This window comes from Streptomyces sp. NPDC031100 (assembly GCF_055570785.1).
In genome coordinates this window covers 284530-394943 of record NZ_JBVIGN010000008.1, presented here as the reverse complement: position 1 = coordinate 394943, position 110414 = coordinate 284530, and the positions used below count along the sequence as shown (strand labels likewise).

Annotated in this window: 105 protein-coding genes and 6 pseudogenes (2 of these 111 only partly in view); 56 read left to right on the top strand and 55 right to left on the bottom strand. The window is 70.6% G+C overall.

Annotated features, from left to right (window positions below):
- The 3 genes in view from ACZ5DS_RS24490 to ACZ5DS_RS24480 are tightly spaced (at most 59 nt apart) and all read left to right on the top strand, a layout consistent with a single transcriptional unit that may run on beyond the window.
- Window positions 1–131, top strand: the final stretch of a protein-coding gene (locus ACZ5DS_RS24490) for a polyprenyl synthetase (protein ID WP_468242127.1). The gene continues 154 nt to the left of window position 1, outside the view; only the last 131 of its 285 coding nucleotides appear in the window; its start codon lies off the left edge, out of view; the stop codon is at window positions 129–131.
- Window positions 124–1176 carry a polyprenyl synthetase family protein gene (locus ACZ5DS_RS24485; protein WP_468242125.1) on the top strand — a complete coding sequence of 351 codons (1053 nt, stop codon included), beginning with the start codon at window positions 124–126 and terminating at the stop codon, window positions 1174–1176. Before ACZ5DS_RS24490 ends, ACZ5DS_RS24485 begins: the two co-directional genes overlap by 8 nt.
- A gap of 59 nt (window positions 1177–1235) precedes the next feature.
- A complete protein-coding gene (locus tag ACZ5DS_RS24480; RefSeq protein ID WP_468242122.1) occupies window positions 1236–2399 on the top strand; it encodes an oxygenase MpaB family protein in 1164 nt (387 codons plus the stop codon).
- A 90-nt stretch (window positions 2400–2489) separates the two neighbouring features.
- On the opposite strand, the gene ACZ5DS_RS24475 is transcribed toward ACZ5DS_RS24480, so the two are convergent.
- Window positions 2490–3938: a protein kinase domain-containing protein gene (locus tag ACZ5DS_RS24475; RefSeq protein ID WP_468242120.1), complete on the bottom strand. Its 1449-nt coding sequence runs from the start codon at window positions 3936–3938 to the stop codon at window positions 2490–2492.
- A gap of 283 nt (window positions 3939–4221) precedes the next feature.
- Here ACZ5DS_RS24475 and ACZ5DS_RS24470 point away from each other — a divergent pair, with 283 nt between their 5' ends.
- Window positions 4222–4611 (top strand): hypothetical protein, encoded by a 390-nt coding sequence (locus tag ACZ5DS_RS24470; RefSeq protein WP_468242118.1) that lies wholly within the window; start codon window positions 4222–4224, stop codon window positions 4609–4611.
- A 69-nt stretch (window positions 4612–4680) separates the two neighbouring features.
- Here ACZ5DS_RS24470 and arsM read toward each other — a convergent pair whose 3' ends face one another.
- On the bottom strand, window positions 4681–5520 hold the full coding sequence (gene arsM / locus ACZ5DS_RS24465; protein WP_468242116.1) for an arsenite methyltransferase: 840 nt from the start codon (window positions 5518–5520) through the stop codon (window positions 4681–4683).
- A gap of 105 nt (window positions 5521–5625) precedes the next feature.
- Between arsM and ACZ5DS_RS24460 the strand changes: the two genes are divergently transcribed.
- Genes ACZ5DS_RS24460 through ACZ5DS_RS24450 form a run of 3 tightly spaced genes read left to right on the top strand, consistent with a single transcriptional unit; the run spans window position 5626 to window position 7196 of the window.
- A complete protein-coding gene (locus tag ACZ5DS_RS24460; protein ID WP_468242113.1) occupies window positions 5626–5997 on the top strand; it encodes an ArsR/SmtB family transcription factor in 372 nt (123 codons plus the stop codon).
- A complete protein-coding gene (locus ACZ5DS_RS24455) occupies window positions 5994–6740 on the top strand; it encodes an aquaporin (protein WP_468242111.1) in 747 nt (248 codons plus the stop codon). The genes ACZ5DS_RS24460 and ACZ5DS_RS24455 overlap by 4 nt, the downstream gene beginning before the upstream one ends.
- Before the next feature lie 30 nt (window positions 6741–6770).
- The gene (locus ACZ5DS_RS24450; protein WP_468242108.1) at window positions 6771–7196 is read left to right on the top strand and encodes an arsenate reductase ArsC; all 426 of its coding nucleotides are present in this window, start codon (window positions 6771–6773) and stop codon (window positions 7194–7196) included.
- 65 nt (window positions 7197–7261) lie between these two features.
- On the opposite strand, the gene ACZ5DS_RS24445 is transcribed toward ACZ5DS_RS24450, so the two are convergent.
- A complete protein-coding gene (locus ACZ5DS_RS24445) occupies window positions 7262–7336 on the bottom strand; it encodes a 50S ribosomal protein bL37 (RefSeq protein ID WP_468242188.1) in 75 nt (24 codons plus the stop codon).
- 599 nt (window positions 7337–7935) lie between these two features.
- Here ACZ5DS_RS24445 and ACZ5DS_RS24440 point away from each other — a divergent pair.
- On the top strand, window positions 7936–9339 hold the full coding sequence (locus ACZ5DS_RS24440) for a sigma-70 family RNA polymerase sigma factor (protein WP_468242106.1): 1404 nt from the start codon (window positions 7936–7938) through the stop codon (window positions 9337–9339).
- 36 nt (window positions 9340–9375) lie between these two features.
- Window positions 9376–9486: pseudogene (locus ACZ5DS_RS24435) on the top strand (zinc-dependent alcohol dehydrogenase); the annotation flags it as partial.
- A 103-nt stretch (window positions 9487–9589) separates the two neighbouring features.
- On the opposite strand, the gene ACZ5DS_RS24430 reads toward ACZ5DS_RS24435, so the two are convergent.
- Window positions 9590–11392, bottom strand: a complete 1803-nt coding sequence (locus ACZ5DS_RS24430) for a PLP-dependent aminotransferase family protein (protein ID WP_468242104.1) — start codon at window positions 11390–11392, stop codon at window positions 9590–9592.
- A gap of 155 nt (window positions 11393–11547) precedes the next feature.
- On the opposite strand from ACZ5DS_RS24430, the gene ACZ5DS_RS24425 reads away from it, so the two are divergent.
- Both ACZ5DS_RS24425 and ACZ5DS_RS24420 read left to right on the top strand, forming a co-directional pair.
- Window positions 11548–11994, top strand: coding sequence for an effector-associated constant component EACC1 (locus tag ACZ5DS_RS24425; RefSeq protein WP_468242186.1), 447 nt, complete (start codon window positions 11548–11550; stop codon window positions 11992–11994).
- A 62-nt stretch (window positions 11995–12056) separates the two neighbouring features.
- Window positions 12057–12344 (top strand): annotated as a pseudogene (locus ACZ5DS_RS24420) (slipin family protein); the annotation flags it as partial.
- On the opposite strand, the gene ACZ5DS_RS24415 reads toward ACZ5DS_RS24420, so the two are convergent.
- Window positions 12289–13479 (bottom strand): MFS transporter, encoded by a 1191-nt coding sequence (locus tag ACZ5DS_RS24415; RefSeq protein ID WP_468242102.1) that lies wholly within the window; start codon window positions 13477–13479, stop codon window positions 12289–12291. The pseudogene ACZ5DS_RS24420 and the gene ACZ5DS_RS24415 sit on opposite strands and share 56 nt — an antisense overlap.
- A gap of 120 nt (window positions 13480–13599) precedes the next feature.
- Here ACZ5DS_RS24415 and ACZ5DS_RS24410 point away from each other — a divergent pair, with 120 nt between their 5' ends.
- From ACZ5DS_RS24410 to ACZ5DS_RS24400, 3 genes are all read left to right on the top strand, one after another.
- On the top strand, window positions 13600–14610 hold the full coding sequence (locus ACZ5DS_RS24410; protein WP_468242100.1) for an ArsR/SmtB family transcription factor: 1011 nt from the start codon (window positions 13600–13602) through the stop codon (window positions 14608–14610).
- Window positions 14600–15106, top strand: coding sequence for a glutathione peroxidase (locus ACZ5DS_RS24405; RefSeq protein WP_468242098.1), 507 nt, complete (start codon window positions 14600–14602; stop codon window positions 15104–15106). Before ACZ5DS_RS24410 ends, ACZ5DS_RS24405 begins: the two co-directional genes overlap by 11 nt.
- Before the next feature lie 208 nt (window positions 15107–15314).
- Window positions 15315–16187: a MerR family transcriptional regulator gene (locus tag ACZ5DS_RS24400; RefSeq protein WP_468242095.1), complete on the top strand. Its 873-nt coding sequence runs from the start codon at window positions 15315–15317 to the stop codon at window positions 16185–16187.
- 148 nt (window positions 16188–16335) lie between these two features.
- Here ACZ5DS_RS24400 and ACZ5DS_RS24395 read toward each other — a convergent pair whose 3' ends face one another.
- The 3 genes from ACZ5DS_RS24395 to ACZ5DS_RS24385 all read right to left on the bottom strand — a co-directional run bounded on the left by ACZ5DS_RS24395 (window position 16336) and on the right by ACZ5DS_RS24385 (window position 18574).
- Window positions 16336–16527 (bottom strand): DUF397 domain-containing protein, encoded by a 192-nt coding sequence (locus ACZ5DS_RS24395; protein WP_468242093.1) that lies wholly within the window; start codon window positions 16525–16527, stop codon window positions 16336–16338.
- A gap of 191 nt (window positions 16528–16718) precedes the next feature.
- Window positions 16719–17576, bottom strand: coding sequence for a helix-turn-helix domain-containing protein (locus ACZ5DS_RS24390; protein WP_468242091.1), 858 nt, complete (start codon window positions 17574–17576; stop codon window positions 16719–16721).
- A gap of 242 nt (window positions 17577–17818) precedes the next feature.
- A complete protein-coding gene (locus tag ACZ5DS_RS24385) occupies window positions 17819–18574 on the bottom strand; it encodes a GOLPH3/VPS74 family protein (protein WP_468242088.1) in 756 nt (251 codons plus the stop codon).
- A 181-nt stretch (window positions 18575–18755) separates the two neighbouring features.
- Between ACZ5DS_RS24385 and ACZ5DS_RS24380 the strand changes: the two genes are divergently transcribed.
- Complete coding sequence (locus tag ACZ5DS_RS24380) at window positions 18756–21161, top strand: D-alanyl-D-alanine carboxypeptidase (protein ID WP_468242086.1); 2406 nt, start codon at window positions 18756–18758, stop codon at window positions 21159–21161.
- Window positions 21162–21346: 185 nt separating this feature from the next.
- Window positions 21347–23326, top strand: coding sequence for an MFS transporter (locus tag ACZ5DS_RS24375; protein WP_468242084.1), 1980 nt, complete (start codon window positions 21347–21349; stop codon window positions 23324–23326).
- Window positions 23327–23329: 3 nt separating this feature from the next.
- On the opposite strand, the gene ACZ5DS_RS24370 is transcribed toward ACZ5DS_RS24375, so the two are convergent.
- A complete protein-coding gene (locus tag ACZ5DS_RS24370) occupies window positions 23330–24169 on the bottom strand; it encodes a hypothetical protein (RefSeq protein ID WP_468242081.1) in 840 nt (279 codons plus the stop codon).
- A 74-nt stretch (window positions 24170–24243) separates the two neighbouring features.
- Between ACZ5DS_RS24370 and ACZ5DS_RS24365 the strand changes: the two genes are divergently transcribed.
- The 3 genes from ACZ5DS_RS24365 to ACZ5DS_RS24355 all read left to right on the top strand — a co-directional run bounded on the left by ACZ5DS_RS24365 (window position 24244) and on the right by ACZ5DS_RS24355 (window position 27343).
- On the top strand, window positions 24244–25032 hold the full coding sequence (locus ACZ5DS_RS24365; RefSeq protein ID WP_468242079.1) for an SDR family oxidoreductase: 789 nt from the start codon (window positions 24244–24246) through the stop codon (window positions 25030–25032).
- A gap of 103 nt (window positions 25033–25135) precedes the next feature.
- Window positions 25136–26707 carry a sodium:solute symporter family protein gene (locus ACZ5DS_RS24360; RefSeq protein ID WP_468242077.1) on the top strand — a complete coding sequence of 524 codons (1572 nt, stop codon included), beginning with the start codon at window positions 25136–25138 and terminating at the stop codon, window positions 26705–26707.
- 39 nt (window positions 26708–26746) lie between these two features.
- Window positions 26747–27343, top strand: coding sequence for a hypothetical protein (locus ACZ5DS_RS24355; RefSeq protein ID WP_468242074.1), 597 nt, complete (start codon window positions 26747–26749; stop codon window positions 27341–27343).
- 167 nt (window positions 27344–27510) lie between these two features.
- Here ACZ5DS_RS24355 and ACZ5DS_RS24350 read toward each other — a convergent pair whose 3' ends face one another.
- Entirely contained in the window at window positions 27511–28626 is a 1116-nt protein-coding gene (locus tag ACZ5DS_RS24350) for an ADP-ribosylglycohydrolase family protein (protein ID WP_468242072.1), read from the bottom strand.
- 151 nt (window positions 28627–28777) lie between these two features.
- Entirely contained in the window at window positions 28778–29278 is a 501-nt protein-coding gene (locus ACZ5DS_RS24345) for a MarR family winged helix-turn-helix transcriptional regulator (protein ID WP_468242070.1), read from the bottom strand.
- 96 nt (window positions 29279–29374) lie between these two features.
- Here ACZ5DS_RS24345 and ACZ5DS_RS24340 point away from each other — a divergent pair, with 96 nt between their 5' ends.
- Together ACZ5DS_RS24340 and ACZ5DS_RS24335 are read left to right on the top strand one after the other, a co-directional pair.
- Window positions 29375–29827, top strand: coding sequence for an SgcJ/EcaC family oxidoreductase (locus tag ACZ5DS_RS24340; RefSeq protein ID WP_468242067.1), 453 nt, complete (start codon window positions 29375–29377; stop codon window positions 29825–29827).
- A gap of 136 nt (window positions 29828–29963) precedes the next feature.
- Window positions 29964–30479: a DUF2165 domain-containing protein gene (locus ACZ5DS_RS24335; RefSeq protein ID WP_468242065.1), complete on the top strand. Its 516-nt coding sequence runs from the start codon at window positions 29964–29966 to the stop codon at window positions 30477–30479.
- Window positions 30480–30719: 240 nt separating this feature from the next.
- Here the strand turns inward: ACZ5DS_RS24335 and ACZ5DS_RS24330 are convergent, their stop codons facing one another.
- The 3 genes from ACZ5DS_RS24330 to ACZ5DS_RS24320 form a co-directional block, all read right to left on the bottom strand.
- Window positions 30720–31283: a hypothetical protein gene (locus tag ACZ5DS_RS24330; protein WP_468242063.1), complete on the bottom strand. Its 564-nt coding sequence runs from the start codon at window positions 31281–31283 to the stop codon at window positions 30720–30722.
- 69 nt (window positions 31284–31352) lie between these two features.
- Window positions 31353–33938, bottom strand: coding sequence for a bifunctional FO biosynthesis protein CofGH (locus tag ACZ5DS_RS24325; protein WP_468242060.1), 2586 nt, complete (start codon window positions 33936–33938; stop codon window positions 31353–31355).
- Window positions 33939–33987: 49 nt separating this feature from the next.
- A complete protein-coding gene (locus ACZ5DS_RS24320; RefSeq protein ID WP_468242058.1) occupies window positions 33988–34833 on the bottom strand; it encodes an LLM class F420-dependent oxidoreductase in 846 nt (281 codons plus the stop codon).
- 153 nt (window positions 34834–34986) lie between these two features.
- On the opposite strand from ACZ5DS_RS24320, the gene ACZ5DS_RS24315 reads away from it, so the two are divergent.
- Window positions 34987–36498, top strand: a complete 1512-nt coding sequence (locus ACZ5DS_RS24315; protein WP_468242056.1) for a CehA/McbA family metallohydrolase — start codon at window positions 34987–34989, stop codon at window positions 36496–36498.
- A gap of 110 nt (window positions 36499–36608) precedes the next feature.
- Here the strand turns inward: ACZ5DS_RS24315 and ACZ5DS_RS24310 are convergent, their stop codons facing one another.
- The 3 genes from ACZ5DS_RS24310 to ACZ5DS_RS24300 are packed head-to-tail and all read right to left on the bottom strand — an operon-like array spanning window position 36609 to window position 37650.
- Window positions 36609–36890, bottom strand: a complete 282-nt coding sequence (locus ACZ5DS_RS24310) for a hypothetical protein (RefSeq protein WP_468242053.1) — start codon at window positions 36888–36890, stop codon at window positions 36609–36611.
- On the bottom strand, window positions 36887–37162 hold the full coding sequence (locus ACZ5DS_RS24305; RefSeq protein WP_468242051.1) for a hypothetical protein: 276 nt from the start codon (window positions 37160–37162) through the stop codon (window positions 36887–36889). Before ACZ5DS_RS24305 ends, ACZ5DS_RS24310 begins: the two co-directional genes overlap by 4 nt.
- Before the next feature lie 50 nt (window positions 37163–37212).
- Window positions 37213–37650: an ATP-binding protein gene (locus ACZ5DS_RS24300; RefSeq protein WP_468242049.1), complete on the bottom strand. Its 438-nt coding sequence runs from the start codon at window positions 37648–37650 to the stop codon at window positions 37213–37215.
- Window positions 37651–37851: 201 nt separating this feature from the next.
- Here ACZ5DS_RS24300 and ACZ5DS_RS24295 point away from each other — a divergent pair, with 201 nt between their 5' ends.
- Together ACZ5DS_RS24295 and ACZ5DS_RS24290 are read left to right on the top strand one after the other, a co-directional pair.
- The gene (locus ACZ5DS_RS24295) at window positions 37852–38706 is read left to right on the top strand and encodes a helix-turn-helix domain-containing protein (RefSeq protein WP_468242046.1); all 855 of its coding nucleotides are present in this window, start codon (window positions 37852–37854) and stop codon (window positions 38704–38706) included.
- Between the two features lie 10 nt (window positions 38707–38716).
- Window positions 38717–38902, top strand: coding sequence for a DUF397 domain-containing protein (locus ACZ5DS_RS24290; protein ID WP_468242044.1), 186 nt, complete (start codon window positions 38717–38719; stop codon window positions 38900–38902).
- Here ACZ5DS_RS24290 and ACZ5DS_RS24285 read toward each other — a convergent pair.
- Window positions 38885–39139 (bottom strand): annotated as a pseudogene (locus tag ACZ5DS_RS24285) (endonuclease/exonuclease/phosphatase family protein); the annotation flags it as partial. The gene ACZ5DS_RS24290 and the pseudogene ACZ5DS_RS24285 overlap by 18 nt on opposite strands.
- Window positions 39140–39225: 86 nt before the next feature.
- Between ACZ5DS_RS24285 and ACZ5DS_RS24280 the strand changes: the two are divergent.
- Complete coding sequence (locus ACZ5DS_RS24280) at window positions 39226–39372, top strand: hypothetical protein (protein WP_468242042.1); 147 nt, start codon at window positions 39226–39228, stop codon at window positions 39370–39372.
- Window positions 39373–39636: 264 nt separating this feature from the next.
- On the opposite strand, the gene ACZ5DS_RS24275 is transcribed toward ACZ5DS_RS24280, so the two are convergent.
- Window positions 39637–40128: a protease inhibitor I42 family protein gene (locus ACZ5DS_RS24275; protein ID WP_468242184.1), complete on the bottom strand. Its 492-nt coding sequence runs from the start codon at window positions 40126–40128 to the stop codon at window positions 39637–39639.
- Between the two features lie 186 nt (window positions 40129–40314).
- Between ACZ5DS_RS24275 and ACZ5DS_RS24270 the strand changes: the two genes are divergently transcribed.
- Window positions 40315–40713, top strand: coding sequence for a nitroreductase/quinone reductase family protein (locus ACZ5DS_RS24270; RefSeq protein ID WP_468242039.1), 399 nt, complete (start codon window positions 40315–40317; stop codon window positions 40711–40713).
- Window positions 40714–40757: 44 nt separating this feature from the next.
- Here the strand turns inward: ACZ5DS_RS24270 and ACZ5DS_RS24265 are convergent, their stop codons facing one another.
- The 6 genes from ACZ5DS_RS24265 to ACZ5DS_RS24240 form a co-directional block, all read right to left on the bottom strand.
- Window positions 40758–42209 carry an aldehyde dehydrogenase family protein gene (locus ACZ5DS_RS24265; RefSeq protein WP_468242037.1) on the bottom strand — a complete coding sequence of 484 codons (1452 nt, stop codon included), beginning with the start codon at window positions 42207–42209 and terminating at the stop codon, window positions 40758–40760.
- Window positions 42206–43936 carry an N-acyl-D-amino-acid deacylase family protein gene (locus ACZ5DS_RS24260; protein WP_468242035.1) on the bottom strand — a complete coding sequence of 577 codons (1731 nt, stop codon included), beginning with the start codon at window positions 43934–43936 and terminating at the stop codon, window positions 42206–42208. Before ACZ5DS_RS24260 ends, ACZ5DS_RS24265 begins: the two co-directional genes overlap by 4 nt.
- A 13-nt stretch (window positions 43937–43949) precedes the next feature.
- Entirely contained in the window at window positions 43950–45068 is a 1119-nt protein-coding gene (locus ACZ5DS_RS24255) for an LLM class flavin-dependent oxidoreductase (RefSeq protein ID WP_468242033.1), read from the bottom strand.
- Window positions 45069–45167: 99 nt separating this feature from the next.
- Complete coding sequence (locus tag ACZ5DS_RS24250; RefSeq protein ID WP_468242032.1) at window positions 45168–45938, bottom strand: SDR family NAD(P)-dependent oxidoreductase; 771 nt, start codon at window positions 45936–45938, stop codon at window positions 45168–45170.
- Between the two features lie 9 nt (window positions 45939–45947).
- Entirely contained in the window at window positions 45948–46874 is a 927-nt protein-coding gene (locus ACZ5DS_RS24245; protein WP_468242031.1) for an LLM class F420-dependent oxidoreductase, read from the bottom strand.
- Window positions 46871–48121 carry an amidohydrolase family protein gene (locus ACZ5DS_RS24240; protein WP_468242029.1) on the bottom strand — a complete coding sequence of 417 codons (1251 nt, stop codon included), beginning with the start codon at window positions 48119–48121 and terminating at the stop codon, window positions 46871–46873. The genes ACZ5DS_RS24245 and ACZ5DS_RS24240 overlap by 4 nt, the downstream gene beginning before the upstream one ends.
- A gap of 189 nt (window positions 48122–48310) precedes the next feature.
- Between ACZ5DS_RS24240 and afsR the strand changes: the two genes are divergently transcribed.
- From afsR to ACZ5DS_RS24225, 3 genes are all read left to right on the top strand, one after another.
- Window positions 48311–51283, top strand: coding sequence for an SARP-family global regulator AfsR (afsR, locus tag ACZ5DS_RS24235; protein ID WP_468242027.1), 2973 nt, complete (start codon window positions 48311–48313; stop codon window positions 51281–51283).
- A 214-nt stretch (window positions 51284–51497) separates the two neighbouring features.
- Entirely contained in the window at window positions 51498–51710 is a 213-nt protein-coding gene (locus ACZ5DS_RS24230; protein WP_468242026.1) for a hypothetical protein, read from the top strand.
- Between the two features lie 128 nt (window positions 51711–51838).
- Entirely contained in the window at window positions 51839–52798 is a 960-nt protein-coding gene (locus tag ACZ5DS_RS24225) for a hypothetical protein (RefSeq protein WP_468242024.1), read from the top strand.
- Here the strand turns inward: ACZ5DS_RS24225 and ACZ5DS_RS24220 are convergent.
- Window positions 52773–54365: a FadD3 family acyl-CoA ligase gene (locus ACZ5DS_RS24220; protein ID WP_468242023.1), complete on the bottom strand. Its 1593-nt coding sequence runs from the start codon at window positions 54363–54365 to the stop codon at window positions 52773–52775. The genes ACZ5DS_RS24225 and ACZ5DS_RS24220 overlap by 26 nt on opposite strands.
- A gap of 92 nt (window positions 54366–54457) precedes the next feature.
- On the opposite strand from ACZ5DS_RS24220, the gene ACZ5DS_RS24215 reads away from it, so the two are divergent.
- The 3 genes from ACZ5DS_RS24215 to ACZ5DS_RS24205 are packed head-to-tail and all read left to right on the top strand — an operon-like array spanning window position 54458 to window position 56793.
- Window positions 54458–55612 carry a lipid-transfer protein gene (locus ACZ5DS_RS24215; protein ID WP_468242020.1) on the top strand — a complete coding sequence of 385 codons (1155 nt, stop codon included), beginning with the start codon at window positions 54458–54460 and terminating at the stop codon, window positions 55610–55612.
- Window positions 55613–55615: 3 nt separating this feature from the next.
- Window positions 55616–56023: a Zn-ribbon domain-containing OB-fold protein gene (locus tag ACZ5DS_RS24210; protein ID WP_468242018.1), complete on the top strand. Its 408-nt coding sequence runs from the start codon at window positions 55616–55618 to the stop codon at window positions 56021–56023.
- Complete coding sequence (locus tag ACZ5DS_RS24205; RefSeq protein ID WP_468242016.1) at window positions 56008–56793, top strand: enoyl-CoA hydratase/isomerase family protein; 786 nt, start codon at window positions 56008–56010, stop codon at window positions 56791–56793. Before ACZ5DS_RS24210 ends, ACZ5DS_RS24205 begins: the two co-directional genes overlap by 16 nt.
- Here ACZ5DS_RS24205 and ACZ5DS_RS24200 read toward each other — a convergent pair.
- The 3 genes from ACZ5DS_RS24200 to kbpA form a co-directional block, all read right to left on the bottom strand.
- Complete coding sequence (locus ACZ5DS_RS24200; protein ID WP_468242014.1) at window positions 56790–57380, bottom strand: hypothetical protein; 591 nt, start codon at window positions 57378–57380, stop codon at window positions 56790–56792. The two genes, ACZ5DS_RS24205 and ACZ5DS_RS24200, sit on opposite strands and share 4 nt — an antisense overlap.
- 178 nt (window positions 57381–57558) lie before the next feature.
- On the bottom strand, window positions 57559–59922 hold the full coding sequence (afsK, locus tag ACZ5DS_RS24195) for a protein serine/threonine kinase AfsK (protein ID WP_468242011.1): 2364 nt from the start codon (window positions 59920–59922) through the stop codon (window positions 57559–57561).
- A 191-nt stretch (window positions 59923–60113) separates the two neighbouring features.
- Window positions 60114–60848 (bottom strand): AfsK-binding protein KbpA, encoded by a 735-nt coding sequence (gene kbpA / locus ACZ5DS_RS24190; RefSeq protein ID WP_468242009.1) that lies wholly within the window; start codon window positions 60846–60848, stop codon window positions 60114–60116.
- A gap of 122 nt (window positions 60849–60970) precedes the next feature.
- On the opposite strand from kbpA, the gene ACZ5DS_RS24185 reads away from it, so the two are divergent.
- Window positions 60971–61618: a TetR family transcriptional regulator gene (locus ACZ5DS_RS24185; RefSeq protein WP_468242007.1), complete on the top strand. Its 648-nt coding sequence runs from the start codon at window positions 60971–60973 to the stop codon at window positions 61616–61618.
- A 77-nt stretch (window positions 61619–61695) separates the two neighbouring features.
- On the opposite strand, the gene ACZ5DS_RS24180 is transcribed toward ACZ5DS_RS24185, so the two are convergent.
- The gene (locus ACZ5DS_RS24180) at window positions 61696–62148 is read right to left on the bottom strand and encodes an Lrp/AsnC family transcriptional regulator (RefSeq protein ID WP_468242005.1); all 453 of its coding nucleotides are present in this window, start codon (window positions 62146–62148) and stop codon (window positions 61696–61698) included.
- An 82-nt stretch (window positions 62149–62230) separates the two neighbouring features.
- Here ACZ5DS_RS24180 and ACZ5DS_RS24175 point away from each other — a divergent pair, with 82 nt between their 5' ends.
- A complete protein-coding gene (locus ACZ5DS_RS24175) occupies window positions 62231–62848 on the top strand; it encodes a LysE family translocator (RefSeq protein WP_468242003.1) in 618 nt (205 codons plus the stop codon).
- A 102-nt stretch (window positions 62849–62950) separates the two neighbouring features.
- Here ACZ5DS_RS24175 and ACZ5DS_RS24170 read toward each other — a convergent pair whose 3' ends face one another.
- From ACZ5DS_RS24170 to ACZ5DS_RS24160, 3 genes are read right to left on the bottom strand one after another with little or no spacing between them, the layout of a single operon-like run.
- On the bottom strand, window positions 62951–63244 hold the full coding sequence (locus ACZ5DS_RS24170) for a YciI family protein (protein WP_468242000.1): 294 nt from the start codon (window positions 63242–63244) through the stop codon (window positions 62951–62953).
- A 44-nt stretch (window positions 63245–63288) separates the two neighbouring features.
- Window positions 63289–63774, bottom strand: a complete 486-nt coding sequence (locus tag ACZ5DS_RS24165; RefSeq protein WP_468241998.1) for a nitroreductase/quinone reductase family protein — start codon at window positions 63772–63774, stop codon at window positions 63289–63291.
- The gene (locus ACZ5DS_RS24160) at window positions 63774–64958 is read right to left on the bottom strand and encodes an acyl-CoA dehydrogenase family protein (protein WP_468241996.1); all 1185 of its coding nucleotides are present in this window, start codon (window positions 64956–64958) and stop codon (window positions 63774–63776) included. Before ACZ5DS_RS24160 ends, ACZ5DS_RS24165 begins: the two co-directional genes overlap by 1 nt.
- Before the next feature lie 118 nt (window positions 64959–65076).
- On the opposite strand from ACZ5DS_RS24160, the gene ACZ5DS_RS24155 reads away from it, so the two are divergent.
- The 3 genes from ACZ5DS_RS24155 (at window position 65077) to ACZ5DS_RS24145 (ending at window position 67431) form a co-directional block, all read left to right on the top strand.
- Complete coding sequence (locus tag ACZ5DS_RS24155) at window positions 65077–66246, top strand: thiolase C-terminal domain-containing protein (RefSeq protein ID WP_468241994.1); 1170 nt, start codon at window positions 65077–65079, stop codon at window positions 66244–66246.
- An 83-nt stretch (window positions 66247–66329) separates the two neighbouring features.
- On the top strand, window positions 66330–66755 hold the full coding sequence (locus ACZ5DS_RS24150; protein ID WP_468241992.1) for a pyridoxamine 5'-phosphate oxidase family protein: 426 nt from the start codon (window positions 66330–66332) through the stop codon (window positions 66753–66755).
- Window positions 66756–66765: 10 nt separating this feature from the next.
- Window positions 66766–67431, top strand: coding sequence for a pyridoxine/pyridoxamine 5'-phosphate oxidase (locus ACZ5DS_RS24145; protein WP_468241990.1), 666 nt, complete (start codon window positions 66766–66768; stop codon window positions 67429–67431).
- Window positions 67432–67441: 10 nt separating this feature from the next.
- On the opposite strand, the gene ACZ5DS_RS24140 is transcribed toward ACZ5DS_RS24145, so the two are convergent.
- On the bottom strand, window positions 67442–68305 hold the full coding sequence (locus ACZ5DS_RS24140; RefSeq protein ID WP_468241988.1) for a GNAT family N-acetyltransferase: 864 nt from the start codon (window positions 68303–68305) through the stop codon (window positions 67442–67444).
- A 283-nt stretch (window positions 68306–68588) separates the two neighbouring features.
- Between ACZ5DS_RS24140 and ACZ5DS_RS24135 the strand changes: the two genes are divergently transcribed.
- Entirely contained in the window at window positions 68589–73547 is a 4959-nt protein-coding gene (locus ACZ5DS_RS24135; RefSeq protein WP_468241986.1) for a ricin-type beta-trefoil lectin domain protein, read from the top strand.
- Window positions 73548–73573: 26 nt separating this feature from the next.
- Window positions 73574–74887, top strand: coding sequence for a hypothetical protein (locus tag ACZ5DS_RS24130; protein WP_468241984.1), 1314 nt, complete (start codon window positions 73574–73576; stop codon window positions 74885–74887).
- Between the two features lie 25 nt (window positions 74888–74912).
- Here the strand turns inward: ACZ5DS_RS24130 and ACZ5DS_RS24125 are convergent, their stop codons facing one another.
- Together ACZ5DS_RS24125 and ACZ5DS_RS24120 are read right to left on the bottom strand one after the other, a co-directional pair.
- On the bottom strand, window positions 74913–75305 hold the full coding sequence (locus ACZ5DS_RS24125) for a Zn-ribbon domain-containing OB-fold protein (RefSeq protein ID WP_468241982.1): 393 nt from the start codon (window positions 75303–75305) through the stop codon (window positions 74913–74915).
- Window positions 75305–75754, bottom strand: coding sequence for a DoxX family membrane protein (locus ACZ5DS_RS24120; RefSeq protein WP_468241980.1), 450 nt, complete (start codon window positions 75752–75754; stop codon window positions 75305–75307). Before ACZ5DS_RS24120 ends, ACZ5DS_RS24125 begins: the two co-directional genes overlap by 1 nt.
- A 210-nt stretch (window positions 75755–75964) precedes the next feature.
- Between ACZ5DS_RS24120 and ACZ5DS_RS24115 the strand changes: the two genes are divergently transcribed.
- The 5 genes and pseudogenes from ACZ5DS_RS24115 (at window position 75965) to ACZ5DS_RS24095 (ending at window position 81726) form a co-directional block, all read left to right on the top strand.
- Window positions 75965–77161 (top strand): flavin-containing monooxygenase, encoded by a 1197-nt coding sequence (locus ACZ5DS_RS24115; RefSeq protein ID WP_468241978.1) that lies wholly within the window; start codon window positions 75965–75967, stop codon window positions 77159–77161.
- A gap of 97 nt (window positions 77162–77258) precedes the next feature.
- Window positions 77259–79478, top strand: a complete 2220-nt coding sequence (locus ACZ5DS_RS24110) for an acetate--CoA ligase family protein (RefSeq protein WP_468241976.1) — start codon at window positions 77259–77261, stop codon at window positions 79476–79478.
- Window positions 79475–80263 carry an enoyl-CoA hydratase/isomerase family protein gene (locus ACZ5DS_RS24105; protein ID WP_468241974.1) on the top strand — a complete coding sequence of 263 codons (789 nt, stop codon included), beginning with the start codon at window positions 79475–79477 and terminating at the stop codon, window positions 80261–80263. Before ACZ5DS_RS24110 ends, ACZ5DS_RS24105 begins: the two co-directional genes overlap by 4 nt.
- 214 nt (window positions 80264–80477) lie before the next feature.
- Complete coding sequence (locus tag ACZ5DS_RS24100; protein ID WP_468241971.1) at window positions 80478–80705, top strand: hypothetical protein; 228 nt, start codon at window positions 80478–80480, stop codon at window positions 80703–80705.
- Window positions 80706–80767: 62 nt separating this feature from the next.
- Window positions 80768–81726, top strand: a pseudogene (locus ACZ5DS_RS24095) (IS5 family transposase).
- Here ACZ5DS_RS24095 and ACZ5DS_RS24090 read toward each other — a convergent pair.
- Window positions 81723–82190 (bottom strand): NUDIX domain-containing protein, encoded by a 468-nt coding sequence (locus ACZ5DS_RS24090; protein WP_468241970.1) that lies wholly within the window; start codon window positions 82188–82190, stop codon window positions 81723–81725. The pseudogene ACZ5DS_RS24095 and the gene ACZ5DS_RS24090 sit on opposite strands and share 4 nt — an antisense overlap.
- A gap of 10 nt (window positions 82191–82200) precedes the next feature.
- A complete protein-coding gene (locus ACZ5DS_RS24085; RefSeq protein WP_468241968.1) occupies window positions 82201–82926 on the bottom strand; it encodes an XRE family transcriptional regulator in 726 nt (241 codons plus the stop codon).
- A 206-nt stretch (window positions 82927–83132) separates the two neighbouring features.
- Between ACZ5DS_RS24085 and ACZ5DS_RS24080 the strand changes: the two genes are divergently transcribed.
- On the top strand, window positions 83133–83555 hold the full coding sequence (locus ACZ5DS_RS24080) for a DUF6415 family natural product biosynthesis protein (RefSeq protein WP_468241965.1): 423 nt from the start codon (window positions 83133–83135) through the stop codon (window positions 83553–83555).
- Between the two features lie 127 nt (window positions 83556–83682).
- Here ACZ5DS_RS24080 and ACZ5DS_RS24075 read toward each other — a convergent pair whose 3' ends face one another.
- Entirely contained in the window at window positions 83683–84612 is a 930-nt protein-coding gene (locus ACZ5DS_RS24075; RefSeq protein WP_468241963.1) for a YybS family protein, read from the bottom strand.
- An 81-nt stretch (window positions 84613–84693) separates the two neighbouring features.
- On the opposite strand from ACZ5DS_RS24075, the gene ACZ5DS_RS24070 reads away from it, so the two are divergent.
- Window positions 84694–85302, top strand: coding sequence for a flavin reductase family protein (locus ACZ5DS_RS24070; protein WP_468241961.1), 609 nt, complete (start codon window positions 84694–84696; stop codon window positions 85300–85302).
- A 108-nt stretch (window positions 85303–85410) separates the two neighbouring features.
- Here the strand turns inward: ACZ5DS_RS24070 and ACZ5DS_RS24065 are convergent.
- The 3 genes and pseudogenes from ACZ5DS_RS24065 to ACZ5DS_RS24055 all read right to left on the bottom strand — a co-directional run.
- Window positions 85411–85542, bottom strand: a pseudogene (locus ACZ5DS_RS24065) (IS5/IS1182 family transposase); the annotation flags it as partial.
- Window positions 85543–85601: 59 nt separating this feature from the next.
- Complete coding sequence (locus ACZ5DS_RS24060; RefSeq protein ID WP_468241958.1) at window positions 85602–86783, bottom strand: RICIN domain-containing protein; 1182 nt, start codon at window positions 86781–86783, stop codon at window positions 85602–85604.
- Window positions 86784–86811: 28 nt separating this feature from the next.
- Complete coding sequence (locus tag ACZ5DS_RS24055) at window positions 86812–88338, bottom strand: RICIN domain-containing protein (protein WP_468241956.1); 1527 nt, start codon at window positions 88336–88338, stop codon at window positions 86812–86814.
- A gap of 253 nt (window positions 88339–88591) precedes the next feature.
- Between ACZ5DS_RS24055 and ACZ5DS_RS24050 the strand changes: the two genes are divergently transcribed.
- Window positions 88592–89833 carry a glycosyltransferase family 2 protein gene (locus ACZ5DS_RS24050; RefSeq protein WP_468241954.1) on the top strand — a complete coding sequence of 414 codons (1242 nt, stop codon included), beginning with the start codon at window positions 88592–88594 and terminating at the stop codon, window positions 89831–89833.
- Window positions 89834–89936: 103 nt separating this feature from the next.
- Window positions 89937–90786: pseudogene (locus ACZ5DS_RS24045) on the top strand (transposase).
- Window positions 90787–90816: 30 nt separating this feature from the next.
- On the opposite strand, the gene ACZ5DS_RS24040 reads toward ACZ5DS_RS24045, so the two are convergent.
- Both ACZ5DS_RS24040 and ACZ5DS_RS24035 read right to left on the bottom strand, forming a co-directional pair.
- On the bottom strand, window positions 90817–91410 hold the full coding sequence (locus ACZ5DS_RS24040) for a GNAT family N-acetyltransferase (protein WP_468241951.1): 594 nt from the start codon (window positions 91408–91410) through the stop codon (window positions 90817–90819).
- A 96-nt stretch (window positions 91411–91506) separates the two neighbouring features.
- Window positions 91507–92322, bottom strand: coding sequence for a class I SAM-dependent methyltransferase (locus ACZ5DS_RS24035; protein ID WP_468241949.1), 816 nt, complete (start codon window positions 92320–92322; stop codon window positions 91507–91509).
- 55 nt (window positions 92323–92377) lie between these two features.
- Here ACZ5DS_RS24035 and ACZ5DS_RS24030 point away from each other — a divergent pair, with 55 nt between their 5' ends.
- Window positions 92378–93097, top strand: coding sequence for a GntR family transcriptional regulator (locus tag ACZ5DS_RS24030; RefSeq protein ID WP_468241947.1), 720 nt, complete (start codon window positions 92378–92380; stop codon window positions 93095–93097).
- 133 nt (window positions 93098–93230) lie between these two features.
- Window positions 93231–93626, top strand: coding sequence for a DUF6415 family natural product biosynthesis protein (locus ACZ5DS_RS24025; RefSeq protein WP_468241944.1), 396 nt, complete (start codon window positions 93231–93233; stop codon window positions 93624–93626).
- A 366-nt stretch (window positions 93627–93992) separates the two neighbouring features.
- Here the strand turns inward: ACZ5DS_RS24025 and ACZ5DS_RS24020 are convergent, their stop codons facing one another.
- Window positions 93993–95294 carry an MFS transporter gene (locus ACZ5DS_RS24020; RefSeq protein WP_468241942.1) on the bottom strand — a complete coding sequence of 434 codons (1302 nt, stop codon included), beginning with the start codon at window positions 95292–95294 and terminating at the stop codon, window positions 93993–93995.
- Between the two features lie 71 nt (window positions 95295–95365).
- Between ACZ5DS_RS24020 and ACZ5DS_RS24015 the strand changes: the two genes are divergently transcribed.
- Window positions 95366–96367: a GlxA family transcriptional regulator gene (locus ACZ5DS_RS24015; protein ID WP_468241940.1), complete on the top strand. Its 1002-nt coding sequence runs from the start codon at window positions 95366–95368 to the stop codon at window positions 96365–96367.
- Between the two features lie 96 nt (window positions 96368–96463).
- Here ACZ5DS_RS24015 and ACZ5DS_RS24010 read toward each other — a convergent pair whose 3' ends face one another.
- The 3 genes from ACZ5DS_RS24010 to ACZ5DS_RS24000 are packed head-to-tail and all read right to left on the bottom strand — an operon-like array spanning window position 96464 to window position 99606.
- On the bottom strand, window positions 96464–97513 hold the full coding sequence (locus ACZ5DS_RS24010) for a Zn-dependent alcohol dehydrogenase (RefSeq protein ID WP_468241938.1): 1050 nt from the start codon (window positions 97511–97513) through the stop codon (window positions 96464–96466).
- Entirely contained in the window at window positions 97513–98661 is a 1149-nt protein-coding gene (locus ACZ5DS_RS24005) for an acyl-CoA dehydrogenase family protein (protein WP_468241936.1), read from the bottom strand. The genes ACZ5DS_RS24010 and ACZ5DS_RS24005 overlap by 1 nt, the downstream gene beginning before the upstream one ends.
- Window positions 98662–98694: 33 nt before the next feature.
- On the bottom strand, window positions 98695–99606 hold the full coding sequence (locus tag ACZ5DS_RS24000) for an SDR family NAD(P)-dependent oxidoreductase (RefSeq protein WP_468241934.1): 912 nt from the start codon (window positions 99604–99606) through the stop codon (window positions 98695–98697).
- Window positions 99607–99692: 86 nt separating this feature from the next.
- On the opposite strand from ACZ5DS_RS24000, the gene ACZ5DS_RS23995 reads away from it, so the two are divergent.
- On the top strand, window positions 99693–100619 hold the full coding sequence (locus tag ACZ5DS_RS23995) for a cyclase family protein (protein WP_468241933.1): 927 nt from the start codon (window positions 99693–99695) through the stop codon (window positions 100617–100619).
- A gap of 236 nt (window positions 100620–100855) precedes the next feature.
- Here ACZ5DS_RS23995 and ACZ5DS_RS23990 read toward each other — a convergent pair whose 3' ends face one another.
- From ACZ5DS_RS23990 to ACZ5DS_RS23975, 4 genes are all read right to left on the bottom strand, one after another.
- Window positions 100856–101320: an ATP-binding protein gene (locus ACZ5DS_RS23990; protein WP_468242182.1), complete on the bottom strand. Its 465-nt coding sequence runs from the start codon at window positions 101318–101320 to the stop codon at window positions 100856–100858.
- Between the two features lie 484 nt (window positions 101321–101804).
- Window positions 101805–102674, bottom strand: a complete 870-nt coding sequence (locus ACZ5DS_RS23985; protein ID WP_468241932.1) for an acyl-CoA dehydrogenase family protein — start codon at window positions 102672–102674, stop codon at window positions 101805–101807.
- Between the two features lie 2 nt (window positions 102675–102676).
- Window positions 102677–103810, bottom strand: coding sequence for an acyl-CoA dehydrogenase (locus tag ACZ5DS_RS23980; protein WP_468241930.1), 1134 nt, complete (start codon window positions 103808–103810; stop codon window positions 102677–102679).
- Window positions 103810–105003, bottom strand: a complete 1194-nt coding sequence (locus tag ACZ5DS_RS23975) for an amidohydrolase family protein (RefSeq protein WP_468241928.1) — start codon at window positions 105001–105003, stop codon at window positions 103810–103812. Before ACZ5DS_RS23975 ends, ACZ5DS_RS23980 begins: the two co-directional genes overlap by 1 nt.
- Before the next feature lie 142 nt (window positions 105004–105145).
- On the opposite strand from ACZ5DS_RS23975, the gene ACZ5DS_RS23970 reads away from it, so the two are divergent.
- Both ACZ5DS_RS23970 and ACZ5DS_RS23965 read left to right on the top strand, forming a co-directional pair.
- Window positions 105146–106654 carry a class I adenylate-forming enzyme family protein gene (locus tag ACZ5DS_RS23970; RefSeq protein WP_468241926.1) on the top strand — a complete coding sequence of 503 codons (1509 nt, stop codon included), beginning with the start codon at window positions 105146–105148 and terminating at the stop codon, window positions 106652–106654.
- Between the two features lie 19 nt (window positions 106655–106673).
- A complete protein-coding gene (locus ACZ5DS_RS23965) occupies window positions 106674–106883 on the top strand; it encodes a hypothetical protein (RefSeq protein ID WP_468241925.1) in 210 nt (69 codons plus the stop codon).
- A 53-nt stretch (window positions 106884–106936) separates the two neighbouring features.
- Here ACZ5DS_RS23965 and ACZ5DS_RS23960 read toward each other — a convergent pair whose 3' ends face one another.
- Window positions 106937–107449, bottom strand: a complete 513-nt coding sequence (locus ACZ5DS_RS23960) for an EF-hand domain-containing protein (protein WP_468241923.1) — start codon at window positions 107447–107449, stop codon at window positions 106937–106939.
- Window positions 107450–107632: 183 nt separating this feature from the next.
- Window positions 107633–108022: an STAS domain-containing protein gene (locus ACZ5DS_RS23955; protein WP_468241922.1), complete on the bottom strand. Its 390-nt coding sequence runs from the start codon at window positions 108020–108022 to the stop codon at window positions 107633–107635.
- A 336-nt stretch (window positions 108023–108358) separates the two neighbouring features.
- Here ACZ5DS_RS23955 and ACZ5DS_RS23950 point away from each other — a divergent pair, with 336 nt between their 5' ends.
- Window positions 108359–108964, top strand: a complete 606-nt coding sequence (locus ACZ5DS_RS23950; protein ID WP_468241921.1) for a sigma-70 family RNA polymerase sigma factor — start codon at window positions 108359–108361, stop codon at window positions 108962–108964.
- Complete coding sequence (locus tag ACZ5DS_RS23945) at window positions 108961–110319, top strand: zf-HC2 domain-containing protein (RefSeq protein WP_468241920.1); 1359 nt, start codon at window positions 108961–108963, stop codon at window positions 110317–110319. The genes ACZ5DS_RS23950 and ACZ5DS_RS23945 overlap by 4 nt, the downstream gene beginning before the upstream one ends.
- A 72-nt stretch (window positions 110320–110391) precedes the next feature.
- Here the strand turns inward: ACZ5DS_RS23945 and ACZ5DS_RS23940 are convergent, their stop codons facing one another.
- Window positions 110392–110414, bottom strand: partial view of an SDR family NAD(P)-dependent oxidoreductase gene (locus ACZ5DS_RS23940; RefSeq protein ID WP_468241917.1) — the 3' end only. It continues 757 nt past the right edge of the window; the window shows 23 of its 780 coding nt (coding positions 758–780); its start codon lies off the right edge, out of view; its stop codon occupies window positions 110392–110394.

Here is a 110414-nt window from a genome sequence, read left to right as displayed (position 1 = left end):
ATGCGCAGCAGGACCTGATGGCCCGCGGCCGTATCGCCCTGGATCGCATCGCATCTGCTCCCCCGGCCCACCTGGAGGTGCTGGCCCAGCACGCCGTGGCCCGGCAGGCGGCGTCCGCCACCGATGTCTGACCGCTGGGATCCGGCCGGATTCAAAGACCGTATCGACGCTCTTCTGGACGACTTCCTGACAGGCGAAGCCGAACAGCTTCTCGCGATCGACGACGCTCTGAAGCCGGTCGCCGAGCAGTTGCAGGTGGCCGCGCGGCACGGCAAGCGCCTGCGGGCGGCTTTCTGCTACTGGGGGTGGCGTGCGGCCGGTCAGCCCGACAGCGATGCCCTGATGCGTGCGGCTGCCTCCATGGAGCTCGTCCATGCCGCGGCGACCGTCCACGACGACATCATCGACGACAGCCCACTACGTCATAACCTGCCCACCGTTCACATCTCCCTGCAGGCCAACCTCGCCGGGCGTCCACAGACGCGCGCCGCCGCCCGCTCGCTGGCCATGCTGGTCGGGGATCACCTGATGGCGCTGGCGGGGCACCTGTTCGCCGCCAGCGGCCTTCCCGCCGCCTACCTGGCCAGGGCCCGGCCGATGTGGGCGGTACTCGCGCGGGAACTGATCGCGGGCGAATGCCTGGAGATCCTGACCACGGGCGCCCACCCGGACCCGGACGTGTCCCTGAAGGTCGTCCGCTACAAGACGGCCAAGTACACCGTCGAGCAGCCCCTGCTCATCGGTGCCCTGCTCGCGGGCGCCTCCCCGGAGCTGCGGGCCGCCCTGTCCGCGTACGGGCTTCCGCTGGGGGAGGCATTCCAGCTGCGCGACGATCTGCTGGGCCTCTTCGGCGAACCGGAGCACACGGGCAAGGCCGGCCTGGACGACATCCGCGGCCACCGACCCACCGCGCTGCTGGCCACGACCTGGCAGGCCGCCCGTCCCGCACAGCGTGAGCGTCTTGCCGGCGTGCTGGGGCGCCGTGACCTCGACGAGAAGCACCTGCGGGACGTACGCGAGCTGATGGTCGCGCTCAAGGCCCCAGAACAAGTGGAAGACATGATCGCCTCCCGAGTGCGGGAAGCCGTCGGCCTCCTGGACGGGCTCGACACGTCTCAGCAAGCACGGCGGGCCCTGACCGCTCTCGCCCGCTCCGCCACCGACCGCCGTAACTGACCCGCTCCGCGCACCGGCCCCGCACACCACCGTGCAGCCTGCCGAGAAGGACTGCTGACATGACCTACGCCGAAGCCTCGCTGAACGCCCTGCGCCAGTCCGGCGACGAACTCGCCGACGCCGTCGTGGCCACACTGTTCGAGCGGGGGGAGGTCGGCACGTTCAACACCCTGATGCGCTACGTCTCCACCGCCGGCTCGCCCCTGCCCGATGGACTGCCCGAGGTCGCCCGTGAGTACCTCCAGACCACCAGCGTGCCCCCGACCTGGGTGGACTGGGGCGAGATGGAGAAGGCCCGGCTGTTCTTCATCGACAACAACGTGCACATCTCCACCGCTCTGTCCTTCGCCTCCATGCCCGCCTGCTACGCGATGCCGCACGCCGCGAAGCTGCTGTCCGCCACGCACGGGCTGAACTACCCGTCCAAGCGGATGGCGGAGACAGGCCAGTTCACCGTCTACCTGATGCAGCCCGACGCCTTCGAAGCAGGCAGCCGCTTCATCCCCGCCGCGCAGAAGGTCCGTCTCCTGCATGCCTCCATCCGCCACCACCTCAAGCGCGAGAACCACTGGGACACCGAGGCCATGGGGACGCCGATCTGCCAGGAGGACATGATCGGCGCGCAGATGTTGTTCTCCCTCCTCGTCCTGGACAGCCTGCACCGGCTCGGGATCCACATGTCCACCGAAGGCGCCGAAGCGTACTTCTACGCATGGCGCGTGGTCGGCGCCATCCTCGGGGTCGACCAGGGCGCCGTGCCCAAAACCCTGGACGAGGCCCGGCAGTTCCTCGACCTGTACATGATCCGCCACATGGGTCCTTCGGAAGAGGGCGCCCATCTGACCCGGCAGCTGATCGACCTCTACGAGGAGGTCGTCCCCGGCACCTTCTTCGACCCCGTCGTCTCCGCCCTCATCCGCTACCTCGTCGGCGACACCTGCGCCGACTGGCTCCGGGTCCCCCGCACCGGCTGGGACAGCGTGGTCAAGATCGTGCCCAGCCTGCTCGGCGTGCTGGAGACCATCGAGGACAGCTCACCGCTGGGCGCCTGGGCGCTGGACCGCCTCGGCCACCTCACCACCGTCTTCGAGCTGTCCTCCCTCACCCGCGGCCGCGTCATGCACTACGCCATCCCCGAACAGCTGAAGAAGGACTTCGGTGTCAGTGGCAGCGTGCCTCCCACCCATCGCTGGACTCCTCCCGCACCCACCGTCGCGCCCTGACGGTGCCCTGCAGAGGGCGAGCGCCCTACGGAGGGGTCCAGGGCGCTCTCCGCCGAGGGATGGAGGGCGCCCTCAGGCCGCCAGGCGGCGTCACGCCGGCGGATACGCCTTCGGAGCTGCTGCCCGTGTGTCCGAGGCCCGGCGGCGGACGAGTTCGACGGTCTCCCACGACACGGTGGCCATGGCCACCAGCGACAGCAGCAGGTAGAAGACGTAGAGCTTGTGCAGGTCGTCGAGGAAGTACCAGATCGACGCCGTGGCACAGAACCAGAAGGCGATCAGCGAGCCGGCGCCGCGCTCCCGGCTGCGTGCTGCGCTGACGAGGCAGCAGGCGGCGGCCAGTGCGAGCAGAGCAGCGATGGCGACGTAGGAGTGGGCCCACCCGACGTAGGCGCGCCGCAGTTCGGAGTTGACCGCCACGGCCTCGGCCACCGGCCCCCAGCCCACCACGCACGACAGGCGTGTCGACCACGGCAGCGTCACCAGGCCCAACACGCCGGCCGCGATGGCGACCCAGCCGAAGTGAGCGGTGTCCACCAGCCGGCCACGTGCGCACAGCAGCGCAAGCAGGCATCCGAGCAGAGCCAGAGCGCTGTCGGCGGAAGGGCGCAGTGAGACACGGAGCGCGTCCCGGAGGGCGGTTCGGCCGCCGGGCCGCGTCGCCGGAGGCCCGGGCGTGGTGGCCTGGACCGTCGGCATGGAGGTCTGCGTCAGGGCGTCGGCGAGGGCTTCGCGCATCTGCCCGGCATCGGCGAACCGCTCCTTCGCGTCCTTGCTGAGGGCGCGCAGGATCACCGCCTCCACCGCCGGTGGTATCTGCGGTCTCAGCCGGGAGACCGGCTCGGGTGCGGCGAACAGGTGCTGATGCATGACGGCGAAGGGCGATTCGCCCCGGAACGGGGGCTGCCCGGCCAGCAGTTCGTGCAGCAGACACCCCATCGCGTACAGATCGGCCCGATGGTCGATCTCCGCCCCGTTGATCTGCTCGGGGGAAAGGTAAGCGGGAGTGCCGATCGCCGCACCGCTACCGGTGATGCGGGTGGCGGTCTCGGTGAAAGCCTTGGCGATGCCGAAGTCGAGGACCTTCACGGTGTCGGGTCCGGTGAGCATGATGTTCGAGGGCTTGATGTCCCTGTGCACGATCCCGCACTCGTGGCTGTGCCGCAGCGCGTCCAGCACCGCGCATGCCGCGTTGACGGCGTCGGCGACAGGCAGTGGGCCGTCTCGCAGGACCTCGGCGAGGGTGACGCCTTGCACGTACTCCATGACCAGGTAGGGCAGTGGGCCGTCCGGGTGCGGCTCCTCGCCGACGTCGTGGATGGTGGCCACCGCTGGATGGTTCAGCGCGGCGACCGCGTGCGCCTCTCGCCGGAAACGGGCTCGCGACTGCGGATCGTGGGCCAGCGCCGAGGAGAGCAGTTTCACCGCGACAGCGCGGCGCAGCCGCTGATCCACCCCGCGATGGACCGTTCCCATGCCACCTTGACCGAGCTTCTCGACCAGCTCGTACCGGCCGCCGAGGACCATTTCCCGCCCCACTCACGCCTCCCGTGAATCAGAAACCCGGCGCAGCTTACGGCGCGACCACCCACGCCAAGGCGCCCGCACCGCGCTCCTGAGGACCGTCGCCTTCCTCGTCGGCGCCGCAGCCGGGGCTTGACTCCAGGAAAACCAGATGTGGACGGGGTTGGGCCCTGCAACCCGGCGCAGTGGCGACTGCCGGGATTGCGTGCAGGCTGGTCTGAAAGACTGAGGTCGCACCGGCTTGGAGCTGGTGATTTTTGACCAAGTTGTATGGAGTGAGGGTAACTTGAGGATTCGCATGGGCCGCATCGCCGCAGGGGTCGTGGCTGTCGCCGCGACGGTCCTGGCCACACCCAGCCCGGCCTCCGCCAGCACTGCGGACCACACGTGGTCGGAGAGCGGGGTGAAGGTGGAGGTCTGGGAGCACGATGACGTGATCCAGGTGACCGACACCAAGAGGAATCACTGCGACGCCGGCATCATCGTGTTCGTCAATGGCAGAAAGCGCTACACCCTCTGGGCGTCGGAGTTCGCGAGCGGTGGCAATGGTGACTACGGCCGTTCGGTCCGCAGTGCCGGATACGGCGGGGTGTACAACCTGCCGGAGGGCGCCAAGATCGGCGTGGCCATGTGGGGCGGCGCAACGGTCGATCACACCATCGACCACTCGTGGGTCAACGACCACTGACGCTGTCGCTGCGATCTGAGAACGTGATGGCCCCGGGAGGATCCTCCCGGGGCCATCACCATGCAGGTGTCACGCCTCGCCTGCGCAGCTGACATACCTTGCGTTGACTCCGCAGCAGGTGTCGGCCGGCTCGGCAGCCTCGGAGGAGGTGGCGGGCGTCACCGGCTTGGTGGCACGGACGATCGCAGAGTGCATTCCGTCCGCAACCCGGTGGATCGGGGTGATCTCGACGTCCGTGAACCCGGCCGCTGCCAGCCCTGCGCGGTACTCGGCGAAGGAGAGGGCGCCGGCGATGCAGCCGACGTGGTCCCCGCGCTCGGCGCGCTGTTCGGCGGTGAGGGTGTTGTCGGCGACGACGTCGGAGACGCCGATGCGACCGCCGGGCTTGAGGACACGGAAGGTCTCGGCGAACACGGCCGACTTGTCGACGGACAGGTTGATCACGCAGTTGGAGATCACCACGTCGATGGTGCTCGCGGGCAGCGGGATGGCCTCGATGGTGCCCTTGAGGAACTCCACGTTCGTCGCACCCGCCCGCCGCGCATTGGCCAGGGCCAGGGCGAGCATCTCCTCGGTCATGTCCAGCCCGTACGCCTTCCCGGTCGGGCCGACGCGGCGGGCGGAGAGCAGGACGTCGATGCCGCCGCCGGAGCCGAGGTCCAGCACGCGCTCGCCCTCCCGCAGGTCCGCTACGGCCGTGGGGTTGCCGCAGCCGAGGGACGCGGCGACGGCCTCGGCGGGCAGGGCACTCCGCTCGTCGGCGGCGTACAGGGTGGACCCGAAGTTCTCGTCGACCTCGACCGGCTGCGGCCCGCAACAGGCGGTGCCGCCTTCGGTGACCGTCACGGCTGCGGCGGCATACCGCCGGCGGACGGTCTCCCGCAGGTCGGCGGACTGCTGGTCGCTCATGACTGCACTCCTGGGTGAAGGGGCACGGCGGTCCCCAGAACGTCTTGTATTGACGTTCGTTGATGCAACCTTGCACCCTGGATCGAAAAACGTCAACATAGAGGCATGTCGAAGCAAGAGCTTGAGGTGATCGGCCAGGACGGTGCCTGTTGTCCGGGAGTGTCCGCGGCGCCGCTCGACGAGGGCCGGGCGGCGGAGCTGGCCAAGGTTTTCAAGGCTCTTGGTGACCCGGTCCGGCTGCGGCTGCTGTCGATGATCGCCTCCCGTGAGGGCGGCGAGGTGTGCGTGTGCGAGATGACGCCCGCGTTCGACCTGTCCCAGCCGACGATCTCCCACCATCTCAAGCTCCTGCGCCAGGCCGGTCTCATCGACTGCCAGCGGCGCGGCACCTGGGTCTACTACTGGGTGCTGCCCGGAGTCCTGGACCAGCTGGCCGCGTTCCTGGCCACGCCTCAGACCGCGGAAGCCATCGCGTGACCCCGCCGCCGCTGGGCCGACGGCTTGCCGCCGAGGCCGTCGGAACGAGTCTGCTGGTCGCCGTCGTGGTCGGCTCGGGCATCCAGGCGACCGAGCTGTCGCGCGACGTGGGCGTGCAGTTGCTGGCCAACTCCCTCGCGACCGTCTTCGGGCTCGGCGTGCTCATCGCCCTGTTCGGGCCGGTGTCCGGTGCGCATTTCAACCCCGTTGTCACCCTGATCGCCTGGTTCACCGGCCGCCGTAGCGCCGGTGGCCTCGCCGCACGAGATGTCGCCGCCTACATCCCCGCCCAGATCGTCGGGGCCGCCGGCGGGGCGATCCTGGCCGACGCGATGTTCGCCAAGCCGTTGGTCAAGTGGTCCACGCACGACCGGTCCAGCTCGCACCTGTGGCTCGGTGAGGGGGTCGCCACGGCGGGGCTGATCCTGCTGGTCTTCGGCCTCGACCGCATCGGCCGAGCGCCCCTCGCGCCGGCGGCCGTGGCCTCGTACATCGGGGGCGCCTACTGGTTCACCTCCTCGACCTCGTTCGCGAACCCGGCGGTGACCATCGGCCGGGCCTTCACCGACACCTTCGCCGGCATCGCCCCCGCCTCCGTAGCCCCGTTCATCGCTGCCCAACTGGCCGGAACCGTGCTCGGGCTGGGCGCCGTCATCGCCGTGTACGGCCGTCCCGCGTCCGCCGAGGACGAGGAGGCCGAGGTCGTCCTCCCGCACGGCGAAGCCGAACTCGCCTCCTCCTGACCCACTCCGCCCTCTGGAAAGACACCGGCCATGAGCACTCCCGCCGCCCCGCGCCCCTCGGTCCTGTTCGTCTGCGTCCACAACGCCGGCCGCTCCCAGATGGGCGCCGCCTTTCTCACCCGCCTCGGCGGCGATCGGGTCGAGGTGCGCTCGGCCGGCTCCGCCCCCGCCGACGCGGTGAACCCCGCCGTTGTCCAAGCCATGGCAGAGGTGGGCATCGACATCTCCGCCGAGACACCGAAGGTCCTGACCACCGAGGCCGTGCAGTCCTCGGACGTGGTGATCACCATGGGCTGCGGGGACGCCTGCCCGGTCTTCCCCGGCAAGCGGTACCTGGACTGGCGGCTGGAGGATCCGGCGGGTCAAGGAGTCGACGCGGTCCGGCCCATCCGGGACGACATCGAGCAGCGTGTACGTCGCCTGCTCGCCGAACTCGGTATCTCCACGGTGACGTGATCACCATCCGCTTCGCACCACTGTGCTGCGGATGGACCAGGGGTGTGGAGGAGTTCGTCCAGAGGTCAGGCGTTGGGGCGCTTGCCGTGATTGGCCTTCTTCTTCTTACGGCTGCGTCGCTTGTTCCCTCGCGTAGACATGGCGCGCCTCTCCCTGATTCGGAAATTCGGAACCTTCTACACGTTCGCCAGTCTAGATTCGGGCTGCGGTGTCCGCACTGCCGCGGGCACAGCGCCCATGTACCAGCGCTCCGCCGCCCCAGAGCGATCACCGGCACTCCGTCGGATGCGCACCCGCGAGCCCAGACCTGCCGACCTCATGCCTTGTCCTCAGGGGCAGACGCGGCACGGCGCCTCCTCCAGGCCCGGGCGGCAGCGGCTGTGGCTGCTGCCGCCGCCGCTGTGATGATCTGGGCAGGAAGCTCTGTGAGCAGCCCGTGGACAGCAAGATCGAAGGCGCGGTGAAGAGCGTTCATCGGTTGGACTCCTGGATGGCCGGGGCTGCATATGGCCGGATGCGGCTGGATGACGTCTTTACGCTCCTGGGGTGAACCGGGCCTGGTCTACTTGTTCGGGCCCTGGTCCGGATAAGCCCGGACAAAGGCAGGATGTTCGCTGGGCAGGAGGATCGCGTGACCGGTGAGGGCAGACGGACTCGTCCATGGGGGCCGTTAAAAGGGCCGTCCGATGAGGCGAATGCTGTCGCTCAGGTACTGAGGCAGTGGCTGGATCGGGCGGGCATGCGGGTGGACGACGTTCTGCGGGAACTGACGCCAGAGCACTTCGCCGACGGACGCGTCCCGAGCCGGTCGACCCTGTCCGAGCGTCTGGCAGGTGTCGGGTTGCGGCATGACTTTGTCGAGGCCATAGCCGACGTCTGCTCGCCGAACGCCGCGGGCAGGGATCGTCTTCTTGCCCAGGCAGAAGCAGCCCGGCGCCGCGCGGGCGCGGCCTCCGGCGCTACAGGAGCCGGCAGCGCTGCTGTCGAGGCCCAGCTTGTGATGCTGCAGCAGAGGTCGATTGCGGTCTCCGACAAGCTGGTACGGGCCATGGAACGCGCGACGCAGCTGGAGCGCGAGCGCAACGACGCCAACCAGATGGTGCTTGTCCTGCTGGCCATGGTGGACAAGCTGCACCGCGACACCGACGCGCTGGCCCGGGAGCGCGACCGTCTGCGTAATTCCCGTTCCATGCACACGGATGTGAAGCAGGTGCAGGAGCGGCTGGCGCGGAGTGAACAGCAGCGGGTCACGGCGGAGACGGAACTGGAGCGTGCTCGCTCTGAGCGTCAGAAAGCCGACCGCCTCGCAGAAGAGGCCGCCGAACAAGTCCGCCGGCTGACGGAGGAACTCGAACGCCTCCGCGGTGCGGTTCCCGACCCCGGCGCGGATGACTCTGCGCCGCTGCCGACCACGACACCCGAGGTGCAGGACGCGCTGGACGGCACGAGCGACGACATTGATCTGGCGCTCATCAAGGCCGCGCGTCACCTGGATGACCGCGCCGACCGTCTCGATCAGCTCGCCAGCGAACTCCACCTGGACAACCCGCCGGACAACTCCTCCAGCTCGGACGTCGAGGCGGACAACTCCTCGGACGACGGCCCGGACTCCGAAACGGAGAACGCCGCACCACCCCTGGTGGAACGAGGGCCGAGCGCCTTCGAGGCATTCCGCCGCATGCACTACCCGGCATATCTGGCCTGGGCGAGCACGTACCTGAACGACAAGGCCGATGCCGAAATCGCAGTCGACTCGGCGTTCGAGGAGCTGCTCAGAATATGGCCGAACGTGCTGAAAACGGAGAGCCCGGCGGCATACGCCTGGCAGGTGATGAAGGTCTACACCGTCGGCTTTGCCAAGGCCCACGGCCGACGCGATGCGCTCATCGACTCGGCCTTCGAGACCATCGCGCTGCGCGAAGCGGTTGATCCCGTAGGGCAGTTGGAGGAGACGATCAACCTCTTCCATGCCATCCAGGCGCTTCCCGAACGGCAGCGGGACATCACCGTGCTGATTCACCTCCACGGGCACTCGATCCGCGATGCCGCCTACCACCTCGGCATCAGTGTGGCCATGGCGCGCCACACCGACCGCCAGGCCAAGCGCGCCATGGAGCGCTACCTGCGACTGACCGGGGAGTGACACGCCCTTCCTTCCGGCGGAGGGGAGGGCCTTCGAGGATGGGTCGCCCCCGAACGGGTCGTCTCCCACATCATCGACTGGGAGGACCTGCCGACCGCGCTGCCGGAGAAACACCTCAAGCCCGTCTTCGTCCGGGCCGACGACTGACCAGCGGGGTGTCCCTGCGAGATCCCTGATCGAGTGACAGGTCCCGGAACAGGCGGGCGAGGGAGCTCTTCCGGCGTCAGGGAAAGCTCCCCCGCGGTACCGCCTATTCCATGCCGCGTCCGATGAAGGGAACGCCGCCGAGGGAAATGAATCCATCGGCGAGGTCCACGGCGGGAAGGGCGGCCAGCTGGGCCACAAAGGACTCCTCCGCCTCCTCCAGCCCGATCGGCGGAACAGGCTCGATGAAGGCGTCACTGGTCTGGAGGTCGTAGACCAGTTCGTCGATCTCCTCCCGCGTGGTCGACGGCATGACGAACGCGTGGACGTGATCGCCGACCTCGGACATCGACCACTTGGCGAGCAGGCGCGCGTTGGGGCGGCGGAAGCGGACGCTGAACGACCCGGGTGTCCGCGCGACCTCGAGGGAGGGCGTGATGTCGATTTCCCTGAGCCGGCGCTCCATGTACTCCGCCAGTTCCATCGCGATGCGGCAGCGCTCGACCTGGTCGCTGTAGGAGAGCTGGGCCAGCGCGTTCCACATCACCAGCGGGGAGAATCCGTTGCGCGAGCCGGCGAAGGTGGTGTCCTTGGACCCGATCACCGGCACCTCGGCGGGCGGCGCCATCTGGTACTTGACCTTGGTCATGTACAGGCTGCACGGCCAGGGGACGCCGGGCCACTTGTGGCCGCTCATCGAGATGGACGAGACCATGTCCACCCTCTTGCCCCTCTTCGTCTCCGCCCTCAGGCCGAAGTCGAACTCGGGCAGCGTGACCTCGGGGGTCCAGTTGAAGACGTGCGGTTCCGCGGAGGCCATCCGCATGAAGGGTCCGTACCCCGCGCCGAGCGCCCCGTCGACATGGATCCAGAAGCGGCGGCGCGTCACCTTCTTTTCGGGGCCGTAGGTCAGTTCGTGCTCGAGGTGCTTCGGCTCGAAGAGCGGCAGCAGCTTGCGGCAGATCTCGTCGACCTGGTCGTGAGCGCCCTTGAAGGTGCTGCCGTAGTTGAGGCTGACCAGGATCGGGTGATTCTGCTTCACGAAGAAGGCGACGAGCTTGACGAGCTTGTCGATGTCGACCTCGCCGTCGGCGTTGGAGGGAACGCCTTCGTTGCAGCTCTTCCAGCCGCCCTCGATGGGACAGTCCTCATCCGGGTACTCGAACTTCTGCGCCGCGCCGTAGACGTTGTACATGCCCAGCACCCGCATCCCCTTGCCGAAGGAGTAGTGCGTGTCCTGCGAGTAGAACGCGACAGGGGTGAAGTGCTTCTTGTTCTCGGCCGTTTCCACGGGCTCCACGTAGGTGAGCGTTTCCCGGCCGTCGGACTTGGTCTTCAGGAGCGCCTTGCCCGAGAGGTAGTCGCGTGCGTTCCACAGCGCGTAGAGGTTGGCCTCGGTGGAGCCCATCGAGGTCATGTATCCCCAGTACGACTCCCCGTCCTCGGGGTTGTGCGGCCATTCCGCGTTCCACAGGGACGCGTAGTAGTCCAGCACGGCCCGCTCCGCGACCCGCGTGTTGGGCTTGTAGCCGCCGCGGTCGAAGGGATCCCCCATGTTGTTGACATGGAAGTCCAGGAACCGCGCGAGGTCCCGCTTGCTGCCGTCGGTGTCCTGGCTGAACTGGTAGCCCAGCATGTGGTCACGCTTGTAGGTGAGGTACTTCTCCATGGCGTCCAGGGCCCTGACGCGCTGGACGTCGGTGAGCGCGTGGCCTGCGATCTGGAACTGACGCGCGTCGATGCCCGGCTCCACCGGGTATTCGTGGGCGGGGTCCTTGAGCGGTCCGCTGACCAGCCCGGCCTGGCCGTTGTGGAGTCCCTGGCTCTGCAGGATCTCCTCCCAGGTCTCGTGGTCGGGCCCGAACGGAAAGTCCACGGCGGTCGGGGGACGGGACTGATCGACCGTCATACAGTTTGCTCCCATCGGCTAGCGGTGCGACCGTTCGCACCTGGCAGCCAGCCTGGGCACCGGTCGGGCCGACTACGCCGCAGACACTTTCGAAAATTCCCATATTCCCCCCGTATGGTCGAACTCGTGTATGACGGTGATCGAATGCGCGTTTGATGCCGAAGGTCCCGCCTGCACCATCGGGAACCATCGCGTCGGCGCCGACGTTTGTGGACCATGAACGGCGGGGCGGCAGAGGAGGGGTCATGCAGGTCCGGGTCAGCGTTGAAGGCGCGAACGACCGTGAGAAGGAAGCCGAGTTGAGATCGCTGCACAGCTGGCTCCAAGCGGACCGGCAGACGAGGCTCCTCGCGGCCCCGCAGTTAGGGGCGGTGGCCCCGCCGGCACCAGGAGCGCAGGGGCCGGTGATCGACGTCCTCTCCCTGGTGCTCGGTTCGGCCTTCAACGCCGCGTCCCTGGCGCTGAGCCTCGTCAGCTGGCGCGCCACGCGACCGCACCGGCCCGTCCTGACGGTTCGCCGACCCGACGGAACGACCGTCGAGATCCATACCGACTCACCGGAGGAGGCACGCGCCCTCCTCGAACGGCTCGGGCTCGACTAGGCGCGGCCGAGCTGTGCACCACCTTCCCTGTCCGGAGCGTTCACGAGCGGTGCTCGTCGGTGGCCGAGCGGAAGCCGCGGGCCCGGGTCATCACCGCGGACGGCGAGTTCCAGGCGGCCCAGCAGCTCGCCAACGCCTAGCGGATCATGTCGGACACCCCCGAGGCGATGCAGCTGCGGCTCCTGCAGACCGTCGTCGAGGTGGCCGCCGAGAAGAACTCCACGCTCGTGATGCCGTTCCCGGTGGAGCTGCTGCGCTACTTCGACCGGGCCGCCGCGAACCTCGGCGCCGGGCTCAGCGAGAAGACGGTTCCGGCACAGCAGCCGCAGGATAACGCCGACCAGCCGTAGCCAGCACCAGCGTCACGGACACCGAGGCGGTCGCCAGCGCCGTCGTCGCCCAGGCGGGCGAGGCGAGTTGGGCCACCGCGCCCGCCAGTGCCGCGCTCACGCCCTGCAGGGTCAGCATGCCCGCCGAGTGCAACCCCAGGGCGTGACCGGCGAGTTCGTCCGGGGTCAGGCTCATCAGCCGCTCCTGCTGGACCAGACCCGCCCCGAAGCCGGCGGAGGCCACCGTGACGCAGACCGCGGCCACGGGCACCGAGGGGTGCGCGGCGAACAGCAGGTACGGAGCCGCCAGGAGGAGGACCAGGGGGGTGGCGAGCCGGGCCCGTACGGCGGGCGGGAGCAGGCGGCCGACCGTCACGTCCCCGGCGAACATACCGAGCGCCGCGCACGCGAACAGGGTGCCGGCCGCGTCGGGGGCGTACGACACGTACAGCGACTCGCAGCCGACGACCAGGCCGTTGGGCAGCCACAGGCCCAGGTAGGCGAGGCGGCGCGGGCGGGCCGACCACAGCAGGGCGTTGGTGCGCCAGGTCGCCGCCGGGGAAGGGCGGCCGGCGGCACGGGGCGGACGCGCGCCCAGGCCCAGGCGCAGCACCAGCGCGGCCGTCAGGTACAGGGCCGCCGAGAGGAGCAGGCAGGCCCGCGGGGACAGCACGGCCAGCAGCGCGCCGCCGGTGGCGTAGCCGGTGATCTGCATCAGCCCGCTCGCCATGTTGAACAGCGAACGCCCGGGCAGATACCCGTCCTTGGCGAGGATCTCGTTCAGCAGGCCCCAGCGGACCCCGCCGCCCAGCGAGGCGACCAGGCCCAGCAGCAGGACGACGGTGAAGAGCGCGCCGGTCGGGAGGCCGGGCAGTGCCTGGACCGCCGTACCGGCCGCGAAGGCCAGCGAGACGGCGGCCAGGGCCGTGCGCGGGGGCAGGCGGTCGGCGCCGGAGAGCAGGAAGGTCGCGCCCAGCACCTGGGCCAGCGACGGGCCGAACATGCTGACCGCGGACAGCAGCGGGGACCCGGTCGCCCGGAAGACGAGCGTGCCGAGGGCGAGTCCGCCGACCGTCTGGGCTGCGGTCTGCGCGGCCGCGCCGAGGAACAGCGGGGTGAACTCCGGGGTGCGGAACAGGGATCGGTAGCTGGGCATGCCCCGAAGTCTCGGACGCGCCGCGAGGGGCCTCGTTATTGTTTCGCCGTCGTGCGCAAGGTCGTACGGGATTGGTTCACCGTCTTGCGCAAAGTCGTACGGGCGGGGAGGGGCGGGCCCTTGGGATGGTGGCAGCTGAATGCGGACACCCTCGCCCGCAGCCGGTTCGTGCTCTCCCCGCTCGCCGAGGCCTTCGCGAGCCTGAAGCTGCTGCACACGGGCACGGGCGCGCATCCCGGTGAGCGGGCGTGGCTGCGCAGGCATCTGCCCGGCTACCGGGCGCTACTCGACGCCGACCCGGTGACGGCCCGGCTGGTACGGGCGGGGCTGGGCCGGAACTGGATCGCCGACTTCCTCACGCCCACGCCCCGCGCCGGGGAGGACTTCGCCGACGAGGTCACCCGGGTGCGCGGCACCGAGCCCGCCGCCGCCCGCGCCCATCTGCGCCTCTCCCTCGCCGGGCCGCTCCCCGCCGTCCTGGACCGCGACGACCTGCCGGAGCGGGCGGCCGCGCTGCTGGAGTGGGTGTGGGAGGAGACCGTACGGCCGTCCTGGGAGCGGCGCCGGCGGGTGCTGGAGGCGGATGTGGTGGCCCGGACCGCGCAGGTGAGCCGGGGCGGCTGGGCGAGCGTGCTGGACTCCCTGCGGCCGGGCGGGACACGGTGGCTCGGGGAGAACCGGTTCCAGGTCAACCTGCACGAGTACCCGCCCCGCGAGATCTCCGGCGCCGAGCTGGTCTTCGTGCCGGTGACCCCGCAGCGGGCGGGGTGGGTGGCCTGGGAGGGGCGGGAGCGGTACGCCGTGATCTATCCCTGTACCGGGGTGCTGGCCGGGGCGGAGGACCGGGCGGTGCCGTCCGGTCTGGGGGCGCTGCTCGGGCCGGCCCGGGCCGCAGTCCTCGTACTCCTCGCCTCCCCCATGAGCACCACCCAGCTGACCGCCGTGACCGGGCAGGGGCTGGGCTCGGTCGGACGGCACCTGAAGGTGCTGCGGGAGGCGGGGCTGGTGGAGCGGTGGGGCAGGGCCGGGCGGTCGGTGCTGTACGTGCGGACGGCGGCGGGTCAGGTGCTGGTCGACGCCGGGAAGGGAACCCGTCACCCCCCGGAGTTAGCATCCGCTCATGACGACTGACGACTACGACGGCTCCGTACTCGACACCGAGATCGGGTCCCTCCAGGGCGGCTCCGCGAATCTGCCCCAGTACGCCGGCAAGAGCGTGCTCATCGTGAACGTGGCCTCCAAGTGCGGCCTGACCCCGCAGTACACCGGTCTCGAGCGGCTGCAGGAGCGGTACGCCGAGCAGGGCTTCACCGTGCTCGGGGTGCCCTGCAACCAGTTCCTCGGGCAGGAGCCCGGCACCGCCGAGGAGATCGCCGAGTTCTGCTCGGCGACGTACGGGGTGACCTTCCCGCTGACCGAGAAGGTCGAGGTGAACGGGGAGGGCCGGCACGCGCTGTACGAGCGTCTGGTGGGCTTCGCCGACGACGAGGGGCACAGCGGGGACATCCGCTGGAACTTCGAGAAGTTCCTGATCGGCCGGGACGGCCGGATCGCCGCCCGCTTCTCCCCCCAGACCGAGCCGGAGTCCGCCGAGGTCGTGGCGGCCATCGAGCAGCAGCTGGCCTGACCGGTTGACCTTGCCCCTGGGGCAAGGGAGAGCGTCCCTGTCACCGGACGGAAAGAGCCGCCCGGTGACGGAGGGGCGAGGGAGCCGAAGGGGCGCGCCGGTGTCGAGGGCGTGAGCGCGCGGAGGCCCGAAGGGCTGAGCACGGTCGCGGTCTCGACACCGGCTGGAGCGCCCCGGAGGCGAGCCGCCGGTGAAAGGGGCTGACATCGTGGACGAGGAGCTGCTCACCATCGGCGCGTTCGCCGCGCGAGCCCGCCTGTCGGCCAAGGCGCTACGGCTGTACGACCGGCTCGGGCTGCTGGAACCGGCGCAGGTCGACGAGGCCAGCGGTTACCGCTACTACCGCGCGGACCAGGTGGAACGCGCCCGTACGGTGGCCCTGCTGCGGCAGCTGGACATGCCACTGGCCCGGATCGCCGAGGTGGTCGGGGCCGAGGGCGCCGAGGCGGCCGACCGGCTCGCCGCCTACTGGGCGGCCGTGGAGACCCGGGTGGCCGGGCAGCGGACCCTCGCCGAGTACCTCCGTGGACGACTGTCGGGGAGGAGCTCCGAGATGTACGAGAAGTTCGTGGTCGAAACGGTGGACGTGCCGGCGCAGGTGGTGATCACCGAGTCGCGGCACACGCTGGCCGACGAGCTGCCGACGTGGATCGGCGCGTCGCTGAGCCGTCTGGAGAAGGCCGCGCGGGAGTGCGGGGGCGTCGCCGGTGCGCCGTTCGTCGTCTACCACTCCGAGGTGTCGATGGAGAGTGACGGGCCCGCCGAGTCCTGTGTGCCGGTGGCCGACGAGGCGGCGGCCCGTGCCTGGGTGGAGCGGCACGGCGGTCCCTGGGCGACGCGGGTGCGGGTGGAGCCGGCGGCCCGGCTGGCCTACACCCGGATCAGCAAGGCGCAGGTGGCGCATCCGCAGATCCTCGCCGCCTTCGAGGCGGTGGAGCACTGGATGACCCGGGAGGGTCTGGAGATGGCCGGCCCCTGCCGGGAGGTGTACTTCGCGGACTGGGATGCGGCCTCAGCCGGGGACCCGGTCTGTGATGTGGCGTTCCCGGTGCGTTCTCCGGCGGTCACCCGCAGCGAATGAGCCGAAGGGGCGCCTGAGGCGAACCGCGCCCGAAAACGGGGCCGAGCCCCCTCGGCAAGGACGGCGACTCGTCGAGAGGGCTCTGCGGGGGTGGTGCTTGTGCAGTTGTCGTCGGAGGTGTCTACGCGGGAGCGTCAGAGAGGGCTCCCTACGCCTTGACCGAGGCGACGAAGGCGTTCCACGCGTCGGCGGGGAAGGCCAGGATCGGCCCCTCGATGACCTTGGAGTCGCGTACGGCGAGCTCCGCGGCGGTGGGCGACTTGACCTCGACGCAGGCGCCGTTGCCCGCGGAATAAGAGGACTTCATCCACGTCTCCGAAGCGCCCTGAATCAGTGCCATGTCCACTCCTGTTGCGAGTTGCTGGTGGTGCGGTTCACGCCAACCTTGTCGTCTGATTGGCGTGATCGACGCTACCGGGCAACTGCCCCTGCCGGAGTAGTCGTTCACCCGAGCGGATGGCATATTCCAGGTGAGCCTTCCACTGAATCGTCACTACGGTGTACGATCCGGCACTTCCTGTGGAGCAGGGCTCAATCGGCGTAGGTTTTCGCCACATCGGAGATGTATTGCCGGGATTGCTCCACATTGAGGGACTGTGCCCGGAGATGCTCGTACATCACGGCGTACTTCTGCACGTCCTGTGCCTTCTCCAGATACAGGTCGCTGGTGACGCCCTCGAGGTAGACGACGCTCGAGTCGGCCGCGTCGGTGAACTCCAGGATCGCGTACTGGCCGTTGAGCCCCGGATGCGCGCCCACCTCGAAGGGCAGCACCTGCACGGTGACGTGCGGCAGCTGGGACATCTCGATGAGGTGCTCCAGCTGCTCCCGCATCACCAGCCGGCTGCCCACGACGCGCCTCAGCGACGCCTCGTCCAGCACCACCCACAGCCGCAGGGGGTTGCTCTCGGCGGTGATACGTTCCTGTCGGCGCATGCGCACCTGCACACGCTTCTCGATCTCCGCCGTGGACGTCTCCGGCAACGCGCCCTGCACCAGAGCCTCCGCGTAGGCGCGGGTCTGCAACAGACCCGTCACCAGCTGGGGTTCGTACACCCGCAGCGACTCCGCATCGGTCTCCAGGCCGATGTACACGCTGTACGGAATGTCCCCGAACGTGTGCCACCAGCCCTGCTGCCGCGAGTCCCGCGCCATCTCCATGAGGGAGTCGACGATCCGCTGGTCCTCGACCTCGTAGACCCCGCACAGATCGCGCACGTCACGCTGACTGATACTTCTGCGGCCGTTCTCCAGCCGACTGATCTTCGACTGCGACACGAGCAGCCGTTCCGCCACTTCTTCGGCCGTCATGCCCTTGAGCTCACGGAGCCTGCGCAGCTCCTGGCCCAGCCGGCGCCGCCTGACGGTGGGATTGACATTGGACGCCACGGGACGTGCACCTCCGGCTGCCTGCCTGTACCTGACACTTTGTGTATCTGCTGCTGAGCAGACTGCCACCAAGGTGCTTTCTACCGCTGGCAAACGGTGGATATGCGGCGCGTACGCGTCAGTTCGGGCACGGATTTACGGGTGCGGACGCGGTCGAGCGGGGCGATGAGACCACAAGGATCCCATCCGCCCCGCTCGAACCAGCGGCTCCCGTACCGGGTCGTGGGGACCGACGGTGCGGCTCAGTGGGCCACGGCGCGTGCCATGGACCCGCGGTGCGGCTGCATCGGAACCCCGCGTGCGGGTTCCGCCGTGGCCCTGGCTGCGGGCCCCGTCGGGCGGCCGGCCGTGGCCGGACCGCGCCGCGGCTGGGCCGCCGCGCCGTTCTGTACGTCCATCACGGCATGCGCGACCAGCCCGCCCATGGGGTCGTGCCGGATCAGATCCCGCAGCCGGGACCGGGACGAACGCCCCTCGTTCCCCGGGTACAGGTGCTTGCCGAGGCCGACGGCGTGGGCCAGGGCGGCGAGCGCCGCGGTCCGCGGGTCCGGCGGTACGCCGGTGCGGATCGCGGAATCCAGCCGGGCCCGGATCTCCCGGCTGATGGCGGTGTCCGTCGCCTGATACCGAGTCGTCGGCAACACCCCGCACATCTGGCCCGCCACGGCGGCAACCATGCCGCAGCGCTCCAGATGCGAGAGGTAGACCTGGCGGAGCCCGAGACGCGGCCCGCCGATCCAGTGGACGGCACGTACCGGAGCGCCGCGCCTTCGCAGCAACTCCAGCGCGCAGTCCAATGTCGGATCTCCTGTCGGCCGTGGTACCACCACGGCGATACGATCCCCGTCTGGGGCTATCCGTCCGGCCAGCGCCAGCTCCACTAGCTGTGCTCCGGCCAGACCGAGGTCGAGCGACTGCGGCTGTGCAGTGGTACCCGTGGCCGGGTCCAGTGCCAGCAGCAGAAGCTCTTCCGGAAGTGTTCTGCGGCTCCTGCCCATCCATGCCTCCCCGCGTGGATGAATGACAGGGTGACCCCTCTCACATTGGTCTGTCGAGGGTGCGTGACCGGTTCGTGAGGGAACCGGCAGGTATGTCGTTCTCGTCTACCACAGGGGCCAAGCCCTCACACAGGACACTGGTACATGGTTCGGACAGGGCGCACGGGTGGGCGTGCGGCGCATGGAGGAGGCATCGGTGGCGGGCGAGTCCCCCGACAGGTCGAAGCAGCACGAGGCGTCGGCGGAAGCGACGTCGGGGAGCGCGGGTACGGTTCCCGAAGCGCGCGATCCGCGGCTCGCGGTGTCCCGCGAAAAGGATTCCTCGGGTGCGGGGGTGGACACGGCGACGAAGGTCCTCTCGGTCCGCGACGTGAAGGCCGCGGCCGCCGCCGAGGACGGGGACACGGACCTGCGCGAGGCCGTCTCGGCGTGGGTCCGCTCGGCCGACGCACCTGCAAAGACGGCGGAGAAGCCCCTGGAGGCCGAAGAGACCGAAGAGTCCGAAGCGTCCGAGCAGAAGGCCGGCTCCGAGGCCGCCGACAACGACCGTCCGGACGAGCCTGCGGCACAGAAGGCGGAGGCTGACGCCGAGTCGGGCAAGGACGCGGACGCGAAAGCCGGCGCCGAGGCGCAGACGAAGTCGAAGCCGGAGCCGAAGCCGGAGGGTGACGCCGAGTCGGACGAGGGCGCGAACGCAAAGCCCGAGGCGAAGGCTGACACGGAGTCGGCCGACGAGCCGAAGCCTGCCGCCGAGAACGCGGAGGCTGAGGCAAAGCCGACCGCCGAGAACGCGGAGGCTGAGGCAAAGCCGACCGCCGAGGACGAGGCAGAGGCCACCGCCGAGGCCCCGGAGCCCGCCGACGAGGACGAGCAGCCCTCGGACGAGCACCGGCACACCGCCGACAAGAAGGCCCAGCCCACCGACAAGAACCCGCGGGCCGCCGACAAGGACGAGCAGCCCTCGGACAACAACCCGCAGGCCGCCGACAAGGACAAGCAGCCCTCGGACAAGCACCCGCAGGCCGCCGATGGCGAGGACGCCCCTCAGGGGCCACCCGCAGTCGACGACGAAAGCGGCACGGGTGGTGCGGGTGGGGACGAGACCGACGCCGAAGGCGAAGCCGAGGCGGAGGGCGTCGACCAGCCCACCACCATCTTCAAGGCCGTCCGCCCGAAGAAGCCCGAGGTCGACCAGCCGACGACCATGCTCAAGCTGGGCGGCAGCAAGTTCGTCCCGCTCAAGAACCCCGACGTCACCACCGTCGTCCCCCAGGTCGGCCCCGAGCGCACCACCCAGCAGCCCCTCCCGCCCAAGCCCCCGCTGGACCTGCTGGCCGAGCTGACGAACACGCCCCCGCCGCCGGAGACCCCGGTCCGCACGATCGTCCGCCGGGTCAAGATCTGGACCCCCCTGGTCCTTCTCCTGGCGATCATCTTTGCGGTCGTACAGGCGTTCCGCCCGCTGCCGTCCCCCACCCTCGCGCTCACCGCCAAGGACAGCTACACGTTCGACGGCGACAAGCTGCAGCTGCCCTGGCCGGGCGAGGGCCAGGGCTGGATCGACGGCGACGGCATCGGCACGATGGGCAGCTTCGGCAAGCAGACGCCCGTGGCCATCGGCTCGGTCGCCAAGACCATGACCGCGTACATCATCCTCCGGGACCACCCGCTGAAGCCGGGGCAGGACGGCCCGAAGATCGAGATCGACCCGAAGGCGGAGAAGGAGGGCGGCTACGACAAGGACGGCGAGTCGACGCTCAACACCGTCAAGGCCGGCGACCACCTCACCGAGAAGGAAGCCCTGTCGGCCGTCATGATCCCCTCGGCCAACAACATCGCGCGGCTGCTCGCGCGCTGGGACGTGGGCTCGGAGGCGGCGTTCGTGAAGAAGATGAACGCCACCGCCAAGGAACTGGGGATGACCGGCACGACGTACACCGATCCCTCGGGCCTGAAGGAGACCACCGTCTCCACGGCCGAGGACCAGGTGAAGCTCGGCCGCGCGGTCGTCAAGGTCCCGGCCCTGGTCGCCATCACCAGCGCGGCCAGCTGGACGGACCCCTCCGGGCACAACTGGCCCAACTACAACGAGCTGCCGTACCGCATCGGCGCGATCGGCATCAAGACCGGCAGCACCACCGCGGCCGGCGGCAACCTGCTCTTCGCCTCCCGCAAGAAGGTCGGCGGGCTGACGGTCACCATCGTCGGCGCGATCCTCGGCCAGAACAAGGCGCCGATCCTCGGCACGGCCAACGCGGTCAGCAAGACCGCGCTGCTCGCCGCCCAGGACGCGCTGACCTCGTCGAAGATCCTGAAGAAGGGCGACGTGGTCGGCTACGTGGACGACCAGCTCGGCGGCCACACCCCGGTCGTGGTCACCCAGGACGTCTCCGCCGCCGGCTGGGCGGGTCTGAAGGTGAAGCTGTCCTTCGCCTCCGACAGCGTGCCGCACACCGCGAAGGCCGGCACCAAGGTCGGCACGCTCACCGTGGGTGACGGCTCGGCCGGTGCGGTGAAGGTGCCGGTGGCCCTCAAGAAGGATCTGACCGAACCCGGCTTCCCGGACAAGCTGACCCGACTCGGCTGAGCCGGTCTCCCCGTTCCACTCTCCCGCACCCCGCCGACGGAGCCCCGCGGCGGGGTGCGTGCTAGCGTCACGAATCGGGGCAGGTCGCCGGTCACGGGACGGGGCGGCGAACTGGACGAGAAGCGGCCCGGAACACCAAGAAACGCGGCCGAGAACAGAAGACGGGACACGGGGAGTGCCTTCAGGTGGCCACAGCCGAGCCGACACGCGCCGACCACGCCGATCCGGACCCGGGATCCGGCCCGCGAATACGCCTGTCCACGGCTGACACGGACGGTCATCACGAGGACCGCACGGACAGTCACAGGGACGGTCACACGGACGGCGGTACGGACAGTCGTACGAACGCCGGTACCGACGGACGGGCGGACCATGGTCCGGACCGCGGCCCGGACAGCCGGACCGGGGCACGGCCGGGCCGCCTCGCCCGTCTCCTCGCCGCCGCCGAGCCCCTCCGGCAGCGGCTCCTGCTGCACCCCGTGCTCTCCCTCACCGCGCTCTCGGGCGCCCTGCACATCATCTGGTTCTTCACCTTCGCGAACAGCGGCGGCGACCTCGCGGCCCAGGACGCCTGGGCGGAGTTCGTCGGCCGGCACCCGGACTCGGCGTACAACCTCGCCTGGTACGGGGGCATGCACCCGGTGTCGTACAGCGTGGTGTCGCCCTATCTGATGTCGCTCCTCGGCGTCCGTACGACGATGATGATCGCCGGGACGGTCTCGGCCGGTCTGCTGACGCTGGTGCTGATCCGCAGCCGGGCGGTGAAGAACCCGCTGTGGGCCTCGCTCGCCGGGGTCTTCGCGCTGATCTGCAACGCGATATCGGGGCGGGTGACCTTCGGACTCGGCACGGTGTTCGCGCTCGGCGCGGTCGCGGCGGTCTTCTGCTGGCCTTACCGGTGGCGGTACAAACGCTGGGCGAAGGCCCTGGTCGCCGCCCCGCTGGCCGCGCTCGCCACGATGGCCTCGCCGGTCGCGGGCCTGTTCGTGGGCCTGGTCGCGGCCGCGCTGTTCCTGCAGAAGCGGCGGCCGGGCGCGTGGGCGCTGGGGCTCGCGCCCTCGGCGGTGGTCGCCGTGTCCGCGTGGCTGTTCCCCTTCTCGGGCACCCAGCCGATGATCTTCGGCTCGGTGATCATGCCCCTGCTGTACGGCCTGCTGTGCCTGTTCCTCGTCCCCAAGGAGTGGATCACCGTACGGCTGACGGCCGGCGTCTACAGCCTCGGGGTCGTCCTGGTGTGGCTGATCAGCTCGCAGATCGGCTCGAACATATCGCGCCTGCCGATGATGTTCGCGGGTGCGACGCTGATCGCCGCGCTGCCGTACACGGTGCCGCGCTCGCGCAAGTTCTATGTGACCGTGCTGGCCTTCCTGGGCTTCGCCGGGTGGATCGGCTTCAAGTCGGTCGACGACATCCTGCACACGACGCCGGCCGCGTCCTGGGCCCGTGAGCTGGCCCCGCTGGTCAATCAGCTCCAGAAGGTCGGCGCGGAGAAGGGCAGGGTCGAGGTCGTCCCGGCGCGCTCGCACCGCGAGGCCTCCGCGCTCGCGCCGTACGTCAACCTGGCCCGCGGCTGGAACCGGCAGGCCGACATGGAGCGCAACCCGCTCTTCTACGACGACACGCTCAACTCGGCGAACTACCACGAGTGGCTCCAGCGGTGGGCCGTGCACTTCGTCGTGCTGCCGAAGGACAACCCGGACGGCGACGGCGGCGAGCGCGAGCGGGCGCTGCTGCAGCGCGGGATGCCGTACCTGAAGCAGATCTGGGGCGACGCCAACTGGCAGCTGTTCAAGGTGACCGACCCGGCGCCGCTCGCCGAGCCCGACGCCCTGGTGCAGCGGGCCGAGCAGGGCGAGATGACGCTGGAGGTGCGCAGGGCCGGGCGGATCCTGATCAAGATCCCGTACTCGCCCTGGCTGAGCATCGTCGACGGACAGGGCAAGAGCCTGAAGCCGCCCCAGGAGACGCAGGCGTCCAAGCATCGGGCCGAGGGCATGCCGAAGACGTACGACAACGTCAACGGGTGCCTGATGGAGACGCCGGAGGACGCGGACGGGGACAAGTGGACGATGTTGCTGGCGCCCAAGGCCGGGACGTACCACTTGGCTGCGCCGTACCAGTTGCCGCGCGGCACTCCCTGCCCGGACGAACTCAAGACACCCTGACCCTCAGCGGAGCCGGTCCACGTACGTGTCGGTGCCCGGCACCGTCGGGATGAACGGCGCCACCAGCTCCACCCTGCCCAGCCCGGCCTCCGCCACCTGCTCGTCCAGGCCCGTGAAGTGCCCCTCCCAGCACTCCCGCGGGTCCGTCTCCAGGAACCACAGCAGCGTCAGCCGGGTGTCCACGCCCTCGACCTGCTTGACGTAGGTCATGCGGTCGCCGGGGAGGGGGGTGGGCCGGAAGACGGTGACCATCGCGGTCGGGGAACCCGTCAGCCGGCGGGGCAGATGGCGGGTCCGGAGCCACTCCAGCAGCCGGGCCCGCTGCTCGGCCGAGTCCGCGTCGACGACCTCCACCACCAGGCCCGTGTACGGGTGGTCGAGGGCGTGGAAGTCCCTCGGGCCCGCCGCGCCGTCCCGGTACACGGTCGCCTCGTGATCCTGGAACGCCGTGAAGACGTGGGTCCGGTCCTGGTACACCCGCGCATCGCGGTTGAGGCGCCTGTTGATGGCGACCGTCCACTTCATGTGGTCGTCGTAGCGGCCGTCGGTGATCCAGTACGTGGAGATGTAGCAGCCGGCGGTGACGGGCTGGGCGACGGCCGACTTCTCCGGGTAGCGCAGGAGTTGCAGGTCGCGGGTGGCGACCCAGCGGCGGCCGGCGTACATCCAGGGCATGGCCATGGCGCCGGCGTAGTAGTGGTCGTCCTCGTACCAGCGGTTGTAGGCGTACTCGTGGCCGGGGTGCGGCTCGACCATGGTGATCAGGGCGTGGCCGGGGTGGACGCCGTAGGGGCCGACGGCGGCCAGGTCGGCGTACGTCTCGCTGCGGGTGTCCTCGCTCATGCGGTTCCCCTTTCCTGCGGTCGCCCATACTCTGACGCTCCGTCAGATGAAGCGCCATAGCCGGGGAGGCCGCAATGTCTCTGCTCGCAGGCAAGACCGTCGTCGTCTCAGGTGTCGGGGCCGGGCTCGGCCATCAGGTCGCGGCGGCCGTCGTACGGGACGGCGGGAACGCCGTGCTGGGGGCGCGCACCGAGGCGAACCTCGCCAAGAGTGCGGCCGAGATCGATCCGGGCGGCGGGCGCACGGCGTACCGGGCGACCGACATCACCGACGAGGGGCAGTGCGAGGCGCTGGCGGAGCTGGCGCGGGAGCGGTTCGGGGCGGTCGACGCGGTGGTGCACGTGGCGGCCTGGGACTCGTACTTCGGCGGGCTGGAGGACGCGGACTTCGCGACCTGGCAGTCGGTCGTCGACGTGAACCTGCTGGGGACGCTGCGGATGACGCGGGCGTGCCTGCCGGCGCTGAAGGCGGGCGGCGGCGGGTCGGTGGTGTTCATCGGGACGCAGTCGGCGGTGGCCGCGCCGTCCCAGGTGAAGCAGGCCGCCTACGCCGCCTCCAAGGGGGCGCTGACCAGCGCGATGTACTCGCTGGCGCGGGAGCTGGGGCCGTATCGGATCCGGGTCAACACGGTGCTGCCGGGCTGGATGTGGGGGCCGCCCGTGCAGGCGTACGTCCAGTTCACCGCGCACACCGAGGGGGTGCCGGAGGCGGACGTGCTGGGGCGGCTGACCGAGCGGATGGCACTGCCGGAGCTGGCGACGGACGGTGACGTGGCCGACGCGGCGGTCTTCCTCGCCTCGGACCGGGCACGGTCCATCACGGGGCAGCAGCTGCTGGTCAACGCGGGGGAGCTGATGCGCTGATATTCATGTAGGTGAACAGCGGTCATCAAACAGAACATTTTTAACTGGACTTGACCTTCCTCTCGCTTGTCGTGTTCACGTAGCCGGTCTCACGATCGGGCACATGAACAGTCTCGACTGGGCCGTGCTGATCGGCTACTTCGGAGTGATGGTCGCGATCGGCGTCTGGTCGCACAAGCGCGTGGACAACGTCAGCGACTTCTTCACGGCCGGCGGCAAGATGCCCTGGTGGCTGTCCGGCATCTCGCACCACATGTCGGGCTACAGCGCGGTGATGTTCACGGGGTACGCGGGAATCGCCTACACCTACGGCGTCACCTCCTTCATCACCTGGTCCTTCCCGATCGCGCTCGGCATCGCCATCGGCTCGAAGCTGTTCGCACCGCGCATCAACCGGCTGCGGTCCCGGCTCCATGTGGCCTCCCCGCTGGAGTACCTGAAGAACCGCTACAACCTCCCCACGCAGCAGGCGCTCGCCTGGTCGGGGATGCTGCTGAAGATCGTGGACGTGGGCGCCAAGTGGGCCGCCATCGCGACCCTGTTGTCGGTGTTCACGGGGGTGTCACTGAACCAGGGCATCCTCGTCACCGGCGCCATCACCGCCGTCTACTGCACGATCGGCGGCCTGTGGGCGGACGCGCTGACCGAACTCGGCCAGTTCGTCATCCAGTTGCTGGCCGGCATCTCGATGTTCGTCGCGGTCGTGCTGAAGCTGAACGACCAGAACATCGGCTTCTTCGGCGCCTGGGCCGAGCCCGCGCTGCACGGCCACGGCAAGCCGCTGGTCGGCCCGTACGGCACGGTCTTCCTCCTCGCGTTCCTGTTCATCAAGCTCTTCGAGTACAACGGCGGCATGCTCAACCAGGCCCAGCGCTACATGGCGACGGGCAGCGCGTACGAGGCCGAGCGGTCCGCGCGCCTCTCCTCGGTCCTCTGGCTGGTCTGGCCGGTCGTCCTGTTCTTCCCCATGTGGATGTCCCCGCTGCTCGTCCACGCGCAGAAGCCGGACGGCTCGGACTCCTACGCCCTGATGACCGAACAGCTGCTGCCGCACGGCCTGTTGGGCCTGGTGATCGTCGGCTTCTTCTCGCACACGATGGCCATGTGCTCCTCGGACGCGAACGCGATCGCCGCGGTGTTCACACGGGACGTGGCGCCGGTGGTGTCGGCGAAGGCGCGGTCGTGGAGCGAGCGCTCGGGCCTGATCGCGGCCCGCGTGACGACGGTCGCCTTCCTCGCCCTGTCCATGGCGGTGGCGACCCAGGTCAACTCCGCCGCCTTCAAGGACATCATCACGGTCGTCATCAAGTGGGTGGCCGGCCTCATGGGCCCGATCGCGATCCCGATGATGCTGGGTCTGCTCCGCCCGTTCCGCCGCTCCGGCCCGACGGCGGCCCTCACCAGCTGGGCGGCGGGTCTGCTCGCCTTCTGGCTGGTCAACTACCCCGTCAACTGGAAAGTCGACGGTGGAGTCCCGCTCCAGTACCAGGTCTCGGTCCCGCTGGCGGTCTCCCTGGTCCTGTACATCCTGATCGGCTACCTGAAGCCGGAGGACACCCCCGAGCGCCTGGCCGTCATCGAGAGGGTCAACACGGACGGGGACGCGGCGGCGGCCGTACCGGTGCCCGCCGCTGCCGGCGACGACGTGCTGGGAGCCCCGAACCAGCCCCGGTAGCCTACCCGTTGATCTTCAACAGGCAGGAACGGGGAAACGATGAGTCTGAACGAGATGCGTGCGGCCTCCCGGCTGGTGGGCCGCCGCACCACCCTGCGATATCTCGCCATCGGCGTCGGCGCGTCGCTGCTCGCCGCGTGCAAGAGCAACGGGAACGACAACAAAGGCGGCGACGGCACGGCGCACGGCGGCGGCAGCCCGTCGGGTGCCACCGGCGTGACGGGCAGGGCGTTCGCGGCCTTCGTCCGCGGCTCCTGGAAGGTCACCTCGCAGCCGCCGGGCGCGCACGCCGAGCCGTACACCTACACCGTCACCGTCGGCGACGGGACGTGGAGAATGGACGCCGGCGGAAGGTCGCCGAAGGGCACGTGGGCGCTCCAGGGCGGCCGGCTCGCCCTGCAGGTGCCCGAACGGCTGGACCCCGACAGCAAGGACATGGACGACGCCGCCGCCGCGAACGTACCGGCGACGGTGGGCGACTCCGTCTCCCTGATCCTGCCGTGGCAGCCGCCCGGCACGGCGGGCACCGGCTCCGGGGAGCGGCTGGACGTGGAGTACACCAAACAGGCGGGTCTGCGCATCCGGCACTTCGACGCGCACGGCAGCATGACCGTCCACCACTGCGTCCGGGGCTGAGAGCCTGTGTCATATCCCCGGTCGGATCAGCGCGCGGCGTCTGGTGCGTGCGATCGCAAGGCGCCGGAGCGCCCTCGTGGCGGAGCCACGTGGGTGGTTCGGCAACGCGGCGAGCGTGCGTGCCAGGCGTCGCGCGCCCGGCCGGGGATATGACACAGGCTCTGAGGTCAGGCCCGCGGATAGCGGGCCAGCCAGCCCGGGGACGACCCGGCCGGACCGTGCAGCGCGGGCCCCTGGGTCAGCTCCATCGCGAAGTCGTCGGCGAGTTCCAGGATCGTCGGCCGCCCTTCCAGCTCGGTCAGCCAGGCCGGCGGGAGGGCGGTTTCGCCGTGGAGGGCGCCGAGCAGTCCCCCGGTCAGCGCGCCCGCCGCCGCGGAAGGCCCGCTCTGGTTGACCGCGAGGCACAGGCCGTGGCGTACGTCCTCCCCGACCAGCGCGCAGTACACGGCCGCGGCCAGCAGCCCGTCCGCCGTGCCGTCGCCGGCCAGTTCCTCCACCCGGCTCGGGCCGGGCAGGCCCTGCCGTACCGCGCCGAGTGCGTGCTGGAGGGCGTCGGAGACGGGCTGGTGGCCGGGGCGGGCGGCGAGCAGGGCGAGGGACCGCTGCACGGCGCCGTCCAGGCTCTCGCCGCGGGCGAGGGCGTGCACGATGACGGCGTACGCGCCCGCCGAGAGGTAGGCGATGGGGTGGCCGTGGGTCTGGGCGGCGCACTCCACGGCCAGCTGGACGACCAGTTGGGGCTCCCAGCCGACCAGCAGGCCGAAGGGCGCGGAGCGGGCCACGGCCTCCGGGCCCAGCTCGCCGGGGTTCTTCGGGGTCTCCAGCGTGCCCATGGTCTCGTCGCCGAACCCGACCAGCAGGGACCGGGTCGGGTCGCGGCGGGCGTACAGCCACTCCTCGCGGGCCAGCCAGCCGTCGTCCTTGCGGCGCTCGTCGGGCCCCCAGTCCCGCTGGGTGGCCGCCCATCGCAAGTAGGCCCGGTGCAGGTCGGTCGGCGGATGCCAGGCGCCCGTGTCCCGGCGCACCTGGGCCCGGATCAGCCCGTCGACCGTGAAGAGGGTGAGCTGGGTGTGGTGCGTGACCGTGCCACGCCGCCCGTGCCCGAAGGCCAGGTCGAGCAGCCCCTCGGCGCCGTACACCGAGCGGATCTCCTCCAGGGCGAGCGCGTCGGCGGGCCCGCCGAGCGCGTCGCCGACGGCCACACCGAGCAGGGTGCCGCGCACGCGGCTGCGGAAGTCCTGCTGCTCGGCGCGGCCCCAGACGGCGACGGTTGTCGCACCCACTCAGACCTCCTCACGGCACCGTCCGTACGTACGACGCTCAGCACTGTAATCGACCGAGGACGATCGGTTCACGGGGGCAAATCGGCTCCGCTCGGTCATTCCGCACAGCTACGGCCATCCGTCCTCGAGCCGTTGCCCGGATCCGGGAAGGTCAGCCGCCGTCCTGAGGCCGGGCGGTCCTCCTGCGCCTGGGCGCCACCGCCCTGCGGATCTCCTCGGTGGCCGCGCGGAACGCGGGTGCGGCATGCTCGAAGTAGTCGAAGAGCAGCGCCCGCTGCTCGGGGGTGTAGCGGGCCAGGACCTCGGCGATGTGGCGGCGGGCGGGGCCCACGACCTCCTCGATTCGGCCGAGCGCGTCCGGGACCGGCTCGACGATCACCCGCCGGCGGTCGCTCGGGTCCGAGGCGCGGCGCGCGTACCCCGCCCGCTCCAGGCGGTCGATCAGGCGCGTGGTGGCGCCGGTGGTCAGCCCGGTCCTGGTGGCCAGTTCACCCGAGGTGAGCCCGCCTTCCGCCGCGATCAGGCTGAGCGCGTACCACTCCGACGCGTGCAGGCCGGCGGCTTCCGCGCTGGCCATGCCCTGGAGGCCCACCGCGTCGAGGTACTGACGGAAGATCACATGCTCGTCCCCGCCACCCAAGGGGGTTGCCATCAACGGAGTCCTCTCCTAAATTTATCTGCACGGATGCAGATACTGCTTGCGTTCAGAATCTGCATGCATTCTAGCGAGCAGAGGAGACCTCCACCCATGTCGAACACCACCACCGACGTCGCCGCCGTCACCTCCGTACTGAACGACCTCGCCACCGCATGGGAGCGGCACGACGCCGACGCCTACGGCGAGTTGTTCACCCCGGACGCCACCTACATCACCTACGTCGGCACCTTCTACCAGGGCCGCCAGGACATCGTGGACAGTCACCGCGCCCTGTTCGGGGGCTTCCTCAAGGGCACCAAGCTCGCGGACGAGATCCTCGACATCCGCTTCCAGGGACCGGATGTGGCGGTGGTCAACGGACGCGGCGACACCTACAAGGGCACACGACCGCGCAAGCTCACCAAGATCCAGACGTACACCCTGGTCCGGCAGCACGACGGCGAGTGGCGCATCGCGGCCTTCCAGAACACCAAGCGCAAGCCGCTGATGGAGTCGATCTCCTACAGGTTCGCCCCGGACCTCGTACCGGCTGCGGAGAGGTGAGGCCAGTGTCACACTCGGATCCGCCCTCGGCGCCCTGGAGGGCCAGGCCTCCTGGCTCTCCACCGGGGCCCACGCGGAACCACTCTGGCGCAAAGCGGTCGGGAGAACTCCGCCTCCGCCGGGGGAGAATTCAGCCATGACCACCACCCCCACACGCAACTCCGGCCTCAGGCTTGCCGCCGGCGTGCTCACCGGCATACTCGCCCTCTACATCGCCCTGGTCGCCCTCGGGAACATCACCGACTTCGGGACGAACCAGCAGTTCGTACGGCACGTGCTGGCGATGGACACCACGTTCAAGGACGACGACCTGATGTGGCGGGCCATCACCAGTACGGGGCTTCAGGACACCGCCTACGTCGCGATCATCGTGTGGGAGACGGTGGCGGCCCTGGTGCTGATCTGGGGGACGTATCTCTGGGCGCGGCGGAAAGACGATCTCGCCCGCCGCTTCTCCACCTACGGACTGCTGATGATGCTGCTGCTCTTCGGCGCCGGATTCATCGCGATCGGCGGGGAGTGGTTCTCCATGTGGCAGTCGAAGACGTGGAACGGGCTGGACGCGGCGACCCGGGTGTTCCTGCTCAGCGGCGTCGCACTGATCGTCAACCAACTGCCGTTCGGACAGGGCGGACGGGCCGACGCCGCATGACCCGTGGCATCCCCGGGGCGGGGGCCCGGAGCGGACAACTGCGGCGGATCGCGGAGCGCCGGGCCCCGGCGGGTCGTTCGACCGGGCAGCGCCCCGCCCCTCCGCCGGGAGCGCGTCGCCCGGGCCACCACCGGAGGGCTCCGGAGCAGGGGATCATGGAGGACTCTCCGCGGTAGCAGCCGACGGCGGATCCGGCCGATCCGACCCCCGCCCCCGGGTCCCCTCGTCCGAGAGAACCGGCTACTTGACGACTGTCACCTTGGTCCCCTGGTCGCCGAAGGCCCACAGCGCGGCCCCGTCCTCCTGGTGCATCCGGATGCCGCCCAGCTTCTTGCCGTTCGCGGGCGGCGGCGAGGAGCCGTCGAGGGCGTTGGAGAAGGCGATGTTCACGCCCGAGGCCTTGGTGAAGTACATGATGTGCTCGATCTGGACGCCGTCCGAGCCCTTGAGGGACTGGATGCGCAGGGTGACCGAGTACTGGCCGGGCTGCGGGCTCACCGTGCCCGGCCACACCGCGAACGTACGGCTCGCCTTGCCGGTCGCGTCCACCAGCCATACGCGCTTCTCGCCGAGCGAGTAGACGACCCGGCGGCCCGTGCCGGACTGCTCCGGCAGCGCCGGGGGTCCCGGGGGCTTCGCGTCGGCGGACGCGTGGGCGCCCGCCGACGCCGACGCATGGGGCTTGGCCGTCGCGGCCGTGGGATGCGGCCCGTGGTCCGCCTGGACGGCGAGGGCGACGACGGCCGCGGTCGCCCCCACCGTCAGACCGGAGACCCAGGCCCACGAGGGCAGTCGGGCAGCCACGGGTACGCATCTCCTCCGCTACGGGTCCCCTCTCAGCACGAGGGTCGGATCATCGTACTCAGTCCGGGCTCAGTCCAGGACAGGCAGCAGGTCGGGAAGATGCCCGTCCGAGGCCTCCGCCGCCCGCTGCCGCTCCTGGGGCACCTCTCCGTACAGGGTCGTGCGCGGCTTCGCCGGGCGGCCGGCCGCCTCGGCCACCGCCACCAGGTCGCGGATCGACTTGTACGAGCCGTACGACGAGCCCGCCATCCGGGAGATCGTTTCTTCCATCAGCGTGCCACCGAGGTCGTTCGCCCCGGAGCGGAGCATCTCCGCCGCACCCTCCGTGCCCAATTTGACCCAGCTTGTCTGGATATTGGGGATCCACGGGTGCAACAGCAGTCTCGCCATCGCCGTCACCGCGCGGTTGTCCCGCGTGGAAGGGCCCGGCCGTGCGATGCCCGCCAGGTACACCGGCGCGTTCGTGTGGATGAAGGGGAGCGTCACGAACTCCGTGAAGCCGCCGGTTCGCTGCTGGATCCCGGCCAGCGTTCTCAGGTGGCCGAGCCAGTGCCGGGGTTGGTCGACATGGCCGTACATCATCGTGGAGGAGGAACGGATGCCCAGTTCGTGGGCCGTCGTGATCACCTCGATCCACGTGGCCGTGGGCAGCTTGCCCTTGGTCAGCACCCAGCGGACCTCGTCGTCCAGGATCTCCGCCGCCGTACCCGGGACGGAGTCCAGGCCGGCCTCCTTGGCGGCCGAGAGCCACTCCCTGATCGACAGGCCGGTGCGCGTGGCGCCGTTCACGACCTCCATGGGAGAGAAGGCGTGCACGTGCATGCCGGGGACGCGCTCCTTCACCGCCCTGGCGATGTCGAAGTACGCCGTCCCGGGCAGGTCGGGGTGGATGCCGCCCTGCATGCACACCTCGACCGCGCCCACGTCCCACGCCTGCTGGGCGCGGTCCGCGACCTGCTCCAGCGACAGCGTGTACGCGTCCGCGTCCGTGCGGCGCTGCGCGAAGGCGCAGAAACGGCAGCCCGTGTAGCAGACGTTGGTGAAGTTGATGTTGCGGGTGACGATGTACGTCACGTCGTCGCCCACCGCCGATCTGCGCACGTCGTCGGCCACCCGGCACAGCGCGTCCAGCGCCGGGCCGTCCGCGTGGAACAGGGCGAGGGCTTCGGCGTCCGTCAGCTTCGTCGGATCGTCGGCCGCCGTGCGCAGCGCCTGGCGTACGTCCGTGTCGATCCGCTCCGGTGCCATGCCGGGCGCGGCCGCCTCGCGCAGTGCCTCCCAGTCGCCGTAGACCTCGTCGAAGTCGTCGCGCCGGTCGCTCGTACGGCCCTCGGTGTCGATCGTGCGGTGCAGGTCCGTGCGGCCGGTGGGGACGAAGGCCTCCTCCGGCTCCTGCCACGGGTGCCCCTCGACCACCGCGTCCGGGCGGGCCAGTCCGGTCTCCGGGTCGGCGAGCGCGTCGACGTGCGGGCGCAGGCGGGGGTCCAGCCAGGGTTCGCCGCGGAGGACGAACTCCGGGTAGACGCAGAGGCGTTCGCGCAGTTCGAAGCCCGCGGCGCGGGAGCGCTCGGTGAGTTCCTCGATCTGCGGCCAGGGGCGTTCCGGGTTGACATGGTCGATGGTCAGGGGCGACACCCCGCCCCAGTCGTCGATACCGGCGCCGATGAGCCGTTCGTACTCGCTGTCGACCAGGTTGGGCGGGGCCTGCAGACAGGCTGAGGGCCCCATGATGTGCCGGGCCACGGCCACGGTGGCGACCAGGTCGTCCAGTTCGGCGTCCGGCATGCCACGCATCGCCGTGTCCGGCTTGGCGCGGAAGTTCTGGATGATCAGCTCCTGGATGCCGTGGTAGGCCCGGGAGACCTTGCGGAGGGCGAAGAGGGACTCGGCGCGCTCCTCGTAGGTCTCGCCGATGCCGATCAGCAGGCCTGAGGTGAAGGGCACGGAGGAGCGTCCGGCGTCCTCCAACACCCGCAGCCGTACGGCCGGTTCCTTGTCCGGGGAGCCGTGGTGCGGGCCGCCGGGCTCGGACCAGAGCCTTTCAGCGGTCGTTTCCAGCATCATGCCCATACTCGGCGCCACCGGCTTCAGGCGCTGGAAGTCCGTCCAGGTCATGACGCCGGGGTTGAGGTGGGGCAGCAGGCCGGTCTCCTCCAGGATGCGGATGGAGATGGCGCGGACGTAGGCGATGGTGTCGTCGTAGCCGTGCGCGTCCAGCCACTCGCGCGCTTCCGGCCAGCGGTCCTCGGGCTTGTCGCCGAGGGTGATGAGGGCTTCCTTGCAGCCGAGGGCGGCGCCCTTGCGGGCGATGTCCAGGACCTCGTCGGGGGACATGAACATCCCGTGGCCCGCCCGGCGCAGCTTGCCGGGGACGGTGACGAAGGTGCAGTAGTGGCACTTGTCCCGGCACAGCCGGGTCAGGGGGATGAAGACGCTCTTCGAGTAGGTGATGACGCCGGGCCTGCCCGCCGCCTGAAGGCCCGCGTCCCGTACCCGGGCGGCGGACGCGGCGAGGTCGGTGAGGGCCTCGCCGCGGGCCTGCAGGAGCACCGCCGCCTCGGCGACGTCGAGGGCGACGCCGTCCCGGGCACGTTTGAGGGCGCGACGCATGGAGTTCTCGGTCGGGCCGGTTCCGGAGGTCGCGGAAATCGTCATCTCTTGAGCATACGTTCGGGCTGATCAAGCCAGCGGGGTCCCATCGGGCCTACAGGAAGCTCGCGTACTCGTCCAGCACCCGCAGCACCTCCGGCTCCCCCGCCGACGGCAGTTGGACGACGGTCTCCTCGATGCCCAGCTCGGCGTAGTGGTCGAGCTTGCCGGGGGTGGGGTGGACGGCGTACGGCACCACCTGGAGGGCGGCCGGGTCGCGGCCGGCGTCCGCCCAGACGGAGCGCAGCACCGGCAGCGCCTCGGTGAGCCCGCGGCCGCCGATCGGCAGCCAGCCGTCCGCGTACTCGGCGATGTGCGCGAACAGCTTGGGCCCGGCGGCGCCGCCGACGAGGGTGCGGGGGCCGACGACCGGGCCGCGCGGCTTCTGCACCGGCTTGGGGAACGCGAAGCTGGGCCGCACGCCGCCGAACTCGCCCTCGTAGCCGACCGGTTCCTCGGACCACAGCGCCCGCAGCAGACCCATGCGGTCCCGGACCAGCTCCCGGCGGCTGCGCCACTCGACACCGTGGTCGGCGGCCTCCTCCACGTTCCAGCCGTAGCCGAGGCCGAGGGTGAAGCGGCCGCCGGAGAGGTGGTCGAGGGTGGCGATCTGCTTGGCCAGGTCGATCGGGTCGTGCTGGGCGACCAGCGTGATCCCGGTGCCGAGCGCCAGCCGCTCGGTGACGGCCGCGGCCTGGCCGAGCGCGACGAAGGGGTCGAGGGTACGGCCGTACTCGCGCGGCAGGTCGCCGCCGGCCGGGTACGGGGTCGTCCGCTCCACGGGGATGTGGGTGTGCTCGGGCAGGTACAGCCCGGCGTAGCCGCGCTGCTCGAGTGCGCGGGCGAGACGGGTCGGGGTGACGGTCTCGTCGGTGAGGAAGATGGTCACGGCGATGCGCATGGGTCATCTGTACCCGGATCGGCATGAGAAGTCCATACCGACTGGTCGGCATCTACGACGACGAGGGTCGTCACGGCGCCTCCCGTGCGCTCGATACCCGCCGATTTCCTTCCCTTCCCTGTGAGTTCACACCCGCGGGGAAGGCTCACCGGCATGTGTGATGACGACGCAAGGCTCGGAAGACGTGCCCTGTTCGTGACGGGCGCCGCGGCCGCGCTTACGTTGGGAAGCGTGACCTTCGCGAGAGGGGCGGACGACATGCACCACGCCGAGACCCGTACGGTACGCGGGACTCTGCCGCCCGGCTCGCCCGACTTCGTGTACGTGCCCGTCGAAGTACCCGAAGGAACCAAGGAGATCAAGGTCTCCTACGCCTACGACCGCCCGACCGTCCCCACCGGCACCCCGGGCAACGCCCTCGACATCGGCATCTTCGACGAGCGGGGGACCGAGCTGGGCGGGGAGGGCTTCCGCGGCTGGTCCGGCGGGGCCCGCACGGAGTTCTACGTCCGGGCCGACGACGCCACGCCCGGCTACCTCCCCGGGACCATCAACGAGGGCACCTGGCAGATCGTCCTCGGCCCCTACACCGTCGCCCCGCAGGGACTGTCGTACGAGCTCACGATCACTCTCTCCTACGGCGAGCAGGCCGCCGTCCCCGAACCCGTGTACCCGCGGCAGCGGGCCAAGGGCCGCGGCCGGGACTGGTACCGCGGTGACTGCCATCTGCACTCCTGGTACTCCGACGGCCGCCGCACCCCCGCCGAGATCGCCGCGCTCGCCCGCGCCGCGGGCCTGGACTTCATCAACAGCTCCGAGCACAACACGCACTCCGCGCACGCCCACTGGGCGGACGTCGCGGGCGACGACCTGCTGGTGATGCTGGGCGAGGAGGTCACCACCCGCAACGGCCACGTCGTGGCGCTCGGCACGGACCCCGGCACCTTCGTCGACTGGCGCTACCGCGCCCGCGACCACCGCTTCGGCCGGTTCGCCCGCCAGATCCGCCGGTCCGGCGGCCTGGTCGTCCCGGCCCACCCGCACGCCACCTGCGTCGGCTGCAACTGGAAGTTCGGCTTCGGCGAGGCGGACGCCATCGAGGTGTGGAACGGCCCCTACACGCCCGACGACGAGGTGGCGCTGGCCGACTGGGACAGCATGCTGGTGGCGTCCGTGCGCGAGGGCCGGGCCTGGATCCCGGCGATGGGCAACAGCGACGCCCACCGTGACCCCGACCCGGTCGGCTCGCCGCAGACGGTGGTCCTCGCCGACGACCTGACCCGGGAGGCGATCCAAGAGGGCATCAAGGCGGGGCACAGCTACGTCGCCGAGTCGAAGAACGTCTCGCTGGCCTTCACCGCGTCCGGCGGCAAGGGCGAGCACGCCGGCATCGGTGAGCGGCTGGCGGTGCCGGACGACACCCCGGTGACGGTCCGCCTGGAGGTTTCCGGCGCCCCGCGCTGCTCGGTCCGCTTCGTCACGGACCAGGGCGTGCTGTTCACCGGCGCCCCGCTGCCGGTGGCCGGCTCGGGGGTGGTGGAGTGGCGCACGACCCCGTCCTACGCGGCATACGTCCGCGCCGAACTGCGGCACGAGACGGCGGCGGGACCGCTGCCGGGGGCGCTGGCCGCGTTCACCAACCCGATCTTCCTGGGGCACCCCTGAAGCCGCTCGATCAACGCAGTGGGTGTGATCAGGCACGGCGCTGGGCTATGAGGAGACGCAGTTGACGACTTCAATCTTCGGAGTCGAAGACCAGGGTCCGGAGAGGGGGGTCAGTCCACCACCTGTGGGTCACGGAAGTAGAAGACGACTGCCACTCCCATACCCGGGGTGTGCGTATACACGACCGTGATCGCCTCGGCCGAGTCATGGGCGAGGGGTGTCGTATACGTGTATTCCACGGACGGGGGCCGCCAGCCGGGGATCTCCCGGCCCACCGTCGGGTCGCGGCGGATGGCGGCCAAGGCCTGCCCGACGACTTCCCGCTCCCCCTCCGTCAGGTCGCCGAACGCCTTCCTGGCGGGCTCGGCCTCCTCCAACGGGACTTCGTTCACGCGCCGCCGCCTTCCGGTCGCGCGTCTTCCAGGGCCGTCATGATTTCGGGCGAATTCCTGATCAGGACCCGATGCCGGTAGGCCCGGACCACGGCTGCGGCGCCGGCGAAGTCGTTGGTGGGAGAGGCTCCTATGGCTGCCGCCAGTTCCTCCTCGAACCGCTCCCGGTCGCCCGGGAAGCCGTAGCGGCTGAGCGCACTGCGCAGGTCGTCCACCGTCCGGATCTCCGGCAGCGGCATCGCTCCCCAGCCGTGCTCGGGCTGTGCGCTCATGATCAGCTCCTGATGAAGGGGCATCGCTCCACCTCCCAGTATGGCCCTGGTCACCACGCCGCCCCGCCTCCGCACTCGGCCCACAGCAGCTTGCCGCCCTTCGACGCGCCCAGCTCACGGAGCACCGACGCGCCCCAGGCGTCCGCACAGGCCCGCACCAGGTGCAGTCCGCGGCCGTGCTCGGCGTCCGGTGGGGGTTCGGGAGCCGCATCGTTCGCAAAGCCCGGCGGTACCCGCGGATCCGTGTCCCATACGGCCACCCGTACCCGCCCGGGTTCCGCCGACAGGAAACAAAGTGCGTACGGCCCCTTGGTGTGACAGTGCGAGTTGGCCAGCAGTTCGGCAACCAGCAGCTCCGCGGTGGGGGTGAGCTCGGGCATCTCGTGCGCGGCCAGAATCAGACTGAGGGCGCCCCTTGCGATACCTGGTGCGCGTGGATCGTGCGGGAGATGCAGGGTGTAGTTCCAGGACGGGGATACGGTGGCCAAGGGAAGTCTCCGATCAGTGAGGGGAGTTGGACAGGTGCCTGGTGTCTCTGCCGTGGCGTCCCACGGTGCACTTCCAGGTGGGGCGCCCAGCAATGACGATAGGGGTTCCGCAAAGCTGCTTTGCAAGGTTTCGAAGGAACTCAGCACCATTTGCCTCGTGTGAGTGACAAACCCGCTGTACGCCCGCTAGGAGGAGCTCCCATGGCGCCCAGGCCCGCGCCCACGGCCCGACGCGTCCGGCTCGGTGCTGAGCTGCGGAAACTCCGCGAGCGGGCAGGGCTGACCGCTACCGAGGCCGCACAGTTGCTCGGCACCAGCTCGGGTCAACTCAGCAATGTGGAGTCGGCGAGGTTCGGTGTGAGCCCCGACCGCGTCCGGGCGATGGCCAACCTCTACTCGTGCACGAACCAGCCGTACATCGACGCACTCGTCGACATGGCCACCGAGAAGACACGCGGCTGGTGGTGGGAGTCCTACCGCGAGGTGCTTCCGTCCGGGCTGCTCACCCTCGCCGAGCTGGAGCATCACGCGACGGCCATCCGTACCGCGTTCACCGCGCACATCCCCGGCATGCTCCAGACCACCGAACACGCCCGGGAGATCTTCAGCAAGGCGATCCCCGCTCCCACCCCGCCGGAAGTGGAACACCGCGTCTCGCACCGCATCAAACGCCAGGACGTGGTGTTCCGGGCCGTTCCGAATCCGTACAGCACCGTCATCCACGAAGCCGCCCTGCACATGCGGGTGGGCGGTCGGCAAGTGGCTCGTGAGCAGCTCAGGCATCTGATCGACATGAGCCTGCGGGACCACATCACCCTTCGGGTACTTCCCTTCGACGTCGGGGCGTTCCCTGGGTCGGGCCAGTCCATCAACTACCTGTGCGGTCCCGTACCGGAACTGGACACCGTGCAGCTGGACCAGTTCCACGGCCCCCTACTGGTCGACGCCGAGGCCCACTTGGAGAAGTACCGGTGCCTCCTGGACGTCGTAGAAGCCTCCGCCCTCGACCCCGAGAAGTCCCGGGACCTGATCCACGCCATTACCCAGAACCTGTGAAGGAGCCACCATGTCCACGCCCCGCTGGCAGAAGTCGTCGTATTGCCAAGAAGGGGAGGCCTGCGTCCACATATCCACAACCCCCACCGCCATCCACCTCACCGACCGCGCCACCCCACCCCAAACCATCCTCACCGTCAGCCCCGTCGCCTTCGACGCCCTGATCGACCTGTTGAAGTCATCCGCCGGACGGTGAGCCAACGCCCGCGCCGTCGGCCAAATCAGCAACCACCGCCGCGTGATCCGACGGCCACACCCCGTCCACTGGCCCGTCCCCGGCCCGCCGTACGCCGCGCACCGTACCGATGCCGCCGGGGCCAGCCGGGCCGCCCACATGGATGTAGTCGATGCGGGTGCAGGGCCCCAGGCCTGGATGGACGTACGGGTTCGCGTGGTCCCAAGTGGCGGACGGAGCCGCCGGGTCGGCGTACTCCGGATCTGAAGCCCTTCATCCGGGTCAACGTCGTCATCACGGCCGTCTGGACCGCCGCCTTCGTCCTGACCGCCGTCGTCCTCGCCGTGCTGGCCCACTCCGGGAACCCCCACCCTACGCCGACGACCGTCATCCAGATCGCCGGCTTCGCCGTCCCGATGATCTTCACCGTCCGCTACGTCGCCCACGTCCTGGCGAAGGCCCAGGCGGCAGCCGGGCAGGTGGCCCGGTGATCTCGGAGCACCGCTCCGGGATCTACGTCCCGGTCACAGGGACCTGGTCGTCCTGAACGCCGGCGACCTCACCCCTTGGCCCTGGTGCGGGTGTCCCGGCGCAGGCCCAGGATTTCGGCGACCGTGTCCAGCCAGCGGGCGGTGCGCGCCTCGCCCTCCGGGGTGTCGGCGAGCTGTGCGGCGGCAGGGTGACGGCGGCCGCGATGGCGCCGTCACCGAACCCGGAGGGCATGGGGAACGCTTCCGGTACTCGGGTGGGATGGGTCAGCGGACCGTGATCGTGTAGACGAAGAACGCCGGTCTGTCGTCCGGTGTGCTCGTCGCGGTCGGGTACGGGCTCATCGAGGCCTTGCCGGAGGCGGTCGCGCTCGGGAGCGGAGCCGCCGACTGGGTGCCGCTGTGGCAGCTGCCCATGGGGCAGTGCAGGAGCTTCACGATCGCCTTGCCACGCTTGCGTGCCGTGAAGTCGAAGAACTGGGTACCGTCGCCGCCGCCGATGTTGTCGCTGCCTTCCTCCTCTTCCCGCTTGCCCCGGTACTTCACCACGTTCGCGTCCGGCCGGGGCTCGGCCAGGTACCAGTTCTGCCCGAGCGCGGGGTTCGCCGGCACCTTCAGGGTGAACTCGTCCCCCGCGTCCACCGTGATGGCCTCACGCTCCTTGGTGCCGTACTCGTCGGCTCCCCCCGGACCACCGCAGCCGGACAGGACGAGTACGCCGGCTGCCGTGGCGGCCAGGGAGGTCAGTACGGTGCGCATGGTCACGGTTGCTCAGCCCTGCTGGAGGTAGACGGTGTCGCAATCGATCACGATCGCGAGGGAAGCTAACACGCGTCAGCCGTAAGCCCGTCCACGCAACACACGCCCCCCACACAGCTGCCGCAGCACCCCCGCGAGGCACGCGGCCGTTCGCCGGCCGTGGAGGAGAACAGGAGAGCCAAAAAGATGTCACGCAAGGCCGCCGACCTCAAGCACCGGATCGTCACCCGCTTCCAGCGCCACCTGGCCAACCCGCTCAACCGGCGCATCCCGACGCAGACCGTCCTGGAGACCACCGGCCGCACGTCCGGCCTGCCCCGGCCGACGCCGGTGGGCGGCCGCCGGGTCGGGGACTCCTTCTGGCTGGTCTCGGAGTTCGGCTTCAAGTCCCAGTACGTCCGCAACATCCAGGCCGACCCGCACGTCCGCATCCGCATCGGCGGCCGCTGGCACCACGGCACCGCCCACCTCCTGCCGGAGGACGACGCCGTGACCCGCCTGCGCGCCCTGCCCCGCTTCAACAGCGCGGCGGTACGGGCGTTCGGCACCGACCTGCTGACGGTACGGGTGGACCTGACGGACTGAGCCGGGTCACTCCACTCGGTCTGCAGGCCACCCGGGCCCGGTTCTCACCCCGGCCACACGATCGCCTGCACCTCGCTGTACGCGTGCAGGGCGTAGGAGCCGACGTCGCGGCCGACGCCGCTCTTCTTGAAGCCGCCGAAGGGGGCCTCCATGTTGCGGGCGACCGTGTTGATGCCGACCCCGCCGGCTCGCAGCTGCCGGGCGACCCGGAAGGCGCGGGCCACGTCACCCGACCAGACGTAGTCGATGAGGCCGTAGTCGGAGTCGTTGGCGAGGGCCACGCCCTCGTCCTCGTCGTCGAAGGGGATGACCGACACCACGGGCCCGAAGATCTCCTCCCGGGCCACCCGCATGTCGTTCGTGCAGTCGGCCAGGAGGGTGGGGCTCGCGTAGAACCCCCGCTCCAGGGAAGGGCGTTCGCCGCCGACGACCACTGTCGCGCCTTCCTTGCGGCCGAGTTCGACGTACGACTCCACGCGCGCCCGGTGCTCGGCGGAGATCACCGGGCCCACGACCGTGTCCGGCTCCCGTGGGTCCCCCACCTTCAACCGGCTTGCGTAGGCGGCCAGGTGCTCGACCAGCCGGTCGTAGACCCCTCTCTGTGCCAGCACCCGTGTCGGCGCCGTACAGATCTGCCCGCTGTAGAAGGAGAACGTGGTCCCTATCCCGGCAACCGCCGACCGGAGGTCCGCGTCGTCGAAGACGACCGCCGCCCCCTTCCCGCCCAGCTCCATCAGCTGGCGTTTCATGTCCCGTCCGCACGCCTCGGCGATGCGCTGTCCGACGGCCGTCGATCCGGTGAAGCTCACCATGTCGACGTCGGGAGAGGCGACGGCGGCCTCACCGACTGCCGTGGCTCGCCCGGAGACGACGTTCACGACGCCCGCCGGCGCACCGGCCGCCTCCAGCGCCTCCGCCATCCGGTAGACGGACAGCGGGTCCTGCGGGGCCGGTTTCACGACCACGGTGTTGCCCATCGCCAGCGCGGGGGCGACCTTGCCGGCCGGGTTCGCCCAGGGGTTGTTGTACGAGGTGATGCAGGTGACGACCCCGACCGGCTGGCGCACGGCCAGCGCGCCCATCACCCCCGCCCTGCCCATCGGCCCGGCCTCGTTGATCTGCGGCGCGACGGCCCACTCGGCGGGCTCCACGCCGGCGTACCGGCGGAACCGGGCGACGGCCACCCCGACCTGCATCGCCCGGGCCGTCCCCGTCGTCGCCCCGGTCTCGGCCCGCGCCAGCTCGGCGTACGGGACGAGCCGGCCGCGGATGATCTCCGCGGCCCGCCCGAGCACCGCGGCCCGCTCCTCGGGCGCCGTACGCGACCACGGCCCAAGCGCCTCCCGGGCCGCGGCACAGGCCGCGTGGACCTGCTCCTCCGAGGCCTCCGGCGCCTGCCCCACCGTCTCCTCGGTGGCCGGGTCGGTCACCGGGTAGTACCCGGCGTCCGGCTCCACCCACTCCCCGCCGACGAACAGCCGCTGCCCCTCGCTCACCTGGTGCTCACCGTCCCGGTGTCCCGCCCGGACCGCAGCACCCGGCCCGGTACGGCCCCGCTGACCACGTCGTCCCGGATCGCCTCGACCCCGTTGACCCACACGGCCCGTACCCCGAGCGCCTTCGAGTCCAGCCGGGGGCTGTCGCCCGGCAGGTCGTGCACCAGGGTGGCCTGGCCGGCGGCGATCCGCTCCGGGTCGAACAGGACCAGGTCGGCATGCCAGCCCTCCCGCACCTGCCCCCGCTCCCGCAGCCCGAAGAGCCGCGCCGGGTCGTCGGTCAGCATCTTCACCGCCTGCTCCAGACCGACCAGCTTCCGGCCGCGCAGACAGTCCCCGAGGAACCGGGTGGTGTACGGCGCCCCGCACATCCGGTCCAGATGCGCGCCCGCGTCCGAGCCGCCGAGCAGCACGTCCTCGTGCTGCCAGGTCTCGGCCCGCAGGGCCCAGGAGGCGGGGTCGTTGTCGGTGGGCATCGGCCACAGGACCGTACGCAGATCGTCGTTGGCGCAGATCTCCACCAGGCAGCTGAAGGGGTCCTGCCCGCGCTCGGCGGCGATGTCACGGACCACCCGGCCGGTGAGCCCGCGGTTGGCCTCGCTGTAGGTGTCCCCGATGACGTACCGCCCGAAGTTCGCGAGCCGCCGGAAGACGCCCGCCTCCTTCGACTCGGCCCGGCGCAGCAGCTCCGCCCGGACGGCCGGGTCCCGCAGCCTCGCGATCCGCTCCGGCACCGGCAGGCCGAGGATCGGCCCCCACCCGGGGATGAGGTTCAGGGCGCAGAAGGTGCCCAGGGACATGTTCATCGGGGTGAGGATCGGCATGGTGAGCGCCACGACACGCCCGCCGGCCTTCCGCGCCCGCTCGCTCGCGCTGAGCTGCCGGGGCACCCGCTCCGGAACGGCGGCGTCGATGGTGAGGACGTTCCAGTTCAGGGGCCGTCCCGCCGCCGCACTCATCTCCACGAACAGATCGATCTCGGCATCGCTGAACTGGTCCAGGCAGCCGGCGACGATCGCCTCGATCTGTGTGCCCTCGTGCTCCCCGACGGCCCGGGCCAGCGCCAGCAGCTCCTTGGGCCGGGCGTGCCGGGAGGCCACGGGCTGCCCGTCGCCGTCGGAGTGCGTACTGGACTGGGTCGTGGACAGCCCCCAGGCGCCTGCGTCCATGGCCTCGTGGAACAGCCGCAGCATCTGCTCGAGCTGCTCCTCGCTCGGCTGCCCGCCGACGGCCTGTGCACCCATCACATACCGCCGCAGCGCACAGTGCCCCACCATGAACCCGGCGTTGACCGCGATCCGCCCCTCCAGGGCGTCCAGATACTCCCCGAAGGAGTGCCAGCTCCAGGGCGCCCCCTCCTCCAGCGCCACCAGGGACATGCCCTCCACCTTGGACATCATCCGGCGGGTGTAGTCGGCGTCCTCGGGGCGGTCGGGGTGGAGGGGCGCGAGGGTGAACCCGCAGTTCCCGGCGGCGACGGTCGTCACCCCGTGATTGAGGGAGGGCGTGGCGTACGGGTCCCAGAAGAGCTGGGCGTCGTAGTGGGTGTGCGGGTCGACGAAGCCGGGGGTGAGGACGAGACCGGAGGCGTCCTCGGTGGTGCGGGAGCCCTCGGTGATCCGGCCGACGGCGGCGATACGGCCGTCGTGTATGCCGACGTCGGCGGTGTACGCGGGCGCACCCGTGCCGTCGACCACGGTGGCGCCCTTGATCAGGTGGTCCAGCATGCCAGGAGTCCCCTCATACGGCCTGACGGAACCGAGTCGTCCGATGCACCGGATCCGTGTCGATCTTCGGGATCACGTGCTCACCGATGAGCCGAATGGTCTGCAGCGTCTCCTCCTTCGGCACCCCCACCGGCAACCCGAAGCTCAGCTGATCCGCCCCCGCCTGCTCCCAGCGCTTGCACTGCCGCAGCACCTCGTCCGGGTCGCCGCAGATCAGCAGCTCCTCCTCGATCAGCAGCTCGACGAACTCCGGCGTGTACTCGGGCAGCGTCTCCGGCCACACCGGGAACCCCTCGGGACGGGGGAACGTGTCGTGGTACCGGAACACCAGCGAGGGCAGATAGTGCAGCCCGCCGTTCACGGCGATCTCGATGGCCTCGGCGTGCGTCGGCGCACAGATCGCCGTGGTCGTCACCATCACGTTGTCGTTCACGAAGTCCCCGACGGGCTCCGCGTTCACGACCGCCGTCTTGTACTGCTCCAGCACCCACTCCATGTCGGAGACCTTCTGGATGCTGAAGCCGAGCACGCCGAGCCCCTTCTTCGCGGCCATGGCGTACGAGGGCGGCGACCCGGCCGCGTACCACATCGCCGGGTGCGACTTCCCGTACGGTTTCGGCAGGACCTTCCTCGGCGGCAGCTGCCAGTGCTTGCCCTGGAAGCCGGCGTACTCGTCCTGGAGCCACATCTTCGGGAACTCGGCGATGGTCTCTTCCCAGATCTCCTTGGTGTAGTTCATGTCGGTGATGCCGGGCAGGAAGCCGAGGATCTCGTGGCTGCCGGCGCCCCGCCCGCTGCCGAACTCGAAGCGTCCCTCGCTGAGGTGGTCCAGCATGGCGACCTTCTCGGCCACCTTCACCGGGTGGTTGACCTGGGCGAGCGGGTTGAAGATCCCGGAGCCCAGGTGGATCCGCTCGGTCGCGTGGGCGAGGTAGCCGAGGAAGACGTCGTTGGCGGAGAGGTGCGAGTACTCCTCCAGGAAGTGGTGCTCGGAGGCCCAGGCGTACTTGAAGCCGGACTGGTCCGCCTGGATGACGTACTCGGTCTCCTCCATCAGTGCCTTGTGCTCGGCCAGCGGGTCGGTCTCGGCGCGCTTGCCCACGTATCCCTGTACGAAGAGCCCGAATTCCACGGCGGTTCACCGTCCTCAAAGTATCTGACGTATCGTCAGTTTCTGCCTGTTGGCCGACTGTCGCACCGGCTGCAATGACCGTCAATACCTGACGGATGGTCAGATGATGCTGACCCCGGCCAGCCATCCCCCGTCGATCACGAACGGCTGCCCGGTGATGTACGAGGAGTCGTCCGAGGTGAGGAAGAGGGCGAGCCGGGCGACCTCCTCCGGCTGCCCGACCCGGCCGAGCGGCACGAGCTTGCGGTACAGCTCGTCCAGGGCGCGGCTCATCTCCTCCGGGTCCGCGTCCGGGTCCAGCCGGGCCGGGTTCGACATCGCGGTGTCGATGGCGCCCGGGCAGATGGCGTTGACCCGGATCCGCCGGGCGGCCAGCTCCAGCGCGGCCACCCGGGTCAGCCCGAGCACGGCGTGCTTGGTCGCCGCGTACGTCCCCACGGCAGCCATCCCGGTGAGCGCGGTGTACGAGGCCGTATTGACGATGGTCCCGCCGTCCGCCAGCTCCGGCGCCACGGTCTTCATCCCCAGGAAGCAGCCGACCTGGTTGACCTGCACGACCTGCATGAACTCGTCCAGGGGCGTGTCCACCAGGGCGTTGAAGCGCAGGATGCCCGCGTTGTTCACCAGCCCGTCGATGCGCCCGTACGCCTGCTTGACGGCGCCGACGGCCTCCCGCCAGCCCTCCTCCGTGCCCACGTCGAGATGGACGTAGAGGGCCCCTATCTCCTTGGCGAGCGCCTCCCCCAGCTCGTCCAGCACATCCGCTACGACGACGCGCGCGCCCTCCTCCCGGAAGAGCCGCGCCTCCTGCTCGCCCTGTCCGCGGGCCGCCCCGGTGATGACGACGACCCGCCCGTCCAGCTTGCCCATGTCCGCTCCTCAGTCCAGTCGGGGCGCGACCTCCGCCCCGAACGCGCCGATCTGGTCGATGAGTTCGCTGCGGCTCCGGCTGCGGAACCGCACCTGGATCTGGTGCACGCCGAGTGCGCGGTACGCCCGCAGCGACTCGGCGATCTCCTCCGGCACCCCGGTGAGGGTGCGCCGCCCGACGTGCCAGTCGGCGTGTCCGACGTACAGGGGCTCGGTGATGGCGCCGATCGTGAGGGGCCCCGCGATGCCCGCTTCCTCCCGCAGGGCCTTGATGCGGGCGATCTGGCCGGGCAGCCGGTCCCTCGGGTCGCCCTGGGGCAGCCAGCCGTCGCCCTTCAGGGCGGCCCGGCGAACGGCCGCGGGCGAGGAGCCGCCGACCCAGATCGGCACGTGCTCCTGCGCGGGCCGGGGCCGCTGGCCCAGGTCGGCGAAGTCGTACAGCTTGCCGTGGTGCTCGGGGAACTCCTCGGACCCGAGGGCGGCCCGCAGCGCATCGATCGCTTCGTCCAGCACGGCCCCGCGCCGCTCGAAGTCCACCTGGAGGGCCTCGAACTCCTCCCGCACATGCCCGGCGCCCACGCCGAGAACGAGCCGCCCCCCGGAGAGGTGATCGAGGGTTGCGTACTGCTTGGCGCTGAGCAGGGGGTGCCGAAGGCCCACGACGGCCACGTGGCTGAGCAGCCGGACGCGCTCGGTCACGGCGGCCAGATGGGCGAGGGTGGCGACCGGGTCGTACCAGACCGTGCTCATCGCCGGGGCCAGCCGGCGCGGGATGGCCACGTGGTCGCACGCGGCGACGTAGGCGAACCCGGCCCGGTCCGCGGCCCGCGCGATCTCGACCAGGTCGGCGGGCCCGGCGGCGGCCTCCCAGCCCTCGGTGTAGAGGGTGCTCTGGGACTGGACGGGCAGCTGGATGCCGTACGCGAGGCCGCTCACCGTGACCCGCTCCACAGCCCGTCCGCCGTGAGCCCGAGCAACTCGATGGCGTTCCCTCGTACGATCCGCTCGACCACATCCGCCGGCAGGTGCCCCATCTGGGCCTCGCCGACCTCGCGGGACTTGGGCCAGGTGGAGTCGGAGTGCGGGTAGTCGGTCTCGTACAGGACGTTCTTCATGCCGATCGCGTCGAGGTTGCGGAGCCCGAAGGCGTCGTCGAAGAAGCAGCCGTAGACATGGTCGGCGAAGGTCTCGGACGGGGGCCGGTGGACCTTGTCGGCGACGCCGCCCCAGCCGCGGTTCTCCTCCCAGACGACGTCCGCGCGTTCAAGGATGTACGGAATCCAGCCGATCTGCCCTTCCGCGTACATCACCTTCAGGTTCGGAAAGCGCTCGAACTTGCCGCTCATCAGCCAGTCCACCATCGAGAAGCAGCAGTTGGCGAAGGTGATGGTGGAGCCGACGGCGGGCGGGGCGTCCTCGGAGGTGGAGGGCATCCGGCTGCTGGAGCCGATGTGCATGGCGACGACCGTGCCGGTCTCGTCGCAGGCCGCGAGGAACGGGTCCCAGTAGTCGGTGTGGACGGACGGCAGCCCCAGGTGCGGGGGTATCTCGGAGAAGGCGGCGGCCCGGACGCCACGGGCGGCGTTCCGCCGGACCTCCTGGGCGGCGAGGTGGGCGTCCCAGAGGGGGATGAGGGTGAGCGGTATGAGCCGCCCGTGCGCCTCGGGCCCGCACCACTCCTCCACCATCCAGTCGTTGTAGGCGCGCACGCACAGCAGGGCGAGGTCCCGGTCCCGGGCCTCGGTGAAGGTCTGGCCGCAGAAGCGCGGGAAGGTGGGGAAGCAGAGGGCGGACTGGACGTGGTTGACGTCCATGTCGGCGAGGCGCTGCACGACGTCGTAGCTGCCCGGCCTCATCTGCTCGTAGGTGATCACCTCGAGCCTGATCTCGTCCCTGTCGTAGCCCACGGCGGTGTCGAGCCGGGTGATCGGCCGGTGCAGCTCCTCGTAGACCCACCAGTCGCCCATGGGTCCCTCACCCCCGGGCTCACCCATGACGGGCTTGAACCGCCCGCCCAGGAAGGTCATTTCCTTCAGCGGTGCGCGGACTATGCGTGGCCCGGCGTCCAGGTACTTCTTCGGGAGCCGGTCCTGCCAGACGTGCGAAGGCTCCACCGTGTGGTCGTCGACGGAGATGATCCGCGGGAAGTCGCCCTGCCCGCTCCGGGGGTTCTGGGTGTCCATGGCGCTCACGGTAGCGCTGATCTGACGACCCGTCAGCTATCGTGGTCGGCCTGCTGTGTGAGGAGACCGTGTGAGGACCTTGTGTACTGAGGTGTGCCGGTCTGTGATCGGCGCCTCCCCCGGCTGACGCAACCACCCGGAACAAGGCAAACTGACGGGGTTGTTCGATGTGTCTAGGGGGGCGAACGCATGGACGGTGGGCCGCGAGTGCCTGAGCAACGGCGTCCCGGCTCCGCGGCCATCGCGGGACCGGCGGCGTTGCGCTTCAGCGTGCTCGGTCCGGTGCGGGCCTGGCGCGGCGAGGAGACGCTGAACACCGGCTCCCCGCAGCAGCGGGCCCTGCTGGCCGCCCTGCTGCTCCGCGAGGGCCGTACGGCGACGGCGGCGGAGCTGATCGACGCACTCTGGGGCACCGAGCCCCCGTCACAGGCGCTGGCGGCACTACGCACGTACGCCTCCCGTCTCCGGAAGATCCTGGACCCCGGCGTCCTGGTGAGCGAGTCCGGCGGCTACGCGGTGCGTGCGCTGGGCGAGGGCGCGCTGGACCTGGCGGTGGCGCAGGAGCTGGCGACGGAGGCGGAGAAGTCCCGGAACGCCGGGGATCTGTGCCACGCGCGGGAGGTGCTGAACCGGGCCCTGGCCCTGTGGGACGGCGAGCCGCTCGCCGGAGTCCCGGGCCCGTACGCGGACGCCCAGCGGGTTCGCCTGGAGGAGTGGCGTCTGGGGTTGCTGGAGTCCCGCCTGGACATGGACCTGGAGCAGGGCTGCCACGCGGAGGCGGTCTCGGAGCTGACCGCCCTCACGGCCGCGCACCCGCTCCGGGAGAGGTTTCGCGAACTGCTGATGCTCGCGCTGTACCGCAGCGGGCGCCAGGCGGAGGCCCTTGCCGTGTACGCGGACACGCGGCGCCTGCTCGCGGAGGAGCTGGGGGTGGACCCGCGGCCGGGCCTGCGGGAACTGCAGCAGCGGATCCTCCAGGCGGACCCGGCCCTGGCCGAACCCTCCACTCCGGCCGCGGAGCCGGCGGCAGCCCCCGTGCGCCCGGCTCAACTACCCGCCTCTGTCCCGGACTTCACCGGCCGCGGGGCCTTCGTGGACGAACTGAGCGAGGTGCTGGCGTCGGCGTCGGACGCGTCGACGGCGGGCCGGGTGATGGCGGTCTCGGCACTGGCCGGGATCGGGGGCGTCGGCAAGACGACGCTGGCGGTCCACGTGGCCCACCGTGCGCGCCCGGCATTCCCGGACGGGCAGCTGTACGTGGACCTGCAGGGGGCGGGGCCGCGCCCGGCGGAACCGGAGACGGTGCTCGGATCGTTTCTCCGCGCCCTGGGCACGGCGGACTCGGCCGTCCCGGACTCGCTGGAGGAACGGGCGGCCCTCTACCGCTCGGTCCTGGACGGCCGCCGGGTCCTGGTCCTGCTGGACAACGCGAAGGACGCGGCACAGGTACGGCCGCTGCTGCCCGGGACGGAGGGCTGCGCGGCCCTCGTGACCTCCCGGGTACGGATGTTGGACCTGGCCGGGGCGCATCTGGTGGACCTGGACGTCATGTCCCCCGACGAGGCGCTCGCCCTGTTCACGAAGATCGTGGGAGAGGAGCGGGTGGCCGCGGAACGGAAGGCGGCGCTGGACGTCGTGGCCGCGTGCGGCTTCCTCCCCCTGGCCATCCGCATCGCGGCCTCCCGCCTGGCGGCGCGCCGCACATGGACGGTGTCGGTGCTGGCGGCGAAGCTGGCCGACGAACGGCGCCGACTGGATGAGTTGCAGGCCGGTGACCTGGCGGTCAAGGCGACCTTCGAGCTGGGGTACGGGCAACTGGAGCCGGCCCAGGCCCGTGCGTTCCGCCTGCTGGGGTTGGCGGACGGCCCGGACATGTCGCTGGCGGCGGCTGCGGCGGTCCTGGATCTGCCTGCCGAGGAGACGGAAGACCTCCTGGAGTCCCTCGTCGACACGTCACTGCTGGAGTCCGCGGCACCTGGCCGCTATCGCTTCCATGACCTGGTCCGGCTCTACGCGCGTGCCTGTGCGGAGAGGGATGAGCAGCCGCCCAGTGAGCGGGAGGCTGCGATGTCGCGGTTGCTGGACTTCTATTTGGCTACGGCGGCGGGGGTTTATGCGATTGAGCGGCCGGGGGATCGGTTGGTGGATCACCTGGAAGCAACGGAGTACCCAGGGCTGATCTTCGAGGACCGGCACCAGGCCCAGGACTGGCTCTACGCCGAGGCAAACGCACTTCTGTCCTGCGTACGGCAGTCCATCGAGGGCAGCAGGCTGCGAAGGGCCGTCGACCTGCTGTGGGTGGCCAAGGATCTCACGGAGTCCGGGGCCAACTCCCGGGAGTACGAGATCGCAGCCAACGAGGCACTGGAACACGCCCGTTCCGCGAACAATCTCCGCGCGGCCGGCCGTGCCCTGACGGCACTCACCGACGTCCACCTGGTCGCGGGACGGTTCGACCAGGCCGACGCCGCGGCCATCGAAGCCTTCCGCATGGCCCAGGACGCCGACGACCCGGTGCCCCGGTGCTGGGCGCCCAACACACGAGGCATCATCGCCCTCTACCAGGGTCGGCACGTCGAGGGCGAACGTCATCTGACGCTCGCGATCGAGAACTTCCGCAGCAACGAGAACCGCCCGGGCGAGGCGAGCGCGCTGTGCAACCTGTCGCGCATCCACCTGGCCACCGGGCGCGTCGACAGTGCCGTCTCCCTGGCCCGCCAGGGCATCGGCATCTACGACTCCACCGGGAACGCCCTGCGGGGAGCGAACGCGCGGTACGCCCTGGGGCTGGCGCTGACCCGCAGCGGGCAGCTCGACGAGGCGGTGGAGAGCCTGCTGTCCGCCCTGGAGACGTTCCGTGACAGCCGGCAACGGCTGTGGGAGGGCATGACGCTGTTCCGGCTGGCGGAGGTCGACCTGGCCGCGCACCGTCCCACCCAGGCCGCCTCCAACGCCGAGTTGGCCCTGCGCACGCTGCGCAGCATCGGAGGAGAGTGGCGACGTGGGCTGGTCCTCACCGTCCTCGGCCGTGCCCTCAGCGGGATCGGTCAGTCTGGACGGGCCCAGGTGTGCTGGCAGGAGGCCCTGCAGCTCTACGAGGAACTGGACGCGCCGGAGGCGGACGAGGTGCGTGCGCTGCTGACACCGTCGGCTGCGGCGTGATCAGCGCCGGGGACGGCTGCCCGGGCGTTCATCGAACGTTTATCGCCTCACGGCATTGTCGGTCTCATCGATCCGACGCGTCGGGGGGCAGTCGGTTCGACCGCAGGTCGCACGGTTAATCTGAGCGGCTGCACGCCCGTCCGGCGTCACTCGGGGGAGTCGTCGGACGGGCCTTAAACCTCTTGCCTGAACGGATTCCGGGGAGCAAAGCATCATGAGCGACAAGAAGACCGAGCCCGTCGTGAAGCCGCTGGACCAGCACGCCACCGGCGAGAAGCTCACGACTCTCGACCAGCACGCCACGAACGAGCCGCTCACGACGCTGGACCAGCACGCGACCGGCGAACCGCTGACCACCCTGGATCAGCACGCCACCGGCGAGGAGATCACCACCCTCGACCAGCACGCGACGACCGAGCGCATCTGAACCGACCACACCCGACGGGGATCGGCCGCGGCGGCGCGGAGGGGGAGCCGCCGCGGTCGTGGTGTGTCCGGGCCCAGGTTGTCCACAGGCCCACAGGGCCGACTCGCCTCCATCGGCACACTGATGCCATGCAGCACGGCCGCACCTTGGGGGACCTCACCGACGACGGCCTGCTGCTCACCTCACACGCCCTGCAGGCCGGCTGGTCTCGGGGCTCCCTCTTCCGCCGGCTCGCCTCGGAGGGGTGGACCCAGCTCCGGTCCGGTGTCTGGGTCGAGGCCGGGAGGGCCGTAGACCTTTCTCTCCGGCTGAGGGCCGAGCAGCTTCTCAAGCCGCGGCTCGTCGCGAGTCACCGCTCGGCCGCCCGGCTGTGGGGGATCGAGACCCTGGCCGTCGGCTCTCCCGACGGCTTGGAGTTGGAGTTCACCGACCCCAAGGGCAGCCACGCCCAACGGGTTTCCGGCGTACGGGCCTACCGCCTCCCCCTCACCAGGACCGACGTGGTCGACCTACGCGGCCTACGCGTGACCGGCGTCCGCCGCACCCTCGCCGACCTCCTCCGCACCGGCCCGAGGGATGACGCCCTCGTGGCGGTCGAGTCCGCGCTCACCTACCGCAGGGTCAACGGGTCGCGCCGACCGCCGCTCACCACTCTGCCGGCCCTGTCCCTCTCCCTCGAGGCTCCGCTCCGGGGAGCCAACCGAGCCCGCACCTGGCTGAGCCTCGTCGACGGCAGCGCCGGCTCACCGGCGGAGACGATGGCGCGCTTGCACATGTACGACGCCGGCCTGCACCCGGAGACCCAGGCCGAGGTCCGCACCCCTGACGGCCGCCGCCGCTACCTCGACTTCCTGTTCCGGGCCGAAGGACTGGCAGTCGAGATCGAGGGCTACGCCTACCACGGCACCCGCAACGCTCACCGGCAGGACATGGCCCGCTTCAACCAGATCCTGCAGTGTCCGGAGGTCCGCAGCCTCCTCCGCTTCGGCGCGCCACGGTCACTGACCAACTCCCTCCCCGCAACCCCGCCCCACCTCAACCCCGCCCCACCTCAACCCCGCCTCACCGCACCCGCAACTCCCCCTTGACCACCTTCCCGCTCGCATTCCGCGGCAGTTCCCCCACGAACTCCACTGTCCTCGGCACCTTGTAGTTCGCCATCTCGCGCCGCGACCAGGCGATCAGGTCGTCCCCCGTGAGGACTGAGCCCGGGCGGCGGACGACGAACGCCTTGCCGACCTCGCCGAGGCGCGGGTCCGGTACGCCGATCACCGCCACGTCCGCCACATCCGGGTGTACGCCCAGCAGTTGCTCTATCTCCGCCGGGTACGCGTTGAAGCCGCCGACTATGAACATGTCCTTGAGGCGGTCCGTGATGCGGAGGTTGCCGGACGGGTCCAGGACGCCCACGTCGCCCGTGCTCAGCCAGCCCTCCGGTGAGATCGCCTCCCGCGTCGCCGCCGGGTCCTCGTAGTAGCCCCGCATGACGTTGAAGCCCCGGACCTGCACCTCCCCGGGCGTGCCCGGCGGTACCGGTGTGCCTCCCGCGTCGACCACCTTCACCTCCGTACCGGGGATCGCCCGGCCGGAGGTGGACGCGATCACCGACGGGTCGTCGCCGCGGCGGCACATCGTGACGATGCCGGTCGCCTCGGAGAGGCCGTACGCCGTCAGGACCGTGCCCACGCCGAGTTCGCCGCGCAGGCGTTCCACCAGCCGGAGCGGCACCACCGCCGCGCCCGTCACCACAAGCCGCAGCGCCGAGAGGTCGTGGGCATCCCGGGACGGGTGGTCCAGGAGTGACTGATGGAGGGTCGGGGGGCCCGGCAGGACCGAGATCCGTTCGGCCGCTATGTTCGCCAGGGCCGTGTCCACGTTGAACACCGGCTGCGGGATCATCGTCGCCCCGCGCATCAGGCACGCGATCACCCCGGCCTTGTAGCCGAAGGTGTGGAAGAAGGGGTTGATGATCAGGTAGCGGTCCGTGGTGCGCAGGCCCGCCAGGTCCGCCCAGATCTCGTACGCCGTCAGCGTCTGCTCGTGGGTGATCATCGCCCCCTTCGGGCGGCCCGTCGTCCCCGAGGTGAAGATGATGTCCGACAGGCAGCCGCCGTCCAACACCTTCCCGCGAGCGCGTACTTCGGCGTCGCCGACCCCCTCCCCTCCCGCCAGGAAGTCCTTCCAGGTGCGGAAGTCCTGTGGGGCGTCCTCCGAGAGCACGACCACCTGTTCCAGCGCCGGCAGCCCGGGCAGCGGGTGGCCGGCGCCCTCGGAAGTCCCGGCCGCCCGCCGCAGCGACGCCACGTACGACGTGCCCAGGAACGTGCCCGTCACGAACAGCAGCCGGGCCCCGCTGCGGCGCAGCACGTCCGCCGCCTCCGTGCCCTTGAAGCGGGTGTTCAACGGCACCAGCACCGCACCCGCCGACACCGCGCCCAGCGCGGAGACGATCCAGTCCAGGGAGTTGGGGGCCCAGACCGCCACCCGGTCGCCCACCTGCACGCCGCTCGCCAGGCAGGCCGCCGCCGCGCGCTCCACGCGGGCGCCGAGTTCCGCGAACGTGATCCTCGTACGGCCCTCGACCACCGCCTCGGTGTCCGCGTACCGCTCGGCCGACCATCGCACCAGACCCGGGATGGTGCCCCAGTCACTCATAGCAGCCCCCTAAGCCCCCTACGCATAGCTGACTACCCGTCAGATTAGCGGTAACCTGACGGACTGTCAGCAGCTGAAGGGGTGGGTGCACCATGGCAGGAACGGGGCTGAAAGACGCCACCGCCATCGTCGGGATAGGGCAGACCGCCTTCGCCAGGCAGCTCCCGGAGGACGAGAAGACGCTCGCCTGCCGGGCCGTCCTCGCCGCCCTCGACGACGCCGGGATCGCACCCGGCGAGGTCGACGCCCTCGCCTCCTACACCATGGAGGAGACCGACGAGGTGGAGCTGGCCAAGGCGGTCGGCTTCGGCGATCTGACCTTCTTCAGCAAGGTGGGGTACGGGGGTGGCGGGTCCTGCGCGACCGTCGCGCACCTTGCTGCCGCCATCGCCTCCGGGCAGGCCACCGTCGGCGTCGCCTGGCGGTCACGGAAGCGGGGGTCCGGGCCCCGGCCCTGGACGAACACCAGCGCACAACTCCCCACTCCCGCCCAGTGGACCCGGCCCTTCGGGCTGCTCCGGCCCGCCGACGAGATCGCCATGCTCACCCGTCGCTACATGCACGAGTACGGCGCCACCCGCGATCACCTGTTCAACGTCGCCCTCGCCTGCCGGAACCGGGCCAACCAGAACCCCGCCGCGGTGATGTACGAGCGGCCGCTGACCCGCGAGATGTACATGACCTCCCGCTGGATCAGCGAGCCCCTCTGCCTCTTCGACAACTGTCTGGAGACGGATGGGGCCCTGGCCTGTGTGGTCGTCAGCAGGGAGCGGGCTCGGGACTGTCGCCAGGCCCCCGTCTACGTCCACGCCGCCGCCCAGGGCCTGCCCGCCCAGCACCACGGCATGGTCAACTACTGGAACGACGACCCCCTCACCGGCCCGGCCTGGACCGCCGCCCGGCATCTGTGGAAGCACGCCGACCTCACGCCCGACGACGTGGACGTGGCGCAGATCTACGACGCGTTCACGGCCCTGATACCGCTCTCGCTGGAGGGGTACGGCTTCTGCGGGCGGGGCGAGGGCGGGGCCTTCACCGAGCAGGGCGCCCTGGAGATCGGCGGGCGGCTGCCCGTCAACACCGGGGGCGGCGGGCTCTCCGAGGCGTATGTGCATGGCTTCAACCTCATCAACGAAGGGGTGAAGCAGCTGCGCGGCACCAGCACCGCGCAGGTTCCGGACGCCGCCACCTGTCTGGTCACCGCCGGCGAGGGTGTCCCCACCTCCGCCCTTCTCCTGAGGAGCTGAGCCATGCTGACCCCGGTCACCGACGCCGACGGCGCCCCCTTCTGGGAGTACGCGGTCCGAGGCGAACTGCGCGTCCAGGCCTGTGCCGACTGCGGCGAGCTCCGCTTCCCGCCCCGCCCCTGCTGCCCGCACTGCCAGTCCTTCGCGAGCGAGTGGCGGCCGGTCTCGGGACGCGGGCGCGTGTGGTCGTACGTCGTGCCGCATCCGCCGCTGCTGCCCGAGTACGCGGAGCAGGCGCCGTACAACGTGATCGTCGTGGAGCTGGAGGACGCGCCCCGGATCCGGCTGGTCGGGAATCTGGTGAGCCGGGCCGGGGCGCGGCTCGACTCCCTTGATGCGGACCGCATTCGGATCGGCGCCCGGGTTCAGGTCGTCTTCTCGGGCGGGCTTCCGCAGTGGGTGCCGGCGTGAACACCGTCCGCCTCTGTGCCGACAAGGACACCGGCGTCGCCGTCGTCACCCTGAACCGGCCCGAGCGGCTCAACGCCATCGACCTCGACATGGCCCGGGAACTCGCCCAGGTCTGGCGGGAGTTGCGGTTCGACGACTCGGTGCGGGCCGTCGTCCTGACCGGGGCCGGGGAGCGGGCCTTCTGTACGGGCATCGACCGGGACGTCGTCGTACCGCAGCCCTCGTCGCCGTACATGCAGGACGATCCGCTGCTCGGCATCGGGCCGAAGGCGAACGACCTGTGGAAGCCGGTCGTCGCCGCCGTGCGCGGCATGGCCTGCGGCGGGGCCTTCTATCTGCTGGGCGAGAGCGAGTTCGTCGTCGCCGACACGACGGCCGCTTTCTTCGATCCGCACACCACCTACGGGATGGTCAGCGCGTACGAGTCCGTGCTCATGGCCCAGCGGATGCCGTACGGGGAGGTCGCGCGGATGATGCTCATGGGCACCGCGGAACGCGTCTCGGCGGAGCGCGCCCACGCCGTCGGGCTCGTCTCCGAACTCACCGAGCCGGGCGGGGCGTTGGACGCGGCCGTACGCTGCGCCACCGTCATCGCCGGGTATCCGGCGCAGGGCGTGCAGGGGACCGTGCGGGCCCTCTGGGCGGCCAAGGAGGCGGCACGCGCGCAGGCGTTCGCGCAGGCGCCGCATCTCATCGCGCTCGGCAATCTGCCGCCCGAACGGCAGGCGGAACTGTTCGCCGGGAGGGGGCGGGAGTACCGGCTGCGTTAGGGCATGGCCTCCGCCTCCGAGTCCGCCGCGCAGTGGTCGACCGACGACCGGTAGCGCTGTCCGAGGGTCACCCGGGTGGTTGCCCTGCCGTTTGCGGGGACGGAGACGGAGGAGTTCTTCACCAGTTCGCTGCCCTGAGCCTCGTAGAAGGTGACCCAGACCTGGAATTCGGCCTCGCGGTTGTTGGGGTTCGTGACCTCGACCGTCGCGTACGGCCTCTTCTCGCTCGCACAGCTGATCAGCCGCGCCGTCCCCGCTTCGAGGGTCGTGCTGCCGCCGGACGGCGTGGACGTGGCGCGGTGGGTGGGCCAGGTGCGGTGACCGCCCGTACTGCCGCTCCCGCTGCTCCCGCTGCTCCCGTAGCTGTCGTCGTCCGAGTCGTCGTCCGAGTCGTCGTACGAGGACCCATCGCCGTACGAACCGCCCCCGGACGTCGACGAGGACGAACTGTCGTGGTCCTGGTGGGAACTGCTGCACCCCCCGCCGCCGTGCCCGCTGTGTCCGTGGCCCCGCGAGAAGCCCGTCAGCGCGAGCACCACGAGTGCCAGGACCGCCGTGAACCTGAGTCTGCGCCCCCGAAGCTGCATACGATCACCCTATCGGGGCACCCGGCCCGTTCACGGTCTGTGTGGCGGTGGATCCGCAGCGGGGCTAGCGTCAGCACTGGGAGCGGCGACGTCAGCGCCGCTCCCCAACGGCGACGGCCGCCGTCCGAACCCTTCCGTGCACCCGTACGACGGCCGTCACCCGAGTCAGGTCCCCCGGTCAGGCGGTGCGGGCCGTCCCTGTCCCCTTCTCCGCGTCGAGCGCGTACACGCAGCGGTCCTTGCTGCACGCGTACACCACGCCGTCCTTGACGACCGGCGAGCCGGTGATCTCGCCGCCCGTGGCCAGCTTCCAGCGGAGCCGGCCGTCGTCGGCCTTCAGGGTGTAGAGGAGATGGTCTGTGGAGCCGAAGTGGATGCGGCCTTCCGCCACCGCGGGGGCGCCCACGACGTCGCCGCCCGCCTGGAAGCGCCACTTGGGGGTACCGGTGACCGCGTCCAGGGTGTAGAGGCCCTTGCCGCTGCCGACGTGGACGTGCCCGGCGGCCACCAGGACCGGCTCGATGGAGGAGCGGGCCTCGGTGGCGATGCGCCAGCGGTCGCGGCCGTCGGTCGCGTCGAGGGCGTAGACCGTGCCGAGGTAGTCGGCGAGGTAGACGCCGCCGCCCGTGACGGCCGGGCCGGGGGCGAAGGCGGGCGGGCAGAGGAAGACCGCGGGGGCCTCGAAGTGCCAGCGCACCAGGCCGCTCGCCACCTCGATCGCGAGGACCCGGGTGCCGGCACAGACGTAGACGTAGCCGTCGGGGGCCGGGGTGATGCGGACCGGGACGCCGCCGCAGGAGGCCGCGTCGCCGATGGGGTACGACCAGCGTTCCTCGCCGGTGCGGGCCTCCAGGGCGCGCAGCCGGGCGTCCTGCCAGACGTAGACGGTGCCGTCGTGGACGGCGGGGCCGGCCTCGGGGGACTCGAAGTCGGTCTGGCAGCCGCTGATCTCCCACAGCTTCTGCCCGCCGGAGGCCTCCCAGGCCTGGACTCCGCCGCCGCGGGTGCCGGTGACGACCGTGCCCCGGTCGGCGTGCAGGGAGTACACCCAGGCGTCCGTGGACAGCCGCCACAGGTCGGTGCCCTCGCGGGCGTCCAGGGCGAACAGGGTGGGGCCGTCCGAGGCGTGGATGCGGCCGTCCGCCACCGCCATGGACCAGGCGACATCCCTCGTCTTGAAGCGGCGGCGGCCGGTGCCCACGTCCAGGGCGTGCACCTCGAAGGAGGTGACGTAGACGAGGTCGCCGTCGACGGACGGGGTGCCCCAGACGTCGTTGGACATGCGGAAACGCCAGGGGCGCCAGCCGGACGCGCTCTCCGGGGGCGCGGGCGGGGCGGGCGGTACGGCAGGGCCTACGGCAGGGTCTGTGCCGTTGACGCCGGCGCGGGGGCGGGACCAGCTGGCGACCAGGCCGGCCTCCGGCGGGGGTGCCTTGACGGCGGCGGCGCGGGCGTCGGCGACCCGGGGGCCGGGACCGATGGGCACCTGGGCGCCGGCGAGGCGGACCGGGCCGGTGTCGGGGGCAGCCACCGCGCCCACCGGCGCCGGGGCCGGGACGGCGGGGTCGTAGGACGGGGGCGGAGGTACGGCCGAGCGGCCGCCGCTGCGGGGGCCGGGGGCGGCGGGGCCCGGCTTGGCGGCGGGGCGGCCGCCGCGGCGGGCCTCGATGAGGGCGACGGCCTTCTCGGGCAGCCAGGCGGAGGCGGTGCCGCTGTCGTCGGAGCCGGAGCCGAAGAGGTGCGGGGCGAGCTGGGCCTGGAGGTCGGCCGGGGAGGGGCGGCCGGACGCCTCCATCTGCATACAGACCTCGATGAGCGGGCGCAGCTCGTCCGGGAGGCCGGTGAGGTCCGGGCCCTCACGCAGCAGCATGAAGACGGTCTCGACCGGGTTGGCGCCATGGAAGGGCGGATGGCCGGTGGCCGCGAAGACCAGCATGGAGCCGAGCGAGAAGACGTCGCTGGCGCCGGTGACGCTACGGGAGTCCTTGGCCTGCTCGGGGGACATGTAGGCGGGCGTGCCGACGGCGACGTTCGTCATGGTCAAACGGGTGTTCGAGACACCGGAGGCGATACCGAAGTCGATCACCCGAGGGCCGTCCTCGACCACCAGGACGTTGGAGGGCTTCAGGTCGCGGTGGACCAGGCCGGCGCCGTGGATGGACTGGAGGGCCTCCGCCACCCCCGCGGCGAGCCAGCGCACGGCCTGGGCCGGGAGCGGCCCGCAGTCGTTCACTATCTCCTCGAGGGAGGGCGCGGGGACGTAGGCGGTGGCCAGCCAGGGCACGGCGGCGCGGGGGTCGGCGTCGACCACGGCGGCCGTGTAGAAGCCGGAGACCGCGCGGGCCGCCTCCACCTCACGGGTGAAGCGGACACGGAAGAGCTGGTCCTCGGCCAGCTCGGTGCGGACCGTCTTGATCGCCACGCGCCGGCCGGACGCCGAGCGTGCCAGATAGACCAGCCCCATGCCGCCGGCGCCCAGCCGGCCCAGCACCTCGAACGGCCCGATCCGCCGCGGATCGTGCTGCGTCAGCTGATCCACCACTTGCCTGCCACCTCCCCGTACGAGCCGCGCCACTCTCCATATGGACGCGACCGAAGTGCAGCGTCTCACCACCGCACCGCCATGGCGGCACGCACCCCGATTCTTCCTGGCCGGGCGGCTGGTTGCGAACCCGGTGATGAATTGGGGTGTCTCGTGCCGAATACGGTCATTTCATCGCCGTAGGACCTGCCTCACCGCTGCAGTAGCGCGAACGACGCCCCTTGATTGTCGGTGACGACGGCCACTCGTCCGTACGACGTCTCGAAGGGTGGCACCTGGACCCGCCCGCCGAGCCGCTGCACGGCCCCGAGGGCGTCGTCCAGGTCCGTGACCCGGAAGTGGGAGATGAAGTGCGGGGGCATCTCGGCCGGGAAGACCTCGGAGACGGCCGCACGGCCGAAGTCGGGCTCGGCGTCGGCGCCGAACAGGGCGTCGTGGAAGAGATCACCGTAGAAGGCGTTGGCGGCGGCGGTGTCGCGGGCGTACAGCTGCACCCAGGCGAACGTGTTCGGCTCGCGCCGTCGGCCGAAGCCGGGGTGGCTGCCCGGCTGCCACAGGCCGAACACCGCGCCCTCGGGGTCGGCGGCGAGAGCGGCCGTGCCCAGGTCCTCCAGCTGTGTGGGGGCCATCACGACCTGTCCGCCGGCCGCCGTGATCCGCCGGGTGAGCGCCGCGACGTCCGGGGTGGCGAAGTACACCGTCCAGACGGTGGGCAGCCGGCCGTCCGCCTTCTGCGCCAGCGTGGCGACGGGCTCACCGCCCAGCCGGGCCAGCCAGAAGGAGCCGAAGGCGGCCTCGAAGGTCCACCCGAAAAGCTCACCGTAGAACCGCTTGCCCGCCTCGACGTCGGACAGCTGGGCGTCCACCCAGCAGGGGACACCCTCTCCGTACGCCTCTTCGTTCGTGGATGCCCTGTTTTCGGCCATGTCGCCAAAGTAACCGCGCCGTGCGCACCCCGCAGACCAGCCACACCACCCCGGATACACCCGTGCACCCCATTTGCAGTCGGCCGAATCGCGCTCCCATCACCCCTCGGTAAGCTGACGGCATGACAGGACAAGTGCGTACCGTCGACGGCCGCGTGGCCGGCCGGCGTGGGCAGGCGACCCGGCAGAAGCTGCTCGACTGCCTCAGCGAGATGCTCAGCTCCTCCCCCTACCGGGACGTCAAGGTCATCGATGTCGCCCGGAAGGCGGGCACTTCGCCCGCGACCTTCTACCAGTACTTCCCGGACGTCGAAGGTGCCGTCCTGGAGATCGCCGAGCAAATGGCCGCCGAGGGCGCCGGGTTGACCGAGCTGCTCGCAGGGCGTTCCTGGGCGGGCAAGTCGGGCTGGCAGACCGCGCAGGAACTCGTGGACGGCTTCCTGGAGTTCTGGCGGAAGAACGACGCGATCCTGCGCGTGGTCGACCTCGGCGCCGCCGAGGGGGACAAACGGTTCTACAAGCTCCGCATGAAGATCCTGAACTCGGTGAACAACTCCCTCGCGGAGTCCATCGCCGAACTGCAGGCCAAGGGCAGGGTCGACAAGGACGTGAACCCCGCCGCGATCGCGGGCTCGCTGGTCGCGATGCTCGCCGCGGTGGCCGCGCACCAGAAGGGTTTCCAGACCTGGGGCGTCAAACAGGCCGAACTCAAGCCGAACCTGGCACTGTTGGTCCACCTGGGCGTGACCGGAAAGAAGCCGACGAAGTAGCACCCGGCCCTTTTTCCAGACCCCAAGTCCTGTCTGGCAGGCGGTGGTTCACCCGCGGTGAGCCACCGCCTGCGTTGCTATGCGGGCAGCGGCCGGTCCTTCACCACGTGCTTCATCACCAGCGTGGAGGTGAGCCGCTGCACCCCCGGAAGCGTCGCGAGCCGCTCGTCGTACAGCCGCTGGAAGGCGGCGAGGTCGGCGGTGGCCACCCGCAGCAGATAGTCGGGCTCGCCGAACAGCCGCTGGGCGTCGAGGACGTGCTCCAGCTCGCTGACCGCCCGCTCGAACTCGGCGACCGTCTCCCGGTCCTCCTGCCGCATGGAGACGAAGACCAGCGCCTCGAAGGTCAGCCCGAGCGCGGCCGCGTCCACCACCGCCCGGTAGCCCTGGATGGCACCGGAACGTTCCAGCTCACGCAGCCGCCGGTGGCAGGGCGAGACACTGAGGCGCACCCGGGCGGCCAGCTCGGTCACGGTCAGCCGCCCGTCCTGCTGCAGCTCGGCAAGGATTTTCCGATCCACGTCGTCCATGAAGAAGATATTTGCTCAGATCATGTGATCATGGGCAAACTTCGGGAACACTTTCGGGCCATTCACGCCTAATGTCCCCTGTATGGATCCGGCCCTGCTCTTCTCCTTCCTCGCCGTCGACCTGCTGCTGGTGTGCGTACCGGGCGCCGACTGGGCGTACGTCATCGCGACCGCCCTGCGCGGCCGCTCGGTACCGCGCGCGGTGGCGGGCCTGGTCTCCGGGTACGCCCTGCACACGGTCCTGGCGACAGCAGGCCTCGCTGTGCTCGTGGCGGGCTCGCCCCGACTGCTGACGGCGCTGACGGTGGCGGGCGCCGGGTATCTGCTGTGGCTGGGCTGGGGGGTGCTGCGCCGCCCGGCCGTCCCGGACGCGGACGGTACGACAGCGACCGACGGCCGGCTCTTCCTGCGGGGCGCCACGATCAGCGGCCTGAACCCCAAGGGCCTGCTGCTCTACCTCTCCGTGCTCCCCCAGTTCCTCACCCTCCGGGGCGCCCATCTGCCCGTACCCGTACAGACGGCGACCCTGGGCCTGCTGCACATGGCATGCTGCGCGGCCGTCTACCTCACCGTCGGCACCCTCGCCCGCGCCCTCCTGGCGGCCCGCCCGGCGGCGGCCCGCGCGGTCACCCGCACCTCGGGGGCGGCGATGCTCGGGATCGGGGCGTTCTTGCTGGTGGAGCGCTTGGCGACGCTGTAGCGGCGAGGAGCAGTCCAGGTCCGGTACGCGCCCGTATAGTCCGGGCAGCAGCGGGGGTGACCTGACGGACGAGCAGCGGTGCTGCCAGACCAACCCGGCTGCTCAGCCCTGGGACTTGAGCTCCTCAAGGCCGGCCGCCACCAGCAGCGGCGTGAACTCCACCACGTGATGCTCCGCCACGCCGTTGACCAGATACGGGTCGGTGGCCAGCAGCCGATCAAGCTCCGCGGCTTGCATCCCAGGGGCGACATAGACACCCCCGACCCACTGTGGCCGGCGGCCGGCCATGAGGAGCAACCGCCGCGCGATGAGGTCGTTCAGCCACTCACCATGGGCCGGTCTCCACCGATCCACCTCGTCGAGCGGCGCTGTGTACGTCACAGTGACAATGAACATCCCCGGACCATAGCGCCTGTCGGCCTCTACCCCATCGGACGGGCCTAGCCCTCCACGCGCGTCAGTCGAAAGACCCTGATCTCCCGCTCCACCCGCCCCTGATACGTGGCATACGGCGGCCAGAACGCCAGCAGGGCCTTCCAGGCGGCGGCCCGCTCCTCCCCCTCCAGCAGCCGGGCCGTGACGGGGATGTCCCGGCCCTTCCAGCTGATCGAGGCGTCCGGACGGGCGAGCAGGTTGTGGGTCCAGGCGGGGTGGTCGGTGCGGCCGAAGTTGGAGCCGACGAGGAGCCAGCTGCGGCCGTTCTCCTCCGGCATGCAGGCCAGCGGGGTCCGGCGCGCCAGCCCACTGCGCGCCCCGGTCGAGGTGAGGATCACGCCCGGCAGCATCTGCGCGCTGAGCAGCATCTTTCCCCGGGTGAGCCGGTGGACGGCCCGGTCGAGGGCCGGGATCACGTGCGGGGCGACCTTCGCGAAGGCCCGGGTGGCGGACACCTTCTGCACGAATCGCACGCCGACGGACGACGCCATCAGACCGCCACCTCCCCGCGCGCGAACAGCCCGGCGGTCTCCGCGGCCCGGTCCCGCAGCCGGTGCACCGGCCCGAACAGCAGCTCGTCGCCGGCCGCCCGTTTGAAGTACAGGTGGGCCTCGTGCTCCCAGGTGAACCCGATCCCGCCGTGCAGCTGGATCGCCTCCCCGGCCGCACGCCGCAGGGCCTCCAGCGCCTGAGCGAGGGCCAGTCCGGCCGCCTTCTCCCCCTGCGCCGTCGCCCAGGCGGCGTAATACGCGGCCGAGCGCGCGGCCTGGACCGCCACGTACACGTCCGCCAGCCGGTGCTTCACCGCCTGGAAGGACCCGACGGCCCGCCCGAACTGTTCCCGCTGCCCGACGTACTCCACGGTCCGCTCCAGGGCCCGGTCGGCGGCGCCCACCGCCTCGGCGGCGAGCACGGCGGCGGCGGTGTCGCCGAGCGCGGCCAGGGCGGGGAGCACGTCCTGGTCGGCGGAGCCCAGCAACTCGGCCGAGGCATCCCGCAGTTGGATCCGGCCCTGCGGCCGGGTGGCGTCGAGGGCGGTCTGCCGGGCCCGTACGACGCCCAGGGCATCCCCCGCGACCAGGAACAGCAGCGTCCGGGACCGCGCGAACCCGCCGGTGTGCGCGGCGACCACGAGCAGCTCGGCGCTGTGCCCGTCCAGCACCTGGTCGACCTGCCCGTACAGCCGCCACCCGTCCGCGCCGTGCCGGGCCTGCACGCCCCCCGCCCGGCCCCCGCCGGCCCACTCGCCGCCGTTGCCGCCGGTCAGGGCGAGGGCGGTGGCGAGGGCGGGGCCGGGGACGGCGAGGGCGGCGGTGCGGGTGCCGGCGGCGAGGCGGGGCAGCAGCTCGGCGCGCTGGGTCTCGGTGCCGAGGGCGAGGACCAGCGGGGCGGCGAGGACGGAGGTGGCCAGCAGCGGGGAGGGGGCGAGCGTCCGCCCCGCCTCCTCGCAGGCGAGGGCGAGTTCGGTGACCGAGCAGCCGACGCCGCCGTACGCCTCGGGGAGGGCGAGTCCGGGCAGGCCGAGCCGGCCTGCGAGGGCGGACCACAGGGCGGGGTCGTACCCGGCCGGGCTGTCGAGGGCGACCCGCAGCTCCTCGGCGCCACAGCGTTTGTGCAGCAGCTCGCGCAGGGTGCGGCGGATCTCGTCCTGCTCGGCGGTGAGACGCGTGTCCATGGCTGATCCGATCCCTCCGACCTGATCTGACGGTGCGTCATATTAGGCCGGGCGGGGAGGGAAGCCCAGGGGTGCGACACCTGCCGCGCGACACCTGATCTGATGTACCGTCAGATTCATGACGCCCGGGAACCGGAAAGTCGCCGTGGCCGGCGTGGCCCTCTCCGACTGCGGCCGTGTGGACGATGCGACCCCGTACACCCTGCACGCCCAGGCGGCCCGCCGCGCCCTCGCGGACGCGGGCCTGGACCGCGCCCGGGTGGACGGCTTCGCCTCGGCGGGCCTCGGCACGCTGGCCCCGGTGGAGGTGGCCGAGTACCTGGGCCTGCGCCCCACCTGGGTGGACTCCACCTCGGTCGGCGGCTCGACCTGGGAGGTCATGGCGGCGCACGCGGCGGACGCGATAGCCGCGGGCCATGCCAACGCCGTCCTGCTGGTCTACGGCTCGACGGCGCGGGCCGACATCAAGGCGGGCCGCAGGACGGGGAACCTCTCCTTCGGCGCGCGCGGCCCCCTCCAGTTCGAGGTCCCGTACGGGCACACCCTGATCGCCAAGTACGCGATGGCCGCCCGCCGCCACATGATCGAACACGGCACGACGATCGAGCAGTTGGCGGAGGTGGCCGTGCAGGCGAGGGCCAACGCCGCCCTGAACCCGGAGGCGATGTTCCGTGAGCCGATCACGGTCGACGACGTCCTGTCCGGCCCGATGATCGCCGACCCCTTCACCAAGCTGCACTGCTGCATCCGCTCGGACGGCGGAGCGGCGGTGCTGCTGGTGGCCGAGGAGTACGTACGGGACTGCCGTACGGGCCCCGTGTGGATCCTCGGCACCGGCGAGCACGTCTCCCACGCCACGATGTCCGAGTGGCCGGACTTCACGGTCTCCCCGGCGGCGGTGAGCGGCCGGCTCGCCTTCGAACGGGCCGGGGTGCGCCCGGCCGAGATCGACTTCGCGGAGATCTACGATGCCTTCACCTACATGACCCTGGTGACCCTGGAGGACCTGGGATTCTGCGCGAAGGGCGAGGGCGGGGCGTTCGTCGAGAAGGGCCGGCTGCTGGTGTCCGGAGAACTCCCCGTGAACACGGACGGGGGTGGCCTGTCGGCCCAACACCCCGGGATGCGCGGCCTGTTCCTGCTGGTGGAGGCGGTACGGCAGCTGCGCGGGGAGGGCGGGGACCGGCAGGTGCGGAGCAGGGACGGGGAGCTGCCGCGCCTCGGCGTGGTGTCCGGGACGGGGGGCTGGTTCTGCTCGTCCGGAACGGTGGTGCTCGGCCGGAACTGATCGCCCGGGGGGCCATGCGGGAAGACGGCTCGTGTCGGCCGGTGTTCCTGCCGACGACGGACGAGCCACAGGAGGCGACCGAGATGGCGTTGACCCGCGCAGAGCGAGAGGCGTTCCTGGCCGAGGCGCACGTCGCCGCGCTGGCGGTGGACTCGGGCCCGGGGCGGGCACCCCTGGCGGTGCCGATCTGGTACTGGTACGAGCCCGGCGGGGACGTGTGGATCATGACGGGGCGGGAGTCCCGTAAGTACGGCCTGATCAGCGAGGCAGGCCGGTTCACCCTGATGATCGACCGGCTGGAGCCGACGATCAGGTACGTGTCCGTGGAGGGCCCGGTGGTCAGGACGACGCCGGCGACCATCGAGGAGCTGCGACAGATCTCGGCGCGCTACCTGCCGGCCGAGAAGGTGGACGGCTATGTCGACTTCGCCTTGAAGAACCACGGGGAGCAGGTGGTGGTCCACATGCGCCCGGAGCGGTGGGTGTCGTCGGATCTGGGCCAGGTGTGAGCATGAGGGGATGGGAACTGATCTCCACACACTGCTGACGTCGCTTCGGGTGTGGTCGCCCGAGACGACGGAGCTGCGCCCCTTCGACCCGGACAAGGCGCCCCCGACGCCGCTGCCTCTGTTCACGAGCTGGTTCGCGGAGGCGGTGGAGGCCGGCCAGCCCGAGCCGCACACGATGTCGCTCGCGACGACGGACGCGGAGGGGAATCCGGACGTACGGATCGTGATGCTGCACGGCGCCGACGCGGACGGCTGGTCCTTCGCGACCCACGCCACGAGCCGCAAGGGCCGGGCCCTGGCCGCCCACCCGTACGCGGCCCTCGCCTTCTACTGGCCGGTGCTGGGACGGCAGGTGCGGGTGCGGGGGCCGGTGACCTCGGCGCCGGTGCAGGACAGCCAGGCGGATCTGCACGCCCGCTCGACGGGAGCCCTGGCGGCGGCCCTCACCGGGCGGCAGAGCGCGGTCCTGTCCTCGCTGGAGGAGCTGCGGACGGCCTCGGAGGCCGCCTGGGAGCGGGCCCGCCGGAACCCTACGGAGCCTTCCCCGACCTGGACCCTGTACCGGCTGCACCCGAAGACGGTGGAGTTCTTCCAGGGGGACGCCGACCGGCGGCACGTACGGCTGGAGTACCGGCACAACGCGTTCGGCTGGAGCCGGGAGCTGCTGTGGCCGTGACGCGCGCCGCTCAGCCGCCGAAGTCCCACAGGGCGAAGTCCGCCACGGCCCGGTAGCCGATCCGCTGGTAGAGCCCGTTGCTCGTCGGGTTCGCGAGGTCGGTGAAGAGGAGCACCTCCCCCACCCCGCGCTCCGACGCGTCCCGGCTCACCTCATGGGTCACGGCGCCCGCGTACCCGTGGCGGCGGAGGTGCGCCGGGGTGTACACCGGGGCCACCCGCACCTGGCCGGCCGTTTCCGGCGTCGCACCGGCCATGGAGACGGGGGTGCCGTCGGGGGTCTCCCAGAGGGTGATGCCGCCGTGGGCGATGCGGGCGTCGGCCCACTCGCCCGCATCCTGGCCGGCGTGCAGACCGGCCGCCTGCATGAACTCGTCCTTCCAGCGGATCAGCAGGTCACGGTCGGCCGGTCCGGCCACCCTGGGGCGCCCCTCGGGCATCCGCTCCGGTGGGGTCAACTCCGCGAGCCGGTAGAGCCGTTGCCGCTTGTCCAGCTCGCCCGCCGTTCCGGTGCGCTTCTGCCAGGCCGCCGCGAGGGCGTCCGCGGTGTCCCGTTCGGCGGTGACACCGGGGACCGGACGGCCCAGGTCCACCAGCCGGGCGACGAGCGCATCGGCCTCCCCCGCGCGGAGCCGGGTGACGCTGACCGGGAAGGGCGGGGTGTGCAGGAGCGTGGCCCGGACCCCGCCGGACTCGTCCCTCAGCATCCCGAACAGCGGCGCCTCGGCGCCGTACACCCCCAGGCCCCGCCTGCGCAGTGCGTCCGACACCGTCAGCTGGACCGTGTGCAGGGCCGGGCGGGAGCGCAGGAAGTCACCGGCGTGGGCGAGGAACTCGTCCAGGTCGTGGGTCAGGTGCCAGGCGTCGGGATCCATGCCTCCATGATTCCGGCCGGCCGCCCGGTCTGGACACCGGTTTTCCCTCCCGGAAGGTCACCTGCAGCGGCATCCCCGCGGCCGCACGTACCACGCCCCTGCGGTCCCGGCCCCGCAGCGTGGGAAGTCGTCGAAGTTTCCTCACAAGTAGCTCACAAGTTCTTGTTCTGTACCCGTCATGCGTGCCTATGGTGATCGCTGCGCCGGACGGAACCGACCACTTCGTCATCGCGCGCACCGACCGGCGACCGGGGTCAATGTCGCCAAGGGGAGGAAAGACCACATGCCGAGACATCGGCTCTTCACGCATGCCCGTTCGCGGCCAGGGCCTCTGGCATCTCTGCTCACATCCGGCCTCGTCGTGACCCTGCTAGGGGGCCTCGCCGTCCAGCCGGACCTGCTGAGCCGCTACCACCACGACCGCCTCGCACCGGTCGCCGACAGCTACGACGGCTTCGACGCCCAGGCCGCCGAGCAGCTCCGGCAGGACCAGTGCCTGCTGGCCGAGGCGCTGCGGATGGGCGGCCCGGCCATGTCCTCCGTCGCCCAGGACGGGCTCAACCAGCCGCCGGACAAACTGCACACGGCGGCGAACCGGGAGTACTGGAACGACACGCCCCTGTCCACCACGTTCAAGCAGGACCGGGACGCCGCCGACAAGGAAGGCACCGCGCTCTACGAGCACCTCAAGGACTTCCAGATCTCCGGCCTGCCCACGCCCGGCGGCTTCAAGTCGGTCACCGACTTCGAGTGGCCGCCCGGTGTGGGCGGTGACGACCGCCCGAACTTCTTCGGGCAGACCGGCCTGTCCAAGTGGATCTGGGAACAGTTCTGGAAATCCGAGGACACCTTCTACCGTGACCTGACCCCCAAGGCCGACGAGGCCACGGTCAAGGCGGTCAAGGACATCGGCACCCCGCTCTACGGCGGCGACCCGGACCCCCACGGACCCAACTGGTCGCAGGCGTACGAGGAGCACCAGGCGTGGGGCAAGCTCGTGGGCGACTGGGGACTGGAGCCCATGGGCGCGGACAACGCCCGTATCTTCCTGTCCTCCGGCGGCTTCCCGCGCACCGCGCCCGAGCCGGGCAGCGTCGAGTACCGCATCGCCGTGGAGGACCTGAAGACCCGGTTCGCCTCCTGTGCCTGGCGCACCCCCGCCGACCCCGACAAGGTCCTCGGCAAGGAGGTCGCCACCGCGTCCGCCGAGTGGCAGCAGGAGATCGCGGCGCAGGCCACCCAGCGCAACCAGATCCTGACCGCGAACCGCACCGCCACCAAGGCCCTCGCCGCCGGTTCCAAGGCGCTCGGCGAGATGCTCGGCCACTCCTGGCGGGCCGACCACCTGGTCCGCTGGCAGGACTACTGGTCCGCGGGCGGCCCCGGCTGGATCGGCGACAGCCCGTTCGTGATCCACGCCCACGGCGCCTCCGACAAGTGCCTGGAAGTGGCCGGCGCCAAGAAGGACAACGGCACGCCGGTGCAGATCTACACCTGCAACGGCGGTGCCGGACAGAAGTGGCAGATCCAGGGCGGGGCCCTGGTCAACGTGAACTCCGGCAAGTGCCTGGACGTCAAGAGCAGTTCCGCCACGAACGGTACGGCGCTGCAGATCTGGACGTGCAACAGCAGCGCGGCCCAGAACTGGCAGTACGGCACGCACGGGACGACCCGGCTGTACAACCCGGGGACCGCCAACTGCCTGGACCTGGCCACGTACAACAACAGCCAGGACGGCCGGATGTGGGACTGCACCGGCAAGGACCCGCAGAAGTTCGACATCGTCCCGTCCGGTCACAACGGCACCGACAAGCTGGACTACCCGACCAAGGCCCAGTTCGACCGCGTGACGAAGGACATCGCGGCCGCCCAGACCGAGGCGAAGAAGCAGCTCGACGTACTCAAGGCGCAGGCCGCGGCGGCGAAGACGGCCGCCGCGACGACGGACACGGCCACCCAGGCCGCGTACGCCATCGCCGACAAGGCGGGTGCCCCGCGGGGCCGTGCGCTGCTCGTCGGTCAGCAGAAGGCCCAGGTCACCAAGGCCTCGTCGGCCGCCCTGGAGGCGCTGTCCAAGGCTGGTGACACCGCGTACGCGGCGACCCGTGCCGCAGCAGGTGACAGCGCGACCATCGCCGCCCGTGCCCTGACGCAGGCCGCCCAGTCGAAGGCCGCGTTCCGTACGGCCGCGGCGAACGAGGCCCGCGCCCAGGCGAAGGCCGCCGCCGACGCCGCCGCCCTCCAGGCGCAGAACGCCAAGACGGCCCGCGACACCGCCAAGGCCAAGCTCGCCGAGACGCAGAAGGCCGAGACCGACGCGAAGGCGGCCGCCGCCGACGCGCACGCGAAGCGGCTCGCGGCACAGGCGGAGGAGGCCACGGCGAAGGCGGAGAAGGAGACCGCCGCCGCCAAGCAGGCCGAGGCCGCCCAGCACAAGCAGAACGCCGAGGGCTACGCCACCCAGGCCAAGGACGCCAAGGACAAGGCCGAAGCCGCCGAGTCCACCGCCCGTACCAAGCGGCAGGACGCCGAGGCCGCCCGCGACCGGGCCAAGGGCAAGATGGACGACGCCTGGGACGCCGCGAACAAGGCGAAGGCCGCCCGCGCCAAGGCGGACTCGAAGGACGCCTACGCCGAGGCCCACGACTCCGACGCCGACGCGAAGGAGTCCCGGGAAGCCGCGAACCAGGCCGACGCGGCCGCCGACGACGCCGAGACCGCTGCGAAGTCGGCCCGCTCCGAGGCGGACGCGGCAGACCAGGCCGCGGCCGACGCGGACGCCGCCGCGACGCGCGCGGAGGCGGCCGCCAAGCGGGCCCGCTCCGACGCCGACGCGGCCCAGGCCGCCAAGCTGCGGGCCGACGCCGCCGTGAAGACGGCGACGAGCGCGGCGGCGGACGCCGTCAAGGCGTCCCAGGACGCGGCCTCGGCCGCCCGTACGGCGGTCAAGCTCGCGGACGAGGCAGAGAAGCACGCGGCCGACGCCAAGGCCCAGGCCGACGCGTCGAAGGCGGAGGCCGCCAAGGCGGTCGCAGGCGCGGCCGACGCTGCCGGCCACGCGTACACGACCGCCCAGGCGGCGGAGGACGCCGGCAACGCGGCGCAGCAGGTCGCCGCCCCGGCGAACGACGCGATCCAGCTCGGCTCGCCGTATGTCACCACCGACTCCGCGGCGGGTCTCGTCGTCCTGGCGGGCCAGTCGTCGAAGACGATCGCCGAGCAGCAGCAGGCGGTCGCCGAGGCGCACGCCGCCAACGCCAAGAAGAGCGCCGAGCAGGCCCAGAGCCTCGCCGACGCGGCGACGGGCGACGCGAAGGCGGCGTACACGCTGGCCGCGGAGGCGGCAGGTTTCGCGGCGGACGCCCGCAAGTCGGCGAAGGAAGCCCTGGGTTACGCGGCCGAGGCGGCCAAGTACGCGGCAGACGCGCAGGCTTCACTGGCCCGTACGATCGAGTACGACCAGCAGGCGGCGGACGACGCGGCGGCGGCCGACAAGGCCGCAGGCCGGGCCGAGGGCTACGCGGCCGACGCCCGCTCCTCCGCCGACCAGGCAGCCCTGGACGCAGAGGCGGCCCGCACGGCCGCCTCGGAAGCCGAACAGGCGGCCAAGGACGCCCGAGCGGCAGCCGACCGGGCCGACGCCGAGGCCACCCTGGCCGAACAGGCCGCCAAGGACGCCCAGAAGTACGCGGAGTCCGCGCAGCAGGCGGCCGAGGAGGCCGCGCGCAAGGAGGCCAACCAGACCGTCCAGGACGGTACCGGAACCGGTGTCAACGGTGTCTTCTACGTCATCGACAAGATCACCGAGGCGGCACCGGCCAAGCAGCTCAACGAGTGCAAGTACACGCTCGAGGGCTGCACGGTCACGTATGAGCTGCACGTCAACATCACGGTCAGCTACTACTTCTGCGTCAACCCGGAGGTTCCCGCCACCGAGTCCGGCTGCCCCCAGTCGGAGACGATCTTCATCAAGTCGGAGACACTCTGGAACCAGACGCGGGAGTGGACCCACCACTTCAGCTTCGGTGACATCACCCGGATCGGCTGGCAGAGCCTGTTCGGGGAGACGATCGGCGCGGTCCTGTACGAGGTCGTGCTGGGGGACGCCGCCCGGTGCTACCACGGCGACAAGGCCAGCTGCGCCTGGTTCGCGACCAACTTCATCCCGGGCAAGGTGTTCGAGAAGGCCGCCGAGGCCATCCGGGCGCTCGACGCGGCCCTGAAGACCGGGATCGGAGTCGCCGACGCGTACAAGGCGCTCAAGGCCCTGGACGTGGACCCGGCGACGCTGGCCAAGATCGAGGCCGGGGTGAACGCCTACGAGGACGTCGTCACCACGTGCAAGATCAACAGTTTCCCCGGGGAAACCCTGGTGCTGATGGCCGACGGTTCCCGCAGGGCGATCCGTGACGTGCGTGAGGGCGACCGGGTCGTGGCCGCCGATCCCGGCACCGGGCGGCTGCGGGCCGAGTCCGTGACGGACACGTTCCGGCACGACACGGACCGGCTGGTCACCATCGGTCTGGCCGGCGGCAGCAGCCTGGACACGACCTCCGGGCACAAGGTGCGCACCAGCGGACGCGGCTGGGTCCTCGCCTCCGAGCTGCGCCCGGGCGACCGACTGGTCAGCCCGGACGGAACGCTCCGCGCCGTGATCGACGTACACGACCGGTCGGGTCTCGTCCCGCGCCGGGTGTACGACCTCACGGTCAACGGTCTGCACACGTTCTACGTGCGCACCGAGGGGTCCGGGGCGGCGGACGTCATGGTCCACAACTGCCTGAACCTGAACGACGAGAACCTCAAGGCCCTGGAGAAGTACGAGGACGAGATCCACACGCTGAAGGACCACGTCAACCGGACTCCTCAGCAGGCGTTCGACCTCGCCCGGCGGAAGAACGAGATCAAGTCGATCTGGACCAACCAGGACATCGCCCAGCAGGCCGTGGACCGGGTGGTCGGCGACTACTTCACCAAGCGGACCGCGAGCGGCCAGAAGGTGCTCGACAAGGACAAGTGGCAGAACTTCCTGGACTGGGCGTCGAAGGCCAGGGACGGTGAGCAGTACCGGACGATCACCGGAAAGTGGGACGCCTATCCGTCTCTGGGCAAGCGGTACTACCCGGACGGCCATACGGTCGAAGACGCCGGCAACGAGGTCGTGGTGATCCTGATGAAGGTCAAGGGCCACACCGGCAACGGCCGGTACGGATTCGTCGTCAAGACCGCCTACCCGAAGTAGAACCCGACCCACGTAGGACATGATCCATGCCACAGAACCGCCCCAGCTATGTCGAACTGGGCTACTCCGGTGACTTCGGACTCACCGGTCTGACGGAGCAGTTGTGCTCCCCGGACCGCCCCGCTGCCGGCCCCGTCGTCGACCTCCCGGCCGCGCTCGCGGTCGCGGCCCGGTCGGCGGACGGGTCCGACGGCGAGGAAGCCGTGGAACTGGGGGAGGACGCCCGTCGCCTGCTGGACGGTCCGTCGTCGGAGGAGGTCCTCCACACGGTGTGGCTGGCCGCGGTCGGCCGGAGCTTCGATCCGGCCGGCCACGGCATGGACATGCGCGCGTGGCTGGAGGCGGTCTCGGACCTGTCCACGGACCGCCTCCGCCGGAACAAGCGCTCCTACGTCCCCCCGCCGGTCCGGCCGGTACGGGACGAGGAGCTGTGCGGGCAGGTCGTCGCGGAGATCCGAGGCCTGTCCGCGGAACTGGCCGCCGCCGGGGGGCCGGGGCTCGCCCCGAGCCTGGAGGAGGTGGCCGGCCGAACCGACGCCGACCTCGGCTTCCGGCTCTTCCTGCGGGCCCTGAAGGCGCAGGCCGTACGGGTCTCGAAGGAGCGCTACGACAGGTTCCTCGGCCTCGGGGAGCGGCTCGGGTACCCGGTCGGGGTGGTCCGCGACGGTCTCGCCGTCGACTGGCCCCCCATCGACACCACACGCCGCGGCACCGACGGGGACTTCGGTCTCTCGCGGCTCGCCGGGAACGCGCACCAGGACTGGTCGGAGGGCACGGCCCGTCGGGAGATCCTCCGGGTGGCCGACGCGGACGAGCCCGGCCAGACCCCGGGCACGGCAGCGGCCCTCCTTCTGGAGGACGCACTGCGCCTGCTGCACTCACCGCTGTCCGACGCCACGATCACCACGCTGTGGGTCGCGGTCTCGGACGCGGCACTGCGCATGGACGGACGCGACTGGCTGCGGCTGGTCGCGGACGTGTGCGGTGAGCGTCTCGGCGAGGTCGCCCCCGCGTACACTCCCGAGATCCCGGCCGCTCGTACGGAGCTGACGGACGCGGTGCTGCGAGAACTCCGGGAGGCCGCCCCCACGGTCGCGGACAAGGCCATCAGCCCCCACTGGCATCCCCTCCCGGCCCCGGAGGTCATGACCGCCCTGGATCTGGTCACGACCCAGGTCGACCCCGACCTGGGCTTCCGCCTGTTCCTGCGGGTGCTGCGAGCGCTGTCCGCGCCGGTCACACGGGGGCGGTACGAGCGCTACGAGGCGCTCGGCCGGCGCTTGGGCTACGGAAGACACCATGTCGACGAGTTCGAGGACCTCGTCGAGTGGGCGACTTGAGGGCCCCGATCGCCCGCGGCCGAGTTCAGCGGAGGGCCGCCCGGAACACCGGTACCCCCGCCCGGAACGCCACCTCCAGCTCCATCCCCGCCAGCAGCGGCTCGGCCCCCACCACCTCGGTCATCATCCGCGGGCCCTCGGCCAGTTCCACGACCGCGGCCACGTAGGGGACGCGGTCGCCGAAGGGCGGGAGGTCGTTGCGGTGGACCGTGGACCAGGTGTAGAGGGTCGCCCGGCCGCTCGCCTCCTCCCAGGTCACGTCCTCGCTCCAGCAGTGCGGGCAGAACTCGCGGGGGTAGTGGTGGGCCCGGCCGCAGGTCCCGCAGCGGCGGACCAGGAGGCGGCCCGCGGCGGCCGCTTCCCAGTAGGGCCGGGTGAAGGAGTCGATCTCCGGTTCGTCGAAACGTGTCGCGCCCATCAGAACCACCCCAGCGCCGCATCCAGCGACCACGTCTGCCCCGCCATGCCGAAGAAGCCGACGAGCGAGATCAGCGCCATCATCGAGTTCTGGCCCTGTTCCGCCCAGTCGTGGATCATCAGGACGAAGTAGATCGCGTTCAGGAGCAGACCGCCGAGCAGGGCGACCGGGGTCAGGAAGCCGAGGATCAGGCCGAGACCGAGGGAGAGTTCGGCGTAGGCCACGACGTACGCCATCAGCTTCGGGTACGGCTTGACCACCGTGTCGAAGCCCGCCCGTACCGGAGCCCAGCGGTGCTTCGCCGCCACGTCCGCCGCCCAGGCGATGCCGCTGCCCCGCTCGAACCAGGCCTTCTTGTCCTTGTGCCGCCAGCTCTCCAGCCACCACAGGCCGAGGCCTATGCGCAGCACCGCGAGCCACTCCGCGCCGTCGAGCCATATCGAGTCCATGCATCTGACGGTACGTCAGATCACGACGGTTGCCGAGATCCGCGACGGCAATCGGCCGTGGGTCCGGCGTGGGCACCTTCGCCGATTCCGACGATCCGAGGCGGATACGACACCTGTCCCACCCACTCCTCCCACAGGCGTGATCAATCCGCAACCAATTCCGGTCTTGACCGAGACCCATCAACCGGTTGTGTGATTACGCTCCCGCTCATGGCCGACTCCCGTCCCCCTTCCGTACATCTCTCCGCGACCCCCGCCGACCGCCCCGTCTACGTCATAGGCGCGGGCCCCGGCGGACTGGCCGCCGCGTACGCGCTGCGGGAACGGGGCATACGGGCCGTGGTCCTGGAGAAGGCCGACCAGGTGGGCGCCTCCTGGCGGCGCCACTACGACCGGCTCCACCTGCACACCACCCGCCGGCTGTCCGCCCTGCCGGGCCTGGCGATGCCGCGGAAGTTCGGGCGCTGGGTGTCCCGGGACAACGTGGTGCGCTACCTGGAGAAGTACACCGAGCACCACGAGCTGGAGATCGTGACCGGCGTGGAGGTGTTCCGCATCGAGCGGGCCGCAGACAACACGGCCGGCGAAGGCTGGGTCCTGCACGCCTCGGGCGGGCGGGAGCTGACCGGCAGCGCGGTGGTCGTGGCCACCGGCTTCAACCACACCCCGCGCGTGCCCGGGTGGCCGGGCCTGGACGGCTACGGCGGGGAGTTCCTGCACGCCGGCCGGTACCGGAACGCCGAACCGTACGCGGGCCGGGACGTGCTCGTCGTCGGCGTCGGCAACACCGGTGCCGAGATCGCCGTCGATCTGGTGGAGGGCGGGGCCGCGCGGGTGCGGCTGGCCGTGCGGACCGTTCCGCACATCGTGCGCCGCTCCACCCTCGGCTGGCCCGCGCAGTACTCGGGCGTGCTGGTACGGCGGCTTCCGGTGCGGCTCGTGGACCAGCTGTGCCGGCTCCAGGCCAGGGTCGGCGTTCCGGACCTGTCCGCCCACGGCCTGCCCCGCCCGGACACCGGGCTGTACAGCAGGGTCAGGCAGGGCGCCATCCCGGTCCAGGACGTCGGCCTGATCGACGCCGTACGGAAGGGGAAGCTGGAGATCGTGGCGGCCGTCGAGTCCTTCGAGGACGGGAAGGTGGTCCTCGCCGACGGCACCCGGATCGAGCCGGACGCGGTGATCGCGGCGACCGGGTACGAGCGGGCCCTGGAGGGGCTGGTCGGGCATCTCGGCGTACTGGACGACCGGGGCAGACCGGTGGTGCACGGCGGCCGCACGCCCGCCCAGGCGCCCGGCCTGTACTTCACCGGGTTCACCAACCCGATCAGCGGGATGTTCCGCGAACTGGCGCTGGACGCCGGGAAGATCGCGAAGGCCGCGGCCAAGGGGTTTCGCACCCGGGAGTAACTTTTGCCGCTCCGACCCATTCCTGACGACCAGTCAGTTCAACTAATCTGACAGAGCGTCAGTTAGTTGTGACTGTCTCACAGGAGCGGGCGGAACGATGCTTGGATCAACCCACGGCACCCTCACCACCGACTCCCGCCGGGCCCGGGTTCTCGCCTGCGGTGAGCAGCGGCCCGGACCCGTCGTACACGATCGGATCGACGACCTCGATGTCAGCGGGCGTCCCCTGTACGCGGACGTACCCGACCTGGCCCGGTTCTTCCGGCCCGGGTCGGTCGCCGTGATCGGCGCCTCCGATGCCGAGGGGCGGCCCAACACCGGGATCACCCGCCAGCTGCTGGCCTGGGCCGAGCGGGTCGGGGCGCGGGTGCATCCGGTGCATCCGACCCGGCCGTCCGTCTTCGGTCTCCCCTGCGTCGCGTCCGTCGCCGAGCTGCCCGAACAGGTCGACCTGGCCGTGCTGTTGGTCGCCGACCCGCTTCCCGTGATCGAGGAACTCGCCGAGGCGAAGGTGAAGTTCGCCGTCGCCTTCGCCTCCGGGTTCGCCGAGACCGGCGAGGCCGGGGCCGAGGCCCAGGAGCGGCTCGCGGACGCCGTGCGCCGGTCGGGGCTGCGGATGCTCGGTCCGAACACCAACCTGAACGCCTTCGAGCGGTTCCGGGAGGACCTGACGGGTCCCGCGATCGCGCTCATCACCCAGTCGGGACACCAGGGCCGGCCCGTCTTCGCCCTGCAGGAGCTGGGCATCCGGCTCTCGCACTGGGCGCCCACCGGCAACGAGGCCGACCTGGAGACCGCCGACTTCATCTCCTACTTCGCCGAGCAGCCCGAGGTCGGCGCCATCGCCTGCTATGTGGAGGGCCTCAAGGACGGCCGCGCCTTCCTGCTGGCCGCCGACCGCGCCGCCCGTCGCAGGATGCCGGTGGTCGCGGTGAAGGTGGGCCGCACGGAGGCGGGGGCGCGTACGGCCGCCTCGCACACCGGCAAGCTCACCGGCGCCGACGACGTGGTGGACGCGGCCATGCGGCAGTACGGCGTCGTCCGCGTCGACGGCCTCGACGAACTCCAGGACACGGCCGCCCTGTTGGCCCGGGCGCGGACTCCGCGGGCCGACGGGGTCGTCGTCTACTCCATCTCCGGCGGCACGGGCGCGCATGTCGCCGACCTGGCCGCCGGGATCGGGCTGCGGCTGCCGACGCTGTCCGCGGACCGGCAGGCGGAGCTGCACCAGTGGATCCCGGAGTACCTGAGCGTGGCCAACCCGGTCGACAACGGCGGGCACCCGGTGGGCGACTGGCGCGGCCGGAAGATCATCGACGCGATCCTCGCCGACCCGGAGGTCGGGGTGCTGATCTGCCCGGTGACCGGCCCCTTCCCGCCGCTCAGCGACAAGCTCGTACGGGACCTGGTCGAGTCGGCCGAGGAGACGGACAAGCTGGTGTGCGTGGTGTGGGGGTCGCCGGTGGGCACCGAGCCGGCGTACCGGGAGGTCCTGCTCGGCTCCTCCCGGGTGGCCACCTTCCGGACCGTCGGCAACTGCCTCACCGCGGTCCGCGCCTGGCTCGACCACCACCGCTTCGTGACCGACTACCACTCCCCCTTCGACGAGGCCCCGCGCACCCCCTCGCCCTCCTTCCGCAAGGCGGAGGCTCTGCTGCGCCCCGCCCAGCAGCTCAGCGAGCACGCGGCCAAACAGCTGCTGCGGGCCTACGGCATCCGGGTGCCGCGCGAGCAGCTGGTGACCAGCGCGGCGGCGGCCGTCCGGGCGGCCGGGCAGGTCGGCTACCCGGTGGTGATGAAGGCGTCCGGCGCGCAGATCGCCCACAAGACCGAGCTGGGCCTGGTGAAGATCGGTCTCACCTCGGCCAGCCAGGTCCGGGACGCCTACCGCGAGCTGACCGACATCGCCCGCTACGAGGGTGTCTCGCTGGACGGCGTCCTGGTGTGCCAGATGGTCGAGCAGGGCGTGGAGATGGTCGTCGGGGTGACGCACGACGCGCTGTTCGGGCCGACCGTCACGGTCGGGCTCGGCGGGGTTCTGGTGGAGGTGCTGCGCGACGCCGCCGTACGGGTGCCGCCGTTCGGCGAGGAGCAGGCCCGGGACATGCTCGCCGACCTGCGCGGACGGGCCCTGCTGGACGGCGTGCGGGGCCGGCCGCCGGCCGACCTGGACGCCCTCGTGGAGGTCGTCCTGCGTGTGCAGCGCATGGCCCTCGAACTGGGCGAGCAGATAGCCGAGTTGGACATCAACCCGCTGATGGTGCTGCCCCGCGGGCAGGGCGCGGTGGCGCTGGACGCGCTGGTGGTGTGCCGATGAACGACCTCAGGCACGAGCTCCGGGAGCAGGTCTCGCACATCACCCTCGACCGCCCCGAGGCCCTCAACGCGCTCACACCCGGGATGCGGGACCGCCTGATCGGCCTGCTGGAGGAGGCGTCGGCGGACCCGGACGTCCGGGCTGTCGTCCTCACCGGCACCGGGCGGGGATTCTGCGCGGGAGCGGATCTGCGGGGCGGGGCGGGGGGTGCCGGCGAGCGGATCCCCGGTGATGTGGCCCGTGTCCTGCGCACCGGCGCCCAGCGGCTCGTCTCGGCCGTACTGGACTGCGAGAAGCCGGTGCTGGCCGCCGTGAACGGCACGGCGGCCGGGCTGGGCGCACACCTCGCGTTCGCCTGCGACCTGATCCTGGCATCCGAATCGGCCCGCTTCATCGAGGTGTTCGTACGACGCGGACTCGTACCCGACGGCGGCGGCGCCTATCTCCTGCCCCGCCTGATCGGTCCGCACCGGGCCAAGGAGCTGATGTTCTTCGGGGACGCGGTCTCGGCGGCGGAGGCGGAACGGCTGGGCCTCGTCAACCGGGTGGTCCCGGACGCCGAGCTGGAGAAAACCACCCGGGAGTGGGCCACCCGCCTCGCCACCGGCCCGACCCGCTCCCTCACCCTCACCAAACAGCTGGTGAACGCCTCCCTCGACGGCGACCGGTCCGCCGCCTTCGCCGCCGAGGCGGCCGCGCAGGAGATCAACATGACGACCGAGGACGCCCGGGAGGGGCTGCGGGCGTTCGTGGAACGACGGAGCCCGGAGTTCCGGGGGCGGTGAGGCTCGTCGTAGGACGGGTGGTGCGTACGACGTGTCAGCTAGGCCGTTTCTGATGGCTCTTGGAAGATCACTTTGAGGCACGGTAGGGCCTGCGGTGCGTCGACGCGCTCCGGTCCGCGCCGTGGTGGAGCGACGTGTTCCGCCGGGTGCGGCCGGGTACCACGCCGATACATGCCGGCAGCCTTCGCGTTGCAGGCCCCGGGGGGGAGAACGGATGGGCAGACTCATCATCGGCGTCCTGGGCGGCGTGCTCCTGACCGGCATCGACGTGCTTGCGGTGATACTGCTCTGCCGCTACCCCTCGCCCTGGACCTACATGTTCTTGCTGGCGGTGCTCCCTTGGCCACTTGTTGCCTTCGCCTTCGCCTTCGACAACGACGGCACGGATGGCCCCACCAGCCAGAACATCGGGGATGGGGGTGTCGGCGCCGGAGGCCTCTAGGGCGCTGGTGAGGGCTCTTGTTGCGCGGGTGGATCATTGCCTGTCTTGGGCGGGTGCGCCTTGTGGTGCGGCGACATGAACTGACGGACACGCAGCGGCAGAAGATCGAGCCGTTACTGCCCGCCAACGGCAAGCCCGGTGGGCAGTGGGCCGACCACCGCAAAGTGATCAACGGGGTGCTGTTCCGGGCCCACACAGGCGTGCCCTGGCCGGACCTGCCCGAACGCTACGGCCCCTGGCAGACCGTCTACGAACGCCACCGCCGCTGGTCGGCGGACGGCACCTGGCAGCGGATCCTGGCCAAGTGACAGATCGAGGCCGACGCCGCTGACCCTGGCGGCCAGCTGTCCAAGGCCGTTGAGGAGGAGGCCCGGCAGCACAGGCGCAATGGGCAGTGAACATCGACTCCACCTCCTGCCGGGCTCATCAGCACGCTGCGGGTGCCCGGCACCGGCCGCCGCGCGACTTCCCGCAAAAAGGGAGGTGCGCGTGTGGAAGCCGATGGGCGGGAGGCGCTGGGACGCTCACGAGGCGGGCTGACAAGCAAGATCCACCTGCTGTCCGACGACCGGGCCCGCCCGCTGACCTGGCAGACCTCCCCGGGCCAGCGGGGTGACAGTCCCCTGTTCATCCCCGTGCTGGAAGGTTTGCGGATCCGGCGGCGCGGGCCCGGTCGCCCACGCCGCCGTCCGGACCGCGTGCGCGGTGACAAGGCGTACTCCAGCCGCGACAACCGGGCCTATCTGCGGCAGCGGGGGATCAAGACGACCATTGCCGAGCCCGATGACCAGCAGGCCAACCGCAAGAGGAAGGGCCGGGCCGGCGGGCGTCCCCGGCCTTCGACAAGGCCCAGTACCGCCGCCGCAGTGCCGTCGAGCGGTGCGTCAGCAAGTGGACGCAGTACCGCGCCGTCGCCACGCGGTACGACAAACGCGACTACATCTTCGACGGCACCTTGACCACCACAGCGATCGTCATCTGGCTCCGAGACATCGTCCAAGAGCCATCAGAAACGGCCTAGCGCAGGGCGGGCATGTTGCCGTTCCGCCAGTCGTTCACGCGTTTCCGGATGCTGGAGACCATGGGGAGCGCGTCAACCTCTCCGGGCTCGAACCAGCGGACCTCCATGGACTCCTCGGACACCGCCAGGTGGCCGACCACGGGCCGTGCCAGGAAGCAGATGGAGAACTCCTGGCGTACTTCGCCGTCGTCGTAGGCGAAGACGTGACGGGGATTGGTGTAGGTGCCGACGATGCCGACGATCTCGACGTCGAGGCCGGTCTCCTCGCGGGTTTCGCGAACGGCGCAGTCCGGCAGGGACTCGCCGATGTTCATGGCGCCTCCGGGAAGAGCCCACATGCCGTTGTCGCTTCGACGCTGGAGCAAGATACGCCCGCTGTCGTCAACCACGACGGCGGACGCCGCTGGGACCAGGCTGTTCGCTGCCGGGGCGGTCGGGTCGTCCTCGTAGTCACGCCTGCCCATCGGTCCCCTCCTAGACCGGGGTACCCCGGCTCCACAGTTCCTCCGCGTGATCGCGGAAGCGGTCGAACATGCCACCGTCGCCCTGGCGGTGGAGGTGCAACAAGGGCGAGTCGTGGCCGACCAGCCGCGCGAGGTGAGGCGTCACAAGGGCGTCGCTGTCGAATCGGAAGACGCTCAGACTCACGTGGTTCACCGCGTCCTCGGGGGCCGAGAATCGCGCCTCCAGTCCCTCCAGGGACCCGAGGCGGTCCAGGTGCTCCACGGTGATCCGGATCCGAGTGGAGACAGTCAGGGCTGTGTCCTCGAGAGCTTCTCGTTGCCTCGTCACCTCGCCCTCCGGATTGCCTAGGAGAAACCTGACCCTGGTTCCCGATTCGATCTTGCGGCGCAATGCCTCGGGGAAAGCCGGGACGGACGTGAAGAAAAAGTAGTTCGTGTAACCCGCGAGGAAGATCTCTTGCTTGGCGCCCTCGGTCAATTCGGACCACAGGGAGGACGGCGCTGCCGATCGGTATGGGTAACTGTGAAGGATCTCGCGGTCCGTGCCGGTCTTGATGCGGTCCTTGACTGCCTGTGGCCAGATCATTTCCTCGTCCACTCCCAGCGCGCGGGCTGCGTCTTCGCGGTTCCTGGCGTGCGGCGTTAACGCCTCATTCGAAACCCAACGCTCGACTTGCTTCGGCGAGACCCCCACCCGGTACGCAAGTTGTCGAGCAGAGAACCCTGCCTCAGCCATGGCGGAACGAAGTCTTACGTTCACGTCAACCCCCTCGACAGGGACCTTTGGGCCTTCTCAAGACCCTATCGCCATACGTCCCAACCGTCCCCGCGGATGAAGCGATACGTCCCTGACGGAGGGCCACGATCGGAGAACACAGAAGACCCCCGCAACCGTCGCGAGCGGTCCGGGGCGTGGCCAACGCTGACAAGGAGCGTCGACACGTGAAAGCCACCGCTCCAGCGCAGGACCTGCCCAGTGCACCTGTGAACCCCACGGTGGACAGCGGTATCGGCATGCGGCTGGTGGACATCAAAACGATCCGTGAGACCGCGGCCACGCTGCTGGGCCCTGATGATGGGCCCGAGGCCCTGCCCCCGGGGCCCGAGGAGCTGGACACGCTCACCGTGATGCTGCGCGGTCACCTGGAGCTGCTGATCCCTGAGGTGGAGAAACAGGCCGGGCAACTGCCGAAGAAGAACGCCCGTCGGTACTGCGCCCTGGCCTGTGTGGGCGAGGCACGCAGAAAGTTGCGGCTCGGGAACGGCTGCACGCCGCCCACCCGCGTGGCCGTGGCGAGGAAACTCGCCCGCAGCGTCAACGCCCTGTGCGACCACTACGAGAACCTGCGCGCCGAGCAGCAGTGAGCGGATCGGCGGCCGGCAGATCACCACTGCGAACCGGACCACGTGGGTTGCCGACAAGCATGATCTGCGATGGGAACACCGCGTTGCCTGACCCTCTTCCGGCGCCCGGAGTCCCCCGGTGTGAGGCTCAGGACGCGGCGGCCCGCCCCAGCTTCCACAGGGTGCCCCCGTCCGGGTCGCCGAAGAGGACGAACAGTTCGGGGCTGTTCTCGCTGCCGCTGATCGACCAGTGGGTGTCCTCGCCGCAGTCGCCGTCGAGCTTGAGCAGCACTCCGTCCCGGTCGGTGTCGCCCGAGTCGTCGTCGGGCTCCCAGGTGCCGGACCCCTGGCACACGACGTAGTCCCGGAACTGGTCGTCGTCGAACGGGGGCTGTGTGGGCAGCTTGACGGCGTCGGCGCTGCCGTCGGGGCGCAGCCGCAGCTCGGCCCCGTTGTCGCCCCGCCAGAGCCCGGCCAGCTGGGCGGGGGTCAGCTTCGGCGGCTCGTACTCCTGAATGAGGCCGGTCTCGGTGGCGAGCACCCCGCCGCCGAATGCCAGCACGAAGAGGACGACCGAACCGAGCGCCGCCCTCCACCACACACCCCACTGGCGCCAGCCCCGCCTGCGCACGAGGCCGACCCAGAGGGTGGGCAGGAGCCCGAGGGCGGCCAGACTGGCGACCGTGGTGCCGAGCGGCCACCCGAAGAGCACGCCGGCCGGTACGCCCCAGATGAGGGCGGGGATGATTGGGGCCACCGCATGCCAGACCCACCCCGGGCCGGGGACGCGTCGGCCCGCGAGCCGGGCGAGCACCACCGAGGGCAGGGTCAGCACGAACGCCGACAGCATGCCGAGGATCGGCAGCAGCACCGGCGCGAAGAGCAGGAAGCACAGCGCGCCGAGGGCCCCGCCCAGCCCGGCCCCGTAGCTGTCCTGCGTGGTGGTCTCGTAGATCCACCACAACAGTCCGGCCGCCGGCAGCTGGGCGCCCCCGAGGGCCGCCGCCGCGCTCAGATCATCGGATGCCCAGGTCAGCCCGGTACTCGGCTGCGTTCCACGCGTCTTTTCCCACCCCATGGGCGCAGCGTACGGGCGCGCTTTCGGCCACTCGCCAACCCCCTTCCCATCTGACATACCGTCAGCTTCAATGGAAGGGTGATGGGACATGCAGGGGCGGCGGCCGCCGCCGTCCGGTACCTCAGGTCGGCTCCGACACCGGGGCCCGTGGAGGCGCTGCCGCGCCCGGAGTTGCGGTGCGTCCGGGAGGACGAGCGGGCGCCGGTGGACCAGGCGCTGTTCCGCAGCGTCCTGGGGAACTTCGCGACCGGGGTGACCGTGATCACCGCCCCGGCCGCCGAGGGCGAGGACTCCCCGGCCGGCTTCGCCTGCCAGTCCTTCTCCTCCCTCTCCCTCGACCCGCCCCTGGTCTGCTTCATGGTCGGCCGTACGTCCACGACCTGGCCGCGCATCGCCCGCGCGGGCGCCTTCTGTGTCAACGTCCTCGGCGCCGGCCAGGACGAACTGTGCCGCGCCTTCGCGGTGAGCGGCGCGGACAAGTTCGCAGGGGTGGCGTACGACACCGCGCCCGCCTCCGGCGCCCCGCGCCTCGCCGGTGCCGCCGCCTGGATCGACTGCACGGTCCACGCCGTGCACACCGGGGGCGACCACCTCATCGTGGTGGGCCGGGTGGGCGCCCTGGGAACCGCCGAACCGGGCGATCCGTTGATCTTCCATCGGGGGCGGTTCGTCCGGCTCGACGCGGACTGAGCAGCGGCGGGTGGCAGCGGACAGCGATCCGACACACGGGGCACGGCACGGTCAGACCGACGCGTGGCGGTTTGCTTAGAGCGTCCGCCAGTAGGTGGTGGGCTGGGGCTATCGGATGCGGGGGCTGGCCGGGCGGGTGTCCCAGCGGTGGGTGTACCAGGCCTGCCGGATGAGGCTACGCATGGTGATGATTGCTGTGGCGAGGGCGAGGTAGAACTCGGTGCAGATCCGGCGGCGTTCGGGCCCGCCGATGAACTGTCAGACCCACCGTTGACCGCACGGACCGAGAGGTTCGGGGGTCAAAGGACGTGCTGCCAGTGCGTAGGGATGGGTTCGGGCTGGAAGGGCTTGCCGTTGACACGGTCGTTGTAGAACCAGCGGTGGAACTGGTCGGGGCTGGTGATGCGGTTCTGGTAGCCGCGGCCGTGCTTCAGGTCGTCCTGGGTGCGCTGGTGGCTCTTGCGTCGTTGGTGGCGCTTCAGGCAGATGTTGTAGTCCATGCGGTGCAGGTGGATGAGGTAGAGGTTCGGGTCGTGATTGGTGCCGTAGTCGGCTCGTTCGTGGAAGCCGCCGCGCCAGAGCATCGGCACCCGGGCGAGCAGTGGTTTGGAGTAATCCGGGTTGGCGAACCAGGTCGACCGCTGTCTCAGGATCTTCTCGGCTGGGTCGAAGGCCGGTTCACTGTCGTTGAGGTGCAGGACCTCGTATCCGATGCAGTTGACGTACTGTTCCTCGAACTGGTCGATGTATTGGCCGAGGTCACAGAAGCGGGGGTCGGGGGCGACGATCTCGTCGACGTCGGTGTACAGGACCACGTCGTAGCGGTCGATGAGGTCGTGCTGGTGTCGTTGGACGATGTCACGCTGCCATTGAGTACTGAACACGTCTTGGTAGACCGGCATGCGGACGAACCGGTCGTCGGCCGGGAGGTCCTGTGGGGGCTGGTGGTGGAGGACGTAGATGTCCTGCGGCTGGAAGAAGCGGGAGTAGTAGCCCAGCCAGATGGGGAAGAACTCAGGTTCGTCGCGGATGAGCGTGAGGACGGCGCGGGTGCTGTGGCGGCGTGTGGTCGGCCGGAGCATCCACCGTTGCTGCGGCCCGTTCCAGAAGTCGTACTGGGCTACGGTCGCTCCGTCGTCGTTGCGGGCGTCCCAGAGGTCCAGGTATTTCCCGCTGGCCAGGTTCTGCAGGGCGTACTGGCCGGCGCGGAGGGGAGCAAGCCGCCAGTGCTGGTGACTGGTGGCCCGCTCCGGTTCGAGCACGACCTCCGCTCCGTTGTCTTCGCCCGAGGCTGTCAGGAGCAGGCCGCTCGCGGCGTTCTCGATGAGGAAGGCATGACGCACCTGGGGCGTGGTGTGCAGCCGCCACTGCTGCTCGCGCTGGTGGTCCCCCGAGGCCCATGACTGGCAGACTCGGAGACCGATGGCAGTCAGTGCTCTGCCGCTGCTGCCGTTGACCAGTCTGAGGTGTGTGCCATGCACGGCCGTCTCCTCCTGGGCATGGCTCTGTTCAGACGCGCTGCATGTACCAGTGCTGGTGGTGCTCCTGCTGGTACGTTGGCCAGTCTCCCCAGTAGCCCTGCTGGGCGGCTCGTGCGCCGGGCGCTGTGCTCTGGTGCCGGATCTCCAGGGCCTTGCCGCTCTGCCGGTTCCTGATCTGGAACACCGTGCCGTTGCCGTTGTTGGAGGTGCCTGCCGGGACCAGCATCCATTCCTTGTGCTGGCCGGTCGGGCTACTGCGTGTCAGGATTTCGGCGCCGTTGTCGTTCGAGGCATTCGCCACCTCGAGGTAGCGGTCCCGGGCGCTGTCCGTGTTCTTGATCCGGTACCCGCCTCCCGGAACCGGGATGAGTTGCCAGTGTTCTGCTGCGGCACCGGTGTAGTGGTTCTGGGCGGTGTTGGCTCCGTCGCCGGTCCAGCCAGGGTTTTCGAGCTGCAGGTAGAGGTTGCTGCGCGTGTTCCAGATCTTGTAGGTTCCGCTCATATTCGGCACTCTGATCTTTACCGCAATCTCCCCTGTGGTCGCTCCGTCGACTTTCACCGCGATCTTTCCATTGATGGTGACCGCCGCCGTTTCCGCTACGGGCGCCGAAGTCGTTGAATGCTTTGCGTGGGGGAACTCCAGCTTGAATGTGAGGGTGTGGGCGTGGCCGCTGGTGAGCGGCCCCTGCCCTGCGGACGGAGTGACTCGTACGAATGGTGCGATCTTCTTGTCCGGCTCCAGCTTGACGTTGTCGATGCTGGTGATCTCGGCCGTGCCGAGCTCGATGATCTTCGCGACAATCTGGTCGGCATTGATGTGATCGGCGAACGTCCCTCCGGTGGCAGCCGCGATCCTTGTGGCCTGCCCGGCATGGCCGCCGACAGTGCCGCATTTCTCCGGATAGAATGTGCCGGATGTTGGTACCGGGTCGGCGTCCAGCCCTGTCGTTCCGGTAGTGGTACTGATGGCCAGTACGAAGATGCCATGTCCCTTCAGCTTCTGCGTGACCGAGTTCTCGGTCACGCCATAGGACAGACCGGAAACGGCTGTGCAGATGGGATCGTGGCCCGGAGCATCCCCGAACCAGATGATGATGCGCTTGGCATCAGCGCGCCAACCGACCGACTGACCCGGAGCCTGGGCAATCTGGTCCAGGGCGTAGAACTGGCCCTCCGGGGTGTCACCGCCTCCTGCAGTGCTCCAGCTGGTGATGGCCGTCTTGACCGCGTTGGTGTCGCCGGTCATCGACAACTGGTGGGCGAAGCAGTAGCCCTCGTCCGGCACGAAGTCCCGATAGTTCCCGACACCATATTTGATATCGGCTCCTACCGTAGCCGCTTCCTGCGCAAGCTTCCTCAGGATGTCATCTGCCCCTGCTTTCACCGCGTTGATGACAGGCGTCATGCTGCCGGTGCTGTCGGCGAGGAAGTAGACGTCGATCTTCGGAATGGCCCCTGTGCTGGGGATCATTACCTGAATGTCCTGACTGTGGACGTCCGCTGGGTCAAGACTGATGACAAGGTCGAGGCTCGACGGAGACTGGGTGGAGGGCATGGTCGGCTTCTCCTTAACTCGCTTTACCAGGCGCTTTGACGCTAGTCCCACCCATCAGTCACAGCGAGCGGAGAAGGAGCAAAAGGGTGACGCCCACCCGGGTGCACTCCACCACCGTAGGCCATCAGGCGGAACCCACTTCGGAACTGCGTCGGCTTGTGCTGCACCAAGAGGACGGCCCTGTACGTTGGCCGAAATGATCTTCACTCTCAGAGGGAGCCGTGCCCTGCACGGGACATGAGGAGCATCGACGATGTCAATGCTGGCAACCTCCGGTATCGGGGCCGCCCTGCTGACCGTTTCCGCTCTCGCACTGGCCAAACGTTCCAAGAAAAACACGAGTACGGAGACCTGGGAAGCCCCACACAGTGTGTCGCTGGTGATTCCGGCACACAACGAAGAGGCGTCGCTGTCCGCGACCATCCGGTCCTGCAAGGAACAGACGTTTCCGATTGACCAGATCATCGTGGTTGCGGACAACTGCTCGGACCGCACTGCGGAGATCGCCCGTCGCATAGGCGTCGTCGTCATCGAGGGACAGGGCGGGTCGAAGGCATCGGCCCAGAATCTCGCGCTGCCCCGCATCACGAGCGACGCCGTCGTCGCCCTCGACGCAGACGCAACCCTGAGTGCTGACGCGGTGGAGCTGATGATGGCCACCCTACGCAAAGGCTCCGTCGGAACCTGCACAGCGGCACGCCCGAAGGACACCAGCACCATCTACAGCCAGTACCGCACGTTCTACCACGCGATCGCCAACGGCTGGGTCCGCCCCCTGCAAGACTCCCTCGGCCGGCAGATGGTCCTCAGCGGCATGGCCAACTGTCACCGCATGGACGTCCTGCGCTCAGTGGGCGGCTTCCCCAACGACAACATCACCGAAGACTTCAACCTCACCTGGACACTCCACCGGCGTGCCCACCCCGTCGCGTTCACCGCAGACGCCTTCGTCTACACCCAGGAACCCACTTCGCTTCCAGAGCTTCTGTCTCAAATGCACCGCTGGACCGCCGGTTTCGCCCAGACAATGGGCAGGCATCGCGCCCCGCTGATCGACGGCCCGTCACTCATTGTCGTAGGTTCGCAGATCCTCGACGGCGTCATCGGCGGCATCGCCCTGCTCAGCCTGCCGCACTACCTCGCCCGCCACGGCATGGCACGCGGACTGCGGACCTGGTGGAGCCCGCTCTGGGCGGTGATCACCATGGCCTCGGTCGGTGTGGCCGTCCGGCAACTCGGATGGCGGACGACGGCCAAGTGCCTGCCTGGTTGGGTGATCATGCAATCCCTCACCGGGCCGTTGATCGCATGGTGGCTGTTTCGTGAGTGGGTGCTCGGCCGCCACCTGACCACATGGACCGGTCGGCACGGGTGTCGGCCGGCCCTCACACCCATGCCGCGCTCCCGCAAGGTGGCACTCGTCCTGGCAGGAGCCGCCGCAGCCGCGCTCAGCTCTCCTGCGCTTCAGCGGCGGGCACGAGCGGTTCAGTCGTAAGAGGGTCCGCCGCAGGTCATGGACGCGACAGAGTGGCGGCACGACGGGCGTCTCCTGGTGATCATGGAGTTGTATACGCTCTGTGATCCCGGGGGAGAGGTTTGTGCCCGTCGTGCCTGCGTCCATCATCGGCCCGGTCCGTGAGGAGTTCCTCGCGTCGCTGCCCGGTCGTGAGGACACCCACCCCCTGGGCTGTCACAATCCGCGTATCCCGGACGGGGTCGTCTTCGACCGGATCGTGCTCGCCCTGGTATCCGGGATGGGCTATGAGCGCGTCGCCGACGAGGCGTGCTCGGCGACCACGATCCGGCGGCGCCGCGACGAGTGGATCGAGGCCGGGGCGGGCGCCGCCCTGGCCCGGACGGTGCTCGCCGCCTACGGCCGGATGGTCGGGCTGGAGCTGGAGGAACTGGCCGCCGACGGCTGTATCACCAAGTCACCCTCCGGGGGCGAGTGTTCCGGAAGGCCCCCGGTGGACCGGGGCAAGCAGGGGCAGAAGCGGTCCCAGCTGACCGACGGCTACGGGATACCGGTGGTCACCGTCCCGGCCGGGGCCAACGTGCCTGGCCACACCCTCGTGCCCGAAACCCTCGACGAGTTCGCCGCCCTGGCCCACGAGCTGGAGCACGTTCCCGAAGACCCGAAGCTGAGCGTGGACGCCGGCTATGACTACCAGCCGGTCTACACGGAGCTGGCTGAGCGCGGCATCACTGCCAAGATCACCAAGCGTGGCACCAAGACCCCGATCCAGACCGACGGCCACTGGGTTGTGGAGCGCACGAACTCGTGGATGAACAACTTCGGCAAGCTCCGGCGCAACACGAACGTCGCGGGATCTGCACCGAGTTCTACCTCGCCCTCGCCACAGCAATCATCACGTGCGTAGCCTCATCCGGCGGGCCTGGTACACCCACCGCTGGGACACCCGCCCGGCCAGCCCCCGCCTCCGATAGCCCCAGCTCACCACCTACTGACGGACGCTCTTACGGCCGCCCACGGTGCTGGAACCACTCCGGCGCCAGTATTGACATCACCGTCGCGTCCACCCGCTCGCCCTCCCACAGCAGTGCGTCGCGCAGTACGCCCTCGGGGACGAACCCCACCTTCTCGTACACGCGGCGGGCTCGCGGATTGAAGGCGTAGACCTCCAGCGAGATGCGGTGCAGACGCAGCTTCTCGAAGCCGTAACCGACGATCAGCCGGGTCGCCTCCGTCCCCAGGCCCTGCCCGTAGGTCCCGGGCACGAAGCAGATGCGGAAGCTGCAGCTTTCGTTGCCCGGGTCCCACTCGTTGAGCACCACCTCGCCGATGACGTCCCCCGTCGCCCGGTCGACCACGGCAAGGTCCAGCCGGTCGTCCTGATCCCGACGCGTGCCGTACCAGGCGCGTATCCGCGGTTCGTCAGGCTCGCCGTGGCCATGGCTACCGGTCAGCCGTGATGCCTCCGCGTCCCGGAACATCGGCATCAGCGCGGTCACGTCGTCCGCCGTGATCGGCCGGAGCAGCACCCGTTCCCCGGCCAGCGTGGGCTTGCTGAGGAAGTCGGGGCTCGGAGCACCTCGAACGTGATCAACCATGACCGCATTGTGTCCGGCCATCCCGGCCGGCGTCCTCCTGTTATCCGCCACACGACCGAGTCACCTTTGGCTTCGGGACGGCATGGTGAGAGCGCATCACGCAGGTCGGCGGCCGATCGCCAGCAGGTGGGAGCTCGCCGCGAGCAGCTCCGGGTACGGCTCGGCCAGGCGGGCCGCGGTCAGCGCCGACTCGAACAAGGGTGAGCCGATGAGCGATTGGCCCGTGTGCCGTTCGGTCGCCGCCAGGAGCGACCAGGCCGGGCCCTCGATGCCGTACACCTGGGCATCGCCGAACCTCGCCGCGGCCACCTCGTCGCGCAGCTGCTGACCGCTGTGGAAGTACGCCGCGGTGAACGCCTTCTTCCCGTCGTGGACCTGCGTGGCCAGGATGCCGCCGATGTTCTTCCGCATCGACTCCTTGTGGAGGTGCGCGAAGGCGGTGTGTTCGAAGAGGGAGGCGTACCGGTTGATCCCGGCCGCCGCCAGAAGCCCTCCCGGCTTGAGCACCCTGTAGGCCTCGGCGAGCGCCTGGTCCCGGTCGGCGCGGTCGATCAGGTGATACAGGGGCCCCAGTACGAGGACCACGTCGTACGAGGCGTCCTGTGCGGTCAGCCTCCGGGCGTCGCCCAGTTCGACGGAAGCTCCGGTCTGCTCGGCCTGCTCCATGTGGCGGGGAACCGGGTCGACGAGGTGTACGGCGTACCCGTCCTCGACCAGCCATCGGGCATGAGCACCGGGCCCGCCACCGACGTCGAGAATCCTGGCGGGCGGTCCGGGGAGGTATCGGCGCAGTAGTTCCTGCGTGCGTACCATCTCCAGACAGCCATCGGCAGTGGCGGTCAACCGGTCCGCCTCGTCGATGGTCTCGCTGTAGAACCTAATGATCTCCGGCGCTACCTCAAGGCTCCTCATACGGAGCATTCTGGGGCTCACCGGTGGACCAGTCCAGTAATCGGAAGTGCGCACCATGCCGCTGCTGAAGTACGAGCAGATCGCCGAAGATCTGCGCACCCGGATCGCGAACAGCGAATTCGGCCCAGGCGACCTGTTGCCTTCAGGCCGCGACCTCGCCGAGCAGTGGGCTGTCTCGCGGGCCACTGTCGTCAAGGCCTATGACGTACTACGCAACGACGGCCTGGTAGCGGCCCGCCAAGGCTCCGGCTTCACGGTCGTGGAGACTCCGATCGCCCGACCGGCGGGCGGGCGCCGCGCGGGTTCCACTCGCCTGTCCGGCGGCGCCCCCTACCGACGCCTCGGCGTCCCCGACCGTACCGTGCCGCCTGCTCACATCGCCGATGCTCTGGGACTCGAATCCACCGAGGAGGCGCTGCGCCGCGTACGGCTGGTGCTACTGGACGACGGAGCGCCGCACAGCCTCGTGACGGCCTGGTTCCCGCTGCCGGTCGCTGACGCTGCGCCGCGGCTGTCGATGAAGGGGCCGATCGCGGAGGGCACCACACACTATGTGCGTCGCCAGACCGGCCGGTCCCCGGCAGAGGGAGTCGACGTCACCACCGTACGCCTGGCCACGGACGAAGAAGCGCATCTTCTGCACGTGCAGCAGCCGACAGCCGTGGCAGTCGTGCTGCACACGGCCTTCGATCAGAACCGCAAGCCGCTTGTGTGCGAAGAGGGCGTGACGGCGTCACACGCTTTCGAACAGATCGACAAATACCCCATGCAGTAAGCGAACTGGTGCTCCCTTATCTTTTCGGTACAGCTTGACTGGACCGGTCCACCGGTCCAATCTCTTCTCAACGTAGTGCAGTCGTGCCATCCGGTTCCCGTGCGGCCTCAAACCTGAGAAGGAGCGCCGACACATGCAAACTACAACCCCAGCGCTAGGCGCGGCGAAGCAGTTCCGAGACGCCCCGCCGGACCTCGCCACGATGCGCGAGACCGTGCTCTGGCTGCTGGACCCGGACGCCACTCCGGAGGCGCTGCCGCCGGCCCCCGCCGAACTCGGCGCGCTCGCCCTCCAGTTGCGCGGGCACTTGGACCTCCTGATGCCCGAAGTCGAGGCCGCGGCCCACAGGCTGCCGAAGGACAGCATCCCGAGGTACTGCGCGCTCGCCTGCCTGGGCGAGGCCCAGGAGCGGCTCCGCGCCGAGCCGACCCGCAGGTACGGCGGCGCCATCGGCCACGCCCGCCGCCTGGCCCGCGTCCTGAGCGCGCTGTGCGACCACTACGAGAACCTCGATAAGGCCACACCGTGAAGACGACCGTCGGCCTACTCGTGTACGTGACGGTCGTAACCGGCCCAGTCCGCGGGTCAGGGCCGCACCGCCAAGAACACCCCTTCCGCCAGAGGATCGCACCCTCCGGGCGGAAGGGGCGCCCGATCCCGTTCCCAGCCCGCCCTTCGACAGGTCGAGCTGCCGGGAAGGGCACTCAAACCTTCGGCTACTTCCTCCACCACCGGCCCAACAGCAAGGCACGCACCACGCCCTGATGACCAGCACGGTCGACCGGATTCGCGCCCAGGGGCTTCGACGTCGACGAACGGCTGCGGGGCACGGCGGCCGAGTGCAACCCACCAGCGTGCTGCGGCGACGGCCCGTGCTGCTTTCGTATAGGTGCGTTCAGGATAGTGCGCCCACACGCGCCGGAGCGCGCCTGATCACCAGCGCCATCAACGCCGCCGCCGCGCACAGGGTGCCGGATGCGTACCAGACCATGTCGTAGGTGCCGAAGACGTCGCGGGCGACGCCGCCGAGGAAGGCGACGAGGGCCGCGCCGACCTGGTGCGAGGCGAGGACCCAGCCGAAGACGATGGCGCTGTCCTCGCCGTACTGCTCCCGGCACAGGGCCAGCGTGGGCGGGACGGTGGCGACCCAGTCGAGGCCGTAGAAGATGATGAAGAAGATCATCGGGGGGTGCACGGACGGCCCCAGCAGCATGGGGAGGAAGAGGAGCGAGATGCCGCGCAGGGCGTAGTAGACGGCGAGCAGGCGGCGCGGTTCGAAGCGGTCGGTGAACCAGCCGGAGGCGATCGTGCCGACGACGTCGAACACACCGATGACCGCGAGCAGCGAGGCCGCCGCCGTGACGGGCATGCCGTGGTCGTGGGCGGCGGGCACGAAGTGGGTCTGGATCAGGCCGTTGGTGGACGCGCCGCAGATCGCGAAGGTGCCGGCGAGCAGCCAGAACGGGCCGGTGCGCACGGCGGAGGAGAGGACCGTGAGAGTGCGGCGGGCGGCTCCGGTGACCGGCGCGGGCTTCGGTACGAACTCCTGCGCGCCGTACGGCTTCAGGCCCACGTCGGCCGGGTGGTCGCGCAGCAGTATCCAGACGAAGGGCACTACGGCGAGCGCGGCGAGGGCGACCGTCACGGCGGCCGGGCGCCAGTCGTAGGACTCGACCATCCAGGACAGCAGCGGCAGGAAGATCAGCTGGCCGGAGGCGGAGGCGGCGGTGAGGATGCCGCTGACCAGCCCGCGCCGCTCGGTGAACCACCGGTTGGTGACCGTGGCGGCGAAGGCGAGGGCCATCGAGCCCGAGCCGAGGCCGACCAGCAGCCCCCAGCACAGCAGCAGCTGCCAGGCCGCCGTCATCCACACGGTCAGGCCGGAGCCGAGCGCGATCACCGTCAGCGCGACGGCGACCACCCGGCGGATGCCGAAGCGGTCCATCAGCGCGGCGGCGAAGGGCGCGGTGAGGCCGTAGAGCGCGAGGTTGATCGAGACGGCCGCGCCGATCGTGCCGCGCGACCAGCCGAAGTCCTGGTGCAGGGGGTCGATGAGCAGGCCGGGCAGGGAGCGGAAGGCGGCCGCGCCGATGATCGTGACGAAGGTGACGGCGGCCACGAACCAGGCGCGGTGGATGCGTTTCCTCCGGGTGGGCGGGGCCTGGACCGGGGCTGCGGCTTCACTTGTCTGAGTCACGTCATCGAGGGTCCTGTGTCCGGTCCCGTGTATCGAGTGGCCCGAAGGTCAGCATTCGTTAGGATCGGGCCATGACTGTCGGACAGGGCTTCCGCCCGCACCGGATCGCCGTCCTCGCGCTGGACGGCCTGCTCCCCTTCGAGCTGGGCATCCCGCACCGGATCTTCGGGCGCCCGAAGGATGCCGAGGGGCGGCACCTGTACGAGGTGGTGACGTGCTCGGTCCGGCCGCCCGGCCCGGTCGAGACGGACGCCGACTTCGCGGTGCAGGTCCCGCACGGCCCCGAGGCCCTGGAGACGGCAGACACGGTGATCGTCCCGGCGTCGTACGAACTCGGCCCGGTCTACGAGGAGGGCAGGCTGACCGACGAGCTGTCCGCCGCGTTCGCCCGCATCCGCCCCGGCACCCGCCTCGCCTCCATCTGCACCGGCGTGTACGTCCTCGCCGCCGCGGGCCGCCTCGACGGCCGCCCGGCGACCACCCACTGGGCGGACGCCGACCGCTTCCAGCGCATGTTCCCGCGGATCAAGGTGGACGCGGACGTGCTGTTCATCGACGACGGTGACGTGCTGACCTCGGCCGGGGTGGCCGCCGGGATCGACCTGTGCCTGCACATGGTGCGCCGCGACCACGGCACGGCCGTCGCCAACGAGGTGGCCCGCCGCACGGTCGTCCCGCCCCACCGCGACGGCGGCCAGGCCCAGTACATCCACCGCCCCGTCCCCGACCCCCAGCTCGCCACGACCACCGCGGCCCGCGCCTGGGCCCTCGGCCGCCTGCACGAGCCGATCCAGCTGCGGGACCTGGCCGAGCAGGAGGCCATGTCGGTCCGCACCTTCACCCGCCGCTTCCGCGAGGAGGTCGGCATCAGCCCCGGCCAGTGGCTCACCCAGCAGCGCGTCGAACGCGCCCGCCACCTCCTGGAGTCCACCGACCTCTCCGTCGACCAGGTGGCCCGTGACGCCGGCTTCGGCACGGCCCAGTCGATGCGCCAGCACCTGCAGCAGGCGCTGGGGGTGACGCCGACGGCATACCGGCGGACGTTCCGGGCGCGGGTCGACGGGTCGGTCTAGACAGCCGGCGCCCGCAGGGGACACCGGGCACCGGCTGCGGAGACCCGGACACCGGCTGCGGAGACCCAGGCACCGGCTCTGGACCCCCGCCCCGCCTCAGAACGTCAGCACCGCCCGCGCCACCCGCCCCGCCTCCGCCTCGGCCCGGGCCTTCTCGAAGTCCTCCACCGGATAGGTCGCCGTCACCAACTCGTCCAGGAGCAGCCGGCCCTGGCGGTACAGGTCGGCGTACAGGGGGATGTCCCGCTGGGGGCGCGAGGAGCCGTAGCGGCAGCCGAGGACGGACTTGTCCAGGTACAGGGAGGAGACCAGGAAGGACGCCTCGGCCGTCGCCGCGGGGACCCCGAGCAGGATCGCCTGGCCGTGCCGGTCGAGGAGGTCGACGGCCTGGCGGATCAGCTCGACCCGGCCCACGCACTCGAAGGCGTGGTCCGCGCCGTTCGGCAGGATGTCCCGCACGCCCTCCGTGGAGGTCAGGAAGTCCGTCGCGCCGAACTGCCGCGCCGTCGCCTCCTTCGCCGGATTCGCGTCCACCGCCACGATCCTGAGCGCGCCCGCGATCCGCGCGCCCTGGATGACGTTCAGACCGATGCCGCCCGTACCGATGACGACCACGCTGTCCCCGCGGTCCACCCGGGCCCGGTTCAGCACAGCCCCCACGCCGGTCAGCACCCCGCAGCCGATCAGCGCGGCCGACGGCAGCGGGATGTCCTTCGGGATCCGCACCGCCTGCACGGCCTTGACGACCGTACGTTCCGCGAACGCCGAGTTGGAGGCGAACTGGTGGACGAGCCGCTCGCCCCGCGTGAACGGCTTCCCCGGCCGCCCGATGGCCCGCCGGCACATCGTCGGCCGCCCCCGGTCGCACTCCGGGCACGCGCCGCAGTTGGCGAGCGTGGACAGGGCCACATGGTCGCCGGGGGCGACATGGGTGACGCCCGCGCCGACCGCCTCCACCACTCCGGCTCCCTCGTGGCCGAGCACCACCGGGACCGGGAAGGGGATGGTGCCGTCCACCACCGACAGGTCGCTGTGGCACAGGCCCGCCGCCGAGATCGCCACCAGCACCTCGCCGGCCCCCGGGTCCCTCACCTCCAGGTCGTCCACCACCTGGACCTGATGGCCGTCGAACACCACACCACGCATCACACGACCCCCTTCGGCTCTCTCGGCAGGCCGAGCACCCGCTCGGCGATGATCGTGCGCTGGACCTGGTCCGAGCCGCCGTAGATGGTGTCGGCCCGGGAGAAGAGGAACAGGTGCTGTTCGGGGTCGAGTTCGTACGGCGCCGACGGCGACCAGTCCACGGGCCCCGCGGCGGCGGCCCCGCCCCGGACCTGGACGGCCAGCTCGCCCAACCGCTGGTGCCAGTTCGCCCACAGCAGCTTGGCCACGCTGGGCGCGCCCGCGTCGCCGGAGCCGCCGAGGGTGCGCAGGGCGTTCCAGCGCATGGTGCGCAGCTCGGCCCACTGCCGCACGAGCCGCGCGCGCACGACCGGGTCGTCGACGGCACCGCTGCCCACCGCGGTCCGGATCACCCGCCCCAACTCCTCGGCGAACCCCACCTGTTGAGCGACGGTCGACACCCCCCGCTCGAACCCCAGCAGGCTCATCGCCACCTGCCAGCCCTGCCCCTCTCCCCCGACGAGATGCTCCACCCGCGCGCGTGCCCCGTCGAAGAACACCTCGTTGAAATCGCTCGTCCCGGTCATCTGCCGGATGGGCCGCACCTCGATACGCCCCGGCTGATCCATGGGCACCAGCAGAAAACTGAGCCCGCGATGGCGGCGGGACGCTGAATCGGTCCGGGCCAACACGAAGCACCAGTCGGCCTCGTGGGCGAGGGAGGTCCAGATCTTCTGCCCCGTGATCCGGTAGTACTCCCCGTCCCGCACCGCCGCCGTACGCACCCCGGCCAGGTCGGACCCGGCGCCCGGTTCGCTGTATCCCTGACACCACATCTCCTCGCCCCTCGCGACGGGCGGCAGGAAACGACTCTTCTGCTGGTCCGTGCCATGGGCGATGAGGGTGGGCGCGAGCAGGTTCTCCCCGATGTGCCCCGAGCGCGGGGGCGCGGCCGACCGCGCGTACTCCTCGGCCCAGGCGACCTGCTGGGTGAGCGTGGCAGTCCGGTTCCCGTACCCGCCCTCGGCCCAACCGATGCCGATCCAGCCGGCCTCACCGAGGGCCTTCTCCCAAGTACGCCGGTCTACGGCGCGGTGGGCATGCGCGGCCAGCCACGCACGGGCCTCGGCACGGAAGGCGGCGTCCTCGGCGGTGAATGCAAAGTCCACAGGGTCTCCTTTTGACGCCGGATGCGCTCCGACTCAGGCGTTGGGACGCTCGCCCCGCGCAGCGGCACGTTCCATCGCCTGCACCTGCGCCAGCATCGGCATCGGATCCACCCCCACCGACCCCGGCAGAACCTCCGCGATCCGCTCCGGCGTCCAGGCCCCCTCGCCATACACGGCACGGAGTTCACGTGGCTGCGCCCACACCGCGATCTTCGACCCGGCGACGGTGTACACCTGCCCCGTCACCCCCTGCTCCTTCGCGGAGTGGGACAGCAGGTACACCACCAGCGCGGCCACATCCTCCGGCTCCCCGATCTCCGTCAGCGCCATGGGGACGTTCGCCGACATCCGCGTACGAGCGACCGGCGCCACCGCGTTCGCCGTCACCCCGTACTTGCTCAGGCCGAGCGCGGCACTCCGCACCAGTGAGATGATCCCGCCCTTCGCCGCGCTGTAGTTGGCCTGCGACACGGAGCCCTGATGGTTGCCGCTGGTGAACCCGATCAAGGTCCCCGTCCGCTGCTTCCGCATCACCGCCGAGGCGGCCCGGAAGACGGTGAAGGTGCCCTTGAGGTGGGTGGCGACCACCGGGTCCCACTCCTCCTCGGACATGTTGAACAGCATGCGCTCGCGCAGGATCCCGGCCACGCAGACGACTCCGTCGATACGGCCGTACGACGTCACCGCCGCGTCCACGACCCGCTGCCCACCCGCCATGGTGGAGATGTCGTCGGCCACAGCGATCGCCTCGCCCCCAGCCGCCTCGATCTCCTTGACGACGGCCTCGGCGACCTCGCTGGTGGGCGAGGAGCCGTCCACGGAGACGCCGAAGTCATTGACGACGACCTTCGCTCCCTCGGCGGCAGCCGCACACGCGACCGCGCGCCCGATGCCCCGTCCGGCGCCCGTCACGGCGACCACCTTGCCTGCCAAGAAGTTCCCCACGCCCGGCCCCTTCCCGCGGTTTCTGACGGACCGTTAGATTTTATGGCCCGCCAGATGCGTGGACACAAGCCCCGGGGAGGCATCTGATGTCACTGCCCGCCGAATTCCATGAGATCGCCAAGCGCGTGAGCAACTGGGGGCGTTGGGGGGCGGACGACGAGATCGGCACCCTGAACCTGATCACCGACGAGGTCGTCCGCGAGGCCGCCGCCTGCGTCCGCACGGGCCGGCGCGTCCCCCTCGCCCTCCCCCTCCGACAGGACGGCGTGCAGACCGGGATGATCCCGGGGCGGGTCAACCCGCTGCACGCCATGGTGCAGATCAACCAGGAGCTGTTCGGGCCGGGCACGGTGGCGTGCAGCGACGACGCGGTGACCATGGGGCTGCAGGCCGGCACCCACTGGGACGCGCTGACCCATGTCTCGCACTCCGGGAAGCTCTACAACGGCCGCCCGGCGCACACGGTCACCGCGCACGGCGGCGCGGAGTTCAGCGGCATCGACAAGGCGCGGCACATCGTCTCGCGCGGGGTGCTGCTGGACGTGGCACGCGCGCGTGGCGCGGACCGGCTGGCGGGCGGCCACGCGGTCACGCCGGAGGACCTGGAGGCGGCCGAGGAACTCGCGGGGACGCGCGTGCGTGCCGGGGACATCGTGCTCGTACGGACCGGGCAGGTGCAGGTGTATCTCGCCGGGGACAAGCACGGGTACGGCTATCCGTCGCCGGGGCTCTCGGTGCGCTGCCCGGAGTGGTTCCACGCGCGCGATGTCGCCGCGGTCGCCAACGACACGCTCACGTTTGAGATATTTCCGCCCGAGATCGACAATCTATGGCTGCCCGTGCACGCGCTGGACCTGGTGGAGATGGGGATGCTCCAGGGGCAGAACTGGAATCTCGAGGAGTTGTCCACAGCCTGTGGAGAAGAAGGGCGGTACACGTTCCTGCTCTCGGCGATGCCGGAGCCGTTCGTCGGCGCGACGGGGACGCCCGTGGCTCCGATCGCGGTCCTGTGAAGTCGGGTTGGCGGCGCGCCCCCCTGTACTCGACCTCGCGCCGCCACCCGGTGCGACCCACACTCGACGAGGACCGCCGTCATCCGCGCCCTCGCCGTCCCCTCGCGGCGAATCGTCGCCCACAAGCGTGTTCAAACGGTCACAAGCCGTCAACACCGGTTCAGCGATTTATTACGTACGCCCGATTCATCATGACCGCGCACGGGTGCATCCCCGGCGCACCGTCCCGGCGGGGCCTACACCGCTTCGAAGGCGAGATCCTCGTACGCGGACCGTCCGCCCCCGTACGCCATCGCTGCGCCCTCCCCGGGCTGCGAGCAGCGGTCGAGCTCGCACCAGATGCTCTTGCCGGAGCCCTCCGGTCTCCAGCCCCAGCGGTCGGCGAGGCAGTCGACGAGCGCCAGACCGCGGCCGCCGGTGGCCTCACCACCCGGGCAGCGCCGAACGGGCGCACAGGAGCTGGTGTCGGCCACCTCGAGCCGTACGGTGGAGGATTCGACCGTGTCCGAGGGCAGGGACAGCCGCAGCACGGCCGGACAACCGGTGTGCACCACAGCGTTGGTGACCAGTTCCGAGACGAGCAGGATCAGCGTCTCGGCGAGCGGCTCGTCGGCCTCTATACCGGACCCGGCCAGGCGCGAACGGGCCCACCTCCGGGCTCGCCCCACCTCCGCGGGGTCGGGCCGGACTTCCAGCTGCACCTGAAGTACCTGCACCGCTCACACCATCCGAACCGGCGGACGCATGACCTCGCGCCACGCGCACACCGCGACGAGGGCCACGATCGTAGCCATTCTCTGCATGGCCAGAACAACGGCCAGCACAAGGGTCACGGACCGTGACTCCCGTGCGAGACAGCATGGTTGACGTACAGTCACCCCAACAAGCGCTTCGGGCATATTCCAGCGCGAAGGAGTACTCGTGCGGGATACTGTGCGACGCTCATCACAGGCAGTCGAACAGGCCGACTCCGGCATCACCCCAGGGGCAATACCGGCACGGCTCGCGCTCGCAGCCACTCGCATCCCACACAAGGTACCGGAGCAGGCGCCCGACTCCGGGATGTGACGAGTCACGCGAAGGACACAACCCGGTATCAACGCTCCGTGATTCCGGTACGCCACGATCCGCGACATCCTGGGCCAACGGTTTCCCGGCGGACCAGCACAGCGCACCGCCGAACGATCAGGCCACCAGATCAGCGGCCAACGCTTCCTCACTCTCCGTGCTCCCACCGCCACGTTGGGCCCGCACCCAGGCCCGTTTGAGATGCAGATGGACTTCCGCCTCCCAGGTGAAGCCCATGCCGCCGTGCACCTGGAGGCAGTCCCGGGCCCCGCGGACGGCGGCCTCGTCGGCGAGCAGCCGGGCCGCGGCGATGTCGGCGGGGTCGGCGGTCACGGCGGCCGCGTAGACCGCGGCGCGGGCCGTCTCGGCGCGCACCAGCAGGTCGGCGCACAGGTGTTTGACGGCCTGGAAGGCCCCGATCGGCTGCCCGAACTGCTCACGCGTCCGGGCGTGTTGCGCGGCCAGCTCGCACGCGCGCGTGGCCGTGCCGAGCTGCTCGGCGGCCGTGAGGAGCACGGCCACCGGGTCCGGTGCGCCGTCGGCGCCGGGAACACGGTGCAGGGGCGTCAGAGGGTCAACCGAGCGCAGGGGTACGGCCCCGGAGGCGTCCCCGTCCACGGCGTCCGCCGCGTCCAGCCACTCCGCGAGCGAGCCGTCCACCCGGGCCACCACGGCCTCCCCGGCGGCCGCCCCGGGTACGGACCCGGCGGCGAGGTGGGTGGCCAGCACGGGCCCGGGCAGCAGCGCGCGGCCGGTCTCCTCGAAGACCAACACCGCTTCCGGCAGCCCCAGTCCGACCCCGCCCGCCGCCTCCGGCAGCCGCAGCGCGAACAGGCCCGCGGCCCCCAGCTCCCGCCACAGCTCCCGGTCCAGCCGCCCGGGCCGGGCCACGGCCGCCCGCAGCGCGTCGGCGCCGAACCGGCGCTCCAGCAGCTGCCGTACCCCGGCCCGCAACGCCCGTTGCTCCTCGGTGAGTCGGAAGCGCACGGTCACCGTCCCTTCGGCAGGCCGAGGATGCGCTCGGCGACGATGTTGCGCTGGATCTGGGAGGTGCCGGCGGCGATGGTGTACGACAGCGAGGAGAGCCGGTCCAGGACCCAGGGCCGGTCCAGATCCAGGCTGTCCGGGCCGAGCACCTCGGCGGCGGTGTCGTACAGCTCCTGACGGGCGTGCGAGTAGCTCAGTTTGAAAACCGAACCCCCGACGCCCGGGAACCCGCCGCTCGCCTCCGCCTCGCTCACGTTCCACTGGGTCAGCCGCCACAGCGCCCGGAACTCGGCATGGAGCCGCCCGAGCCGCCGGCGCAGTTCCGGGTCGTCCCAGCGGCCGTTCTCCCGTGCCGTGCGGGCGAGTTCGCCCAGCACCCGGCGGCAGGCGACGATTTCGCCGACGAAGGCGGTACCGCGCTCGAAGGACAGCGTCACCATGGTCACGCGCCAGCCGTCGTTCTCCGCGCCCACCCGGTTGGCGACCGGCACCCGTACCTCGTCCAGGAACACCTCGGCGAACTCCGCCGACCCGGCGAGCGTGCGCAGCGGCCGTACGGTGATGCCGTCTGCGTCCATGGGCATGGCCAGCCAGGTGATGCCCTGGTGCTTGGGCGCCGCCGGGTCCGTGCGGACCAGCAGCTCGCACCAGTCGGCGACCTCGGCGTGCGAGGTCCAGATCTTGGACCCGCTCACCACGTAGTCGTCGCCGTCCCTCCGCGCGCGCGTGCGCAGCGCGGCGAGATCGGAGCCCGCCTCCGGCTCACTGAACCCCTGGCACCACACCTCGTCCCCGCGCAGGATCGGCGGCAGCCAGCGCGCCCGCTGCTCGGCGGTCCCCTCGGCGGCGATGGTCGGACCGGCGTGCAGCAGCCCGACGAAGTTGGCCCCCACATAGGGCGCACCCGCCTTCTCCGTCTCCTCCAGGAAGATCAGGCGAACGCTCGGTGATCCGTCCCAGTGGACGTCGGCGTACCCGGCGTCGTACAGCATCCGCTGCCAGCCGAGGTCGTACGCGCGCCGGCCCGGCCAGTCGTCCGGGGACGGCTTGGCAGGGAGGGTGGGCAGCGCCTTGCCGAGCCACTCCCGCAGCCGGGCCCGGAACTCCTCCTCTTCCGGTGTGTAGGAGAGGTCCATCACCGATCGAGGTCCAGGTCGAGCATGCGGATGGCGTTGCCGCGCATCAGCTTGTACACGGTCTCGTCGTCCAGCCCCTTCACATGGTCGAGGGCGACCTCCTTGGTGTGCGGGAAGGTCGAGTCGACGTGCGGGTAGTCGGTCTCGAAGGTGGCGTTGTCGCGGCCGACGACGTCCAGGGAGGCGACCCCGTGCTTGTCGCGGAAGAAGCAGCAGAAGATCTGCCGGTAGTAGTACGTCGACGGCGGCTCCGGGATCAGGTCCCGCACCCCGCCCCAGGCGCGGTGCTCCTCCCACACGTCGTCGGCGCGCTCCAGGGCGTACGGGATCCAGCCCATCTGCCCTTCGGAGTAGGCGAGTTTGAGGACGGGGAACTTCACCAGCACCCCGCTGAACAGGTAGTCCATCATCGAGGCCATCGCATTGTTGAAGCTGAGCGAGGCCTGGACGGCGGGCGGCGCGTCCGGGGAGGCGGCGGGCATCTGCGAGCTGCTGCCGATGTGCATGTTGACCACCGTCCCCGTCTCCTGGCACACCGCGAAGAACGGGTCCCAGTACCCGGAGTGGATGGACGGCAGCCCGAGGTAGGTGGGGATCTCGGAGAAGGTCACGGCGCGCACCCCGCGCGCGGCGTTGCGCCGGATCTCTGCGACGGCCAGCTCCACATCCCACAACGGAATGAGACACAACGGGATCAGCCGTCCCCCGCTGTCCCCGCACCACTCCTCCACCATCCAGTCGTTGTAGGCGCGCACACAGGCAAGGGCGACCTCCTTGTCGTGCGCCTCGGCGAAGGTCTGCCCACAGAAGCGCGGGAAGGTCGGGAAGCAGAGGCTGGCCTCGACGTGGTTGAGGTCCATGTCCGCGAGCCGCGCCTTGGGATCCCAGCAGCCACGCCGCATCTGCTCCCGGGTGATCCCCTCCAGGGTCATCTCGTCCCGGTCGAAGCCGACGGCGGCGATGTTGCGCTTGTACGGGAACTTCAGGTCCTCGTAGATCCACCAGTCCGTCGGCTGGCCCTCCGGGTCCATGGTGATCTGGTACTTCCCGCCGACGTACGCCAGCTCTCCGATCCCGGCGGTCAGCGGCTTGGGCCCCCGGTCCCGGTACTTCGCCGGGAGCCAGGTCTCGAAGAGGTGGGCGGGCTCGATCACGTGGTCGTCGACGCTGATGATGCGGGGCAGTTCGGTCATGGATCCCCCACCTGCTACTGATCTGATGGACCGTCAGATTCACCTTCTCCAGCAGGCTAGCCGCACACCCCTGGACCGACAAGGCACACCGCCCTACGCTCTGCTCCGAATCTGACATACCGTCAGCTAGCAGGGGGTCGAAGTGAACGACACCGCACACGCCCTGGGCCTCTCGCACACCCTGTGGGAGCTGGTGGACCGCCGGGCCCGCCTCACCCCCGACCGGCCCGTCCTGCTCCAGGACGACCGCCGGCTGACCTTCGGCGAGCTGCGCGCGCGGGCCGAGCGGGTCGCGGCCGGCCTGTACGACATGGGGGTACGCCCCGGCACGGTGGTCGCCTGGCAGCTGCCCACCCGCATCGAAACGGCCCTGCTCTCCTTCGCGCTGGCCCGCCTGGGCGCCGTGCAGTCCCCGGTCATCCCGTTCTACCGGGACCGGGAGGTGGGCTTCGCGCTGCGCGAGTCCAAGGCCGAGTTCTTCGCCGTACCGGGCGTCTGGCGCGGCCACGACCACACGGAGATGGCCCGCCGCCTCGGCGCGAAGGGCGTCTTCGAGGCGTACGACACCCTGCCCGAGGGCGACCCGTCCGCCCTCCCCGCTCCCCCCGCCGAGGGCACCTCGGTCCGCTGGATCTACTGGACCTCGGGGACCACCTCCGACCCCAAGGGAGTCCTGCACACCGACCGCTCCCTGATAGCGGGCGGCTCCTGCCTCGCCCACGCACTGCGCCTCACCCCCGAGGACGTGGGCTCGATGGCGTTCCCGTACGCGCACATAGCCGGCCCCGACTACACGGTGATGCTGCTGCTCTACGGCTTCCCGGCGGTGATGTTCGAGCAGTTCGCGCTGCCGGACGCGCTGGAGGGGTACCGGCGGCACGGGGTGACGGTGGCGGGCGGCTCCACGGCGTTCTACTCGATGTTCCTGGCCGAACAGCGCAAGCAGCCGGGCGTGAAGGTCATCCCTTCGCTGCGGCTGCTGGCGGGCGGCGGAGCCCCGAAACCCCCGGAGGTCTACCACTCGGTCGTACGCGAGATGGGCGTCCAGCTCACCCACGGCTACGGCATGACCGAGGTACCGATGATCACCATGGGGGACCCGGAGGACACGCCGGAGAACCTCGCGACGACCGAGGGACGCCCGCCGCAGGGGATGGAGATCCGGATCGTCGACGGCGAGGTACGGCTGCGCGGGGAGGCGGTGTGCCAGGGCTATCTCGACCCCGCCCAGACGGCGGCCGCCTTCGACCCGGAGGGCTTCCTGCGCACGGGCGACCTCGGGCACGTGACGGACTCCGGCCACCTGGTCCTCACCGGCCGGCTGAAGGACGTGATCATCCGCAAGGGCGAGAACATCTCGGCCAAGGAGATCGAGGACCTCCTCGCCGCCCATCCGGCGGTGGGGGATGTGGCCGTGATCGGCCTGCCGGACCCGGACCGCGGGGAGCTGGTCTGCGCGGTGATCGAACAGGCGCCGGGCGCCGGTGAGTTGACGCTGACAGACGTTGTCTCCTACCTGCGCACGGAAGGCCTGTCCGTCCACAAACTGCCGGAGCGGCTGGAGGTCGTGGAGGCCCTTCCGCGTAACGAGACCTTGCGGAAGGTGCTCAAGTACAAGCTGCGGGAGCGGTTTTCGCGGCCGGTTCCCTGACGGTCGTGAGCAACAGCCTTTGCCTGCCCTCGCCGGCCACGGTTCCCGGCTTGCGGACGGCCGGCTGAGGGATCTGGACATCGCGCTGCGGCGGTTCACGGGCGGCGGCGTATCGGCCGCGCTGCACGAGCTGTGGCGACAGCTGGAGACCGGATTCGAGGTCGCCGAGGCCCTGGCCGGACTCGGCACACTGAGCCGGGACGCTTCCGCCGTCCTCTCGGAGCCGTAGAGAGGGGTACGCGTCCGGCTCGGCGGCGAGGCGTGCGTGGTCAGCGCCCGCAGCTACTCGGGAACGGTGAAGTAGCGCGCGAACGCCGGGACGATCTCCGCCTCGCCGATCCTGCCGTCGCCGTCCGTGTCGAGTGCGGCGGCGGTCGCCCGGGCGATCTCGTCCGGGACGTGGAAGACCCTGAGGACACGGGCGGTGTCGGGGACGGTGGCGTGGCCGTCCTCGTCCGGGTCCGCCACCGCCAGGGCCGCGTGCAGGAAGGGGCGGGCGATCTCGCCGAAGCGGTCGGGGTTGTCGCGCAGGCGCTTGACCGCGCCAGTGACGAACTCCTCGCGGGTGATGCGCTGGTCCCCGTCCCGGTCCGCGATGCCCGCCATGCCCTGCCAGAAGGCCTCCGCACCGGCGTACAGCGCCTGACCCTTGTCGGAACGGGCAGGGACGGCGAACTCGGCGAGCAGCGCCTTGGCCGCCGCGTTGAAGTCCTCGCGGTCGATGTAGCCGTTGCCGTCCTGGTCGAAGGTGGCGAACCGGGCGGCGATCCTGCGCTCGTACTCGGTGCTGACCATGTCTGTTCGGGCCGCCTTACGTTGACGTGGAGGTCGATCTGGCAGGGAGCGTACGTCGTGGGAGGCGGCGGCGTGACGGAAAAGGGGTGGTTGTGCCAAGACCGGGGGAATTCTGGAACAACCTTGTGGCGATGGCACGGCGGTAGGGCGGTAGGGCAGTACTGACGCCGATCACGGTGGCGTTCAGGCCGACAGGGGACCCGCCTCGTCGGCGGTGGCGGACTCGACGTCGGGACGTATGTCGAAGAGGCGGCGGACGCCGAGCGCGCCGAGGACCCGGTTGACGTGCGAGCCGTCGTCCGCGCCCCGGTCCGGCAGGATCAGCCGCAGCCGGCCCTGGCAGGAGCGGATCAGCCGGCGGGCGGCGACCAGGACGCCGACCCCGCTGGAGTCGCAGAAGAAGACCTCGGAGAGGTCGAGGATCAGGCCGTGGTGACCCTCGGCCACCACGTCGTGCACGCGCTGGCGCAGCACCGGCGAGGTCATGAGGTCCAGTTCCCCGGACACCCGGAGCACGGCCCACTCGCCCTGTGCACCCTGTTCGGTGCTGGTCACCTTGAACGCCACGGCCACGCCCCTCCGCTCGCCGGATCTCCCGGGAACCGCCCGGAAACGGAAGCAGTTCCTACGTTTCTCTCCGCGCGGCTGCCCAGCGGCGGTTCCCTGAAACTTCGGAGAACAAACCGCGCGCGATCAACATGGGGCTTGTTTCAGTCACTATCGATCCTGTTCGATCGGAGATGGACACCCCTTGCGTGAAGATCGTGTGAAGAGGGCACTATCACCTGCGGCGCCTCGGGGGGCGCACATTGACACAAAGGGGCGTGCACGGTCAGACGTGCCGACTACATTCGAGAGGACAGGGCCAAGACGCTGGACGGGCCGGCCGAGGGCGAGGGGAGGGGCAGCATGGCGCAGAAGGACGTACCGCCCCGGTGGGACCGCAAGATGCAGCAACGGCTCGCGCGCGGCGAGGCGGCCGCGCTCGGCGAGCTGTACGACCGGTTCGCCTCCCTCGTGCACAGCCTCGCCCACCGCGTCCTCGGCGACGAGCGGGCCGCGGACGGTGTGACCCGCGAGGTCTTCGCCCACCTCTGGGAGCATCCCGACACCTACGATCCCCGGCAGGGTCCGCTGCGCTCCTGGGTCGCCGCGGTGACCCACCGGCTGGCCGTGCAGCGGCTGCGCGCCACCGAGACCGCCGCGCTCACCCGGGGCGAGGGCGGCTCCGCCGAGGAGCCGGAGATCCTGGAGGGCGAGGTGCTGGAGAGCCTGGAGACCAAGGTGCGCCGCGCCTCGGTCGCCGCCCGCGCCGACTACATCGTCCACTCGATGCCCGCCCCACTGCGTGCCGCGCTGGAACTGGCCTATTTCCAGCGCCGTGACTACCGCCAGACCGCCGTCGACCTCGGCGTGACCGAGGACGAGGCCCGCCGTCGGCTCCGCCTCGGCCTGCAACTGCTGTCCACCGCCCATGACATCGGCACACCGCCGGGATACGGGGGTGCGGTGTGAGCGGCACGGGAGGGTTCGAGGCGCACGACGGTCACGAGGGGGACGAACACCAGGGCGGGGGCGCTCAGGGAACCGGCTCCGGTGCCGGTGATGTGCCGCCGGGTGCCGGCGGTGCCGGACCCGACCGGTCGCCGCGGATACCGCTGCCCCGCGCCTCCGTCGAGGACAGCGGGCTGCCGCTGCCCGACCTCGCCGACCTGGGGGACCTCGCACCCGTGCCGCTCGACCTGCCGCACGACGTCCTGAAGTCGCTCCTCGGCGCCTGGGCCCTGGCCGCCTGCTCGGCGGCCGAGACGGCCGCGGTGGAGGAGCATCTCGGCACCTGCGGCTCCTGCGCGGACGAGGCGCTGCGGCTGCGCGAGGCGGTCGGCCTGCTGCACCAGCCCGAGACCCTGGACCTGGACCCCGCCCTGCGCACCCGCGTCCTGGAGAGCTGCCTGGACCGCCGGCCGCCGCGCATCCCGGTGCCCGAGTGGGCGGCTCCGTACGACGCCGAGACCGCGCGCCTGGACGCGCTGCTCCAGGACTTCGGGGACGCCGAGTGGCATGCGCCGGTGCGGCTGCGCTGGTTCGATTCGGACGCACCGACGAGTCGTCGTACCACCGTGGCCGGCGTGATCGCGCATCTGCTGTCGGTGGACGGGCTGGTGGCGACGGCGCTCGGCCTGGAGGATCCGCTGGCCGAGGTCGTCGACAAGGACGGGTCGGGCGAGCAGGGCGTGGCAGGGCCGGCCGCACGGACCGAGGCGTTCTGGCGGACGTCCCACTTCCCTCCGACGCGATCGGTGCGGGGGCCGTGGCGGGAGCAGAGCCACAGCCTGGTGCGGACGGTGTCCTTCACGGGCGGCACCGCGGGCGGGCTCACGGTGTCGTACGGCGACTTCGCGCTGCCGTTGCACGACGCGATGCTGGACCGCGCGTTCGAGTGCTGGGTGCATGCGGAGGACATCGCGGAGGCGGTGGACTATCCCTACGAGCCGCCCGCGCCCCGGCACTTGAACAAGATGATCGACCTCGCCGCCCGGATGCTGCCGGCCGCGCTGGCCGAGCGGCGCCGAGCCGGGCTGTCCGCGCCGGGGCGGACCCCGCATCTGGTGCCGGCGGGGGCGCCGGGGCGGAGTCTGCGGCTGGAGATCGAGGGCGCCGCCGGTGGCGAGTGGCTGATCCCGCTGGACTCGCCGGCGGCGGTGGGCTCCGCCGAGTTCGAGGTGGCCCATGTCGCCCTGGACGGCGTGGAGTTCTGCAGACTGGCCGCGGGCCATGTGCCGCCGGAGGAGGCCGCGGCGGGGCGGGTGGGTGACCGGGAGGCGATCAGGGATGTGCTGTTCGCTGCCGCCGGGCTCAGCCGGATGTGAGCCTGGCGGCTACGGACGGGGGCACGCCCAGCCACATCGGCCCGCAGTCACCCGACCCGGGCAGCCCCCGGCTCAGTGCACCGAGAACCCGCCGT

Excerpts from the sequence above, each read along its gene's own strand:
- ACZ5DS_RS24130 (WP_468241984.1), top strand. The coding sequence starts at position 73,574 with ATGCCACAGAACCGCCCCAGCTATGTCGAACTGGGCTACTCCGGTGAC.
- ACZ5DS_RS24070 (WP_468241961.1), top strand. The coding sequence starts at position 84,694 with ATGGGACATGCAGGGGCGGCGGCCGCCGCCGTCCGGTACCTCAGGTCG.
- ACZ5DS_RS24110 (WP_468241976.1), top strand. The coding sequence starts at position 77,259 with ATGCTTGGATCAACCCACGGCACCCTCACCACCGACTCCCGCCGGGCC.
- ACZ5DS_RS24220 (WP_468242023.1), bottom strand. The coding sequence starts at position 54,365 with ATGAGTGACTGGGGCACCATCCCGGGTCTGGTGCGATGGTCGGCCGAG.
- ACZ5DS_RS24115 (WP_468241978.1), top strand. The coding sequence starts at position 75,965 with ATGGCCGACTCCCGTCCCCCTTCCGTACATCTCTCCGCGACCCCCGCC.
- ACZ5DS_RS24125 (WP_468241982.1), bottom strand. The coding sequence starts at position 75,305 with ATGGGCGCGACACGTTTCGACGAACCGGAGATCGACTCCTTCACCCGG.
- ACZ5DS_RS24165 (WP_468241998.1), bottom strand. The coding sequence starts at position 63,774 with ATGGCGTCGTCCGTCGGCGTGCGATTCGTGCAGAAGGTGTCCGCCACC.
- ACZ5DS_RS24100 (WP_468241971.1), top strand. The coding sequence starts at position 80,478 with ATGGGCAGACTCATCATCGGCGTCCTGGGCGGCGTGCTCCTGACCGGC.
- ACZ5DS_RS24200 (WP_468242014.1), bottom strand. The coding sequence starts at position 57,380 with ATGCAGCTTCGGGGGCGCAGACTCAGGTTCACGGCGGTCCTGGCACTC.
- ACZ5DS_RS24160 (WP_468241996.1), bottom strand. The coding sequence starts at position 64,958 with ATGGACACGCGTCTCACCGCCGAGCAGGACGAGATCCGCCGCACCCTG.
- ACZ5DS_RS24135 (WP_468241986.1), top strand. The coding sequence starts at position 68,589 with ATGCCGAGACATCGGCTCTTCACGCATGCCCGTTCGCGGCCAGGGCCT.
- ACZ5DS_RS24340 (WP_468242067.1), top strand. The coding sequence starts at position 29,375 with ATGTCGAACACCACCACCGACGTCGCCGCCGTCACCTCCGTACTGAAC.
- ACZ5DS_RS24460 (WP_468242113.1), top strand. The coding sequence starts at position 5,626 with ATGTCGAAGCAAGAGCTTGAGGTGATCGGCCAGGACGGTGCCTGTTGT.
- ACZ5DS_RS24155 (WP_468241994.1), top strand. The coding sequence starts at position 65,077 with ATGACGCCCGGGAACCGGAAAGTCGCCGTGGCCGGCGTGGCCCTCTCC.
- ACZ5DS_RS24140 (WP_468241988.1), bottom strand. The coding sequence starts at position 68,305 with ATGGATCCCGACGCCTGGCACCTGACCCACGACCTGGACGAGTTCCTC.
- ACZ5DS_RS24030 (WP_468241947.1), top strand. The coding sequence starts at position 92,378 with ATGCCGCTGCTGAAGTACGAGCAGATCGCCGAAGATCTGCGCACCCGG.
- ACZ5DS_RS24325 (WP_468242060.1), bottom strand. The coding sequence starts at position 33,938 with ATGACGATTTCCGCGACCTCCGGAACCGGCCCGACCGAGAACTCCATG.
- ACZ5DS_RS24230 (WP_468242026.1), top strand. The coding sequence starts at position 51,498 with ATGAGCGACAAGAAGACCGAGCCCGTCGTGAAGCCGCTGGACCAGCAC.
- ACZ5DS_RS24270 (WP_468242039.1), top strand. The coding sequence starts at position 40,315 with ATGTCACGCAAGGCCGCCGACCTCAAGCACCGGATCGTCACCCGCTTC.
- ACZ5DS_RS24470 (WP_468242118.1), top strand. The coding sequence starts at position 4,222 with ATGGGCCGCATCGCCGCAGGGGTCGTGGCTGTCGCCGCGACGGTCCTG.
- ACZ5DS_RS24365 (WP_468242079.1), top strand. The coding sequence starts at position 24,244 with ATGTCTCTGCTCGCAGGCAAGACCGTCGTCGTCTCAGGTGTCGGGGCC.
- ACZ5DS_RS24250 (WP_468242032.1), bottom strand. The coding sequence starts at position 45,938 with ATGGGCAAGCTGGACGGGCGGGTCGTCGTCATCACCGGGGCGGCCCGC.
- ACZ5DS_RS24175 (WP_468242003.1), top strand. The coding sequence starts at position 62,231 with ATGGATCCGGCCCTGCTCTTCTCCTTCCTCGCCGTCGACCTGCTGCTG.
- ACZ5DS_RS24085 (WP_468241968.1), bottom strand. The coding sequence starts at position 82,926 with ATGGCTGAGGCAGGGTTCTCTGCTCGACAACTTGCGTACCGGGTGGGG.
- afsR (WP_468242027.1), top strand. The coding sequence starts at position 48,311 with ATGGACGGTGGGCCGCGAGTGCCTGAGCAACGGCGTCCCGGCTCCGCG.
- kbpA (WP_468242009.1), bottom strand. The coding sequence starts at position 60,848 with ATGGCCGAAAACAGGGCATCCACGAACGAAGAGGCGTACGGAGAGGGT.
- ACZ5DS_RS24430 (WP_468242104.1), bottom strand. The coding sequence starts at position 11,392 with ATGACGGTCGATCAGTCCCGTCCCCCGACCGCCGTGGACTTTCCGTTC.
- ACZ5DS_RS24335 (WP_468242065.1), top strand. The coding sequence starts at position 29,964 with ATGACCACCACCCCCACACGCAACTCCGGCCTCAGGCTTGCCGCCGGC.
- ACZ5DS_RS24055 (WP_468241956.1), bottom strand. The coding sequence starts at position 88,338 with ATGCCCTCCACCCAGTCTCCGTCGAGCCTCGACCTTGTCATCAGTCTT.
- ACZ5DS_RS24105 (WP_468241974.1), top strand. The coding sequence starts at position 79,475 with ATGAACGACCTCAGGCACGAGCTCCGGGAGCAGGTCTCGCACATCACC.
- ACZ5DS_RS24225 (WP_468242024.1), top strand. The coding sequence starts at position 51,839 with ATGCAGCACGGCCGCACCTTGGGGGACCTCACCGACGACGGCCTGCTG.
- ACZ5DS_RS24240 (WP_468242029.1), bottom strand. The coding sequence starts at position 48,121 with ATGGACACCCAGAACCCCCGGAGCGGGCAGGGCGACTTCCCGCGGATC.
- ACZ5DS_RS24090 (WP_468241970.1), bottom strand. The coding sequence starts at position 82,190 with ATGGGCAGGCGTGACTACGAGGACGACCCGACCGCCCCGGCAGCGAAC.
- ACZ5DS_RS24275 (WP_468242184.1), bottom strand. The coding sequence starts at position 40,128 with ATGCGCACCGTACTGACCTCCCTGGCCGCCACGGCAGCCGGCGTACTC.
- ACZ5DS_RS24075 (WP_468241963.1), bottom strand. The coding sequence starts at position 84,612 with ATGGGGTGGGAAAAGACGCGTGGAACGCAGCCGAGTACCGGGCTGACC.
- ACZ5DS_RS24025 (WP_468241944.1), top strand. The coding sequence starts at position 93,231 with ATGCAAACTACAACCCCAGCGCTAGGCGCGGCGAAGCAGTTCCGAGAC.
- ACZ5DS_RS24050 (WP_468241954.1), top strand. The coding sequence starts at position 88,592 with ATGTCAATGCTGGCAACCTCCGGTATCGGGGCCGCCCTGCTGACCGTT.
- ACZ5DS_RS24415 (WP_468242102.1), bottom strand. The coding sequence starts at position 13,479 with ATGCCCAGCTACCGATCCCTGTTCCGCACCCCGGAGTTCACCCCGCTG.
- ACZ5DS_RS24150 (WP_468241992.1), top strand. The coding sequence starts at position 66,330 with ATGGCGTTGACCCGCGCAGAGCGAGAGGCGTTCCTGGCCGAGGCGCAC.
- ACZ5DS_RS24040 (WP_468241951.1), bottom strand. The coding sequence starts at position 91,410 with ATGGTTGATCACGTTCGAGGTGCTCCGAGCCCCGACTTCCTCAGCAAG.
- ACZ5DS_RS24395 (WP_468242093.1), bottom strand. The coding sequence starts at position 16,527 with ATGGCACTGATTCAGGGCGCTTCGGAGACGTGGATGAAGTCCTCTTAT.
- ACZ5DS_RS24480 (WP_468242122.1), top strand. The coding sequence starts at position 1,236 with ATGACCTACGCCGAAGCCTCGCTGAACGCCCTGCGCCAGTCCGGCGAC.
- ACZ5DS_RS24290 (WP_468242044.1), top strand. The coding sequence starts at position 38,717 with ATGTCCACGCCCCGCTGGCAGAAGTCGTCGTATTGCCAAGAAGGGGAG.
- ACZ5DS_RS24295 (WP_468242046.1), top strand. The coding sequence starts at position 37,852 with ATGGCGCCCAGGCCCGCGCCCACGGCCCGACGCGTCCGGCTCGGTGCT.
- ACZ5DS_RS24355 (WP_468242074.1), top strand. The coding sequence starts at position 26,747 with ATGAGTCTGAACGAGATGCGTGCGGCCTCCCGGCTGGTGGGCCGCCGC.
- ACZ5DS_RS23995 (WP_468241933.1), top strand. The coding sequence starts at position 99,693 with ATGTCACTGCCCGCCGAATTCCATGAGATCGCCAAGCGCGTGAGCAAC.
- ACZ5DS_RS24405 (WP_468242098.1), top strand. The coding sequence starts at position 14,600 with ATGACGACTGACGACTACGACGGCTCCGTACTCGACACCGAGATCGGG.
- ACZ5DS_RS24385 (WP_468242088.1), bottom strand. The coding sequence starts at position 18,574 with ATGGGCAGGAGCCGCAGAACACTTCCGGAAGAGCTTCTGCTGCTGGCA.
- ACZ5DS_RS24010 (WP_468241938.1), bottom strand. The coding sequence starts at position 97,513 with ATGCGTGGTGTGGTGTTCGACGGCCATCAGGTCCAGGTGGTGGACGAC.
- ACZ5DS_RS24485 (WP_468242125.1), top strand. The coding sequence starts at position 124 with ATGTCTGACCGCTGGGATCCGGCCGGATTCAAAGACCGTATCGACGCT.
- arsM (WP_468242116.1), bottom strand. The coding sequence starts at position 5,520 with ATGAGCGACCAGCAGTCCGCCGACCTGCGGGAGACCGTCCGCCGGCGG.
- ACZ5DS_RS24315 (WP_468242056.1), top strand. The coding sequence starts at position 34,987 with ATGTGTGATGACGACGCAAGGCTCGGAAGACGTGCCCTGTTCGTGACG.
- ACZ5DS_RS24320 (WP_468242058.1), bottom strand. The coding sequence starts at position 34,833 with ATGCGCATCGCCGTGACCATCTTCCTCACCGACGAGACCGTCACCCCG.
- ACZ5DS_RS24185 (WP_468242007.1), top strand. The coding sequence starts at position 60,971 with ATGACAGGACAAGTGCGTACCGTCGACGGCCGCGTGGCCGGCCGGCGT.
- ACZ5DS_RS24215 (WP_468242020.1), top strand. The coding sequence starts at position 54,458 with ATGGCAGGAACGGGGCTGAAAGACGCCACCGCCATCGTCGGGATAGGG.
- ACZ5DS_RS23960 (WP_468241923.1), bottom strand. The coding sequence starts at position 107,449 with ATGGTCAGCACCGAGTACGAGCGCAGGATCGCCGCCCGGTTCGCCACC.
- ACZ5DS_RS24305 (WP_468242051.1), bottom strand. The coding sequence starts at position 37,162 with ATGAGCGCACAGCCCGAGCACGGCTGGGGAGCGATGCCGCTGCCGGAG.
- ACZ5DS_RS24345 (WP_468242070.1), bottom strand. The coding sequence starts at position 29,278 with ATGGCAACCCCCTTGGGTGGCGGGGACGAGCATGTGATCTTCCGTCAG.
- ACZ5DS_RS24210 (WP_468242018.1), top strand. The coding sequence starts at position 55,616 with ATGCTGACCCCGGTCACCGACGCCGACGGCGCCCCCTTCTGGGAGTAC.
- ACZ5DS_RS24120 (WP_468241980.1), bottom strand. The coding sequence starts at position 75,754 with ATGGACTCGATATGGCTCGACGGCGCGGAGTGGCTCGCGGTGCTGCGC.
- ACZ5DS_RS23950 (WP_468241921.1), top strand. The coding sequence starts at position 108,359 with ATGGCGCAGAAGGACGTACCGCCCCGGTGGGACCGCAAGATGCAGCAA.
- ACZ5DS_RS24015 (WP_468241940.1), top strand. The coding sequence starts at position 95,366 with ATGACTGTCGGACAGGGCTTCCGCCCGCACCGGATCGCCGTCCTCGCG.
- ACZ5DS_RS24360 (WP_468242077.1), top strand. The coding sequence starts at position 25,136 with ATGAACAGTCTCGACTGGGCCGTGCTGATCGGCTACTTCGGAGTGATG.
- ACZ5DS_RS24450 (WP_468242108.1), top strand. The coding sequence starts at position 6,771 with ATGAGCACTCCCGCCGCCCCGCGCCCCTCGGTCCTGTTCGTCTGCGTC.
- ACZ5DS_RS24180 (WP_468242005.1), bottom strand. The coding sequence starts at position 62,148 with ATGGACGACGTGGATCGGAAAATCCTTGCCGAGCTGCAGCAGGACGGG.
- ACZ5DS_RS24440 (WP_468242106.1), top strand. The coding sequence starts at position 7,936 with ATGCGGGTGGACGACGTTCTGCGGGAACTGACGCCAGAGCACTTCGCC.
- ACZ5DS_RS24035 (WP_468241949.1), bottom strand. The coding sequence starts at position 92,322 with ATGAGGAGCCTTGAGGTAGCGCCGGAGATCATTAGGTTCTACAGCGAG.
- ACZ5DS_RS24170 (WP_468242000.1), bottom strand. The coding sequence starts at position 63,244 with ATGTTCATTGTCACTGTGACGTACACAGCGCCGCTCGACGAGGTGGAT.
- ACZ5DS_RS24145 (WP_468241990.1), top strand. The coding sequence starts at position 66,766 with ATGGGAACTGATCTCCACACACTGCTGACGTCGCTTCGGGTGTGGTCG.
- ACZ5DS_RS24380 (WP_468242086.1), top strand. The coding sequence starts at position 18,756 with ATGGAGGAGGCATCGGTGGCGGGCGAGTCCCCCGACAGGTCGAAGCAG.
- ACZ5DS_RS24370 (WP_468242081.1), bottom strand. The coding sequence starts at position 24,169 with ATGAGCGAGGACACCCGCAGCGAGACGTACGCCGACCTGGCCGCCGTC.
- ACZ5DS_RS23975 (WP_468241928.1), bottom strand. The coding sequence starts at position 105,003 with ATGACCGAACTGCCCCGCATCATCAGCGTCGACGACCACGTGATCGAG.
- ACZ5DS_RS24260 (WP_468242035.1), bottom strand. The coding sequence starts at position 43,936 with ATGCTGGACCACCTGATCAAGGGCGCCACCGTGGTCGACGGCACGGGT.
- ACZ5DS_RS24425 (WP_468242186.1), top strand. The coding sequence starts at position 11,548 with ATGCCGAAGGTCCCGCCTGCACCATCGGGAACCATCGCGTCGGCGCCG.
- ACZ5DS_RS23980 (WP_468241930.1), bottom strand. The coding sequence starts at position 103,810 with ATGGACCTCTCCTACACACCGGAAGAGGAGGAGTTCCGGGCCCGGCTG.